The sequence below is a fragment of the Nocardioides panacisoli genome, assembly GCF_039537325.1.
Lineage (GTDB): Bacteria > Actinomycetota > Actinomycetes > Propionibacteriales > Nocardioidaceae > Nocardioides > Nocardioides panacisoli.
Genome location: NZ_BAABAH010000016.1, coordinates 1 through 104,448, shown reverse-complemented (window position 1 = coordinate 104,448; position 104,448 = coordinate 1). Strand labels below are relative to the sequence as shown.

The 104,448-nt window shown below is 72.1% G+C and carries 101 protein-coding genes, 1 pseudogene and 1 riboswitch; of the genes and pseudogenes, 95 read left to right on the top strand and 7 right to left on the bottom strand.

What is annotated here, in order from left to right; genetic code table 11:
* The 6 genes and pseudogenes from ABD709_RS18285 to ABD709_RS18260 all read left to right on the top strand — a co-directional run.
* Positions 1-241: pseudogene (locus tag ABD709_RS18285) on the top strand (pyridoxal 5'-phosphate synthase lyase subunit PdxS); the annotation flags it as partial.
* A 150-nt stretch (positions 242-391) separates the two neighbouring features.
* Positions 392-919 carry an alternate-type signal peptide domain-containing protein gene (locus tag ABD709_RS18280; protein ID WP_344778100.1) on the top strand — a complete coding sequence of 176 codons (528 nt, stop codon included), beginning with the start codon at positions 392-394 and terminating at the stop codon, positions 917-919.
* Between the two features lie 12 nt (positions 920-931).
* Entirely contained in the window at positions 932-1,468 is a 537-nt protein-coding gene (locus ABD709_RS18275) for a signal peptidase I (protein WP_344778098.1), read from the top strand.
* Positions 1,465-2,103: an LPXTG cell wall anchor domain-containing protein gene (locus ABD709_RS18270; protein WP_344778096.1), complete on the top strand. Its 639-nt coding sequence runs from the start codon at positions 1,465-1,467 to the stop codon at positions 2,101-2,103. The genes ABD709_RS18275 and ABD709_RS18270 overlap by 4 nt, the downstream gene beginning before the upstream one ends.
* The gene (locus tag ABD709_RS18265; RefSeq protein WP_344778094.1) at positions 2,096-2,716 is read left to right on the top strand and encodes a hypothetical protein; all 621 of its coding nucleotides are present in this window, start codon (positions 2,096-2,098) and stop codon (positions 2,714-2,716) included. The genes ABD709_RS18270 and ABD709_RS18265 overlap by 8 nt, the downstream gene beginning before the upstream one ends.
* On the top strand, positions 2,713-3,642 hold the full coding sequence (locus ABD709_RS18260) for a signal peptidase I (RefSeq protein ID WP_344778092.1): 930 nt from the start codon (positions 2,713-2,715) through the stop codon (positions 3,640-3,642). Before ABD709_RS18265 ends, ABD709_RS18260 begins: the two co-directional genes overlap by 4 nt.
* 30 nt (positions 3,643-3,672) lie before the next feature.
* Here ABD709_RS18260 and ABD709_RS18255 read toward each other — a convergent pair whose 3' ends face one another.
* On the bottom strand, positions 3,673-3,933 hold the full coding sequence (locus ABD709_RS18255) for a type IV toxin-antitoxin system AbiEi family antitoxin domain-containing protein (RefSeq protein WP_344778090.1): 261 nt from the start codon (positions 3,931-3,933) through the stop codon (positions 3,673-3,675).
* A 90-nt stretch (positions 3,934-4,023) separates the two neighbouring features.
* Here ABD709_RS18255 and pdxT point away from each other — a divergent pair, with 90 nt between their 5' ends.
* From pdxT to ABD709_RS18205, 10 genes are all read left to right on the top strand, one after another.
* Positions 4,024-4,599: a pyridoxal 5'-phosphate synthase glutaminase subunit PdxT gene (gene pdxT / locus ABD709_RS18250; protein ID WP_344778088.1), complete on the top strand. Its 576-nt coding sequence runs from the start codon at positions 4,024-4,026 to the stop codon at positions 4,597-4,599.
* A gap of 37 nt (positions 4,600-4,636) precedes the next feature.
* The gene (locus ABD709_RS18245; RefSeq protein WP_344778086.1) at positions 4,637-5,404 is read left to right on the top strand and encodes a YebC/PmpR family DNA-binding transcriptional regulator; all 768 of its coding nucleotides are present in this window, start codon (positions 4,637-4,639) and stop codon (positions 5,402-5,404) included.
* Between the two features lie 85 nt (positions 5,405-5,489).
* Positions 5,490-6,023, top strand: coding sequence for a crossover junction endodeoxyribonuclease RuvC (ruvC, locus tag ABD709_RS18240; protein ID WP_344778084.1), 534 nt, complete (start codon positions 5,490-5,492; stop codon positions 6,021-6,023).
* Entirely contained in the window at positions 6,020-6,619 is a 600-nt protein-coding gene (ruvA, locus tag ABD709_RS18235; RefSeq protein WP_344778082.1) for a Holliday junction branch migration protein RuvA, read from the top strand. Before ruvC ends, ruvA begins: the two co-directional genes overlap by 4 nt.
* Positions 6,616-7,686, top strand: a complete 1,071-nt coding sequence (ruvB, locus tag ABD709_RS18230) for a Holliday junction branch migration DNA helicase RuvB (protein ID WP_344778080.1) — start codon at positions 6,616-6,618, stop codon at positions 7,684-7,686. Before ruvA ends, ruvB begins: the two co-directional genes overlap by 4 nt.
* A gap of 152 nt (positions 7,687-7,838) precedes the next feature.
* Entirely contained in the window at positions 7,839-8,204 is a 366-nt protein-coding gene (yajC, locus tag ABD709_RS18225; protein ID WP_344778078.1) for a preprotein translocase subunit YajC, read from the top strand.
* A gap of 2 nt (positions 8,205-8,206) precedes the next feature.
* Entirely contained in the window at positions 8,207-10,012 is a 1,806-nt protein-coding gene (gene secD / locus ABD709_RS18220) for a protein translocase subunit SecD (RefSeq protein ID WP_344778076.1), read from the top strand.
* Positions 10,012-11,268, top strand: a complete 1,257-nt coding sequence (gene secF, locus ABD709_RS18215) for a protein translocase subunit SecF (RefSeq protein ID WP_344778074.1) — start codon at positions 10,012-10,014, stop codon at positions 11,266-11,268. Before secD ends, secF begins: the two co-directional genes overlap by 1 nt.
* A gap of 2 nt (positions 11,269-11,270) precedes the next feature.
* Positions 11,271-11,810, top strand: coding sequence for an adenine phosphoribosyltransferase (locus tag ABD709_RS18210; RefSeq protein WP_344778072.1), 540 nt, complete (start codon positions 11,271-11,273; stop codon positions 11,808-11,810).
* A 32-nt stretch (positions 11,811-11,842) separates the two neighbouring features.
* Positions 11,843-14,185, top strand: coding sequence for a RelA/SpoT family protein (locus tag ABD709_RS18205; RefSeq protein ID WP_425575181.1), 2,343 nt, complete (start codon positions 11,843-11,845; stop codon positions 14,183-14,185).
* Between the two features lie 131 nt (positions 14,186-14,316).
* On the opposite strand, the gene ABD709_RS18200 is transcribed toward ABD709_RS18205, so the two are convergent.
* The gene (locus tag ABD709_RS18200; RefSeq protein WP_344778070.1) at positions 14,317-15,543 is read right to left on the bottom strand and encodes a DUF349 domain-containing protein; all 1,227 of its coding nucleotides are present in this window, start codon (positions 15,541-15,543) and stop codon (positions 14,317-14,319) included.
* Positions 15,544-15,589: 46 nt separating this feature from the next.
* On the opposite strand from ABD709_RS18200, the gene ABD709_RS18195 reads away from it, so the two are divergent.
* The 57 genes from ABD709_RS18195 (at position 15,590) to ABD709_RS17915 (ending at position 75,074) form a co-directional block, all read left to right on the top strand.
* Positions 15,590-16,303: an MBL fold metallo-hydrolase gene (locus tag ABD709_RS18195; protein WP_344778068.1), complete on the top strand. Its 714-nt coding sequence runs from the start codon at positions 15,590-15,592 to the stop codon at positions 16,301-16,303.
* Positions 16,304-16,305: 2 nt separating this feature from the next.
* Positions 16,306-17,640, top strand: coding sequence for a histidine--tRNA ligase (gene hisS, locus ABD709_RS18190; RefSeq protein WP_344778066.1), 1,335 nt, complete (start codon positions 16,306-16,308; stop codon positions 17,638-17,640).
* Positions 17,637-19,421, top strand: coding sequence for an aspartate--tRNA ligase (gene aspS, locus ABD709_RS18185; RefSeq protein WP_344778064.1), 1,785 nt, complete (start codon positions 17,637-17,639; stop codon positions 19,419-19,421). Before hisS ends, aspS begins: the two co-directional genes overlap by 4 nt.
* A 177-nt stretch (positions 19,422-19,598) precedes the next feature.
* Positions 19,599-20,609 (top strand): ABC transporter permease, encoded by a 1,011-nt coding sequence (locus ABD709_RS18180; RefSeq protein WP_344778062.1) that lies wholly within the window; start codon positions 19,599-19,601, stop codon positions 20,607-20,609.
* 68 nt (positions 20,610-20,677) lie between these two features.
* Positions 20,678-22,462 carry an ABC transporter substrate-binding protein gene (locus ABD709_RS18175; RefSeq protein ID WP_344778060.1) on the top strand — a complete coding sequence of 595 codons (1,785 nt, stop codon included), beginning with the start codon at positions 20,678-20,680 and terminating at the stop codon, positions 22,460-22,462.
* Between the two features lie 109 nt (positions 22,463-22,571).
* Complete coding sequence (locus ABD709_RS18170; protein ID WP_344778058.1) at positions 22,572-23,579, top strand: ABC transporter permease; 1,008 nt, start codon at positions 22,572-22,574, stop codon at positions 23,577-23,579.
* Positions 23,576-24,634, top strand: a complete 1,059-nt coding sequence (locus ABD709_RS18165; protein ID WP_344778056.1) for an ABC transporter ATP-binding protein — start codon at positions 23,576-23,578, stop codon at positions 24,632-24,634. Before ABD709_RS18170 ends, ABD709_RS18165 begins: the two co-directional genes overlap by 4 nt.
* Positions 24,631-25,917, top strand: coding sequence for an ABC transporter ATP-binding protein (locus ABD709_RS18160; RefSeq protein WP_344778054.1), 1,287 nt, complete (start codon positions 24,631-24,633; stop codon positions 25,915-25,917). The genes ABD709_RS18165 and ABD709_RS18160 overlap by 4 nt, the downstream gene beginning before the upstream one ends.
* 41 nt (positions 25,918-25,958) lie before the next feature.
* Positions 25,959-27,320 carry a replication-associated recombination protein A gene (locus ABD709_RS18155; RefSeq protein ID WP_344778052.1) on the top strand — a complete coding sequence of 454 codons (1,362 nt, stop codon included), beginning with the start codon at positions 25,959-25,961 and terminating at the stop codon, positions 27,318-27,320.
* A gap of 34 nt (positions 27,321-27,354) precedes the next feature.
* The gene (locus ABD709_RS18150; RefSeq protein ID WP_344778050.1) at positions 27,355-27,912 is read left to right on the top strand and encodes a hypothetical protein; all 558 of its coding nucleotides are present in this window, start codon (positions 27,355-27,357) and stop codon (positions 27,910-27,912) included.
* Positions 27,909-28,160, top strand: coding sequence for a DUF6167 family protein (locus ABD709_RS18145; protein ID WP_344778048.1), 252 nt, complete (start codon positions 27,909-27,911; stop codon positions 28,158-28,160). Before ABD709_RS18150 ends, ABD709_RS18145 begins: the two co-directional genes overlap by 4 nt.
* A complete protein-coding gene (gene alaS / locus ABD709_RS18140) occupies positions 28,160-30,868 on the top strand; it encodes an alanine--tRNA ligase (protein ID WP_344778046.1) in 2,709 nt (902 codons plus the stop codon). Before ABD709_RS18145 ends, alaS begins: the two co-directional genes overlap by 1 nt.
* Entirely contained in the window at positions 30,865-31,362 is a 498-nt protein-coding gene (gene ruvX / locus ABD709_RS18135; RefSeq protein WP_344778044.1) for a Holliday junction resolvase RuvX, read from the top strand. Before alaS ends, ruvX begins: the two co-directional genes overlap by 4 nt.
* On the top strand, positions 31,355-32,479 hold the full coding sequence (gene mltG, locus ABD709_RS18130; RefSeq protein WP_344778042.1) for an endolytic transglycosylase MltG: 1,125 nt from the start codon (positions 31,355-31,357) through the stop codon (positions 32,477-32,479). Before ruvX ends, mltG begins: the two co-directional genes overlap by 8 nt.
* 7 nt (positions 32,480-32,486) lie before the next feature.
* Positions 32,487-33,305, top strand: coding sequence for a shikimate dehydrogenase (locus ABD709_RS18125; RefSeq protein WP_344778040.1), 819 nt, complete (start codon positions 32,487-32,489; stop codon positions 33,303-33,305).
* The gene (locus ABD709_RS18120; protein WP_344778038.1) at positions 33,302-34,057 is read left to right on the top strand and encodes a prepilin peptidase; all 756 of its coding nucleotides are present in this window, start codon (positions 33,302-33,304) and stop codon (positions 34,055-34,057) included. The genes ABD709_RS18125 and ABD709_RS18120 overlap by 4 nt, the downstream gene beginning before the upstream one ends.
* A 149-nt stretch (positions 34,058-34,206) precedes the next feature.
* Positions 34,207-35,385: a chorismate synthase gene (gene aroC, locus ABD709_RS18115; protein WP_344778036.1), complete on the top strand. Its 1,179-nt coding sequence runs from the start codon at positions 34,207-34,209 to the stop codon at positions 35,383-35,385.
* Positions 35,382-35,921, top strand: a complete 540-nt coding sequence (locus ABD709_RS18110; RefSeq protein WP_344778034.1) for a shikimate kinase — start codon at positions 35,382-35,384, stop codon at positions 35,919-35,921. Before aroC ends, ABD709_RS18110 begins: the two co-directional genes overlap by 4 nt.
* On the top strand, positions 35,914-37,014 hold the full coding sequence (gene aroB, locus ABD709_RS18105) for a 3-dehydroquinate synthase (RefSeq protein ID WP_344778031.1): 1,101 nt from the start codon (positions 35,914-35,916) through the stop codon (positions 37,012-37,014). The genes ABD709_RS18110 and aroB overlap by 8 nt, the downstream gene beginning before the upstream one ends.
* On the top strand, positions 37,011-37,448 hold the full coding sequence (locus ABD709_RS18100) for a type II 3-dehydroquinate dehydratase (protein ID WP_344778029.1): 438 nt from the start codon (positions 37,011-37,013) through the stop codon (positions 37,446-37,448). The genes aroB and ABD709_RS18100 overlap by 4 nt, the downstream gene beginning before the upstream one ends.
* Before the next feature lie 82 nt (positions 37,449-37,530).
* Entirely contained in the window at positions 37,531-38,097 is a 567-nt protein-coding gene (gene efp / locus ABD709_RS18095) for an elongation factor P (RefSeq protein ID WP_344778027.1), read from the top strand.
* Positions 38,097-38,510, top strand: coding sequence for a transcription antitermination factor NusB (gene nusB, locus ABD709_RS18090; protein WP_344778025.1), 414 nt, complete (start codon positions 38,097-38,099; stop codon positions 38,508-38,510). The genes efp and nusB overlap by 1 nt, the downstream gene beginning before the upstream one ends.
* A gap of 59 nt (positions 38,511-38,569) precedes the next feature.
* The gene (locus tag ABD709_RS18085) at positions 38,570-39,958 is read left to right on the top strand and encodes a dihydrolipoyl dehydrogenase family protein (protein WP_344778023.1); all 1,389 of its coding nucleotides are present in this window, start codon (positions 38,570-38,572) and stop codon (positions 39,956-39,958) included.
* Positions 39,959-40,053: 95 nt separating this feature from the next.
* A complete protein-coding gene (locus tag ABD709_RS18080; protein WP_344778021.1) occupies positions 40,054-41,361 on the top strand; it encodes a MinD/ParA family ATP-binding protein in 1,308 nt (435 codons plus the stop codon).
* A gap of 80 nt (positions 41,362-41,441) precedes the next feature.
* A complete protein-coding gene (locus ABD709_RS18075; protein WP_344778019.1) occupies positions 41,442-41,612 on the top strand; it encodes a CsbD family protein in 171 nt (56 codons plus the stop codon).
* Between the two features lie 100 nt (positions 41,613-41,712).
* Positions 41,713-42,699, top strand: coding sequence for a TIGR03557 family F420-dependent LLM class oxidoreductase (locus tag ABD709_RS18070; RefSeq protein ID WP_344778017.1), 987 nt, complete (start codon positions 41,713-41,715; stop codon positions 42,697-42,699).
* Positions 42,700-42,820: 121 nt separating this feature from the next.
* The gene (gene pyrR / locus ABD709_RS18065; protein WP_344778015.1) at positions 42,821-43,399 is read left to right on the top strand and encodes a bifunctional pyr operon transcriptional regulator/uracil phosphoribosyltransferase PyrR; all 579 of its coding nucleotides are present in this window, start codon (positions 42,821-42,823) and stop codon (positions 43,397-43,399) included.
* Positions 43,399-44,334 (top strand): aspartate carbamoyltransferase catalytic subunit, encoded by a 936-nt coding sequence (locus ABD709_RS18060; protein ID WP_344778013.1) that lies wholly within the window; start codon positions 43,399-43,401, stop codon positions 44,332-44,334. The genes pyrR and ABD709_RS18060 overlap by 1 nt, the downstream gene beginning before the upstream one ends.
* On the top strand, positions 44,331-45,632 hold the full coding sequence (locus ABD709_RS18055) for a dihydroorotase (protein WP_344778011.1): 1,302 nt from the start codon (positions 44,331-44,333) through the stop codon (positions 45,630-45,632). Before ABD709_RS18060 ends, ABD709_RS18055 begins: the two co-directional genes overlap by 4 nt.
* Complete coding sequence (carA, locus tag ABD709_RS18050; RefSeq protein WP_344778009.1) at positions 45,632-46,786, top strand: glutamine-hydrolyzing carbamoyl-phosphate synthase small subunit; 1,155 nt, start codon at positions 45,632-45,634, stop codon at positions 46,784-46,786. The genes ABD709_RS18055 and carA overlap by 1 nt, the downstream gene beginning before the upstream one ends.
* The gene (gene carB, locus ABD709_RS18045; protein WP_344778007.1) at positions 46,786-50,103 is read left to right on the top strand and encodes a carbamoyl-phosphate synthase large subunit; all 3,318 of its coding nucleotides are present in this window, start codon (positions 46,786-46,788) and stop codon (positions 50,101-50,103) included. Before carA ends, carB begins: the two co-directional genes overlap by 1 nt.
* Positions 50,096-51,181 carry a quinone-dependent dihydroorotate dehydrogenase gene (locus ABD709_RS18040; RefSeq protein ID WP_344778005.1) on the top strand — a complete coding sequence of 362 codons (1,086 nt, stop codon included), beginning with the start codon at positions 50,096-50,098 and terminating at the stop codon, positions 51,179-51,181. Before carB ends, ABD709_RS18040 begins: the two co-directional genes overlap by 8 nt.
* Positions 51,168-52,328 carry an alpha-hydroxy-acid oxidizing protein gene (locus ABD709_RS18035; protein WP_344778003.1) on the top strand — a complete coding sequence of 387 codons (1,161 nt, stop codon included), beginning with the start codon at positions 51,168-51,170 and terminating at the stop codon, positions 52,326-52,328. The genes ABD709_RS18040 and ABD709_RS18035 overlap by 14 nt, the downstream gene beginning before the upstream one ends.
* Complete coding sequence (gene pyrF, locus ABD709_RS18030) at positions 52,325-53,161, top strand: orotidine-5'-phosphate decarboxylase (RefSeq protein WP_344778001.1); 837 nt, start codon at positions 52,325-52,327, stop codon at positions 53,159-53,161. The genes ABD709_RS18035 and pyrF overlap by 4 nt, the downstream gene beginning before the upstream one ends.
* A complete protein-coding gene (locus ABD709_RS18025; protein ID WP_344777999.1) occupies positions 53,158-53,628 on the top strand; it encodes a hypothetical protein in 471 nt (156 codons plus the stop codon). The genes pyrF and ABD709_RS18025 overlap by 4 nt, the downstream gene beginning before the upstream one ends.
* 101 nt (positions 53,629-53,729) lie before the next feature.
* The gene (gene mihF / locus ABD709_RS18020) at positions 53,730-54,056 is read left to right on the top strand and encodes an integration host factor, actinobacterial type (RefSeq protein ID WP_425575176.1); all 327 of its coding nucleotides are present in this window, start codon (positions 53,730-53,732) and stop codon (positions 54,054-54,056) included.
* Positions 54,049-54,627 carry a guanylate kinase gene (gene gmk, locus ABD709_RS18015; protein ID WP_344777995.1) on the top strand — a complete coding sequence of 193 codons (579 nt, stop codon included), beginning with the start codon at positions 54,049-54,051 and terminating at the stop codon, positions 54,625-54,627. Before mihF ends, gmk begins: the two co-directional genes overlap by 8 nt.
* A 10-nt stretch (positions 54,628-54,637) precedes the next feature.
* Positions 54,638-54,979 (top strand): DNA-directed RNA polymerase subunit omega, encoded by a 342-nt coding sequence (gene rpoZ / locus ABD709_RS18010; protein ID WP_344777993.1) that lies wholly within the window; start codon positions 54,638-54,640, stop codon positions 54,977-54,979.
* Positions 54,980-54,988: 9 nt separating this feature from the next.
* Entirely contained in the window at positions 54,989-56,218 is a 1,230-nt protein-coding gene (gene coaBC, locus ABD709_RS18005; RefSeq protein WP_344777991.1) for a bifunctional phosphopantothenoylcysteine decarboxylase/phosphopantothenate--cysteine ligase CoaBC, read from the top strand.
* 118 nt (positions 56,219-56,336) lie between these two features.
* Positions 56,337-57,536, top strand: a complete 1,200-nt coding sequence (metK, locus tag ABD709_RS18000) for a methionine adenosyltransferase (protein ID WP_344777989.1) — start codon at positions 56,337-56,339, stop codon at positions 57,534-57,536.
* A 106-nt stretch (positions 57,537-57,642) separates the two neighbouring features.
* Positions 57,643-59,691, top strand: coding sequence for a primosomal protein N' (locus ABD709_RS17995; protein ID WP_344777987.1), 2,049 nt, complete (start codon positions 57,643-57,645; stop codon positions 59,689-59,691).
* 20 nt (positions 59,692-59,711) lie between these two features.
* On the top strand, positions 59,712-60,257 hold the full coding sequence (gene def / locus ABD709_RS17990) for a peptide deformylase (protein ID WP_344777985.1): 546 nt from the start codon (positions 59,712-59,714) through the stop codon (positions 60,255-60,257).
* Complete coding sequence (gene fmt, locus ABD709_RS17985; protein WP_344777983.1) at positions 60,254-61,180, top strand: methionyl-tRNA formyltransferase; 927 nt, start codon at positions 60,254-60,256, stop codon at positions 61,178-61,180. The genes def and fmt overlap by 4 nt, the downstream gene beginning before the upstream one ends.
* Positions 61,177-62,574 (top strand): RsmB/NOP family class I SAM-dependent RNA methyltransferase, encoded by a 1,398-nt coding sequence (locus ABD709_RS17980; protein WP_344777981.1) that lies wholly within the window; start codon positions 61,177-61,179, stop codon positions 62,572-62,574. Before fmt ends, ABD709_RS17980 begins: the two co-directional genes overlap by 4 nt.
* Positions 62,575-62,615: 41 nt before the next feature.
* Positions 62,616-63,251 carry an NAD(P)-dependent oxidoreductase gene (locus ABD709_RS17975; protein ID WP_344777979.1) on the top strand — a complete coding sequence of 212 codons (636 nt, stop codon included), beginning with the start codon at positions 62,616-62,618 and terminating at the stop codon, positions 63,249-63,251.
* 33 nt (positions 63,252-63,284) lie between these two features.
* Positions 63,285-64,223, top strand: coding sequence for a non-homologous end-joining DNA ligase (gene ligD, locus ABD709_RS17970; RefSeq protein WP_344777977.1), 939 nt, complete (start codon positions 63,285-63,287; stop codon positions 64,221-64,223).
* Positions 64,224-64,232: 9 nt separating this feature from the next.
* Positions 64,233-65,813 carry a hypothetical protein gene (locus ABD709_RS17965; RefSeq protein WP_344777975.1) on the top strand — a complete coding sequence of 527 codons (1,581 nt, stop codon included), beginning with the start codon at positions 64,233-64,235 and terminating at the stop codon, positions 65,811-65,813.
* A gap of 28 nt (positions 65,814-65,841) precedes the next feature.
* Complete coding sequence (locus ABD709_RS17960; protein WP_344777973.1) at positions 65,842-67,446, top strand: RecQ family ATP-dependent DNA helicase; 1,605 nt, start codon at positions 65,842-65,844, stop codon at positions 67,444-67,446.
* Positions 67,447-67,457: 11 nt separating this feature from the next.
* Positions 67,458-68,126 carry a ribulose-phosphate 3-epimerase gene (rpe, locus tag ABD709_RS17955; protein WP_344777971.1) on the top strand — a complete coding sequence of 223 codons (669 nt, stop codon included), beginning with the start codon at positions 67,458-67,460 and terminating at the stop codon, positions 68,124-68,126.
* A 49-nt stretch (positions 68,127-68,175) separates the two neighbouring features.
* Positions 68,176-69,726, top strand: a complete 1,551-nt coding sequence (locus ABD709_RS17950; RefSeq protein WP_344777969.1) for a hypothetical protein — start codon at positions 68,176-68,178, stop codon at positions 69,724-69,726.
* A gap of 57 nt (positions 69,727-69,783) precedes the next feature.
* Positions 69,784-69,913, top strand: a riboswitch (FMN riboswitch).
* A 119-nt stretch (positions 69,914-70,032) separates the two neighbouring features.
* Entirely contained in the window at positions 70,033-71,058 is a 1,026-nt protein-coding gene (ribD, locus tag ABD709_RS17945; RefSeq protein ID WP_344778108.1) for a bifunctional diaminohydroxyphosphoribosylaminopyrimidine deaminase/5-amino-6-(5-phosphoribosylamino)uracil reductase RibD, read from the top strand.
* A complete protein-coding gene (locus ABD709_RS17940; protein WP_425575171.1) occupies positions 71,045-71,647 on the top strand; it encodes a riboflavin synthase in 603 nt (200 codons plus the stop codon). Before ribD ends, ABD709_RS17940 begins: the two co-directional genes overlap by 14 nt.
* A complete protein-coding gene (locus ABD709_RS17935; RefSeq protein ID WP_344777967.1) occupies positions 71,640-72,956 on the top strand; it encodes a bifunctional 3,4-dihydroxy-2-butanone-4-phosphate synthase/GTP cyclohydrolase II in 1,317 nt (438 codons plus the stop codon). Before ABD709_RS17940 ends, ABD709_RS17935 begins: the two co-directional genes overlap by 8 nt.
* Position 72,957: 1 nt before the next feature.
* Positions 72,958-73,440: a 6,7-dimethyl-8-ribityllumazine synthase gene (gene ribH / locus ABD709_RS17930; RefSeq protein ID WP_344777965.1), complete on the top strand. Its 483-nt coding sequence runs from the start codon at positions 72,958-72,960 to the stop codon at positions 73,438-73,440.
* A 36-nt stretch (positions 73,441-73,476) separates the two neighbouring features.
* On the top strand, positions 73,477-73,740 hold the full coding sequence (locus ABD709_RS17925; RefSeq protein ID WP_344777963.1) for a phosphoribosyl-ATP diphosphatase: 264 nt from the start codon (positions 73,477-73,479) through the stop codon (positions 73,738-73,740).
* 31 nt (positions 73,741-73,771) lie between these two features.
* Complete coding sequence (hisG, locus tag ABD709_RS17920) at positions 73,772-74,617, top strand: ATP phosphoribosyltransferase (RefSeq protein ID WP_344777961.1); 846 nt, start codon at positions 73,772-73,774, stop codon at positions 74,615-74,617.
* Positions 74,601-75,074 carry a PH domain-containing protein gene (locus ABD709_RS17915; RefSeq protein ID WP_344777959.1) on the top strand — a complete coding sequence of 158 codons (474 nt, stop codon included), beginning with the start codon at positions 74,601-74,603 and terminating at the stop codon, positions 75,072-75,074. Before hisG ends, ABD709_RS17915 begins: the two co-directional genes overlap by 17 nt.
* A gap of 116 nt (positions 75,075-75,190) precedes the next feature.
* On the opposite strand, the gene ABD709_RS17910 is transcribed toward ABD709_RS17915, so the two are convergent.
* Both ABD709_RS17910 and ABD709_RS17905 read right to left on the bottom strand, forming a co-directional pair.
* Complete coding sequence (locus tag ABD709_RS17910) at positions 75,191-75,754, bottom strand: nucleoside/nucleotide kinase family protein (RefSeq protein ID WP_344777957.1); 564 nt, start codon at positions 75,752-75,754, stop codon at positions 75,191-75,193.
* Entirely contained in the window at positions 75,738-76,952 is a 1,215-nt protein-coding gene (locus ABD709_RS17905) for an amino acid deaminase/aldolase (protein WP_344777955.1), read from the bottom strand. The genes ABD709_RS17910 and ABD709_RS17905 overlap by 17 nt, the downstream gene beginning before the upstream one ends.
* A gap of 60 nt (positions 76,953-77,012) precedes the next feature.
* On the opposite strand from ABD709_RS17905, the gene ABD709_RS17900 reads away from it, so the two are divergent.
* The 11 genes from ABD709_RS17900 to ABD709_RS17850 all read left to right on the top strand — a co-directional run bounded on the left by ABD709_RS17900 (position 77,013) and on the right by ABD709_RS17850 (position 90,084).
* Positions 77,013-77,543, top strand: a complete 531-nt coding sequence (locus ABD709_RS17900) for an SseB family protein (protein WP_344777953.1) — start codon at positions 77,013-77,015, stop codon at positions 77,541-77,543.
* A gap of 19 nt (positions 77,544-77,562) precedes the next feature.
* Positions 77,563-78,411: an SHOCT domain-containing protein gene (locus ABD709_RS17895; RefSeq protein WP_344777951.1), complete on the top strand. Its 849-nt coding sequence runs from the start codon at positions 77,563-77,565 to the stop codon at positions 78,409-78,411.
* Between the two features lie 275 nt (positions 78,412-78,686).
* Positions 78,687-79,361, top strand: a complete 675-nt coding sequence (infC, locus tag ABD709_RS17890; protein WP_344778104.1) for a translation initiation factor IF-3 — start codon at positions 78,687-78,689, stop codon at positions 79,359-79,361.
* Between the two features lie 24 nt (positions 79,362-79,385).
* Positions 79,386-79,580, top strand: a complete 195-nt coding sequence (rpmI, locus tag ABD709_RS17885) for a 50S ribosomal protein L35 (RefSeq protein ID WP_179667998.1) — start codon at positions 79,386-79,388, stop codon at positions 79,578-79,580.
* Between the two features lie 45 nt (positions 79,581-79,625).
* The gene (gene rplT / locus ABD709_RS17880) at positions 79,626-80,015 is read left to right on the top strand and encodes a 50S ribosomal protein L20 (protein WP_344777946.1); all 390 of its coding nucleotides are present in this window, start codon (positions 79,626-79,628) and stop codon (positions 80,013-80,015) included.
* 7 nt (positions 80,016-80,022) lie between these two features.
* Entirely contained in the window at positions 80,023-80,850 is an 828-nt protein-coding gene (locus ABD709_RS17875; protein WP_425575168.1) for a TrmH family RNA methyltransferase, read from the top strand.
* A 34-nt stretch (positions 80,851-80,884) separates the two neighbouring features.
* On the top strand, positions 80,885-82,390 hold the full coding sequence (locus tag ABD709_RS17870; protein WP_344777942.1) for an MFS transporter: 1,506 nt from the start codon (positions 80,885-80,887) through the stop codon (positions 82,388-82,390).
* A 16-nt stretch (positions 82,391-82,406) separates the two neighbouring features.
* Positions 82,407-83,423, top strand: coding sequence for a sensor histidine kinase (locus ABD709_RS17865; protein WP_344777940.1), 1,017 nt, complete (start codon positions 82,407-82,409; stop codon positions 83,421-83,423).
* 71 nt (positions 83,424-83,494) lie between these two features.
* The gene (gene pheS, locus ABD709_RS17860; protein WP_344777938.1) at positions 83,495-84,634 is read left to right on the top strand and encodes a phenylalanine--tRNA ligase subunit alpha; all 1,140 of its coding nucleotides are present in this window, start codon (positions 83,495-83,497) and stop codon (positions 84,632-84,634) included.
* The gene (pheT, locus tag ABD709_RS17855) at positions 84,635-87,118 is read left to right on the top strand and encodes a phenylalanine--tRNA ligase subunit beta (RefSeq protein ID WP_344777936.1); all 2,484 of its coding nucleotides are present in this window, start codon (positions 84,635-84,637) and stop codon (positions 87,116-87,118) included. It abuts the gene before it with no gap.
* Between the two features lie 17 nt (positions 87,119-87,135).
* On the top strand, positions 87,136-90,084 hold the full coding sequence (locus ABD709_RS17850) for an ATP-binding protein (RefSeq protein ID WP_344777934.1): 2,949 nt from the start codon (positions 87,136-87,138) through the stop codon (positions 90,082-90,084).
* 6 nt (positions 90,085-90,090) lie between these two features.
* Here ABD709_RS17850 and ABD709_RS17845 read toward each other — a convergent pair whose 3' ends face one another.
* Complete coding sequence (locus ABD709_RS17845) at positions 90,091-90,927, bottom strand: ABC transporter permease (RefSeq protein WP_344777932.1); 837 nt, start codon at positions 90,925-90,927, stop codon at positions 90,091-90,093.
* Entirely contained in the window at positions 90,924-91,922 is a 999-nt protein-coding gene (locus tag ABD709_RS17840) for an ATP-binding cassette domain-containing protein (protein ID WP_344777930.1), read from the bottom strand. The genes ABD709_RS17845 and ABD709_RS17840 overlap by 4 nt, the downstream gene beginning before the upstream one ends.
* Before the next feature lie 116 nt (positions 91,923-92,038).
* Between ABD709_RS17840 and ABD709_RS17835 the strand changes: the two genes are divergently transcribed.
* Complete coding sequence (locus tag ABD709_RS17835) at positions 92,039-93,631, top strand: TolB family protein (protein WP_344777928.1); 1,593 nt, start codon at positions 92,039-92,041, stop codon at positions 93,629-93,631.
* Positions 93,632-93,648: 17 nt separating this feature from the next.
* On the opposite strand, the gene ABD709_RS17830 is transcribed toward ABD709_RS17835, so the two are convergent.
* On the bottom strand, positions 93,649-94,449 hold the full coding sequence (locus ABD709_RS17830) for a maleylpyruvate isomerase family mycothiol-dependent enzyme (protein WP_344777926.1): 801 nt from the start codon (positions 94,447-94,449) through the stop codon (positions 93,649-93,651).
* Positions 94,450-94,535: 86 nt separating this feature from the next.
* On the opposite strand from ABD709_RS17830, the gene argC reads away from it, so the two are divergent.
* Genes argC through argH form a run of 10 tightly spaced genes read left to right on the top strand, consistent with a single transcriptional unit; the run spans position 94,536 to position 104,118 of the window.
* Positions 94,536-95,582, top strand: a complete 1,047-nt coding sequence (argC, locus tag ABD709_RS17825) for an N-acetyl-gamma-glutamyl-phosphate reductase (RefSeq protein ID WP_425575167.1) — start codon at positions 94,536-94,538, stop codon at positions 95,580-95,582.
* Positions 95,579-95,995: an ACT domain-containing protein gene (locus tag ABD709_RS17820; protein WP_344777922.1), complete on the top strand. Its 417-nt coding sequence runs from the start codon at positions 95,579-95,581 to the stop codon at positions 95,993-95,995. The genes argC and ABD709_RS17820 overlap by 4 nt, the downstream gene beginning before the upstream one ends.
* A 27-nt stretch (positions 95,996-96,022) precedes the next feature.
* Entirely contained in the window at positions 96,023-97,174 is a 1,152-nt protein-coding gene (argJ, locus tag ABD709_RS17815; protein WP_344777920.1) for a bifunctional glutamate N-acetyltransferase/amino-acid acetyltransferase ArgJ, read from the top strand.
* A 20-nt stretch (positions 97,175-97,194) separates the two neighbouring features.
* Positions 97,195-98,148: an acetylglutamate kinase gene (gene argB / locus ABD709_RS17810; RefSeq protein ID WP_344777918.1), complete on the top strand. Its 954-nt coding sequence runs from the start codon at positions 97,195-97,197 to the stop codon at positions 98,146-98,148.
* Positions 98,145-99,332, top strand: a complete 1,188-nt coding sequence (locus ABD709_RS17805) for an acetylornithine transaminase (RefSeq protein WP_425575166.1) — start codon at positions 98,145-98,147, stop codon at positions 99,330-99,332. The genes argB and ABD709_RS17805 overlap by 4 nt, the downstream gene beginning before the upstream one ends.
* Positions 99,329-100,255 (top strand): ornithine carbamoyltransferase, encoded by a 927-nt coding sequence (argF, locus tag ABD709_RS17800; RefSeq protein ID WP_344777916.1) that lies wholly within the window; start codon positions 99,329-99,331, stop codon positions 100,253-100,255. Before ABD709_RS17805 ends, argF begins: the two co-directional genes overlap by 4 nt.
* Before the next feature lie 5 nt (positions 100,256-100,260).
* Positions 100,261-100,782 (top strand): arginine repressor, encoded by a 522-nt coding sequence (locus ABD709_RS17795; protein WP_344777914.1) that lies wholly within the window; start codon positions 100,261-100,263, stop codon positions 100,780-100,782.
* Entirely contained in the window at positions 100,779-102,209 is a 1,431-nt protein-coding gene (gene argG, locus ABD709_RS17790) for an argininosuccinate synthase (protein ID WP_344777912.1), read from the top strand. Before ABD709_RS17795 ends, argG begins: the two co-directional genes overlap by 4 nt.
* Entirely contained in the window at positions 102,209-102,685 is a 477-nt protein-coding gene (locus tag ABD709_RS17785; RefSeq protein WP_344777910.1) for an NUDIX hydrolase, read from the top strand. Before argG ends, ABD709_RS17785 begins: the two co-directional genes overlap by 1 nt.
* Positions 102,682-104,118, top strand: coding sequence for an argininosuccinate lyase (gene argH, locus ABD709_RS17780; RefSeq protein WP_344777908.1), 1,437 nt, complete (start codon positions 102,682-102,684; stop codon positions 104,116-104,118). Before ABD709_RS17785 ends, argH begins: the two co-directional genes overlap by 4 nt.
* Positions 104,119-104,448: the final 330 nt, after the last annotated feature.

Genomic DNA, 104,448 nt, shown 5'->3' with positions numbered 1-104,448 from the left:
CGCGACGCCGGCGGATGCGGCGATGATGATGCAGCTGGGTGCCGAGGGTGTGTTCGTCGGTTCGGGGATCTTCAAGTCCGGGAACCCTGCCCAGCGTGCGGAGGCGATCGTGAAGGCCACCACGTTCCATGACGACCCCGACGTGGTCGCGAAGGTCTCGCGTGGTCTGGGCGAGGCGATGGTCGGGATCAACGTCGAGGACCTCCCCGCCCCGCACCGCCTCGCCGAGCGCGGCTGGTAGCCGCCACCTCGCTCCTAGTCCTCTCGGACCACCCCGCGCGACCGATCGGGCGGACTTGGTCCGAACCCGGCCGACGCACGTCGGCGCGGTCCTACCGTCGAGCGGACCGGGACTCTCGTCCCGGGACCCGCGAGGGTTGGGGAGGACACCATGAACAAGACCACCAAGGGGGCGCTGGCCGCCGGCGGCGCTGCCGTTCTGCTGCTCGGCGGTGCCGGCACGCTCGCCTTCTGGACCGACGCCCACGACGTCGCGGGCGGGGCGATCAAGTCCGGCACGCTGTCCATCACGGCACCGGACTGCGGCAGCGGATGGACCTACGACTCGGGTGAGTCGACCGCGGGAGCGGCGTACACGCCGGGCACCTCGTTGCTCGTCCCGGGCGACACGATCTCCGAGACCTGCACCACGACGCTGACGGCGACCGGGGAGCACATGCGCGGCACCATCGTCGCCAGCGCGCCGGCGGACATCGCACCGTTCACGGTGACGGTGGGGTCCATCACCGACGCGACGACTGCGCTCGCCGCTGGAGGGACGTTCACCGAGGCCAACTCCGGCGACTCGCTGTCGATCACCATCACCGTGTCGCTGCCCGGGTCGAGTGACAACACGACGAAGCTGGCCAGCAAGACGCTCGACGCGATCACGCTCACGGCGACGCAGATCCACGCCTGAGCCTCAGCCGCCGTGCGTGCAGCTTTCGGGTGGGTCTGCCGAGTCGTCGCCTGGCTGGTGATCCTCGGGGCGGCGGCGGTGCTGTCGGCTGCGGTCCTGGTGCCGCGGCTCGCAGGCGCCACGCCGTACACGGTGCTCACCGGCTCGATGCGCCCGCACTACCCGCCGGGCACCCTGGTGGTGGTCAAGCCCGTCGACCCCGATGACCTGGCGGTCGGTGATGTCGTCACCTACCAGCTGGAGTCGGGGAAGCCTGAGGTCGTCACCCACCGGGTGGTGCGGGTGGCGACCAGCCTCGGCGGTCGCACCACGTTCACGACGCAGGGCGACGCCAACGACGTACCGGACGAGAAGGCGGTTCGGCCGGTGCAGGTGAAGGGCCGGCTCTGGTACTCGGTGCCCTACCTCGGGTACGTCAACGAGGTCCTGACCGGCTCTCAGCGCCAGACAGCCGTGTACGTCGTCGCGGGCGGCCTCACGGCGTACGCCCTTTGGATGTTCGCCGGAGCCCTGCACGGCAGGTCCCGCAAGGAGGAGGTCCCCGCGTGAGGAGCAGCGCAACGCTCGGCGTCGCGGCAGCAACCGTGCTGTCCGCGGCGGTCGGCGCTGCCCCCGCGGCGGCCGGGGACGACGTGGGCCTCAGCATCGACGGCCACCACTGGAGCAACGACGTGACCCGGCCCCTGCTGGACCCGAGCCTGCACTGGGTTCCGGGCGACCGGCGGTCGGCGTCGTTCTACGTCCGCGACCAGGGCCCGACCGGTGCCCACCTCACCATCGGCGTGGAGACCCGTGACCCGGACCGCCTGCTCGCCGACCAGGACATCGCGCTCAGCGCCCGGGCGGCACACGGAGCCTGGCGGCCGCTGGAGAACGGCCAGGATGCCGGCTCCTTGTTGGACGGACCGATGGCGCGGAGTGCCACCGTCCGGGTCGACGTCCGGGTGCGCTTCCGGTGGTCGTCGGACAACGCGTCCCGGGTCGACCGGCTCCCGCTCGACTTCGTGGTGCGGCTGACGCAGGCCGGCCGCGATGGTGGCCCGGGCCCGCACCCCCAAGGCGGTTTCCTACCCGGTACCGGCTCCGCCGTCGAGAGCTGGCTGGTACTGGTCGGCGTGGCGCTGGTGGGAAGCGGCGCTTCGCTCCTGGTGGTGCGCGTGCGACGGGAGCGGGCCCATGGGTAGGCACACGGCGCACCGGCCCCGGGTCGGCTCGGTGCGGATCAGGGCGCTGTTGTGCCTCGGGCTGCTGGCGACACCAGCAGTGGCGGGGACCTTCGCGTTCTGGACCGACGACGTGCAGATCACCGGCACCACCCTGACCGCCGCCACCCTCGACATCAACGTCAAGGGCGGCGACCCGCAGGCCACCTCGACCCTCGCCATGGGCGCCATGGTGCCGGGCAGCTCCTCCGCGGAGGTGCTGCCCGTCAACAACGTCGGTACGGCACCGGCGAAGTACTCGATGACCGGCGGCCTCACCGGCACCGACGCAGCGGCGTTCAGCACGGCCGCGACGGACGGGCTGCTCCTCACGATCAGGTCCGGCGGCACCGTGTCCGGCTCCGGTTCAACCGCCACCTGCTCGGGCGGCACCGCCCTGGTGTCGGCTACGCCGCTCACGGCGACCACGTCGACGGTCATCCTGACCAAGACGCAGACCGCACAGCTCGCCGCGACGAGCGGCAGCGAGTCCCTGTGCTTCCAGATCAAGCTGGCCGACACCGCTCCCAGCTCGCTCCAGGGCAAGACCGCGACCGCGACCTTCACCGTGACCGGCACCTCGGACCTCTCATGAGGTCCCTGCTGCGACGCCTCGCGAACGGCCTGCTCACGGTCGGCGCGCTGCTCGGCGCGGCTTGCGTCGTGCTGGTCGTCCTCGGACCGCTGGTCGGCGTGAGCCCGCTCCTGTTCCGGTCCGGATCGATGACGCCCGCCATCCACACCGGCGACCTGGCGCTTGCGCGGTCGGTGTCGGCGCGTGACCTTGCGGTCGGCGACATCGTGTCGGTCCGCACGAGCGGCGGTGCGCGCGTCACCCACCGCGTCGTCGACATCCAGCACCAGGGCGACGAGGCGACGCTCACCCTCCAGGGTGACGCCAACGAGGGCCCGGACGCCGAGCACTACCGCGTCACGCAGGCGGATCGCGTGATCGTGGTCCTCCCCTGGGTAGGGCGCGTCGTCGCGGCAGCGGAGAGCCCGCTCGGCATCTTCGTGCTGGGAGTGGCGGCGGCCGGGTTGCTCGCCCTGGTCGTCCGTGGTCCGGGCGGGACGGGAGGCGGCGGGGACATTGCACCTCGTCGCCGCCACAGGTCGCGCCGCAGGGCGCGTGCAGGGGTCGTCACCGGCGCGACGATGGCTGTTGCCGTCGGTGTCACCGGGCCGGCGTCGGGGGCGGTGGTTCCGTGGACGGATCCGGTCGACGTGACAGGGTCGGCGTTCGTCTCGACGACGGTCCCGGCGCCCACGTTGAGCTGTGGAGCGCTCGGGCTCCTGTCCGTCACCTTCAACTGGACGGCCGTCTCCGGTGCGACGGGCTACCAGCTGACCGCGGGGGGCACCACCTACGCGGTCGCCGGAACCACCAAGACGATCACCGCTGTGATCACCGGCGGCACCGCGACGGTCAAGGCGTTGCGAGACTTCGGGTCGACGACCTGGACCTCGGCCGCGTCGAACCAGCGCACCTACACCGTCGCGGCGGTCAGTCTCTGCAGCTGAGGCGCGGGCGGCTCGTCGGGGAACCCGCGGTCAACCTGCTTGACCGCCGATACCCCGATCGTGCTCTCCGTCCGCGGGACACTCGGGCCAGCAAGCAAGCACCGCCGCCCACGCCCGCTGTCGCCAGGTCAGCGGACCTGTGTGGCTCACGTACACGCCGGCGTGCACCGCGACCCACTCGCGACGCCGAAGTCGCCGCTTGACCGCGGTCGCGTCGAGGCCGGCCCCGGCCGCCTGCACCCGGGAGAAGACGCCGTCCTGCTCGTCGAGGATGTGCTGGATCGGCTCCATGCAGGACAGCTGCCCGGACGTGGACCGGCGGACACCGAGCACCCATGACCTGTGGAAAGTCGCCGGGCAGGCGACGACTAACGTTGGGTTGTGCCAGCGATCGGAGTCTTCGCCCTCCAGGGAGACGTCCGCGAGCATCTCGAGACCCTGAGCCGCCTCGGTGTCCACGCCTTCGCGGTCCGCCGGCCCTCCGAGCTCGAGCGGTGCGACGGGCTGGTGCTGCCGGGCGGCGAGTCGACGACGATGGCCAAGCTCGCCCGGACGTTCGACCTGCTCGAGCCGCTGCGGGAGCGGGTGAAGGGCGGCATGCCGACGTTCGGCACCTGCGCGGGGATGATCATGCTCGCCGACCGGATCGTCGACGGCGTGGCAGGGCAGGAGACGATCGGCGGGCTCGACGCGACCGTGCGCCGCAACGCCTTCGGGCGGCAGGTCGACTCCTTCGAGGCCGACCTGTCGATGGAAGGCGTCGACGGCATCGTGCACGCGGTGTTCATCCGAGCGCCCTGGGTGGAGCAGGTCGGGCCGGACGTCGAGGTGCTCGCCGAGGCGTCGGGGCACCCGGTCGCCGTACGCCAGGGGCACCTGATGGCGACCTCGTTCCACCCCGAGGTCGACGACGACGGTCGGATCCACCGGCTCTTCCTCGATCTGGTGCAGGGATAGAATCCGTCGCTGTTGTCGAAGCGGAAGTAGGGACGGGATGTCTGGCCACTCCAAGTGGGCGACCACCAAGCACAAGAAGGCGGTCATCGACGCCAAGCGGGGCAAGCTCTTCGCGAAGCTGATCAAGAACATCGAGATCGCGGCCAAGATGGGCGGTCCGGACCCCGCCGGCAACCCGACGCTCTACGACGCCATCCAGAAGGCCAAGAAGCAGTCGGTCCCCAACAAGAACATCGACTCCGCGGTCAAGCGCGGCGGCGGGCTCGAGGGTGGCGCCGTCGACTACGAGACGATCATGTACGAGGTCTACGGGCCGCAGGGCGTCGCGCTGCTCGTCGAGTGCCTCACCGACAACCGCAACCGGGCCGCGATGGAGGTCCGCACCGCGGTGACCCGCAACGGCGGCACCATGGCCGATCCCGGCTCGGTATCAAGGCTGTTCAACCGCAAGGGCGTCGTCGTCGTGCCGAAGGCGCAGGAGGGCAGGGACGTCTCCGAGGACGACGTCCTCGAGGCCACCCTCGACGCCGGCGCCGAGGAGGTCAGCGACCTGGGCGACAGCTTCGAGGTCCAGTCCGAGTCCAGCGACGTGGTCGCCGTCCGCACGGCGCTCCAGGCGGCGGGCATCGACTACGACTCCGCCGAGGTCCAGTTCGTCGCCTCGATGGACATCCCGGTCGCCGACGCGGACGCGGCGGGCAAGGTCTTCCGCCTGATCGACGCGGTCGACGACCTCGACGACGTGCAGAACGTCTTCGCCAACGTCGACGTGCCCGACGACGTCATGGAGCAGGTCGAGGCATAGACCGCGCGCCCCGCGTGTCACGCCCGGATCGGTCGGGTCGGTTCGTTAGCCTGCGAACACGTGTTCGACAGGTGAGGAGCGTGCGATGCGGGTGCTCGGGATCGACCCCGGCCTGACCCGGTGCGGGACGGGCGTGGTCGACGGAGGCCTCGGCCGGCCGCTGCGGCTGGTCGACGTGGGCGTCATCCGCACGCCCTCGGAGTGGTCCGTCGCCGAGCGTCTCGTCTTCATCGAGAAGGGGATCGAGGCCCGGCTCGACGAGCACCGGCCCGACGCGGTCGCGATCGAGCGGATCTTCGCGCGCTCCGACGTCAGCACGATCATGGGCACCGCCCAGGCGGCCGGGATCGCGATGGTCTGCGCCGCGCGACGAGGGCTCCCGATCGCGCTGCACACGCCCAGCGAGGTCAAGGCGGCGGTCTCGGGGAACGGGCGGGCCGACAAGGCCCAGGTCGGCGCGATGGTGACCCGGATCCTGCGCCTCGACCAGGCGCCGAAGCCGGCCGACGCCGCCGACGCGCTCGCCCTGGCGATCACCCACATCTGGCGCGGGGGCGCCCAGGCCCGGATCGACGCGGCGCTCGCCGCGGCAGGGACCGCCAGGAAGGCAGCACGATGATCGCGTTCGTCCGCGGCCGGGTCGCCGCGCTCACCCTCTCCAGTGCCGTCGTGGAGGTCGGGGGAGTCGGGCTCGAGCTGATGTGCACGCCCGGCACCCTCGCCTCCCTGCGCACCGGCCAGGAGGCGAACCTCCCGACCAGCCTGGTCGTCCGCGAGGACTCCATGACGCTGTTCGGCTTCGCCGACGACGACGAGCGGAGCATGTTCGAGCTCGTCCAGACCGCCTCCGGCGTCGGGCCCAAGCTCGCCCAGGCGATGCTCGCCGTACTCTCGCCCAACGGTGTCCGTACGGCGATCGCCACCGATGACGTGAAGACCCTCACCAAGGTGCCCGGCATCGGCCAGAAGGGCGCCCAACGGATCATCCTCGAGCTCAAGGACCGGGTCGGCGCGCCCACCGGGACCGCCGGGACGCCGGCTGCGTCGGCCGCCGCCGCGCCGTGGCGCGACCAGGTCGCCCAGGGGCTGATCGGTCTCGGCTACAACGCCAAGGACGCCGACAAGGCGGTGGAGTCCGTCGCGGCCGACGCCGGTGACCGGCCCGACGTCGGCGCGCTGCTGCGCGCAGCCCTGAGGACGCTGAGCAAGGCATGAGTCCCGACGACGAGCTCACCGACGCCGAGGAGACCCATCTCCGGTCGCTCACGGCCGTCGAGGCCGAGGGTGACGAGCGGGCCGTCGAGGCCGCCCTGCGCCCGCGCAGTCTCGACGAGGTCGTCGGCCAGGTCCGGGTCCGCGACCAGCTGGGCCTGGTGCTCGAGGCGGCGCGCCAGCGCGGGAAGGCGCCCGACCACGTGCTGCTCTCCGGGCCTCCGGGCCTCGGCAAGACCACGCTGGCGATGATCATCGCCCATGAGATGAGCACCCCGTTGCGGCTCACCAGCGGCCCGGCGATCACCCACGCGGGGGACCTGGCGGCGATCCTCTCGGGCCTCAACGAGGGCGAGGTCCTCTTCGTCGACGAGATCCACCGGATGTCCCGTCCCGCCGAGGAGATGCTCTACCTCGCGATGGAGGACTTCCGGGTCGACGTCGTCATCGGCAAGGGGCCGGGCGCGACGGCGATCCCGCTCGAGATCCCGCCGTTCACGCTGGTCGGCGCGACCACGCGGGCCGGTCTGCTGCCCGGGCCGCTGCGGGACCGGTTCGGATTCACCGCCCACCTGGAGTTCTACGAGCCGGCGGACCTCGACCGGATCATCCGGCGCTCGGCGGGCCTGCTGGAGGTCGACCTCACCGACGACGGGTCGGCCGAGATCGCCTCGCGGTCCCGCGGCACCCCGCGGATCGCCAACCGGCTGCTCCGCCGGGTGCGCGACTATGCGCAGGTCCGGGCCGACGGGGTCGTCACCCGCGGGGTGTCCCAGGCGGCGCTCGACCTCTACGAGGTCGACCAGCTGGGCCTCGACCGCCTCGACCGGGCGGTCCTCGACGTGCTGTGCAACCGATTCGGCGGGGGACCGGTCGGCGTCTCCACGCTTGCGGTCGCCGTGGGCGAGGAGCGCGAGACCGTCGAGGAGGTCGCCGAGCCGTTCCTGGTGCGCAACGGCTTCCTCGCCCGGACCCCGCGCGGGCGGGTGGCGACACCGGCGGCGTGGGCCCACCTGGGTCTCACCGCGCCGCCGCCCGAGCCCGAGTCCCCGACCCTGTTCGAGGATTGAGCCGGGCCCGGACCGGGCCGGATGCGGGGGAATGCCGGACACGAGTGTGTCCGCGGCTACACTTGCCCGTCGGCTCGCCGCCACCGGTTCGACCTGCTCGGGCACAGGTGCGCGCGGCGCCGTACTGGCATCCATTCGAGAGGTAATTGTTCGTGGGAGACCTCGTGTCGCTCCTCCCGATCATCGCGATCGTGGTGGTCTTCTGGCTGTTCGTCATCGCGCCCGCCTCGCGGCGGCAGAAGGCGACCACCCAGATGCAGTCCGCGATCGCCGTCGGTGACGAGGTGGTCCTCACGTCCGGCATCTTCGGCGTCGTCACCGGAGTCGCCGACTCGCACCTGCTCGTGCAGCTCGCCCCGGGCGTCGACGTGAAGGTCGCCCGCAGTGCGATCGGTGTCGTCGTGCCCGAGGACAGCGATGGCGAGACCGAGCCTGACGAGACGGACGAGGCCGACGACCTCGAGCCCCACACCGACCCCGCCGACGGCACGTCGGCGCCCGACACCGAGGAGCGCTGAGAATGGCCGCCCGTCGACCAAGCCCCGGCCGGACCCTGGTCATCTTCTTCCTCGGCATCGCCGTGCTCTACAGCCTGGTGGCGCTCACCGCCTCCTGGAAGCCGGCCCTGGGGCTCGACCTCCAGGGCGGCACGCGGATCAGCCTCAAGGCGCTCAACAGCCCCTCTAAGGACAACCTCGAGGAGGCGCGCAAGATCATCGACCAGCGCGTCAACGGCACCGGTGTCTCCGAGGCGTCGGTGACGACCTCCGGCAGCGACGAGATCGTCGTCGAGGTGCCGGGCGACACCAAGAACCGCAACGAGCTCGAGGACACCGTCAAGCGGACCGCCCAGCTGCGGTTCCGGCTGGTCGCCTGTGCGGACGCCGACCCGGGTGCGAGCGCCACGGCGTGCGCCGGCGGGAGCGGTACGCCGACCCTGCAGCGCGCGGCCCCCTTCGGTGCCGACAAGGGCAAGGGTGGTAAGGGCAAGAAGACGCAGAGCCCGACCGCCTCGGCCACCCCGACCGGCACGGCGTCCGCGACGCCGGGCGACTCCGGGTCGGACCAGCCGTCCGACTCGACCTCGCCCTCGACGGACGCGACGACCGACCCCGCCGGTGACGGAAAGGAGTGGACCACCCAGGACAGCCTCGACTGGGCCCAGGCTCCCGACGCAGAGGCCGTCGCGGCCTACAACGCGCTCTCCTGCGACAAGGAGGGCAACGTGGTCGACGCCAAGGGCAAGCCCGGCGCGACGACCAAGGACCCGAAGGTCGCCGCCTACGCCGTCGACACCCCCGACCACGCCTTGGTCTCCTGCGAGGTGCGCGGCGGCTCGGTCATCAAGTACCTGCTGTCCCGGTCGGTCATCGAGGGCACCGAGCTCACCGACGCGGCCGCACAGATCCCGCAGAACCAGGTCGACTGGGTCGTCACCATCGACATGGGCAACGACAAGGACAAGGCGAACCCGCCGGGCTCGCCGGGCGCCGAGGACGACTTCGAGAAGATCTCGGAGGCTCTGGTCAACACCAACCGCCTGTTCGCGATCGTGCTCGACGGCAAGGTGCTCTCCGCGCCGACGATGAACGCCGTCATCCACGACGGTCGCTCCGAGATCTCCGGCGACTTCAACGAGACGACGGCGACCAGCCTGGCCAACAGCCTCAAGTACGGCGCCCTCCCGATCGCGTTCGACAAGGACCCGAAGGTCGAGGAGATCGGCCCGTCCCTGGCCGGCAACCAGCTGCAGGCGGGCCTGACCGCCGGCGCCATCGGCGTCCTGCTGGTGATGCTCTACTGCCTGCTCTACTACCGCGGCCTCGGCCTGGTCGTCGTCGCCTCGCTCTTCGTCGCGGCGTCGATCACCTACGCGATGGTGCTGCTGCTCAGCGAGGCCGCCGGCTTCACCCTGACCCTGCCCGGCATCGCCGGCCTGATCATCGCGGTCGGCATCACCGCCGACTCCTTCATCATCTTCTTCGAACGTATCCGTGACGAGATGCGAGAAGGAAGATCGATGCGCGTCGCCGTCGAGTCCGGCTGGGCCCGGGCCCGGGTCACCCGAATGGCGGCCAACACCGTCTCCGTGCTGTCCGCCTTGGTCCTCTACATCTTCGCCAGTGGCGTGGTGAAGGGCTTCGGCTTCGCCCTCGGTCTCTCGACCCTGGTGGACCTCGCCGTGCTGTTCTGGTTCACCAAGCCGATGGTCAGCTACCTGGCGCAGTTCAAGGCGTTCAACTCCGGCCACAAGCTGTCCGGCCTCAGCAAGGAGACGCTCGGCACCGACACACCGCGAACCCGCGTCGTGGGAGGGGAAGCCTGATGGGCAAGATGTCCCGGCTCGGCAACGACCTCTACCAGGGTCGCAAGTCGATCGACTTCACCGGACGCCGACTGCTCTGGTACGGCGTCACCATCCTGATCGTCGCGGCGGCCGTCGCCGGCCTCGCCGTACGCGGTCTCAACTTCGGCGTCGAGTTCACCGGCGGCACTACGTTCTCGGTCGCCGTAGGCGCCGGCAACGCGAGCCAGGACAACGCCGACGCGCTGCGCGACGCAATCGGCGCCGCGAACATCGAGAACGCCGACCAGCCCGTGGTGACGACCGCGGGTGACCAGGCGCTCACCGTGCAGGTGCAGAACCTGTCGCCGGAGGAGCGCCAGCAGGTCGAGGACGTGATCGAGCAGCAGTTCCCCGACGTGGCACCCAACGACGTCTCCACCTCCGACGTGGGCCCCAGCTGGGGCAAGGAGGTCGCCCAGCGCGCGGCGATCGGCGTCGGGATCTTCCTGATCCTCGTCGTCATCTTCATCTGGGCCTACTTCCGTGAGTGGAAGATGTCGGTCGCGGCGCTGATCGCGCTGATCCACGACGTCGCCATCACGGTCGGCGTCTATGCCTGGTCGGGCTTCGAGGTGACACCGGCGGCCGTGACCGGCCTGCTGGCCATCCTCGGCTTCTCGCTCTACGACACGGTGGTGGTGTTCGACAAGATCAAGGAGAACACCACCAAGCTCCGCAGACGCAACCAGTCCTACGGCGACGCCGCGAACCTGGCGGTCAACCAGACCCTGGTCCGATCGATCAACACCTCGATCGTGGCGCTGATCCCGATCGGCGCGATCCTCTACGTCAGCGCCGTCCAGCTCGGAGCCAGCTCGCTGCAGGACCTGGCCCTCGCGCAGTTCGTCGGCATGGGTGCCGGCGTCTACTCCTCGGTCATGCTCGCGCCCCGCGTGATCGTGAACCTCAAGAGCCTCGAGACCGAGGTCCAGGAGCAGGCCCGCCGGGCGAAGGCCCGCCAGCGCGCCGAGGCTGCCGACCGCTACGCCGCCGTCCCGGCCGTCACCGCGGGCAGGCCGGCCCGCGAGACGGGTCCCGAGGGTCTCGAGGACGACGACTCGTTCCGGATCGACGTCGAGGAGACGGACGACGAGTCGGTCCAGCCGGCACAGTCGCCCACCGTCGCCGGGCGAGGCCGCACCGTACCGACCCAGCACCGGCCGGTCGCGCCGAGCAGCAGCTCGGGCCGCAACCAGCCGGTCCGGGACCCGCGGTCCAAGCGAGGGAAGAAGTAGCAGTGACGGCTGCGGCGGCCGCCATCGAACGACTGGTCCGCGACATCCCGGACTTCCCGAAGCCGGGGATCCTGTTCAAGGACATCTCGCCGCTGCTGGCCGACCACGACGGTTTCCGGGCGGTCGTCGACGGCCTCGCTGCGGCGGGCCGCGGGCCGGACGGGACCGTGGTGGTCGACAAGGTGGTCGGGATGGAGGCGCGCGGCTTCATCCTGGCGGCGCCCGTCGCGCTCGCCCTGGGCGTGGGGTTCGTGCCGGTGCGCAAGGCCGGCAAGCTCCCTGCCGCGACCCATCAGGTCAGCTACGACCTCGAGTACGGCACGGCCTCCCTCGAGCTCCACCGCGACGCGCTGGCGCCGGGAGACCGGGTGCTGGTCGTCGACGACGTGCTCGCCACCGGCGGTACGGCTCGCGCCACCCTCGCGCTGGTCGGCCGGTGCGGAGCCGAGGCGGTCGGCATGGCGGTGCTGATCGAGCTCGCCTTCCTCGCCGGCAGGGAAGCCCTCGACGGGCTGCCGCTGACGGCCCTGGCCGTCTCGTGATCGTCCTGCGGGTCCGTCACTAGACTGGGTGGATGACCGAGGAAGGGGCCCCGGCGGCCGGGCAGCGCGCTGCGTCGCGGCCCGTCCCGGACCGCCCGTCGCCGCCCCCCGCGGTCACCAGCGAGACCGGTGGCGGCCGTGGCATGCGGGCCCGGCTCGCGCGGATGGGCACCCGCGGCCAGACCACCAACCCGGTCCTCGAGCCACTGTTCCGCGCGGTGCGCGCCAACCACCCGAAGGCTGACCTGGCTCTGCTGGAGCGGGCCTACACCACCGCCGAGCGCCTGCACGGCACGCAGATGCGCAAGAGCGGCGACCCCTACATCACGCACCCGCTCGCCGTCACGACGATCCTGGCGGGCATCGGCATGACCGAGCCCACCCTCGTCGCGGCCCTGCTGCACGACACGGTCGAGGACACCCCCTACACCCTCGAGGAGTGCCGCGCCGACTTCGGCGACGAGGTCGCGCTGCTCGTCGACGGGGTGACCAAGCTCGACAAGGTCGTGTACGGCGACTCGGCCCAGGCCGAGACGATCCGGAAGATGATCGTCGCGATGTCGCGCGACATCCGGGTGCTCGTCATCAAGCTCGCCGACCGGCTGCACAACATGCGCACCCTGCGGTACGTGCCGCAGAAGTCCCAGGAGCGCACCGCCCGCGAGACGCTCGACATCTACGCGCCGCTGGCCCACCGGCTCGGCATGAACACCATCAAGTGGGAGCTCGAGGACCTCGCGTTCGCGACCCTGCACCCCAAGATCTACGACGAGATCGTCCGGATGGTCGCCGAGCGGGCGCCCTCGCGTGACCAGTTCCTGGCCGAGGTCATCACCCAGGTCGAGAAGGACCTGCGCGAGGCGAAGATCAAGGCCACGGTCACCGGCCGGCCGAAGCACTACTACTCGATCTACCAGAAGATGATCGTCGGCGGCCGCGACTTCTCCGACATCTACGACCTGGTCGGCATCCGGATCCTCGTCGAGGAGGGCCGTGACTGCTACGGCGTGCTCGGCGTGCTCCACTCGCGGTGGAACCCAGTGCTCGGCCGGTTCAAGGACTACGTCGCGATGCCGAAGTTCAACATGTACCAGTCGCTGCACACGACCGTGATCGGCCCGCAGGGCAAGCCCGTCGAGATGCAGATCCGCACCTTCTCGATGCACCGGCGGGCGGAGTACGGCGTCGCGGCGCACTGGAAGTACAAGGAGGACGGCCGCGCGGGCACCGACACCGACAAGCGGGCCGACCTCGACGACATGAGCTGGGTGCGCCAGCTGCTCGACTGGCAGAGCGAGGTCGAGGACCCCGGTGAGTTCCTGGAGTCCCTGCGGTTCGAGATCAACCAGACCGAGACCTACGTCTTCACGCCCCGTGGCGACGTCATCGCGCTGCCGTCCGGATCGACACCGGTCGACTTCGCCTACGCCGTGCACACCGAGGTCGGTCATCACACGATCGGCGCGCGGGTCAACGGGCGGCTGGTCCCGCTGGAGTCGACGCTGGAGAACGGCGACGTCGTCGAGGTGTTCACCTCGAAGGCCGCGACCGCCGGCCCGTCGCGCGACTGGCTGAACTTCGCCAAGTCCCAGCGCGCCCGCTCCAAGATCCGGCAGTGGTTCACCAAGGAGCGGCGCGAGGAGGCGATCGAGCGCGGCAAGGACGAGATCGCCAAGCTGATGCGCAAGGAGGGGCTGCCCCTCAAGCGCCTGCTCAGCCACGACTCGCTGAGCCTGGCCGCAACGCACTTCCGTCTCGCCGACGTCTCCGCGCTCTACGCCGCCGTCGGCGAGGGCAACCTCGGCGCCCAGACCGTCGTGCGCCGGGTCATCGAGCTGCACGGTGGCGACGAGGGCGCGCAGGAGGACCTCGCCGAGGCCGTCACCATCACCGGCCGCGGTCGCCGTACGCGCCTTGCGCCCGGCACCGACGCGGGGGTCATCGTCAAGGGCGCGCCGGACGTGTGGGTCAAGCTCGCCAAGTGCTGCACGCCGGTCCCGCCGGACGACATCCTGGGCTTCGTCACCAAGGGCGGGGGAGTCTCGGTGCACCGCAAGGACTGCACCAACGCCGCCAGCCTGATGGCCCAGCCGGAGAAGGTGCTCGAGGTCGAGTGGGCCCCCACCGGCCAGTCGACGTTCCTGGTCAACATCCAGGTCGAGGCGCTCGACCGCTCGCGGCTGCTGTCGGACATCTCGATGGTGCTCTCCGACGCGCACCTCAACCTGCTCTCGGCCAACCTGACCACCACCCGCGACCGGGTCGCCAAGGTCCGGTTCACCTTCGAGATGGCCGATGCCAAGCACCTCGACACGGTCCTCAAGGCCGTGCGCTCCATCCCCGGCGTCTTCGACGTCTACCGCGTCACCCAGTGACGTTGAATCGAGGGTCTGTCCGGGTTGAATCGAGGGTCTGTCCGGGTTGATTCGCGATTCGGTACGCCGTCCTTCTTCGAATCAACCTCGAGAGGCCTTCGAATCAACCTCGAGAGGCCTTCGAATCAACCTCAGCTGTAGTCGGCTGATGCTCGTTTGGCCATCTCGAGGAAGGAGCGGCGGCCCTCGAGGTTGTCCTCGAGCTCCTTGATCCGGCGCTGGTCGCCGGCGGCTCTGGCCTTCTCGAGCTTGGCCTCGGCGTCGGCGATGGCGGTCTCGAGCTTGCTGACCATGTCGTCGGCCCGGGCGGACTTCTCGGGGTCGGAGCGGCGCCACTGCTCGTCCTCGACCTGGCGGATGGCCTGCTCGACGGCGCGGATCCGGCCCTCGAGCTCCTTCATCCGGTCGCGGGGGACCTTGCCGGCCGCGTCCCAGCGGTCGGCGATGTCGCGGAAGGCGGCCTTCGCGGCGGCGAGGTCGGTGACCGGGACGAGCGCCTCGGCCTCGACCAGCAGGGTCTCCTTCACCTCGGCGTTGGAAGCGAACTCGGCGTCGAGCGCCGCGTTCGCCTCGTCGCGGGCGCCGAAGAACTTGTCCTGAGCACCTCGGAACCGCTTCCACAGCTCGTCGTCGACGGCTTTGGGTGCGGGGCCGGCGGCCTTCCACTGACGCATCAGCTCGCGGTAGCGCCCCGCGGTCGGCCCCCACTCGGTGGAGTCCGCGAGGCTCTCGGCCTCGGCCGCCAGCCGCTCCTTGACGACCCGCGCCTGGTCGCGCTTCTCGTCCTGCTCGGAGAAGTGCGCCTTGCGCGCCTTGGTGTACGCCGACCGCGCCGAGCTGAACCGCTTCCACAGCGCGTCGTCCGCGGCCTTGTCGATGCGCGGCAGCTGCTTCCACGAGTCGAGCAGCTCCCGCAGCCGGTTGGCGCCGTGCTTCCAGTCCGAGCCGGCGGCGATCTTCTCGGCCTCGGCGGCGAGCTTCTCCTTCTCCTCGCGAGCCTCGCCCTGGCGCTTGGCCTTCTCCGCGCGGCGCGACTCGCGCTGCGCCGCGATGACCGGCAGCAGCTCGTCGAGCTTCGCGCACAGCCCGAGGAGGTCGCCGACGGCGTTGGCCTCGGCGACCTGGCCGCGCACGGTGCGGATCGTCGTGGCCGCCTCGTCGGGGGAGATCACGCCGGAATTGACCCGGCGGTGCAGCAGGTCGACCTCGACCGCGAGCGCTTCGTACCGCTTGGTGAAGAAGGCCATCGCCTCGTCGGGAGACACGTCGGGCACCTGCCCGACAGCACGCTCGCCGTCGGCTGTCTTCACATAGACGGTGCCGTCGTCGCCGACCCGTCCCCACTCGCTGGAGGTCACAGTGGGCCACTCTAAAGGAGATGCGCGCGGCCGATAGGCTGGGTTGGTGCTGATCGCTGCCTTCCCCGCCGGTCCGTGGGGCACCAATTGCTACGTCGCGGCGACCGCCGCGGGCAGTGAGTGCGTCGTGATCGACCCCGGCATGGACGCTGCGCCCGGCATCGCCGACATCGTCCGCGAGCACCGCCTCAAGCCCGTCGCCGTGCTCCTGACCCACGGGCACGTCGACCACATGTTCTCGGTGACCCCGGTGGCCGGCAGCTACGACGCCACCGCTTGGATCCACCCCGGCGACCGCCACCTGCTCGCCGACCCGCTCGCCGGCATCTCGGCCGAGACCGCGGGGATGCTGCTGGGTGGCAAGTACGAGTTCAGCGAGCCCGACGACGTCCGCGAGCTCGCCGACGAGGCCGAGCTCGAGCTCGCCGGCCTGCGGTTCGTCGTCGACCACACGCCCGGCCACACGGCGGGGTCGGTCACCTTCCGCACGCCGTACGACGACCGCGCCGAGATCAGCGAGGTCATGTTCTCCGGCGACCTGCTCTTCGCCGGGTCGATCGGCCGCACGGACCTTCCGGGCGGCGACCACCCGACGATGCTGCGCAGCCTGGCGACGAAGGTGCTGCCCCTCGCCGACGACATCGTGGTCCTTCCCGGCCACGGCGAGCAGACGTCGATCGGCCGCGAGCGCGCGACCAACCCGTTCCTGCTCGACCTGGCCGAGCAGGGCTCCGCCGCCCGAGTGACCCGAGGACTCTGACCGTGCCGAAGCCGACCCCGCTCAGCGGGTTCCCCGAGCTGCTGCCTGCCGCCCGCGTGGTGGAGCGCGAGGTGATCGCGTCCCTCTCGCGGACCTTCGAGCTGCACGGCTTCGCCAACATCGAGACCCGCGTCGTCGAGCCGCTCGACCGGCTCGCGAAGGGCGGTGAGATCGACAAGGAGATCTACGTCCTCCGCCGGCTCCAGGCCGGGGAGGGCGAGGGCGACAGCGGCCTCGGCCTGCACTTCGACCTGACCGTCCCGTTCGCGCGCTACGTCCTCGAGCACGCGGGCCACCTCGAGTTCCCGTTCCGTCGCTTCCAGATCCAGCCCGCCTGGCGGGGGGAGCGGCCGCAGGAGGGCCGCTACCGCCAGTTCACGCAGGCCGACGTGGACATCGTGGGCAGGGACGAGCTGCCCTTCCACCACGACGTCGAGGTGATGCGGGTGATGGTGGACGCGCTCGACGCGTTGCCCCTCCCGGCGCTGAGCTTCCAGTTCAACAACCGCAAGCTGATCCAGGGCTTCTACCGCGGTCTCGGGCTGCCCGACCTCACCACGGCGATCCGCACCATCGACAAGCTCGACAAGCTGCCGGCGGACGAGGTGGCCGCGCTGCTGGTCCGCGACGCCGGCGCCACGCCCGAGCAGGCGCGACGCTGCCTCGAGCTGGCCACGATCCGGGTGCCCGACACCACGTTCGTCGACGCCGTCCGCGACCTCGGCGTCGAGGACGAGCTCCTCGACGAGGGCCTGGCCGAGCTGGCGGCCGTCGTGGAGGGCTGCGGTGCCGAGGAGCGGCGGCACGTCACCGTCGAGGCGAACCTGCGGATCGCCCGCGGCCTGGACTACTACACCGGTACCGTCGTCGAGATCTTCATGGCCGGCTACGAGCGGCTCAAGTCGGTCGGCGGCGGGGGACGCTACGACGCGCTCGCCAGCGACGGTCGCACCACCTACCCCGGCGTGGGCGTGTCCTTCGGGGTCTCACGGTCGCTGATCCCGCTCATCTCTGACGGCGTCCTGTCCGGCAGCCGGCCGGTGCCGAGCGTGGTCCTGGTCGCCGTCACCGACGAGGACTCCCGCGGCGACGCGGACGCCATCGCCACGGCCTTGCGGGCCGGCGGCGTGCCGTGCGAGGTCTCGCCGAGCGCCGCCAAGTTCGGCAAGCAGATCAGGTACGCCGAGCGCCGCGGCATCCCGTACGTCTGGTTCGGCGCCGAGGTGAAGGACATCCGGTCCGGAGCCCAGGTGGCCGCCGACCCCGCGACGTGGCAGCCTCCGGCGGAGGACCTGCGACCCGCGATCATCACCAACACCGAGGAGAACCACCAGTGATCCGCACCCATGACGCCGGCGCGCTCCGCGCCGCGAACGTCGGCCAGACCGTCACCCTCGCCGGGTGGGTGGCCAACCGGCGCGATCACGGTGGGGTCGCCTTCATCGACCTGCGCGACTCCAGCGGGGTGGTCCAGGTCGTCATCCGCGACGAGACCGTCGCGCACGCGCTCCGCGCGGAGTACTGCCTCAAGGTCACCGGCGAGGTCACCCGTCGTCTCGAGGGCAACGAGAACCCGAACCTGCCGACCGGTGAGGTCGAGGTGGTCGCCCTGGCCGGCGAGGAGGGCGTCCAGGTGCTCTCGGCGGCCGCGCCGCTGCCGTTCCCGATCAGCGACCACGTCGACGTTGGGGAGGAGGTGCGGCTCAAGCACCGCTACCTCGACCTGCGCCGCACGGCGCCGGGCGCCGCCCTCCGGCTGCGCAGCCGGGTCAACAAGACCGCCCGCGACGTCCTCGACGGCCACGACTTCGTCGAGATCGAGACGCCGACGCTGACCCGCAGCACCCCCGAGGGTGCGCGCGACTTCCTGGTGCCGGCGCGCCTGCAGCCCGGCAGCTGGTACGCGCTGCCGCAGAGCCCGCAGCTGTTCAAGCAGCTGCTGATGGTCGCCGGGATGGAGCGCTACTACCAGATCGCGCGCTGCTACCGGGACGAGGACTTCCGCGCCGACCGGCAGCCCGAGTTCACCCAGCTCGACGTCGAGATGAGCTTCGTCGACCAGGACGACGTGATCGCCCTCTCCGAGGAGGTCCTCGGCGCGCTGTGGAAGCTGATCGGCCACGACATCGAGACGCCGATCCCGCGGATGACCTATGCCGAGGCGATGGCCCGCTACGGCTCGGACAAGCCCGACCTGCGGATGGGCCTCGAGCTCGTGGAGTGCACCGACTACTTCAAGGACACCCCGTTCCGGGTGTTCCAGGCGCCGTACGTCGGGGCCGTGGTCATGCCGGGCGGCGCGAGCCAGCCCCGCAAGCAGCTGGACGCCTGGCAGGAGTGGGCGAAGCAGCGCGGTGCCAGGGGCCTCGCCTACGTCCTGGTCCAGGAGGACGGCGAGCTGACCGGACCGGTCGCCAAGAACATCACCGACGAGGAGAAGGCCGGCCTGGCCGCGCACGTCGGCGCGAAGCCGGGCGACTGCATCTTCTTCGGTGCCGGCCTGCCGAAGCCCAGCCGCGCCCTGCTCGGGGCGGCCCGGCTGGAGATCGGCCGCCGCGGCGGCCTGATCGCCGAGGACGCCTGGGCGTTCGTCTGGATCGTCGACGCCCCGCTGTTCGAGCCGGCCGACGACGCGACCGCCGCCGGCGACGTCGCGGTCGGCAGCGGTGCCTGGACCGCGGTCCACCACGCCTTCACGAGCCCGCAGGACCTCGACGCCTTCGACCGCGACCCGGGCAACGCCCTGGCCTGGGCCTACGACATCGTCTGCAACGGCAACGAGATCGGCGGCGGCTCGATCCGTATCCACCGCGAGGACATCCAGAAGCGGGTCTTCGAGGTGATGGGCATCTCCGAGGCCGAGGCCGAGGAGAAGTTCGGCTTCCTGCTCCAGGCGTTCAAGTACGGCGCGCCGCCGCACGGCGGCATCGCGTTCGGCTGGGACCGGATCGTCGCCCTGCTGGCCGGCACCGAGTCCATCCGTGACGTGATCGCCTTCCCCAAGTCCGGAGGCGGCCTCGACCCGCTGACGTCCGCCCCGGCTCCGATCACCCCCGAGCAGCGCAAGGAAGCTGGCGTGGACGCCGTTCCGGCGAAGGATGTCCCTTCCGATCAGTGACCTCGGCGGACGCCTTCCAGCGAGGCAGGACGTCCACCGGACGACGGCACCGAGACCAGATCGTTACCGCAGGGTGATCCCGAACACGCTTTCGCTCGCCTAGAGTCACGCACGGCGCCGCTGCGCGGTGCCGTGCGGCACGTCCCCGCGGCCGCGTTCGGGAACGAAGGGATGGGCATGAGTCTGCCGGTGATCGACCTCTCGAGTCACGAGGATGCGGCAACCAGTCCCGGCTCGGAGGTCGAGCGCAAGGAGATCGCCGGTCGGTCCCCGACCCGGATCGCCTTCGACCGGCTGCGCAAGGACCCGGTCGCGGTCATCTGCGTCGTGGTGATCCTGTTCTTCATCGTGGTCGCCGTCTTCGCGCCGCTGCTGGAGAAGCTGTTCGGCGTCTCCACGGACACCGTGCTGGCGAGCACGCGGGTCGACCTGGTCACCGGCCTGCCGAAGATCGGCCCGCCGAACCACGGCTTCGACCCCGACCACCCGTTCGGCGTCGCTCCCGGCGACGGCACCGACAACCTCGCCGTGTGGATCGAGGGCTGTCGCACGTCGCTCTACCTCGCGACCGTCGCGACCGTCGGCTCGACGGCCATCGGCATCGTCCTCGGCCTGCTCGCCGGGTTCCTCGGCGGCATCGTCGACACGATCATCTCGTTCTTCATCGACCTGTTCCTGACGTTCCCGTTCCTGCTCGCCGCGCTCTCGGTCGCGCCGATCCTCAACGAGCGCTACGCCACCGAGCCGGACAAGCTCGCCGTCGTCAGCTTCTACGTGCTCGTGGCGATCCTGGTGTTCTTCGGCTGGATGACCGTCGCGCGCCTGGTCCGCGGTGAGGCGCTCGCCCTGCGCGAGCGCGAGTTCGTCAAGGCCGCCCGCGTGATCGGGGTGCCCACCTGGCAGGTGCTCTTCAAGGAGATCCTGCCCAACCTGCTCGCCCCGATCATCGTGTCGATCTCGCTCGGCCTGCCGACGTTCGTCGCTCTCGAGGCCGGCCTGTCCTACCTCGGCATCGGCGTCACCGGACGCGAGTCCTGGGGCGTGACGATCAACGCCGCCACGAAGTACTGGGAGACCTACCCGCAGTACCTCCTCGAGCCGGTGCTCGGCATCGCCATCCTCGTCGTCGCGCTCAACCTGCTCGGCGACGCGGTGCGCGACGCGTTCGACCCCAAGACCCGTCGCTAGACGGGCTCACAACTGTCGCCACGGGCAGGTTCCCGGGGCAACAACACCAAATGGGAAAGGCTGGATACATGAGAAGGAAGAAGGCGCTCGTCGCCGGCATCAGTGCCGCCGCGCTCGCCCTCACGCTCGCTGCCTGTGGCGGCAGCGGTGGTGGTGACGACAAGTCGGACGGCTTCACGAACGTCGAGGGTGCCGGCGGCAAGAACCCCGACGCCAAGGGCCCGGCGCCCGAGGTGCCCGGAGCGAAGACCGGTGGCGACATCACCGTCCTCGCCCCCGACCCCGACGACGGCCCGACCAGCCTGGACCCCGCGGGTCTGTGGTCCGTGACCGACAACGCGATCGCGCAGGACCTCCTGTTCCGCTCGCTGACCACGTGGCAGCAGGACCCCGACACCGGGGAGTACACGCTGGTCCCCGACCTCGCCACCGACCTGGGCACGCCGAACTCGGACTTCACCGAGTGGAAGTTCACGCTCAAGGACGGCATCAAGTGGGAGAACGGTGACCCCGTGACGGCGGAGGAGGTCAAGTTCGGCATGGAGCGCTCGTTCGACGCCGACACCTTCGCGACCGGCCCCGGTACGTCCTACTCCAAGCCCTACTTCCTCGGCGGCGACAAGTACAACGGCCCCTACGCCAGCGGCGCCAAGGACTTCCCGGCGATCCAGGTCGACGGCAACACGCTGACCCTCAAGATGGCCAAGCCGTTCCCGGAGATGGACTACTACGGCATCTTCCCGGCGATGGGCCCCGTGCCGCTCGACGCGAAGGCGCCCGACTACGGCCTCAAGCCGCTGTCGACCGGCCCCTACAAGATCCAGTCCTACGAGCCCAACCAGAAGCTCGTGCTGGTGAAGAACGACCAGTGGGACCCCGCCACCGACCCGGCGCGGCACCAGTACGCCGACACCTTCACCTTCGAGTTCGGTGGTGACCCGACGGTCGCCGCGAAGACGGTGGAGAGCGACTCCGGCAGCACCACGCTGGTGACCAACGTCGAGGGTCAGGACTACACGGCGGCCAAGCAGGCCGGCAACGACCAGAACATGATCGTCGGCCCGCAGCCGTGCACCTCGTTCGTGATGCCGAACTACGACAAGGTCAAGGAGCTGCAGGTCCGCCAGGCCCTCGCCTTCGCCTACCCGTACGAGGACGTCTGGTCCGCGGCCGGCGAGCTCCCGGGCGTCACCCGCGCGAACGGCGTCACCGACGACACGCTCGGCTTCGGCCTCCTGCCCCCGGGCATGGCCGGTCGCAAGGCGTGGAACCCGGAGATCGACGGCGAGACGATCCAGTACGACCCCGAGCACGCGAAGCAGCTCCTCAAGGAGGCCGGCTACGACCCGGGCGAGTACGAGGTCTCGTTCGTCTACGACGCGACGACCCCGCAGGGCAAGGCCGGCGCCGAGCAGCGCAAGCTCGGCTACGAGAAGTCCGGGTTCAGCGTGAAGATGTACCCGTACACGGCCGGCAGCCTGTACGACGTCTGGACCGACCCGAACAACAAGCTCTACAAGAAGATCAACCTCCTCGGTACCGCCTGGTGCCAGGACTGGCCGTCGCCGGCGACGTTCCTGCCGCCGATCCTCGAGACGGGCGCCGCGTACAACACCGGCAACTTCTCGGAGAGCTCGGTGGACGACCAGATGAACGAGATCCGCACGCTCCCGGTCGACCAGCAGGCCGACGCCTGGGGTGAGCTGGAGCAGAAGGTGATGACCGACTACCAGCCGGTGATCAACGTCGGGTACTACCAGGGCATCTTCGGAGTCGGCTCCGGCATCGGTGGCTTCAACAACGACACCACCGTTGGCGGCGCGCCCGACTACCGCACCACCTACGTCAAGTGATCGCTCGCTTGTCGTAACGCGGTAGCCCGCACTGGACCGGGCTGGGCGGGGTCATCGACCCCGCCCAGCCCGGCACCGCAAGACCGGTCCGAGAGAGGTCCATCCACGCATGTTCTCCTTCCTGGTGAAGCGCATCCTGTCCGGGAGCCTGATCATCGTTCTCGTGTCGATGCTCGTGTACCTCCTCTTCTTCTACGGGCCGCAGCACCCCGGGCTCGAGCTGTGCCGGCGCGAGACCAACAACCGGTGCGGCCCGACCAGCGCCAAGCTGGTCGAGGTCGAGAACCGGCTCGGCTACAACAACCCGGTGTACGAGGAGTACGGCAAGTGGGCCAAGGGCCTCGTGGCCGGCCGGACCATCACGGTGGGGGAGACCGCGTACGACTGCCCGGCCCCGTGCCTGGGCCTCTCCTTCCGCGACCGGACCCTGGTCACCGACCAGCTCAAGACCCGTTTCCCGGTGACCCTCAGCATCGCCGTGGGCGGTGCCTTCCTCTACCTCCTCGTCGGCGTGACCGTCGGCGTCCTCGCGGCCCGAAGACGAGGCACGCTCGCAGACAGGATGCTCGTGAGCAGCACCCTGGTGCTGAGCTCTGTGCCCTACTACCTGGTCGCGCTGCTGGCCTTCCTGCTGCTGACGATCAGCACCCATGTGTTCCCCGACGTCGTCTACCACCCGATCACCGACAACCCCGTCAAGTGGTTCTCCGGACTGCTGCTGGTGTGGCTGGTGCTGGGTGTCTACGGCGCCACCTCCTACACCAGGTTCTCCCGCGGCTCGATGGTCGAGGCGCTGAGTGAGGACTACGTCCGGACGGCGAAGGCCAAGGGGCTCACAGCCCGCGTGATCGTGATCCGGCATGCGCTCCGCGCGGCGCTCGTCCCGGTGGTGACGATCTTCGGCATCGACTTCGCGTTCCTGCTGGCCGGCACGGTCTTCACCGAGAAGATCTTCCAGCTCGACGGCATCGGCAAGTGGGGCCTGGAGGCGACCTACATCAAGGACCTTCCCGTCGTGCAGGCGACCTCACTCGTGCTGGCCGTCTTCGTGGTGGTCGGCAACATCCTGGTGGACATCGTGTACAGCTGGCTCGACCCGAGAGTGAGGCTTGGATGAGCGACGAACCGTTCCTTGTCGTCGAGGACCTGACGGTCAGGTTCCCGACGGCCGACGGTCTGGTTCAGGCGGTCACCGACCTCAGCTACAGCGTCGAGATGGGCAAGACGCTGGGCATCGTGGGCGAGTCCGGGTCCGGCAAGTCCGTGTCGAGCATGGCCGTCCTCGGCCTGCACGACGCCCGCACGGCGCGGATCGACGGATCGATCCGGGTCGGCGGCAAGGAGGTCGTCGGCCTGTCGGAGTCGAAGATGCGCGAGCTGCGCGGCAACGCGGTCGCGATGATCTTCCAGGACGCCCTCGCCGCGCTGCACCCGTTCTACAAGGTCGGCAAGCAGCTGACCGAGGCCTACCTGGTCCACCACCCGTCGGCCACCAAGCGCGAGGCGCGCGCCCGAGCGATCGAGATGCTCGAACGGGTCGGGATCCCGCAGCCGGACCAGCGGATCGACCAGTTCCCGCACCAGTACTCCGGCGGAATGCGGCAGCGCGCGATGATCGCGATGGGCCTGATCAACGACCCGTCCCTGCTGATCGCCGACGAGCCCACCACGGCGCTCGACGTCACCGTCCAGGCGCAGATCCTCGACCTGCTGCAGGACCTCCAGCGCGAGTTCAACTCGGCGGTCATCCTCATCACCCACGACCTCGGCGTGGTCGCCGAGATGGCGGACGACGTGCTCGTGATGTACGGCGGTCGTGCAGTCGAGTACGGACCGTGCACGGACATCCTGACCCACCCGGAGATGCCGTACACCTGGGGCCTGCTGTCCAGCGTCCCGGACGTCACCGCCGACACGAGCGCGCGGATGATCCCGATCCCGGGCAACCCGCCGAGCCTGCTGTCCCCGCCGAGCGGCTGCTCGTTCCACCCGCGCTGCCTCTACAGGGACAAGGTCCCCGGTGACCTGTGCTCGACCACGCTCCCGGCGCTGACGCCGGCGGGCCGCGGCGGTGACCACGTCAAGCGCTGCCACCTGCCCAACCCCGATGCGATCTATGCGACCGAGGTGCTGCCGGAGATCGCGCCCGAGCTGGTCAAGGAGATGCCATGAGCCCCGAGTCCGAGCGCGAGACCGTTCCGGACGCGCCCGTCGAGGCCCCCGAGTCCGATGCCGCAGGCCTGGCGACGGCCGAGGTGACGCCGAGGTTCGAGGAGGTAGTGGCGCAGGCGCACGCCGCGTCCGAGCTCGACCTGACCGCCGAGCCGGTCCTCACGGTCGAGAACCTGCGGATGTACTTCCCGATCAAGACGTCGCTGCTGCGGCGGACCATCGGGCAGGTGCAGGCGGTCGACGGCATCTCGTTCGTGGTGCCGAAGGGCAGCTCCCTGGGCCTGGTGGGGGAGTCGGGCTGCGGCAAGTCCACGACGGGTCAGCTCATCACCCGGCTCTACAAGCCCACCGGCGGCTCGATGAGCTTCGAGGGTGCCGACCTGGCGAAGATGGGGAACAGCGAGCTCAAGCCGCTGCGCAAGGAGATCCAGATGATCTTCCAGGACCCCTACAGCTCGCTGAACCCGCGGCACACCGTCGGCACCATCGTCGGCACGCCGCTGCGCGTCCACAACGTGGTGCCGAAGAAGCAGGTCCTGAGCCGCGTGCAGGAGCTGCTGGAGGTCGTCGGGCTCAACCCGGAGCACTACAACCGCTACCCGAACGAGTTCTCCGGCGGACAGCGCCAGCGGATCGGCATCGCCCGTGCCCTGGCTCTCCAGCCGAAGCTGATGGTCGCCGACGAGCCCGTCTCCGCCCTCGACGTGTCGATCCAGGCGCAGGTCATCAACCTGCTCCAGGACGTGCAGAAGGAATTCGGCATCGCGTTCCTGTTCATCGCGCACGACCTGGCGGTGGTCCGGCACTTCTGTCCCGAGGTCGCCGTCATGTACCTCGGCAAGATCGTCGAGATCGGCGACCGCGAGAGCATCTACTCCGGCGCCCACCACCCCTACACCCAGGCGCTGCTGTCCGCCGTGCCCGACGTCAAGCAGGCAGCGACGGGCGGACGGCGCGAGCGGATCCGCCTCACGGGCGAGGTCCCCAGCCCGATCAACCCGCCGTCGGGGTGCCGGTTCCGCACCCGCTGCCCGCTGGCGCAGGAGATCTGCGCACGTCACGAGCCGCCGCTGATCCAGATCGGCCAGCGGCACAAGGTGGCGTGCCACTTCCCGGGCCGGCTCGGGGAGCACCCCCGCGAGCCCTTCACCGCGCGCCTGCTCGGAGTCGACGCGCACGGACAGCCAGACCCGAGCGCGTCGCCGACCACGGACCTGATCCAGCAGCCCGGCTACTCCGACACCTGGTTCGACCTCGACAACCGGTCCATCGGCCGGGCCTGAGCCCGGCTCGCGCGCTCGGGCGCGCTGGTTAGGCTGCGGACGTGAGTGAGCCAGGCCTGTTCGACGCGCCCGACCACGGGTCCGCGCCGGGCGGTGGCGGCTCGCTCGCGGACGCCTCCCACGCGGCGGCGCCGCTCGCCGTACGGATGCGGCCGCGATCGCTGGAGGAGCTGGTCGGGCAGCCGCAGCTGCGCGCGCCCGGGTCGCCCCTCCACCAGCTGGTCGAGGGCGACCGGCCCATGTCGCTGCTGCTGTGGGGCCCGCCGGGCACCGGCAAGACCACCATCGCCTCGATCCTGAGCGGGCAGACCGGCCGGCGGTTCGTGGAGGTCTCGGCGGTGTCCGCCGGGGTCAAGGAGGTCCGGGCCGCGATCGAGGCGGCGCGCTCGACCCTCGTGCAGACCGGACGGGAGACGGTGCTCTTCGTCGACGAGGTGCACCGGTTCAGCAAGGCGCAGCAGGACGCGCTGCTTCCGGGTGTCGAGAACCGGTGGGTGAGCCTGGTCGCCGCGACGACAGAGAACCCGTCGTTCAGCGTGATCTCGCCGCTGCTCTCCCGCAGCATCCTGCTGCGGCTGCAGTCGCTCACCGACGAGGACATCCGCGCGGTGGTCGACCGGGCCGTCACCGACGAGCGGGGCCTCGCCGGTGCCTACGAGCTCGACGACGACGCCCGGGACCACATCGTCCGGCTCGCCGGCGGGGACGCGCGCCGAGCGCTGACCTACCTGGAGGCCGCGGCGGGGGCGGCGACCGACCGCATCGACCTGAAGACCGCGGAGACGGCCGCCGACCAGGCGGCGGTGCGCTACGACCGCGACGGTGACCAGCACTACGACGTGGTCAGCGCGTTCATCAAGTCGGTGCGCGGCTCCGATGCCGACGCGGCGCTGCACTACCTGGCCCGGATGATCGAGGCGGGGGAGGACCCCCGGTTCATCGCCCGGCGGTTGATGATCCTCGCCAGCGAGGACATCGGCCTGGCCGACCCCACGGCGCTCACGACCGCTGTCGCGGCGGCCCAGACCGTGCAGCTGATCGGGATGCCGGAGGCGCAGCTGACCCTGGCGCACGCGACGATCGCGCTCGCGGTGGCGCCCAAGTCGAACGCCGTCACGACCGCGATCGGTGCGGCGCTGGCCGACGTACGGGCCGGGAAGATCGGCAACGTGCCCTCGCACCTGCGGGACGCGCACTACCCGGGTGCGAAGAAGCTCGGCCACGGCGTCGGGTACGTCTACAGCCACGACGAGCCGTTCGGGGTCGCCGAGCAGCAGTACGCCCCCGACGTGGTCGCCGACGCCGAGTACTACCGGCCGACCGAGCTGGGCGCCGAGGCGGCGGTGAAGCAGCGGTGGGACCGGGTCCGGAAGATCATCAGGGGCACCTCCAAACCGGGGTGAGTCGATGCTCGGCCTGCCGATAGGCTTCCCTCCCATGACGAGCGCACTGGTGGTCCCCTCCTGGATCGCGGTCGTGGCCGTGCTCGTCGTCGCCGCCCTGGCCGTCGCGGTGGTGGCCCTCGCGGGTTCCGTACGCCGCACGCGCCAGCACGCCGACGCCGTGCTCGCGTCGGCAGCCGCCGACGCCGAGGCGCTGCGCTCGGAGCTCGGCGCGCTCGAGGAGCAGCTGAACGTGCAGGCCGCCCAGGTGGAGCAGGCCCGCCGGGACGCCCGGTTCGGCGACATCACGATCGTCGACGACAACGAGTACGTCATCACCGACTTCAACGAGCGCAGGTCCCGTGGTCCGCTCGCCGCGGTCCCGACGGTGCCGACTCCGGTCTTCGTCGACATCGTGCTCCGCGAGAGCCTGATCCGTACCGCGTCGCTCGCGGCAGGGCTGCGGCGAGCGCTCGCGCCCGAGGTCCGCAACCGGGTGCGGTTCGAGATGAAGCGCGAGGTCAAGCGCTCGCGCAAGCAGCGCCGGCTGGTGCTGCGCCGGGCGCGCCGTGACTGGGAGGCTCGGCAGCGCGCCGAGATCGATCCGGCATGATCGGCCGAGGAGTCTGGTTCGCCGCCGGCGCTGCGGCGGGCGTCTATGCGGCGGTGAAGGTGCGCCGGCTCGCGGAGTCGTTCACGCCCGACGGGATCCACGACCGGATCAACGCCCTGGGGCTCGGTGCCCGGATGATGCGCGAGGAGTTCGCGCAGGGCGCCGCGGACGCCGAGGCAGGCATCCGGCAGCGGTACGCCACGGCGGCGGAGGAGCACAAGGCCCTGGAGAACGGAGAGAGGAAGTAGTGGACACCGCGGAGATCCGACGGCGGTTTCTCGCCCACTTCGAGCAGAACACCACGGTCGGCGGCCACGCCGCCGTGCCGTCGGCGTCGCTGCTCCTGGACGACCCGAACCTGCTGTTCGTCAACGCCGGCATGGTGCCGTTCAAGCCCTACTTCCTCGGCCAGGAGACCCCGCCCTACCCGCGCGCGACCAGCGTGCAGAAGTGCGTGCGCACGCCCGACATCGAGGACGTCGGCAAGACCACCCGGCACGGCACGTTCTTCGAGATGTGCGGCAACTTCTCCTTCGGCGACTACTTCAAGGAAGGCGCCATCGAGCTGGCCTGGGACCTGGTCACCAAGCCGCTCGCCGACGGCGGCTGGGGCCTGGAGGAGAGCAGGCTCTATCCGAGCGTGTACGCCGACGACCCCGAGGCGATGGCGCTCTGGAAGAAGGTCACCGGGCTGCCCGAGGAGCGGATCCTCCGGCTCGGGAAGCGGGAGAACTACTGGTCGATGGGCGTGCCGGGACCTGGTGGCCCGTGCTCGGAGATCCTCTACGACCGCGGGTCCTCCTACGGTCCCGACTTCGACCCCGCCAGCCTGGGTCCGGACATGCCCGTCGACCTCGAGGACCGGCTGCTCGAGATCTGGAACCTGGTCTTCATGCAGGAGGAGCTGAGCGCCGTCCGGTCCAAGGAGGACTTCGACGTCGTCGGCCCGCTCCCGAAGAAGAACATCGACACCGGCATGGGACTGGAGCGCGTCGCCTTCCTGCTGCAGGGTCGCGAGAACATGTACGACATCGACGTGATGTTCCCGGTCATCGAGAAGGCGCAGGAGCTGAGCGGCCGACGCTACGAGGCCGGCAACCACGACGACGACGTCCGGTTCCGGGTCGTGGCCGACCACGTCCGCAGCTCGATGATGCTGATCGGAGACGGCGTCACGCCGGGCAACGAGGGCCGCGGCTACGTGCTCCGGCGACTGCTGCGCCGCGCCGTCCGCTCGATGCGGCTGCTCGGCTGCGAGGACCGGGTGCTCCCCGAGCTGATGCCGGTCAGCCGGGACAAGATGGGGGAGACCTACGACAACCTCCACCGCGACTGGGACCGGATCTCGACCGTCGCGTACGCCGAGGAGGACGCCTTCCGCCAGACGCTGCGGTCGGGCACCCAGATCTTCGACCTGGCCACGACCGAGGTGAAGAACACCGGCGGCACCGTGCTGCCCGGCGAGCGGGCGTTCGCCCTCCACGACACCTACGGCTTCCCGATCGACCTCACCCTCGAGATGGCCGCCGAGCAGGGCCTCCAGGTCGACGAGGACGGCTTCCGCAGGCTGATGCAGGAGCAGCGTGATCGCGCCAAGGCGGACGCGAAGGCCAAGAAGGGCGCGCACAGGGACGCCGCGGCCTACCGCGAGGTCGCCGACGCGATGGGCGCCGCCGTCCAGTTCACCGGCTACGACACGGTCGTCGACGAAGGGACGGTCCGCGGGATCGTCGCCGCCGGCGGCGTCGTCGATGCCGCCGGCGAGGGCGACGAGATCGAGCTGGTCCTCGACCGCACCCCGTTCTACGCCGAGGGCGGCGGCCAGCTCGCCGACCAGGGGGTGATCGAGCTCGCCAACGGCGCTGTCCTCGAGGTCCGCGACGTGCAGTCGCCGATCACGGGCCTGGTCGTGCACCGCGCGAAGGTGCTCAGCGGCGAGGTGACGCCGGGCGTCGCCGCGCTCTCGAAGGTCGACACCGAGCGCCGGCTCGCGATCTCGCGCTCGCACACCGCGACGCACATGGTGCACAAGGCGTTCCGCGACGCGCTGGGCGAGACGGCTACCCAGGCGGGCTCGGAGAACTCGCCCGGCCGGTTCCGGTTCGACTTCTCCGCCACCGGCGCGGTGCCGGGCTCGGTCATGGAGGACGTCGAGGCCACCGTGAACGCCGTGATCCTCGAGGACCTCGCGGTCCACGCCGAGATCATGAGCCAGCGGGAAGCGGTCGCCTCCGGCGCGATGGCACTCTTCGGCGAGAAGTACGGCGACCGGGTGCGCGTGGTGTCCGTGGGCGACTGGGCCCGCGAGCTGTGCGGCGGCACCCACGCCGGCAGCTCGGGACGGCTCGGCGTCATCAAGCTGCTCGGCGAGGCGTCGATCGGCTCCGGCGTGCGCCGCGTCGAGGCGCTGGTCGGCACCGACGCCTACCGGTTCCTCGCCCGCGAGCACGTCCTCGTCGCCCAGCTGTCCGAGGCGCTCAAGGCGCGGCCCGAGGAGCTGCCCGAGCGGGTCAACGACCTGGTCGAGCGGCTCCGCGCGGCCGAGAAGGAGATCGAGAAGCACCGCGTCGGCAGGCTGCTGGCGGCCGGGGGCGAGCTCGCCGCGGGGGCCGCGGACGTCGGCGGCGTGCGGCTGGTCGCGCACCGCGTCGACGGTGCCGCCGCGGGCGACGTACGCACCCTCGCGCTGGACGTCCGCGGCCGGCTGCCCGGCGACCAGCCCGGTGCGGTCGTCGTCATCGGCGCGGCGGACGGCAAGGTGTCCGTGGTCGCGGCGCTCAACGACCTTGCCCAGGAGCGCGGGCTCTCCGCGAACGACCTGGTCCGGGCCGTGGCGCCCTTCGTCGAGGGCCGCGGCGGCGGCAAGGCGGACGTCGCCCAGGGCGGTGGCTCGGACGCGTCTCGGATCGACGAGGCGCTCGCCGCGGTCACCGCCGCCGTCTCAGGGTCCGCGTGAGGTTCGGCGTACGCGTCGGCGTGGACCCGGGCGACGCCCGGATCGGCGTGGCCCGCAGCGACCCCTCGGGCGTGCTGGCGACGCCGGTCGAGACGGTGCCGCGTGGCAAGGGCGACCTGCGCCGGCTGCGCCGGATCGTGCGGGACGAGAACGCCGTCGAGGTGGTCGTCGGGCTGCCGCGCTCCCTCAGCGGCGGTGAGGGACCGGCGGCCGCGAAGGCACGGGAGTTCGCACGGCAGCTGGCGGCCAAGGTCGCGCCGGTCCCGGTGCGGCTGACCGACGAGCGACTCACCACGGTGACCGCGGAGGCTATGCTGCGCGATCAACGCAAGGGGTCGAGGCGTCGGGCCGTGGTCGACCAGGTCGCCGCGGTCGTGATCCTCCAGCAGGCGTTGGACCGCGAGCGGGCGACCGGTGAACCACCCGGCGAGCTCGTCGCCACGGAAGCGGGTGCGGACGGCGTGCCCACGGACGTCGAGGAGACGCATGACTGAACCGTCCGTCCTACCCGACCAGAGCCCGAGCTCGCACCGGGCGAAGAGGCGGGGCGTCTCCGGCTGCCTGCCCGTGCTGCTGGCGCTCCTCCTCGTGGTGGTGGCCGGGTACTTCGCATGGACGAAGGTCGTGTCCCCGTGGTGGGACGACATCACCTCCGACCCGGCGGACTACCCGGGCCCCGGGCACGGCCAGGTCGTCTTCAAGATCGACTCGGGCGAGTCGATCCCGCAGATGGGCAGCGCGTTGGAGAAGGCGGGCGTGGTGCAGTCGTCGGAGGCTTTCGTCGACGCGGCTTCGGCCAATGACGGCGCGCGCGGCATCCAGGCCGGCACCTACCTGCTGAAGAAGGAGATGAAGGCCTCCGACGTGGTGGCCTACCTCGCCGACCCCCAGCACCTCGCCCAGGACACCCTGACCATCCCGGAGGGGATGCGCACCAGCGACGTGCTGGACCTGCTCGCGAAGAACACCGACTTCGGCAAGGCGGCGTTCCAGAAGGTGCTCGACCACCCGGACAGGCTCGGGCTGCCGAGCTATGCGCACGGGAGCGTCGAGGGCTACCTGTTCCCGGCGACCTACGTCGTGACGCCGTCGGACACGCCGACGACGCTCCTCAAGGCGATGGTGGACCGCTGGCACCAGGCGGCCGAGGACACCGGGCTGGAGCAGGGCGCCCAGCAGGTCGGGCTCACGCCCGGGGAGGTGATGACGGTCGCCAGCATGCTGGAGTTCGAGGCGCAGCGGGACCAGGACTACCCGAAGGTCGCGCGGGCCATCTACAACCGGCTCGACGACGGCATGATGCTGCAGTCCGACGCCACCGTGGCCTACGCCAACGGCCTCAGCGGGGACGTGTTCACCACCTCGGAGCAGCGGGCCGTGGACTCGCCGTACAACACCTACGCGCACACGGGTCTCCCGCCGGGACCGATCGGCAACCCGGGTGAGAAGACGATCGACGCGGCGCTGCACCCGGCGGACGGCGACTGGCTCTACTGGGTCGTGGTCAACCTGAAGACCGGCAAGACGGTCTTCTCGAACACCTACGCCGAGCACCAGCAGGCCGTCGAGCAGCTGCAGGAGTACTGCACGCACTCCGACGCCTGCGGCTAGGTGCGGGATGAGGTGCGCCGTCCTGGGTGACCCGGTGTCCCACTCGCTGTCGCCCGCCCTGCACCGGGCCGGGTACGTCGCGGCGGGGCTGGACTGGTCCTACGACGCCCAGCGGGTGCCGGCCGGCGGGCTCGAGGCGTTCCTCGGCACCCTCGGCGCGGACTGGCGCGGGCTGTCGCTGACCATGCCGCTGAAGCGGGAGGCGATGCCGCTCGCTTCGGCCGTCACGGACCGCGCCCGGCTCGTCGGCGCCGCGAACACCCTGGTCCGGGTCGACGACGGCTGGCACGCGGACAACACCGACCTGCCCGGCGCGGTCGCCGCGGTCCGCGAGCGGTACGACGGCCCGGTCGCCAGCGCGACCCTGCTGGGGGCGGGGGCCACCGCCGCGTCCACCGGGCTGGCGCTCTGCGAGCTCGGCGCGACCCGCCTCCGGCTGCTCGCCAGGGACCCCTTGCGAGCCGCGGAGACCGTGGCCGCGATCGAGCGGCACGGTGCCGTCGACGTCGAGGTGCTCCCGCTCGACGGGGGAGCGGTGAGCGGCGAGGTCGTGGTGTCGACGATCCCGGCCGCCGCCCAGGTGCCTCCGCTGACCGAGGCGGTCGCGGACGCCGCCGTGCTGTTCGAGGTGGTCTACGACCCGTGGCCGACCCCGCTCGCCGCGGCCGCGGCCGCACGCGGGCAGGTGGTCGTCTCGGGCCTGGACCTGCTGGTCCACCAGGCCGCGCTGCAGTTCGTCGCGTTCACCGGCGTCCCGGCTCCGCTCGCCGAGATGCGCGCGGCGGGCGAGGCCGCGCTCGCCGCACGGGGCGGGGTGGCCGGGTGAGCTGGCTGGCGCCGGGGCTCACCGGGCTGCTCGCCTGCGGGCTGGGTGGCGCCGTGGCGCCGTACCTCATCGGGCGGCTGCCCGAGCCCCCGCCCGATCCCGAGCCGGAGGAGGGCGTGGAGCTCACCGCCGCCCAGCAGGCGCGGCTCGCCGAACCGCCGAAGGAGCTGTACGCCGACCTCGGCCGCCGGTCGTGGGTGCTCCCGGTCGCCGTCATGGTCTCCGCGGTGGCGGGCGGCCTGCTCGGCGGCGAGCTCGGCTGGGACTGGCTGCTCGGGGTGGCCTGGCCGCTCGTGCCGGTCGGTGCCGCCCTCGGGATCATCGACTGGCGCACCCGGCTGCTGCCCGCGATCGTCGTGCTCCCCGCGACCCTGCTCGCGCTCCTCTACGGCCTCGGGCGCTGGCTGCTCACCGGCGACCACGAGGACCTCCTGCGCGGCGTGATCGCGATGCTCGTCGTGCGCACGGTGTTCTGGCTCCTGTGGTTCGTCCGCCAGGCGGGCATGGGGTTCGGCGACGTACGTCTCTCCGCGCTCCTCGGCCTGGTCCTCGGCTACGCCGGTTGGGGCGAGGTCGTCATCGGCGTCTATGCCGCGTTCCTCTGCTTCGGCGTCCCCGGCCTGGCCCTGGCCGTCGCCCGCCGCGATCTCGGCCTGCTCAAGCGCGCCTATCCCTTCGGCCCGTTCCTGCTGCTCGGCGCGCTCGTCGGTCTCGTCGTCGGCGCCCCCGTCGTCGACGCCCTCTACGGCTAGCTCGCCGGAGCGGGATCGCCGAGCCGGCGCATCCCTGCCGGGCTGCGCTCGCCGCCAGCGCCGCCCGCGGCGCACCACGCGCCCGCGGCCGTGTCTCGCGGTGCTCGCCGGCCGCGCGCCGCCAGAGTGGCGCGTGAGAAACTCTGGACATGTTGCGCTGGTTGACCGCAGGGGAGTCCCACGGGCCGTCCCTGGTCGCGATCCTGGAGGGGCTGCCCGCCCACGTCCGGGTGACGACCGACGACATCGCGGACTCGCTCGCCCGGCGGCGGCTGGGCTACGGCCGGGGCGCGCGGATGAAGTTCGAGGCCGACGAGGTGCGGGTCGTCGGCGGCGTCCGGCACGGGGAGACCCAGGGCGGGCCGGTGGCGATCGAGGTCGGCAACACCGAGTGGCCCAAGTGGGAGCAGGTGATGTCGGCCGACCCGGTCGCCCCCGAGATCCTCGAGGGCCAGGCGCGCAACGCGCCGCTCACCCGCCCGCGGCCCGGGCACGCAGACCTCGTCGGCATGCAGAAGTACGCGTTCGAGGACGCCCGTCCGATCCTCGAGCGGGCATCGGCCCGCGAGACCGCGGCGCGGGTCGCGCTGGGGCGGGTCGCCAGCAACTTCCTCCAGCAGGCGACCGGCGCCGAGATCGTCTCCCACGTGCTCGAGATCGGCGGCGTCCGTACGCCGACCCGCGACCTTCCGACGCTGGCCGACCTGCCGCGCCTCGACGAGGACCCGGTGCGCTGCCTGGACCCGGACGGCTCCAAGCTGATGGTCGAGCGGATCGACCAGGCCCGCAAGGACGGCGACACCCTGGGCGGCGTCGTCGAGGTGGTCGTGCACGGCCTCCCGCCCGGGCTCGGCTCGCACGTGCACTGGGACCGGCGCCTCGACGCGCGGCTCGCCGGCGCGCTGATGGGCATCCAGGCGATCAAGGGCGTCGAGGTCGGCGACGGCTTCGAGCTCGCCGCGACCCCGGGCTCGCAGGCGCACGACGAGATCGTGTCGACCGACGACGGCCTGCGCCGTACCTCCGGCCGCTCCGGCGGCACCGAGGGCGGCATGTCGACCGGCGAGGTGCTCCGGGTCCGCGCCGCGATGAAGCCGATCGCCACCGTGCCGCGTGCGCTGCGCACCGTGGACGTCGCCACCGGCGAGGAGGCGGTCGCCCACCACCAGCGCTCCGACGTGTGCGCCGTCCCGGCCGCCGGCATCGTCGCCGAGGCGATGGTCGCACTGGTCCTCGCCGACGCGGTGACCGAGAAGTTCGGTGGCGACTCGGTGCAGGAGACCCGGCGCAACGTCGAGTCCTACCTCGACACCCTGCGCTACCGATGAAGCACCCCACGACCCGGCCGCGCGTCGTGCTCATCGGCCCGATGGGCTCGGGCAAGACCACGGTGGGCCGGCTGCTGGCCCGCCGGTGGGCGGTCGCCGTCCGGGACACCGACGAGGACATCGAGGCGGTCGAGGGCCGCAGCATCGGCGAGATCTTCGTCGACGACGGCGAGGCCCGGTTCCGCGAGATCGAGCGCGACGCGGTCGCCAAGGCGCTCAGCGACCACGACGGCGTGCTCAGCCTCGGCGGGGGAGCGGTGCTGGCCGAGCAGACCCGTGAGCTGCTCGCGGGCCAGCCCGTGGTCTTCCTGCAGGTCGGCCTCGCCGACGCCGTCAGCCGGGTCGGGCTGGGAGAGTCGCGGCCGCTGCTCAACCAGGCAGTCGGCGGCATGCGCAGCCGGATCAAGCAGCTGCTCGACGAGCGCACGCCGATCTACGAGTCGGTCGCGACTCTCACCGTCGACACCAGCGGGCGCACCCCGGAGGACGTCGCGGAGGAGATCGACGCGAGGATCGCGGAGGCGAGCGATGACTGACACCGTGCTCCACGTCGGCGGCGCGTCGCCGTACGACGTCGTCATCGGGCGCGGCCTCGCCGAGCGGCTCCCGAGCGTGCTCGGCGACAGCGTCCAGCGGGTCGCGTTCCTCTACGCCGCCGAGCTCTCGCAGCTCGCCGAGCCGGTGCTCGACGTGCTCCGCCCGGCGTACGACGTGCTGGCGCTGGGCCTTCCCAGCGGCGAGCAGGCCAAGACGGCCGACGTCGCCTTCGAGTGCTGGGACGCCCTCGGCGACGCGGGGTTCACCCGGTCCGACGCCGTCGTCACCTTCGGCGGCGGCGCGACCACCGACGTCGGCGGCTTCGTCGCTGCGACCTGGCTGCGCGGCGTCCGCGTCGTCCACGTGCCCACCACTCTTCTCGCGATGGTCGACGCCGCTGTCGGCGGGAAGACCGGCATCAACACCGCGGCCGGCAAGAACCTCGTCGGCTCGTTCCACGAGCCCGCCGGCGTCCTGGTCGACCTCGACACGCTGCTGACCCTGCCGCGCGAGGAGCTGGTCGCCGGCATGGGCGAGGTCGTCAAGTGCGGCTTCATCGCGGACCCGGCGATCCTCGACCTGGTCGAGAAGGACCCGGCCGCCGCGACCGATCCCGCTGGCGACGTCCTGCCCGACCTGGTCGAGCGCGCGATCAGGGTCAAGATCGACGTGGTGGTCGCCGACCTCAAGGAGACCGGGGGAGCCGAGGGGCATCCTGGCCGCGAGGTGCTCAACTACGGCCACACCATGGCGCACGCGATCGAGCGCGCCGAGGGCTACACGATGCGGCACGGCGAGGCCGTCGCGATCGGCTGCTGCTACGTCGCCGAGCTCGCCCGTCTCGAGGGACACCTCGACGACGCGACCGCAGCCCGGCACGCCGCCGCGTTCCGCGCCGTCGGGCTGCCGACGACCTACGACGGCACCGCCTTCGAGGACCTCCTCGCGGCGATGCGGGTCGACAAGAAGGCGCGCGGCAACACGCTCCGCTTCGTCGTCCTCGACGACATCGCTCGCCCGGCGGTGCTCGCCGGGCCGTCCGAGGAGAACCTGCGGTCGGCCTACGACGTCATGAGGGGGGAGAAACCGTGAAGGTGCTGGTCCTCAACGGCCCCAACCTCGGCCGGTTGGGCCGGCGGCAGCCGGAGATCTACGGCCGCACGACCTACGCCGAGCTGGCCCACCTCTGTGTGGAGTGGGGCGCTGTGCTCGGTCTGGACGTCGTCGTCCGGCAGACCAACCACGAGGGCGACCTGCTGGACTGGCTCAACGAGGCCGCCGACGACGGCACCGCGGTCGTGCTCAACGCGGCGGCATGGACGCACTACTCGCTCGCCCTGTACGACGCCTGCGCCCAGCTCACGGCGCCGCTGGTCGAGGTGCACATCTCCGAGCCGAAGCAGCGCCCCGAGGAGTTCCGGCACACGTCTCACGTCGAGCCGCACGCCGCGGCGACGATCAGCGGTGCGGGGATCGACGGCTACCGGCAGGCGCTGGAATTCCTCGCTCGCGGCGGCCGCGACTAGACTCACCCGCTGGCGCCAGGGGCGCCGTACGAACCGGTTGACATCTGAACTCCGCACCACACAGAAGGCTGACGCACGAGCAATGGCTACGACGAACGACCTCAAGAACGGCATGGTTCTCAACATCGACGGCCAGCTCTGGCAGGTGGTGGAGTTCCAGCACGTGAAGCCGGGCAAGGGCCCCGCGTTCGTGCGCACCAAGCTCAAGAACGTCGAGTCGGGCAAGAACGTCGACAAGACCTTCAACGCGGGCACCAAGGTCGAGACCGCGACCGTCGACAAGCGGACGATGCAGTACCTCTACAACGACGGCAACAACTTCGTCTTCATGGACACCGAGAGCTACGAGCAGACCGAGGTCAGCCCGGAGATCGTCGGCGACGCCGCGAAGTTCATGCTCGAGAACACCGAGGCGATCGTCGCCACCAACGAGGGCCGCGTGCTCTTCATCGAGCTCCCGGCCTCGGTCGAGCTCACCATCACCTACACCGAGCCCGGCGTGGTGGGCGACTCGGCCACCGGCCGCACCAAGCCCGCCACGGTCGAGACCGGCGCCGAGATCCAGGTGCCGCTGTTCATCGAGCAGGGCGAGAAGATCAAGGTCGACACCCGTGAGGGCGGTTCCTACCTCAGCCGTGTGAAGGGCTGATGGCCCAGGGCGCGCGATCCAAGGCGCGCAAGCGGGCCTTGGACATCCTCTTCGCCGCCGACCTGCGGGGCGAGTCGGCCACCGACGCCCTCGACCGCGCGGTCGAGGAGGGCTCGGCACCGTCGAACCCCTACACCGCGGAGCTGGTCCGCGGCGTCGTCGAGCGCCGGGAGCGGATCGACGAGGTGCTGCGGCAGTTCTCGCAGGCCTGGAGCCTCGAGCGGATGCCGGCCGTGGACCGCAACGTGCTGCGCATCGGTGTCTTCGAGCTGCTCTTCTCCGACGAGGTTCCCGACCCGGTCGCCGTCAGCGAGGCGATGGCCCTGGTCACCGAGCTGTCGACCGACGAGTCGCCGCAGTTCGTCAACGGCGTCCTCGGCGCCATCCAGCGGTCCAAGTCGACCCTGGTCTGACCCGACACCCCGGCTCATACGTCTGGTACGCCGCTGCGCGGCGTGCCATCGTGGCGCCCATGACCGCCACCCCCGCCCCTGCAGAGGCCGACGTCGTCGTCATCGGACTGGGACCGGGAGGAGAGCACGTCGCCGCGTCCCTGGCCAGGGCGGGGCTGTCCGTGGTGGGCGTCGACGAGCGCCTGGTGGGTGGCGAGTGTCCCTACTTCGGCTGCGTGCCGTCGAAGATGATGATCCGCGGCGCCGACGCGCTGGCGGAGGCACGGCGGGTCTCGGAGCTCTCCGGCTCCGCCGACGTGCACCCCGAGTGGACGCCGATCGCGGACCGGATCCGCGACGAGGCGACCGACGACTGGGACGACACGGTCGCCGTCGAGCGGCTCGAGAAGGCGGGTGCCCGGTTCGTCCGCGGCCACGGCCAACTGTCCGGTCCGGGCCGGGTCACCGTCGAGACGGCGGACGGCAGCGAGGAGATCTCGGTACGGCGCGGCGTCGTGCTCAACACCGGCACGGCGCCGGCGGTCCCTCCGGTGGACGGGCTCGCGGACACGCCGTACTGGACCAACCGCGACGCCGTCCGCGTCCGCGACCTCCCGGAGAGCCTGATCGTCCTCGGTGGCGGGGCGATCGGCTGCGAGCTGGCCCAGGCGTTCGCCCGGTTCGGCGTGCGGACGACCGTCGTCGAGGTCGCCGAGCGGATCTTGGCGCCCGAGGAGCCCGAGTCGAGCAAGGTCGTCGCCGCCGCGCTGGAGGCCGACGGGATCGGGGTGCGGACGGGCGTCGAGATCGACCGGGTCGACCACGACGGCAGCACGTTCACGATGACGCTCGGCGGTGGCGAGGCGCTCGAGGCGACGGCGCTCCTGGTGGCCGCGGGCCGGCGCACGAACCTCGGTGACATCGGGCTCGACACGGTCGGGCTGGACCCGAAGGCGCGGACGCTCGACGTCGACGAGCGGATGCGCGTGACGGATGGCGTGTGGGCGATCGGCGACATCACCGGCAAGGGCGCCTTCACGCACATGTCCATGTACCAGGCCGGCGTCGCGGTGCGGGACCTGCTCGGCGAGGACGGCCCGTGGGCGGACTACCGGGCCGTCAGCCGGGTGACGTTCACGGATCCCGAGGTCGGGTCCGTCGGGATGACCGAGCAGCAGGCGCGCGATGCCGGCATCCGGGTCACCACCGGGACCGCACCGATCCCCGAGTCGAGCCGCGGCTGGATCCACAAGGCCGGCAACGACGGCCTGATCAAGGTCGTGGCCGACGCCGACCGGGGCGTCCTGGTCGGCGCCAGCTCGGTCGGTCCCAACGGCGGGGAGGTGCTCGGGATGCTCGTCACCGCCGTGCACGCCGAGGTACCCGTGGCCACGCTGCGCACGATGCACTTCGCCTATCCCACCTTCCACCGGACGATCGAGACCGCGCTCGGCGAGCTGGAGGTCTGAGACCGGTCGTGCACAGCCGCCGGCAGCCGCAGTGTTTCCGCACGCCCGCCAGCGGTTAGCCTCTGCTCGAAGGCCCACAACACTCGGGAGGTCTCGTGAGCCAGTCCTCGCTCGGCAGCACCGGTCCGGACGTCCACGGTGACGACGCGACCAGCGACCGCCTCTACACGCCCGAGGAGCTCGAGGAGTTCGCGCGGCGCCAGCTCGAGGCTGCGCGGTCCGGCGAGCACGTCGACCCGCTGAGCGACCCGATCGCCCAGTCGCCCCCGGGTCTCCAGCCGCAACCGCAGCACGCACGCCCGCTCGGCCCCCCGCCCTCGGCCCCGCCGCCGGGCTACGCCCCGTCCGGCCCGCCGCCGAGCGGTCACCCGAGCGCCCCGCCGAGTACGCCGCCGGTCGCCACGGCACCCCCGCCCGTCGCTCCGCCGCCCGTCGCGCCGCCGCAGCCCGTCGCCGAGCCGCGGCGCTTCATGACCGCCACCGACTTCCTCGACCGCCGGGACAGCCAGCAGGACCTCGGCCCCGCCAGCTGGGGCTGGCGCGGGGCCGTGCGCCGGATGTCGGGCGGCCTGATCCGGCCGCGGATGAGCGTCAAGGAGCTGACCTTCCACCAGGAGCGGGCACACATCCAGAAGGACTTCGACGGCCCGCGGACGATCGCGTTCATCAACCCCAAGGGCGGCGCCGCCAAGACGACCGGCGTGCTCGCCGCGGGCTACACGTTCGGCACCGTCCGCGGTGGCGGTGTCGTCGCGTGGGACAACAACGAGACCCGCGGCACGCTCGGGATCCGAGGCATCCGCAGCAGCCACCGCAACACCACCCGTGAGCTGCTCGAGGACCTCGAGCGGTTCAAGGACGTCTACCAGTCCCGCATCGGCGACCTCGGCGCGTTCGTGCGGTCACAGGGCGACGCGCACTTCGACGTACTGGCCTCCGACGAGCGGCCCGACGTCACCGGCATCATCCACGCCAAGGACTTCGCCGAGGTGCACGCGCTGCTCGAGCGGTTCTACCGGGTGATCCTCATCGACACCGGCAACAACATGCGCGCCGAGAACTGGCTCGCCGCCGCGGACGCCGCCGACCTGCTGGTCGTGACGAGCACGGTTCGCGAGGACACGGGGTACAGCGGGCTGTGGATGCTGGACGCCCTGCAGGACGCGGGGTACGCCGACCTGAAGCACAAGACCGTCACCGTGCTCTCGGACCCGAGCGACCGCGTGGACAGCCGGCTCGCCAACGACCTGGTGCAGGTCTACGAGCAGCGGACCCGGGGCGTCTACCGGGTGCCCTACGACCCGGCGCTGGTCTCCGGCTCGGTCGTGCCCTACCACCAGCTGTCGGAGAGCACCCGCCGCTCGTGGCTGCGGGCGTGCGCCGCGATGTCCGAGGCACTGTGACCTGGATCTCCCCCCCCGGATCGTCCGGGGCCTGCCGGGTACCTCCCCGGACAAGCAAGCGAGTCCGAAGGAGGACCCCGATGGGCACCGATGACAAGCTGAAGAACACGGCCAACGAGAAGCTCGGCGAGGCCAAGGAGGCCATGGGCAAGGCGTCCGGCGACGACGACCTGGAGAAGGAAGGCAAGACCGATCAGGTCAAGTCCGACCTGAAGCAGGCAGGCGAGAAGGTCAAGGACGCTTTCAAGTGATCTGACCCGCACAGCGCAGGAGAGCGAAGGGACCCGCATCCGCGGGTCCCTTCGTGCGTCCACCCGTAGGTCGGGCGCCAAGTCGGGTAACGGCCAGGTCATGACTTCCTTCGGCTACACCTTGATGACCGAGCAGAGCGGACCGCGGGAGCTGGTCGGCTATGCCGTCGACGCCGAGCGCCGTGGTTTCGACTTCGCCGTCAGCAGCGACCACTTCTCGCCCTGGCTGACCGAGCAGGGGCACGCGCCCTACGCCTGGACCGTGCTCGGCGCCGTCGCCCACGCGACCTCCCGGCTGGGGCTGATGACCTATGTGACCTGCCCGACGATGCGCTACCACCCCGCGGTCGTCGCGCAGAAGGCCGCGACGCTCGCCCTGCTGTCGGAGAACCGGTTCACGCTGGGTCTCGGTGCGGGGGAGAGCCTCAACGAGCACGTCGTCGGCGAGGGCTGGCCCGGCGTGGACACGCGGCACCTGATGCTCGCCGAGGCCATCGAGATCATCCGGGAGCTGCACACCGGCGAGCTCGTCGACCACCGGGGCGAGTACTACGAGGTCGACTCGGCCCGGATCTGGGACCTGCCGGAGCAGCCGCTCGGCATCGGCGTCGCCGTCGCCGGCGAGCGGGCGATCCAGGCCCTGGCGCCGCTGGCCGACCACCTGGTCGCGGTCGAGCCCTCGGCCGAGATCGTCGACCGGTGGAACGCGACCGAGGGCGCGCCGCGCATCGGCGAGCAGGCCCGCGCGGTCGGCCAGATCCCGATCTGCTGGGCGCCGACCGGGGAGGAGGGCACCCAGCTCGCCCACGAGCAGTTCCGCTGGTTCGGCGGCGGTTGGTCGGTCAACGCCGACCTCCCCACGCCGGCCGGCTTCGCCGCGGCCAGCCAGTTCGTGCGGCCCGAGGACGTCGCCGGATCGATCCCCTGCGGACCCGACCTCGACGCGATCGTCGAGGCCGTGTCGGCGTACTGGAAGGCGGGATTCACCGACATCGCGCTCGTCCAGGTGGGCGACCGGCTGCAGCAGCGGTTCCTCGACGAGGCGGCCGAGCCGCTGCTCGAGAAGCTGCGGACCGCGGCGGGCTGACCCGGCGTCCACGGGCTGGGTGTCGGTTCGCGGCTGCGCGCGCGGACCGGCTAGGGTGAGGCCCGATCGACATCCTTTAACGAGCCGTCCGGTGAGGCGGAGAAGGAGGTCAGGCGGGCACATGCCTACCCAACCGCAGGCCGAGACCGAGGATCGTGCCGGTCGTGCCGGCCGCGTGGTCCTGGACGCAGGTGACATCGCGCGGGCGCTGACCCGCATCTCCCACGAGATCCTCGAGCGCAACAAGGGTCCGGCCGGCCTGCTGCTCCTCGGGCTGCACACCCGTGGGGTGCCGCTGGCCAGGCGGCTCGCCGCGCGGATCGCCGAGGTCGAGGGCACCGAGGTCGAGGTCGGGTCGCTGGACGTGACCATGTACCGCGACGACCTCCGCAGCCACCCGACCCGCAGCCCGCACGACACCCGGCTGCCCGCCGGCGGCCTCGACGGGAAGAACGTGATCCTCGTCGACGACGTTCTCTACTCCGGCCGCACGATCCGGGCCGCCCTCGACGCCCTCTCCGACCTCGGTCGGCCCGGCGCCGTCCGGCTCGCCGTCCTGGTCGACCGCGGCCACCGCGAGCTCCCCATCCGCGCCGACCACGTCGGCAAGAACCTGCCCACGGCGCGCACCGAGACCGTCAAGGTCCGCGTCGAGGAGATCGACGGGATCGACGAGGTCCGGATCCAGGAGGAGGCGTGATGAGGCACCTGCTCTCCATCGACGACGTCAGCGCCGACGAGATCCGGATGCTGTTCGACACCGCCGCCGAGATGCACGACGTGCAGCGCCGCCAGGTCAAGAAGCTGCCCGCGCTGCGCGGCCGCACGGTGATCAACCTCTTCTTCGAGGACTCCACCCGCACCCGGTCGAGCTTCGAGATCGCCGGGAAGTGGCTCTCGGCCGACGTGATCAACCTGTCGGCCAAGGGCAGCAGCACCAGCAAGGGCGAGAGCCTCCGCGACACGGTGCTCACCGTCACCGCGATGGGCGTCGACGGCCTGGTGATGCGCCACTCCGCGAGCGGTGCCGCGGAGCAGGTCAGCCGGTGGATCGACGTACCCGTGGTGAACGCGGGTGACGGGACGCACGAGCACCCGACCCAGGCCCTCCTCGACGCCTACACCCTGACCCGGCGGCTCGGCTCGCTCGAGGGCCGGCACGTCGCGATCGTGGGAGACCTGACCCACAGCCGGGTGTTCCGCAGCAACGTGAAGAGCCTGGTGAAGCTCGGCGCAGAGGTCACCGTGGTGGCTCCGCCGACGCTGATGCCGGCGGGTGTCTCGACCTGGTCCAAGGAGGCCGGGTTCGCGACCGCCTGGGACCTCGACGAGGTGCTGCCGCACGCCGACGCCGTGATGATGCTGCGGGTCCAGCGGGAGCGGATGAGCGGGGGCTTCTTCCCGACGGCGCGCGAGTACACGGTCGGCTACGGCCTGACCCGCGACCGGCTGGCACGGCTGCGGGAGGGCACCCCGATCCTGCACCCCGGCCCGATGAACCGCGGCCTGGAGATCGCGCCCGAGGCGGCCGACGCGGCGGCGAGCCTGGTGCTCGACCAGGTCTCCGCGGGCGTCGCGGTCCGGATGTCGGTGCTCTACCACCTGCTGGCCGGCGACGAGGGAGTGAGCGCATGAGCTCGGTGCTGATCAAGGGAGCGCGGATCCTCGGCGGGGATCGCGCCGACGTGACCGTGCGCGACGGCGTCGTCGAGGACGTCACCGCCGGCGGTCGAGGAGGTCGCCCCGGCGACCGTCACGAGACGATCGACGCGGACGGCCTCGTCCTGCTGCCCGGTCTGGTCGACCTGCACACCCACCTGCGCGAACCGGGCCGCGAGGACGCCGAGACCGTGCTGACCGGGTCGCGCGCGGCCGCCGTCGGCGGCTACACGGCCGTGCTGGCCATGGCCAACACCAGCCCGGTCACCGACACGGCGGAGGCCGCGGAGCGGGTGCTCGACCTCGGCCGGGAGGCCGGCCTGGTCGACGTACAGCCGGTCGGCGCGGTCACCAAGGGCCTCGCCGGCGAGGAGCTCGCCGAGCTCGGCCTGATGGCCCGGTCGCGCGCCCGGGTCCGGGTGTTCTCCGACGACGGGAAGTGCGTCCACGACGCACGGGTGATGCGGCGAGCCCTGGAGTACGTCAAGGCGTTCGGCGGCGTCGTCAGCCAGCACAGCCAGGACCCGCAGCTCGCGGGGGCGACGGCCTGCTGCCACGAGGGCGAGCTGTCCGGGCGGCTGGGCCTCCCGGGCTGGCCGGGCGTCGCCGAGGAGGTCGTCGTCGCCCGCGACGTGATGCTCGCGCGGCACACCGGCAGCCGGGTCCACGTCGCGCACGTGTCCACCGCCGGCAGCGTCGAGGTGATCCGCTGGGCCAAGGCCCAGGGCATCGACGTCACCGCCGAGGTGACGCCCCACCACCTGCTGCTGACCACGGACCTGCTCGGCGACTACGACCCGACCTACAAGGTGAACCCGCCGCTGCGCCCGGCCGAGGACGTCGAGGCGCTGCGCGCCGCCCTGGCCGACGGCACGATCGACGCCGTCGCGACCGACCACGCGCCGCACGCGCGGCAGGACAAGGAGCACGCGTTCGTCGACGCGGCGTTCGGCATGCTCGGCCTCGAGACCGCGCTCTCCGTGGTCTGCACCGTGATGGTCGAGGAGGGCCTGCTCGACTGGGAGGGCGTCGCTCGGGTGATGAGCGTCAACCCCGCGCGGATCGCCGGCCTGGACGGCCACGGCCACGAGATCGCCGTCGGCAAACCCGCCAACCTGACCCTGGTCGACCCCGCCGCGCAGGTGGTCGTCGACCGCGAGGCCAGCGTCTCGCTGAGCCGCAACAACCCCTGGCACGACCGCAAGCTGACCGGCCGCGTGGTCGGCACGCTGCTGCGGGGACGGCCCACCGTGCTGGAAGGAGCACTCGTCTGATGGCTGTGTCGTCCGCGTCACCCGCCAAGCCCGCCCTGCTGGTCCTGGAGGACGGGCGGACGTTCCGTGGCGAGTCCTACGGCGCCGAGGGCGAGACGTTCGGCGAGGCCGTCTTCAACACCGGCATGACCGGTTACCAGGAGACCCTGACCGATCCGTCCTACCACCGGCAGGTCGTCGTGATGACCGCCCCGCACATCGGCAACACCGGCATCAACGACGAGGACCCGGAGTCCAAGCGGATCTGGGTGGCCGGGTACGTCGTCCGCGACCCCGCCCGGGTGCCCAGCAGCTGGCGGTCGCGCCGCACCCTCGACGACGAGCTGCGCGACCAGGGCGTGGTCGGCATCTCCGGCATCGACACCCGCGCCCTCACCCGGCACCTGCGCGAGCGCGGTGCGATGCGGGTCGGGATCTCCACCGTCGAGACCGACCCCGAGGCGCTGCTCGCGAAGGTGCTCGACTCCGCGGAGATGGCGGGCTCGGAGCTGTCGAGCGAGGTGTCGACGAGGGAGCCCTACGTCGTGGCGGCCCAGGGTGACAAGCGATTCACGGTCGCTGCCCTGGACCTGGGCATCAAGGACATGACGCCGCACCGGATGAGCGAGCGGGGGATCGAGGTGCACGTCCTGCCCGCGACGAGCACCCTCGAGGAGGTGCTCGCGGTGCAGCCGGACGGCCTCTTCTTCTCCAACGGCCCGGGTGACCCGGCCGCGACCAAGGACCAGATCGGCCTGCTGCAGGGCGCCCTGGAGCAGGACCTGCCCTACTTCGGCATCTGCTTCGGCAACCAGCTGTTCGGCCGCGCGCTGGGCTTCGGCACCTACAAGCTGAAGTACGGGCACCGCGGCATCAACCAGCCGGTGATGGACCGCACCACCGGCAAGGTCGAGGTGACCGCGCACAACCACGGCTTCGCCGTCGATGCGCCCCTCGGCGAGCCGACGGAGACGCCGTACGGCACGGCCTCGGTGAGCCACGTCTGCCTCAACGACGACGTCGTCGAGGGGCTGGAGCTCCGCGACGCCGACGGCCGGCTCAAGAGCTTCTCCGTCCAGTACCACCCGGAGGCCGCCGCCGGCCCGCACGACGCGGCCTACCTGTTCGACCGGTTCGTCGACCTCATGGAGGCCCGGAAGGTGGAGGTTGCCTGATGCCCAAGCGCGACGACATCGAGTCGATCCTGGTGATCGGCTCCGGGCCGATCATCATCGGGCAGGCCTGCGAGTTCGACTACTCGGGCACCCAGGCGTGCCGGGTGCTCAAGGCCGAGGGCTACCGGGTGATCCTGGTGAACTCCAACCCGGCGACGATCATGACCGACCCTGAGTTCGCGGACGCGACCTACGTCGAGCCGATCACGCCGGAGTTCGTCGAGAAGGTGATCGCCAAGGAGCGCCCCGACGCGCTGCTGCCGACGCTCGGCGGGCAGACCGCGCTCAACGCCGCGATCGCGCTGCACGAGAACGGCGTCCTCGAGAAGTACGACGTCGAGATCATCGGCGCCAGCATCGAGGCCATCCACCGCGGTGAGAACCGCGAGAAGTTCAACGCGATCGTCGACAAGGTCGGCGGCGAGGTCGCGCGGTCGGTCATCTGCCACTCGATGGACGACTGCCTCGCCGCCGTGCAGACCCTCGGCAGCTACCCGGTCGTGATCCGCCCCTCGTTCACGATGGGCGGCACCGGCTCCGGCATCGCCTACGACGAGCAGGACCTGCACCGCATCGCCGGCGCCGGCCTCGCCGCATCGCCGACCACCGAGGTGCTCATCGAGGAGTCGATCCTCGGCTGGAAGGAGTACGAGCTGGAGGTGATGCGCGACAAGGCCGACAACGTCGTCATCATCTGCTCCATCGAGAACTTCGACCCGATGGGGGTGCACACCGGCGACTCGATCACGGTCGCGCCCGCGATGACGCTCACCGACCGCGAGTACCAGCACCTGCGCGACCTCGCCATCGGCATCATCCGCGAGGTCGGCGTCGACACCGGCGGCTGCAACATCCAGTACGCCGTCAACCCGGCCGACGGGCGGGTCATCGTCATCGAGATGAACCCCCGCGTCTCCCGCTCGAGCGCGCTCGCCTCGAAGGCGACCGGCTTCCCGATCGCGAAGATCGCGGCCAAGGTCGCGGTCGGCTACACGCTCGACGAGATCCCGAACGACATCACCCGGGAGACGCCGGCGAGCTTCGAGCCGACGCTCGACTACGTGGTGGTCAAGGTGCCGCGGTTCGCGTTCGAGAAGTTCCCGACCGCCGACCCCACGCTGACCACGCACATGAAGTCGGTCGGCGAGGCGATGGCGATCGGCCGGAACTTCACCGAGGCGCTCAACAAGGCGCTCCGAAGCCTGGAGAACAAGGGCGCGCCGTTCACCTGGGTCGGCGAGCCGGGCGACCTGGACGCCCTGCTCGAGGCGAGCAAGGTGCCGCACGACGGCCGGCTGCAGAAGGTCATGCAGGCGATCCGGGCGGGGGCCACCCAGGAGCAGGTCCACGACGCGACCCGGATCGACCCGTGGTTCGTCGACCAGCTGTTCCTCATCGACGAGATCGCCCAGAAGGTGGCCGCCGCGGAGGTCCTCGACGAGGCCAACCTGCGGATCGCGAAGCGGCACGGCTTCTCCGACGCCCAGATCGCCGGGCTGCGCAGCTCTTCGGGTGCGAGCATCACCGAGGCCGAGGTCCGCAGCATCCGCCAGGTGCTGGGCGTGCGGCCCGTCTACAAGACCGTGGACACCTGCGCGGCCGAGTTCGCGGCCCGCACGCCCTACCACTACTCGTCCTACGACGAGGAGACCGAGGTGCAGCCGCGCGCCGAGGGCAAGAAGGCCGTGATCATCCTCGGCTCGGGTCCCAACCGGATCGGCCAGGGCATCGAGTTCGACTACTCGTGCGTGCACGCCTCTCTCGCGCTGGCCGAGGCCGGTTACGAGACCGTGATGGTCAACTGCAACCCCGAGACGGTGTCGACCGACTACGACACCTCCGACCGGCTCTACTTCGAGCCGCTCACGCTGGAGGACGTGCTCGAGGTCTACGCCGCGGAGGTCGCCGCCGGCCCGGTGGCGGGCGTGATCGCGACCCTCGGCGGCCAGACGCCGCTCGGCCTCGCGCAGGGCCTGGAGGACGCCGGAGTCCCGATCGTCGGTACGGCGCCCGCGGCGATCGACCTCGCCGAGGAGCGCGGCGCGTTCGGGCGGGTGCTGGCCGAGGCCGGGCTGATCGCGCCCAAGCACGGCACCGCCGTGTCGTTCGACGACGCGGTCGCCATCGCCCACGAGATCGGCTACCCGGTGCTCGTGCGGCCGTCCTACGTGCTCGGCGGCCGCGGCATGCAGATCGTCTACGACGACGACGCGCTCCGGTCCTACATCGAGGCGGCGACCGAGATCAGCCCCGACCGGCCGGTGCTGGTGGACCGGTTCGTCGACGACGCGGTCGAGATCGACGTGGACGCGCTCTACGACGGCGAGGAGCTCTTCCTCGGCGGCGTCATGGAGCACATCGAGGAGGCCGGGATCCACTCCGGCGACTCCTCCTGCGCACTGCCGCCGATCACCCTCGGCGACTCCGAGATCCGGCGGATCCGCGAGGCCACCGAGGGGATCGCGAAGGGCGTGGGGGTCCGCGGCCTGATCAACATCCAGTTCGCACTCGGCTCCGACGTGCTCTACGTCCTCGAGGCCAACCCGCGCGCCAGCCGCACCGTCCCGTTCGTCTCCAAGGCGACCGGCACGCAGCTCGCCAAGGCGGCGGCCCGGGTGATGCTGGGGGAGTCGATCGCGGACCTGCGTGCGTCCGGCCTGCTCCCTGCGCAAGGCGACGGCGGCTCGCTGCCCGCCGACGCGCCGATCGCGGTCAAGGAGGCCGTGCTGCCGTTCAACCGGTTCCGCACCAAGGACGGCCAGTTCGTCGACACCGTGCTCGGCCCGGAGATGAAGTCGACCGGTGAGGTGATGGGCTTCGACTCCGAGTTCGGGCGGGCCTTCTCGAAGTCGCAGGCCGCCGCCTACGGCTCGCTGCCGACGTCGGGCAAGGTGTTCATCTCGATCGCCAACCGGGACAAGCGGACGATGATCTTCCCCTGCCGGGTGCTGGCCGACTACGGCTTCGAGATCCTCGCCACGCAGGGCACCGCGGAGGTGCTGCGGCGCAACGGGATCTCCGCCACGATCGTGCGCAAGCACTTCGAGGGGAGCGGGCCGAACGGTGAGAAGACGACGGTCCAGATGATCCTCGACGGCGAGATCGACCTGATCGTGAACACGCCCAACGGGTCCAGCGGCAACGCCAACGCTCGCGTCGACGGCTACGAGATCCGCTCCGCCGCCGTGCTCTCCAACACCGCCTGCATCACCACGGTCCAGGGGCTGGCCGCGGCCGTGCAGGGGATCGCGGCCCTCCGCGACGGCGGGATCGGCGTACGTTCCCTGCAGGAGTGGTCCCGGAACCTCGGTGGTTGAGGTGGGGGCGCCGAAGCCGTACGACGTCCTGTTCCGGCACGGGCTGCGACGCGTCGACCCGGAGCAGGCGCACCACCTGGGGTTTGCCGCGATCCGTGCCGCCGGGCCGGTGCTGCACGGCGTCGACCGGCTGGAGCGCCGGTGGCGCCCGGACCGGCCGGTCGAGGCGATGGGGCTGACCTTCCCCAACGTGCTCGGCCTCGCGGCGGGCTTCGACAAGCTCGGTGTCGGGTACGACGCCCTGGGCGCGCTCGGGTTCGGTCACGTCGAGGTCGGCACCGTGACGGCGCACGCGCAGCCCGGCAACCCGAAGCCGCGGCTGTTCCGGCTGCCCGACGACCGGGCCGTGGTCAACCGGATGGGCTTCAACAACGACGGCGCGAGCGCGGTCGCCCAGCGCCTGGAGCGCCGGCGGTCGGCGGACCGCGGCCCGGTCCTCGGGATCAACATCGGCAAGTCCAAGATCGTCCCCGACGACGACGCCCCGGCGGTGCTGGCCGACTACGAGACGTCGACCCGGCTGCTGGCGCCGCACGCCGACTACCTCGTCGTCAACGTCAGCTCGCCCAACACGCCCGGGCTGCGCAACCTCCAGGCGGTCGACCGGCTCGCACCGCTGCTCGAGCACGTCCGCAAGGTCGCCGACGACGCCCGTCCGGACCGCCTGCCGCTCCTGGTGAAGATCGCGCCCGACCTGGCCGACGACGACGTGCTCGCGGTCGCCGACCTCGCCACCGACCAGGGCCTCGAGGGCATCATCGCGACGAACACCACGATCGGCCGCGACGGGCTACGGTCCGCCGCGGGCGAGGTCGAGCGGGCGGGCGCCGGCGGGCTGTCCGGCGCGCCGCTCCGCGCCCGCGCGACGGACGTGGTGCGCATGCTCCGCGACCGGGTCGGCCCCGACCTGACCCTGATCGGCGTCGGCGGCATCTCGACGGCCGAGGACGCGCGCGAGCGGCTCGCGGCGGGTGCCACCCTGATCCAGGCCTACACGGGCTTCATCTACGGCGGCCCGCGCTGGCCGCGGACCATCCTGCGAGGAGTCGGAGAGGCGGCCGTCGATGGCCTTCGGTGACTACCAGATCGAGCTGTACCTCGGCGCGCTCGGCGGCGTGCTGCCCGCGCACCCGTTCGGCTACGCCGAGCTGGAGTCGGCCGCGATGGCCGTGCTCCCGCCCGAGCTCCGGACCTACGTCGCCGGCGGCTCGGGCGACGAGGCGACCCAGCGCGCCAACGTCGAGGCGTTCGGGCGCTACGCGGTCGTGCCGCGGATGCTCCGCGCCAGCGCGGAGCGCGACCTCTCGGTCGAGGTGTTCGGGCGCACGCTGAGCAGCCCGTTGATGATGGCGCCGGTCGGTGTGCTCGGCATCTGCAGCCCCGACCAGCACGGCGACGTGCACGCAGCCGAGGCGTCGGCGGCCACCGGCGTGCCCCTCATCGGGTCGACGCTGATGAGCGACCCGCTCGAGGACGTCGTCGCGGCGACGGGGGACACCCCAGCCTGGTTCCAGCTCTACACGCCGAAGAACCGCGACCTGGCGGCCAGCCTGGTGCGCCGGGCCGAGCAGGCCGGCTACGAGGCGATCGTGATCACCCTCGACACCTGGGTGCCCGGCTGGCGGCCGCGCGACCTCGCGTCGGGCAACTTCCCGCAGCTGCGGGCCAAGTGCCTGGCCAACTACACCTCCGACCCGGTGTTCCAGGAGATGACCGGCCCGGACCCGGACCCCGGCACCGTGGTGATGACCTGGGTCGGCACCTTCGGTCACCCGGTCACCTGGGAGGACCTGCCCTGGCTGCGGTCGCTGACCGACCTGCCGATCCTGGTCAAGGGGATCTGCCACCCCGACGACGCGCGGCGCGCCCTGGACGAGGGTGTCGACGGGATCTACTGCTCCAACCACGGCGGCCGGCAGGCCAACGGGGGCGGGTCCGCGCTGGACTGGCTGCCCGACGTGGTGGCCGCGGTCGACCACCGGGCGCCGGTGGTCTTCGACTCGGGCGTCCGCTCCGGTGCCGACGTCGTCAAGGCACTCGCGGTGGGCGCGGACCTGGTCGCGCTCGGCCGGCCCTACGCCTTCGCGCTGGCGCTGGGCGGCGTACCGGGCCTGACCCACCTGCTGCGCTCGTTCCAGGCCGAGACGGACCTGATCATGGCCGTGGACGGCTACCCCACCCGGGCCGACCTCGGCCCCGACGCGATCCGGAGGACCGATCGATGACGTTCGGCACGAGGTACGTCGCCGCGCTCGCCGAGCGGGGCAGGCTGTGCGTGGGGATCGACCCGCACGCGTCGCTGCTCCTCGACTGGGGTCTCGACGACACGGTCGCCGGGCTGGAGCGGTTCGCGCTGTCGGTGGTGGAGGCGGTGGCGCCGTACTGCTCGCTGGTCAAGCCGCAGTCCGCGTTCTACGAGCGCTTCGGCTCGGCCGGGGTGGCCGTGCTGGAGCGGGTGATCGCGGAGTCGCGGGACGCAGGCGCGCTGGTGCTGCTCGACGTGAAGCGCGGCGACATCGGCTCGACCTCGCAGGCCTACGCCGATGCCTACCTCGACCCGCGCTCGCCGCTCGCCGCGGACGCGGTCACCGTGAGCCCGTTCCTCGGGTTCGGGTCGCTGACGCCGTTCGTGGACACCGCCCGAGCCCACGACGCCGGGTTGTTCGTCCTCGCCGCCACGTCCAACAAGGAGGGGCCGGAGATCCAGCAGGCCGTCACCACCGACGAGTTCGGCCGCCGCACGGTCAGCAACACGGTCCTCGACCACCTGCGCGTGCTCAACGACGGCGCCGACCCCCTCGGCTCCTTCGGCGCCGTCGTCGGCGCGACCATCGGCGGCGACCGCGGCCTGGAGCTGGCGTTCAACGGGCCGATCCTGGCGCCCGGGTACGGCGAGCAGGGCGGCACCGCCGCCGACATCGTCCGCATCTTCGGTGCCGCCGCGCCCCACGTCGCCGCGAGCTCCTCCCGCGGCGTGCTCCGCGCCGGCCCCGACGCGGAGCGGATGCGCGACGCCGTGCGACGGGCCAACGACGAGCTTGCGGGCCTCACCGCGTGAGCCGTCGCACCGTGCTGCTGGCGATCGTCGGTGTGCTCGTGATCGCCGCCGGCGCGACCACGTTCGTCCTCGTACGCCAAGGCGACGACGATCCCTACGCGGCCTACTGCAGCGAGGTGGAGAAGCAGCGCGCCGCACTGGGCGACGAGCTCTCCGGCGGGCCGCAGACCGGCCTGATCGCAGCGCTGCCGACGTTCCAGGCGCTTGCGGAGAAGGCGCCCCAGGACATCGAGGACGACTGGAAGATCGTCATCGACCACATCCAGGACCTCCAGAAGGCCCTCGACGCCGCTGGGGTGGACGCGTCGACGTACGACCGGGACCACCTGCCCGAGGGCGTCACCGAGGACCAGCGGGGTGCGATCGACGCCGCCGCGACGGCGCTGGGGTCGCCGATCATGCAGGCCGCGCTGGGTGCCGTGCAGCAGGAGGCACGCGACGTCTGCGGAACGCCGTTGTCCCTGTGAGACTGGGAAAGCGGACCGCGTTGCCGCGCGGTCGGGCGGGTGGCTAGTGTGACCGGAGCGCGGCGCCGTGAGGATGCGCGACCGCCTCTCGATCGAGAAGGATGCACGTGGCTCTGCCCCCTCTGACTCCCGAACAGCGTCAGGCCGCACTCGAGAAGGCCGCCGCGGCCCGCCGCGAGCGCGCCGAGGTCAAGAACCGGCTCAAGAACTCCGGGGCCTCGATCGCCGACGTGCTGGCCGAGGGACAGACCAACGAGGTCGTCGGCAAGATGAAGGTGCTCGACCTGCTGCAGGCCGTGCCCGGCCTGGGCAAGGTACGCGCCCGGCAGATGATGGAGCGGCTCGCGATCGCGGAGTCGCGCCGCGTCCGTGGCCTCGGGTCCAAGCAGATCGCCGCTCTCGAGCGCGAGTTCGCCACGGGTGACTGAGGCGACCGCCCGCCGGCTGGTCGTGCTCGCGGGCCCGACCGCGGTCGGCAAGGGCACCGTTGCGGCGTACATCCGGGAGCACCACCCCGACGTGTGGCTCTCGATCTCCGCCACCACCCGCGCACCGCGCGAGGGCGAGCTCGACGGGGTGCACTACTTCTTCGTCTCCGAGGCCGAGTTCGACCGGATGGTCGCCGAGGGCGAGATGCTCGAGTGGGCCGTCGTGCACGGACGGCACCGCTACGGGACGCCGCGCGGCCCGGTCGAGGCCGCGCTGGCCACCGGCCGGCCGGCGCTGCTCGAGATCGACCTCCAGGGCGCGCGGCAGGTGCGGGAGAGCATGCCGGAGGCGCTGATGGTCTTCCTCAAGCCGCCGTCGTGGGAGGAGCTGGTCCGCCGGCTGGTCGGGCGGGGGACCGAGGGGGAGGAGGAGCGCGAGCGACGGCTGGCGACCGCGCGGGTCGAGCTGGCCGCCGAGGCGGAGTTCGACGCCACGATCGTCAACTCCGAAGTTAGGGAAGCCGCCGAGCAGTTGGTAGAGTTGATGAGTTCCCCGACCATCAACCAGTGAGGCTGTCTGCGTGTCTGCCCCGAACATCGACGCCGTGGGCGTGACGAACCCCCCGATCGACGACCTGCTCTCCAAGACGGACAGCAAGTACCGGCTGGTTCTCTACAGCGCCAAGCGTGCCCGGCAGATCAACGCGTACTACTCCCAGCTGGGCGAGGGCCTGCTGGAGTACGTCGGCCCGCTCGTGGAGACCCACGTCCAGGAGAAGCCCCTGTCGATCGCGCTGCGCGAGATCAGCCAGGACCTGCTGACCTGCGAGGACGTCGACCCGGCCGAGCTCGCCGCCGAGGAGGAGGCCGCTGCGGCCGCCAAGGCTGCCAGCGCCGCGTCGTTCGACGAGCCCACCGCGTAAGGCGGAGCCGTGACACCGCCGCGCGTGGTGCTCGGCGTCTCCGGGGGCATCGCCGCCTACAAGGCGTGCGAGCTGCTCCGCCGGCTCACCGAGTCCGGTCACGACGTGACGGTCGTGCCGACCGCCGCTGCGCTGGAGTTCGTCGGCGCGCCCACCTGGGCGGCGCTGTCCGGGAAGCCGGTCGCCAGCGAGGTGTGGGCCGACGTCCACCAGGTCCCGCACGTCCGGCTCGGGCAGACCGCGGACCTCGTCGTCGTCGCGCCGGCGACGGCCGACCTGATGGCCAGGGCCGCGCACGGCCTGGCCGACGACCTGCTCACCAGCACCCTGCTGACCGCACGCTGCCCGGTGGTGCTCGCCCCGGCGATGCACACCGAGATGTGGGAGCACCCGGCCACCGCGGCCAACGTCGCGACGCTGCGCTCCCGCGGTGTGCTCGTCGTCGAGCCCGCCGAGGGCCGGCTCACCGGTGTCGACACCGGCAAGGGCAGGCTGCCCGAGCCGTCGGAGATCTTCGAGCTGTGCCGCGACGTGCTGGGCCGCTCCGCGGCGAGTGGCGGTACGCCGATCGCGGACCTGACCGGCCGCCACGTCGTCGTGTCCGCCGGCGGGACCCGTGAGCGACTGGACCCGGTGCGCTTCCTCGGCAACCGCTCGTCCGGACGCCAGGGCTACGCGCTGGCCCGGGCGGCGGTCGCCCGCGGCGCCGAGGTGACCCTCGTGGCCGCGAACACCGACCTGCCCGACCCGGCAGGCGCCAAGGTCGTCAGGGTGGAGTCGACCGCCGAGCTGCGCGACGCCGTACTCTCCGCGGCGGCGGGCGCCGACGCCGTCGTCATGGCGGCCGCACCGGCGGACTTCCGGCCGGTGACGACCTCGGAGACCAAGATCAAGAAGGCCGACGACGGGTCGGCTCCGGCTATCACCCTGGAACAGAATCCCGACATTCTGCACGAGCTCTCCACCCACCGGACGCAGCCGGACGCGGTGATCGTCGGTTTCGCCGCGGAGACCGGCGACGCCTCCGGCTCCGTCCTCGACCTCGCGCGGGCCAAGCTCGCCCGCAAGGGCTGTGACCTGCTGGTCGTCAACGACGTGTCCGGTGGGGCGGTCTTCGGCAGCGACGACAACGAGGCCGTCGTGCTGGGCGCGGACGGCGCCGTCGTCGAGGTCCCGCGCGGCAGCAAGGCGGCGCTGGCGCACGTGATCTGGGACCAGGTGCACGCCCGGTTCCGCTGATTGCGAGCCGGGTGTGAATGGTGAGACATCACCGCGTCACCCGGACCGCCGCCTATCGTTGGTCTCCGTGGCGCAGCCCCTAGCGCCCGCGACGCCCATTTCCATGGCAGGAGTAACTGTGACTGGACGCCTCTTCACCTCCGAGTCGGTGACCGAGGGACACCCGGACAAGATCGCTGACGCGATCAGCGACACCGTGCTCGACTACCTCCTCGAGCACGACCCCAAGAGCCGGGTCGCTGTCGAGACGCTGCTGACGACCGGCCTGGTCGTCGTGGCCGGCGAGGTGACCACGACGGCGTACGCGCCGGTCGCCCAGCTCGTCCGGGACAAGGTCCTCGAGATCGGCTACGACTCCTCCGACAAGGGCTTCGACGGCAACTCCTGCGGCGTCCAGGTCGCGATCGGCTCGCAGTCGCCCGACATCGCCCAGGGCGTCGACGACGCCTTCGAGGAGCGCGTCGACGGCTCGGGAGACGAGCTCGACCGCCAGGGCGCGGGCGACCAGGGCCTGATGTTCGGCTACGCCTGCGACGACACCCCGGAGCTGTTCCCGCTGCCGATCAAGATCGCGCAGACCCTCGCCGAGCGGCTCACCGCGGTGCGCAAGGACGGCACGCTGTCCTACCTGCGCCCCGACGGCAAGACCCAGGTCACCATCGAGTACGACGAGGACGACCGCCCGGTGCGCATCGACGCCGTCGTCGTCTCCTCGCAGCACGCCGAGGACGTCAGCCAGGACCAGCTGCAGAAGGACATCCAGGTCAACGTCATCGAGCCGGTCCTCGACCAGTTCAAGGACGTCGTGCCGTCGGAGGGCTACAAGCTCTACATCAACCCGACCGGGCGTTTCGTGGTCGGCGGCCCCATGGGTGACGCCGGCCTGACCGGCCGCAAGATCATCGTCGACACCTACGGCGGCATGGCCCGCCACGGTGGTGGCGCCTTCTCCGGCAAGGACCCGTCGAAGGTCGACCGCTCGGCTGCCTACGCGATGCGCTGGGTCGCCAAGAACATCGTCGCCGCCGGGCTCGCCCGCCGCGCCGAGGTCCAGGTCGCCTACGCCATCGGCAAGGCCGCCCCGATGGGCGTCTTCGTCGAGACCTTCGGCACCGGCGTCGTCCCGGACGAGAAGATCCAGCAGGCCGTGCTCGAGGTCTTCGACCTGCGCCCGGCCGCGATCCTGCGCGACCTCGACCTGCTCCGGCCGATCTACGCCAAGACCGCCGCCTACGGCCACTTCGGTCGGGAGCTCCCCGAGTTCACCTGGGAGAAGACCGACCGCGCCGACGCGCTCAAGGCCGCCGCCGGCATCTGATCCACCCCTCGCCGAGTCGGCTCAAGCTTGAGCCGACTCGGCGTGCTTTTACCCAAGTTGGCGCCGACTCGGCGTTGTGGCTGGGGTGGCTGGTAGAACCGCACCCGTGCCACCCAACCCAGCAGAGCCGCCCGAGGAGCGCGACGCCGCGCTGCCGGGGCTCGCGCGGGCGGCGGCGCGCACGGGCGGGGCGGTGGCGCGCGCCAGGCGCGCGAAGCAGGCTGCGCCGGTCGAGCCGGCCGCGGTCGATCCGGTGGCGCGGGTGGTGCTCGACGTACCACTGGCCCACCTGGACCGGCCGTTCGACTACGCCGTCCCCGCACCGATGGCCGAGGCTGCGAGACCGGGCGTCCGGGTGAAGGTGCGGTTCGCGGGGCAGGACGTCGACGGCTACGTCGTCGCTCGGGTCGCGGAGTCCGACCACGGCGGCCGGCTGACGCCGCTGCGCCGCGTGGTCAGCGCGGAGCCGGTCCTCAGCGCCGAGGTGGCCGCCCTGTGCGACGCGGTGGCCGAGCGCTACGCGGGTGCCGCCTCCGACGTACGCCGACTCGCGGTCCCGCCGCGGCACGCGACCACCGAGAAGCAGCCCACCGGCCCCGAGCCGCCCCTCCCCGCCGGGCTCGACGCGGCGGAGGCCTGGGCCGGCTACCCGGCGGCCGAGCCGTTCCTGCGCCATCTCCGCGACGGCGGCGCGCCTCGCGGGGTGTGGGGCGCAGCGCCGGGGGAGGACTGGCCGCTGCTGCTGGCGCACCTCGCCGCCGCGGCCCTCGCGGCCGGCCGGGGGAGCGTGCTGTGCCTGCCCGACCACAAGGACGTCGCCCGCCTCGACGACGCGCTGCGCGAGCTCCTCGGGGAGGGCCACCACGTCGTCCTGGGCGCGGCCGCCGGCCCGGCTGCCCGCTACCGCGACTTCCTGGCCGTCAGCCGCGGCGACCGCCGGATCGCGATCGGCACCCGGTCGGCGGCGTTCGCGCCCGTCCGCGACCTCGGGCTGGTCGTCGTCTGGGACGACGGCGACGACCTGCACGCCGAGCCGCGCGCGCCCTACCCGCACACCCGCGAGGTGCTGCTGCTCCGCTCGGAGGCGACCGGCGCCGCCGCACTGGTCGGCGGGTTCGCCCGCACGGTCGAGGCCGACCAGCTGCTGCGCTCCGGCTGGGCCCACGAGATCGAGGCGCCCCGCGCGGAGCTGCGCGAGCGGGTGCTCGTCGCCGTCACCGGCGCTAGCGAGATGGACTTCCGGCGCGACCCGCTGACGGCGGCGGCGCGGATGCCCCGCCAGGTGTTCGACGCGGTGCGGTGGGGACTCGAGCACGGCCCGGTGCTCGTCCAGACGCCCCGGGCCGGCTACGCCCTCCGCCTCGCGTGCGACCGGTGCCGCGAGCCCGCCCGGTGCGCCGCGTGCACCGGGCCCCTGCAGATTCCCGGCCCCACCGACCCGCCGCGGTGCCGCTGGTGCGCCACCGAGGCGCCCGGCTGGACCTGCGGCGAGTGCGGCGGCCACGGCCTCCGCGCGCCGGTCGTCGGCAACCTCCGCACCTCCGACGAGCTCGGCCGCACCTTCCCCAAGGTGCCGGTGGTGACCTCCTCGGCCGACCGGGTGCGCGACCGGGTGGGTCCCGAGCCGCGGATCGTGGTCGCGACGCCCGGGGCCGAGCCGGTGGCCGAAGGTGGCTTCGCGGTCGTGGTGCTGCTGGACAGCTGGCTGGTCCTCGGCCGGGACGCGATGCGGGTCGGCGAGGAGGCGCTGCGGCGCTGGTGCAACGCGGTCGGCCTGGTCCGCCCCGGCGGCCGGGCGCTGGCCGTCGGCGACCCGGCGGCCCCCGCCCTGCAGGCGCTCGTGCGGTGGGACCCGGCGGGATTCGCGGCGCGCGAGGCCGAGGAGCGGCGTACGGCGAACCTCCCGCCCGCGGCCCGGATCGCCACCATCACCGGCGACGCCGGCGCCGTCGACGACGCGCTCACCCTGCTCGCCCTGCCGGAGGGCGGGGACGTCCTCGGTCCGCTGCCCGAGGGCGAGGAGGAACGGGTCGTCGTGCGGGTGCCGCGCCGCGACGGCCCGGCCCTGTCCGCCGCCCTCGGCGAGCTGCAGCGGGTCCGCAGCGCCCGCAAGCTCGAGCCGGTCCGCATCCAGGTCGACCCGTCGGAGATCTGAGCGCCACCTAGACTCGGGTCGTGGCCATCCGACCCATCCGACTCTTCGGCGACCCGATCCTGCGCCGCCCGGCCATCGAGGTCGTCGACTTCGACGCCGAGGTCCGCCAGCTGGTCTCCGACCTCACCGACACCATGCTCGAGGCACCCGGAGCCGGCCTGGCGGCGCCGCAGATCGGGGTCGGCCTCCGGGTGTTCACGTGGTACGTCGACGGCGAAATCGGGCACCTCGTCAACCCGGTCCTCGACCTCTCCGAGGAGATCCAGGACGGTCCGGAGGGCTGCCTGTCGATCCCGGAGCTCACCTACGACTGCCGGCGCGCCCTGTCGGTGGTCGCCAAGGGCTTCAACATGCACGGCGACCCGGTGACGATCCAGGGCTCCGAGCTGCTGGCGCGCGCGATCCAGCACGAGACCGACCACCTCGACGGGATCCTGTTCATCGACCGCCTCGACACCGACGCCCGCAAGGCGGCGATGAAGGAGATCCGCGAGTCGGAGTGGTTCGGGCTCGAGCGGCCCGCCGTCCGCGTCTCCCCGCACGCCACCGGCGGGTTCGGCCTATGAGGGTGGTCTTCGCGGGCACTCCCGAGGTGGCCCTGCCCGCGCTGGACGCCGTCGCTGCGTCCCACCACGAGCTGGTCGCCGTCGTGACCCGGCCGGACGCGCCGGCAGGCCGGGGGCGGAGGCTCACCCCCAGCCCGGTCGCCGTCCGCGCCCAGGAGCTCGGCGTACCGGTCCTCAAGCCCGAGCACCCCCGCGACCCCGACTTCCAGCAGCAGCTCAAGGACCTCGCGCCCGACTGCTGCCCGGTCGTCGCCTACGGCGCCCTGATCCCGAGCAGCGCGCTGGAGATCCCGCCGCACGGCTGGGTGAACCTGCACTTCTCGGTGCTGCCGTCGTGGCGCGGCGCAGCGCCCGTGCAGCACTCGATCTGGGCGGGGGACGAGGTGACCGGCGCGACGACGTTCCGCATCGTGCCGCAGCTCGACGCCGGGCCCGCCTACGGCGTGATGACCGAGCGGATCCGCCCGGACGACACCGCCGGCGACCTCCTCGCGCGGCTCGCCGAGGGCGGCGCCGGCCTGCTGGTCGCCACCCTCGACGGCATCGAGGACGGCTCCCTCGAGGCCCGCGAGCAGCAGGCCGAGGGGGTCAGCCTCGCCCCGAAGATCACCGTCGAGGACGCCCGGGTCGACTGGACCGAGCCGGCGGTCGCCGTCGACCGCCGGATCCGCGCCTGCACGCCCGGGCCGGGCGCCTGGACGACGTACGGGGGTGAGCGGGTCAAGCTGGGCCCGGTGACGGTCGTCGACGACGCGCCCGTGCTGGTCCCCGGCGAGCTCCAGGTCGGCAAGCTCGAGGTGCTGGTCGGCACCGCGACCGTCCCGGTCCGGCTGGGCCAGGTGAAGGCGTTCGGCAAGAAGCAGATGGCGGCGGCCGACTGGGCGCGCGGGCTCCGGCCCGAGGCGGGCGTGCGGTTCGCATGACCGCACCGCGGCGCACGGGAGGAGCGCCACGCAGGGGGGACCGGCGTGTCGACCGACCGCGGACGGCGGCGCTCGAGGTGCTCCGCTGCGTCCGCGTCGAGGGCGCCTACACCAACCTGGTGCTGCCGGCCGCGATCGCGCGGGCCGGCCTCGAGGGCCGCGACGCCGCGTTCGTCACCGAGCTCGCGTCCGGCACCATCCGCCGGCAGGGGACCTACGACGCGATCCTGGGCGCCTGCATCGACCGGCCGCTGCGGAAGGTCGAGGTCGGGGTCCTCGACGCCCTCCGCCTCGGCTGCCACCAGCTGCTCGGCATGCGCGTGGCCCCGCACGCCGCCATCAGCACCACCGTCGACCTGGTGCACGCCCGCCAGGGCAAGGGCGCCGCGGGGTTCGCCAACGCCGTGCTCCGCAAGGTCGCGAGCCGGGACCTCGACGCCTGGCGGGACGTCGTCGCCCCGGCGATCGGCGGGGACCGCGACACCCGGATGACCGCGCTCTCGGTCCGGCACAGCCACCCGCGCTGGGTGGTCGACCTGCTCGACCAGGCGGTGCCCGACGGCGAGGTGGAGGAGCTGCTGGCCGCCGACAACGTGCCGCCGCGGGTCACGCTGGCGGCGCGGCCCGGGCTCGCGGACCGCTCGGAGCTGCCCGGCACGCCGACGCCGTTCTCGCCGTACGGCACCGTGCTGGAGGGCGGCGACCCGGCCGCCGTGCCCGCGGTCGCCGAGGGCCGGGCCGGGGTCCAGGACGAGGGCAGCCAGCTGGTCGCCCACGCCCTTGCCGCCGCGCCGCTGACCGGGACCGACGACCTCTGGATCGACCTGTGCGCCGGCCCGGGCGGCAAGGCCGCGCTGCTCGCGGCGCTGGCTGCACAGCGCGGCGCCCGGCTGGCGGCGGTCGAGCTGCACCCTCACCGCGCCCGCCTGGTGGCACGGGCGCTCGAGCCGCTCGGGGACCGGCCGTACGGCGTGGTCGCCGCGGACGGCGCCCGGCCGCCGTTCCGCGCGGGCCGCGCGGACCGGGTGCTGGTCGACGCCCCGTGCACGGGCCTGGGCGCACTCCGACGCCGGCCCGAGGCGCGCTGGCGGCGCGGCCCCGACGACCTGGTCACCCTGGTGCTGCTGCAGCGCCGGCTGCTCGGCTCGGCCATCGACCTCGTGCGGCCCGGCGGCGTCGTGCTCTACGCCACCTGCTCGCCCGTGCACGCCGAGACCCGCGACGTCGTTCGGTCCGTCCTCGGCGCGCGGGCGGACGTGACCCTGGAGGACGTCCGTCCGCTGCTCCCGGGCGTGACCGGCGCCGACGGACCGGTCGAGGGCACCGCCCAGCTCTGGCCGCACCGGCACGGGACCGACGCGATGTTCCTCGCGCTGCTCCGCCGGAGCCGGTGAGCCGGAGGGAATGACTCGGCCGGCAGATGGTTGAAACCTGCATGACTACCATCGCCATCATCGGAGGCACCGGCTACACCGGCGGCAATCTCGCCCGCGAGGCCGTGTCCCGCGGGCACGACGTCATCTCGTTCAGCCGCTCGGCGCCGGCCGAGCCCGTTGACGGCGTGACCTACGAGCACGGCACGTCGGCCGAGGCCACCCGCGTGGTCCCCGGCGCCGACGTCGTCGTCGCGACGCTCTCGCCCCGCGGCGCGACCGCCGGCACCCTCCGGGAGACCTACGCCGCGCTCGCCGACGCGGCGGTGGAGAACGGAGCGCGCCTGATCGTCATCGGCGGCTTCAGCTCGCTGCGGCCGGCCGAGGGCGAGCCGCGCTTCGCCGAGGGCGAGATCCCCGAGCAGTTCCGTGCGGAGGCGCTCGAGGGCGACTCGGTGCGCGCCTGGCTGCAGGGCTCGGCCCCCGACGGGCTCGATTGGACCTTCGTGAGCCCTGCCGGCGGCTACGGCGCCTGGGCGGCCGGGGAGCGGACCGGCAGCTACCGGCTCGGCGGCGACGTCGCGCTGGTCGACGAGAACGGCGGGTCGGAGATCTCCGGACCGGACCTCGCCGTCGCCGTCGTCGACGAGATCGAGGCGCACGCCCACCCGCGGGAGCACATCGGCGTCGCCTACTGAGGGCGCTCGCGCCCGGCCCCTAGGCTGTCGCGCATGGCATCGCCGTTCACCGAGGTCGAGGTCGACGACCGGGTGGTGAAGGTGACCAATCCCGAGCGGGTCTACTTCCCGGAGATCGGCGCCACCAAGCTGGACCTGGTCGAGTACTACCTCGCCGTCGGGCCCGGCATCGTCAACGCCCTGTGGGAGCGGCCGTGCATGCTGCACCGGTTCCCGAAAGGGCTGGACGGCGACAAGGTGCACCAGAAGCGGCTCCCGCAGGGCGCCCCGGACTGGGTCGAGACCGTCCAGCTCTACTTCCCGCGCTGGGGCCGCACCGCCGACGAGCTGTGCGTGACCGAGCTCGGTGCGGTGATCTGGGCCGTGCAGATGTCGACCGTCGAGTTCCACCCCTGGAACAGCCGCCGCGGCGCGACCGAGCAGCCCGACGAGTGGCGGATCGACCTCGACCCCGGCCCGGCCGCGTCCTACGACACCGTCCGGCAGGTCGCCCACGTCTGCCACGAGGTGCTCGACGAGCTCGGGGCCGTGGGCTTCCCCAAGACCAGCGGCAGCAAGGGCCTGCACGTCTACGTCCGGATCAAGCCCGAGCACGACCACAAGGGCGTACGCCGAGCGGCGCTCGCCTTCGCGCGCGAGGTGGAGCGGCGTGCGCCCGAGCTGGTCACGACCACCTGGTGGAAGAAGGACCGGGACCCGGGTGCCGTCTTCGTCGACTACAACCAGAACGCCCGCGACCACACGATCGCGGCGGCCTACAGCGTCCGGGGCCTGCCCGACGCCAGGGTCTCGACCCCGGTCCGGTGGGACGAGATCGACGACGCCGACCCGCACGACTTCACCATCCGCACCGTGCCCGCACGGTTCGCCGAGCTGGGCGACCTGCACGAGGCGATCGACGACAGCGTCTACGACATCGCACCGCTGCTCGAACGGGCCGACGCCGACGACATCGCGGACGTCGAGGACTAGCCTGACGCGATGAGGCACCCCGTCCGGCTCGTGTGCGCTGTCCTCTTCGTCCTCGCGGCCCTGGTCGGCGTACCGGGTGCGGCCCTCGCCCACCCGACCGTGGGAGGGGCAGCCGGACCCGCAGCTGCCGCCGATCCCGACCCGCTCGCGACGGTCGGGGTCAAGCACTGGGGCAGCGAGTTCGACGGCATCGGCGTCCTCGCCGACGCGCCGTCCGGTCGGATCATGGTGTTCGCCTACGCCGACGACGTCGGCCGGTTCGTGCACTTCGGGTTCGGCCGCGCGACCGCGTCCGGCGGCTGCAAGGTCGTCCGGTGGGTCGTCCTCGACCAGCAGGACAACGCGCACGCCTGGCTCTACGACGCACAGTGGCAGCCGGTCGACTTCACGCCGATCCACCGGTGGGGGCAGTACTACGAGACCGACGACTGGATGCACTACCTGCGCCTGGAGACAGCGCCCGGCAGCTTCCCGACCGACTGCGCGAAGGTCAGCGGGCACGCGCACCGCGACCCGGCCAGCCGTCAGGTCGGGCCGACGTTCACCGGCGACCTCGGTCCGATGACCAGCCTCGGCTACCACTCCACGAACCTGCTCCAGGTGCCGAGCAAGTTCCCCTACGGCACCGACAGCCAGCTGACCTTCAGCCTCGAGCCCCGCCCCAACGGCGCCGACTGGGAGGAGCTGCTGACCCCGCCGGTGCCGGTCGAGGTCGAGGTCGAGCTGCCGCCCGGCAGCGGTCTCGAGGTCACCGGGCCGGTTCCGCCGCAGACCCTCGACCTCTGGACCTACGACGCGCCCGTCACCGGCACGCTCGGCGTCCGACCGGCGACGCCGTACGCCGTCCACCCGCGGATCCGGATCACGGCGGCAGGCTTGACCCTGGGCGAGGACGGCACCGCGGACTACGACGAGATCACGCGCAGCGTCAGCGTCCCGCCGCCGACCGGCTGGTCCGGCACGCTCGCGGGCCAGACCCTCTGGGGTCGGGCTCCGGACAAGTGGCACGAGCCCTACCACTCGGTGCTCACCTTCCTCGACGACGAGTGGGTCTTCCTGAGCGACCAGGCCGCCGACCCGGTTCCGGCGACGTGCGACACCGTCGCGCCGAAGATCCGCGCGGGCTGCCACCGCTACTACTACGACGCCGCGTCGGGCCAGCTCCAGGTCGACGACATCCGGCTCCGGCCTGTCACGGACCCGGCCGGATGGGAGCTGCCCTGGCAGAGCGAGCCGGTGCGGTCCGGAACCAGCATCGGACCCGTCGCCGCCGGCACCCGGGTGTCCTACGGCGGCCGCGGCAGCACCTTCAACTGCTCGCCGCTGCCCGGCAGGTCGCGGGGCTGCGCCGTCAGCGACATCGAGCTGGTCCTGCACCGGGACGGGACCTACCGGTTCACGAAGGTCTCCTCGATCGACGGCGTCCAGAAGACCCATCACGGCCGCTACCGCTTCACCGGGACCTCGCTCGTCCTCGACCCGGCCAAGCACCCACCGGTCACGCTCGACGGTGTCGTCGGCTACTACCAGGACGGTGTGCTCGAGGACCTCGACTGGTCCGTGGCCGGCGTGTACGGCGCGGAGGGCTGACCCGGGCGGCGCCGGGTAACTGCCCGGCGTGACCTCGCCGAAGGCCCGCATCCGGGCTGCCGCCCGGGAGGACTTCGGCCACGAGCAGCTGCTGCCCGGTCAGGCCGAGGCGACGAGTGCGCTGCTCGCCGGGCACGACGTGCTGCTCATCTCCCCGACCGGAGCGGGGAAGTCGCTGGTCTACCAGCTCGGCGGCGACCTCCTCGGTGGTGTGACGGTGGTGGTCTCGCCGCTCCTCGCCCTGCAGGCCGACCAGGTCGACGCGATCGAGCGGGCGCCGGTCGCGGCGAGCGCGGCGCGGATCAGCTCCGCGGAGGGCGCGGGGCAGCGCGACGAGGTCTTCCGGCGAGCCGAGGCGGGGGAGGTGCGGTACCTCTTCCTCGCGCCCGAGCAGCTCGTGAACCCGGACGTGCGCGACCGGGTGGCCGTGCTCGAGCCCACGCTCGTCGCCGTCGACGAGGCGCACTGCGTGTCCGCGTGGGGACACGACTTCCGCCCGGACTACTTCCGACTCGGGGACCTGCTGAGCCCGCTCGGCTGCCCGCCGGTCGTGGCGATGACCGCCACGGCGGCCCCTCCGGTGCGCGAGGACGTCGTGACCCGGCTGCGGATGCGCGACCCGAGGACGATCGTGACCGGCTTCGCCCGTGACAACCTCGCCCTGCGTGTCGAGCGTGCGGTCGACGAGGGCGACCAGCGCAACCGGGTCCTCGACCTGGTCGCCGACCACGAGGGCACCGGGATCGTCTACTGCCGGACCCGCCCGGCGGCGGAGGAGTACGCCGCCGCGCTGGCGGGCCGCGGACGCCGTACGGCCGTCTACCACGCGGGGATCGGCCAGCGCCGCCGCGACGAGGTCCACGGCGCCTTCATGGACGGTGACGTCGACACGATCGTGGCCACGTCTGCGTTCGGCATGGGGATCGACAAGCCGGACGTCCGGTTCGTCGTGCACGCCCAGGTCCCGGAGTCGCCCGACACCTACTACCAGGAGGTCGGCCGCGCGGGCCGGGACGGCGAGCCTGCCACGGGGGTGCTCGTCTATCGCCCGCAAGACCTCGCGCTGGGGAGGTTCTTCAGCGCGGGGCTCCCTCGCGCCGAGGACGTGCAGAGCGTGCTCGGCGCCTCCGGGCGCACGGGCAGCACCGATCCCCGGGCCGTCGCGGAGGAGACCGGGCTCGGTCCGCGCCGGGCCGGACGGATCCTGAACCTGCTGCAGCTGGCCCGCGAGAGCGAGCAGAGCACCGACCGCGACGGGGGCCTGGCGGCCGCGGCCGTCGAGCTCGCCGAGGCGCGTCGCCGGCTGGAGACGTCACGGGTCGAGATGATGCGCGCCTACGCCGAGACCGACCGGTGCCGCTCGCAGTTCCTGGTCGGCTACTTCGGTGAGGAGCTCGAGGAGCGCTGCGGCGAGTGCGACAACTGCTGCGCCGGCGTCGCGCCCGAGCGGGTCGCGGACCCGCGGACGCCGTACCCCGTCCAGGCGCGGGTGCGCCACGCCGAGTTCGGGGACGGGACGGTGACCGACGTCGAGGACGACCGGCTGACCGTCCTCTTCGACGACGTGGGCTACCGCACGCTGGCGAGAGACCTGGTTGCCGACGGCGAGCTGCTGGAGCGGACCGACCGATAGGATCGTCGCCCGTGCGCCACGTGCAGATCACGCCCAGCATCCTCAACGCCGACTTCGGCCGGCTCGCCGACGAGGTCGCCCGCATCCCCGGCGCGGACTGGGTGCACGTCGACGTCATGGACAACCACTTCGTGCCGAACCTGACCTTCGGTCCGACGATGGTGGAGGCGCTCGCCCGAGCGACCGACGTACCCCTCGACGCGCACCTGATGATCGAGGACGCCGACACCAACGCGCTGGCGTACGTCGACGCCGGCTGCGGCTCGGTCACCTTCCACGTCGAGGCGTGCAAGGCGCCTGTCCGGCTGGCCCGGGAGATCCGCAAGGCCGGTGCGCGCGCCTCCATGGCGCTGAAGCCGGCGACGCCGGTCGAGCCCTACGAGGACCTGCTGCCCGAGCTCGACATGCTGCTGATCATGACCGTCGAGCCGGGCTTCGGAGGGCAGAGGTTCCTGGACCTGTGCCTCCCCAAGATCCGCCGGGCGCGGGAGCTGATGGACAAGCACGGTGTCGAGACCTGGCTCCAGGTCGACGGGGGAGTCTCCCTCGAGACGATCGAGCGTTGCGCCGAGGCCGGAGCGGACGTCTTCGTCGCCGGCTCGGCCGTCTACTCCGCCGACGACCCGGACAAGATGATCGCCGCCCTGCGCGACCGGGCCGCCGCGGCGACCGGAGGTTGATCGAGGCAATCGCCTTCCGGTTGCTTTACCTTTCACCTAGGGTCACCAGATGATGCCCCGCCGCTTTCTCCCGGTCGTCCTCGCCGCCTGTGCCGCATCGCTCGGCGCCACGCTGGTCGCCGGGATGCCGACCGCGGACGCGGCACGGTCTGCTCCTGCTCGCGTCGCCGGCGGTACCGTCACGGCCACGTTCGAGGTCAGCGGGGCGACCGGTGGCCGCGACGTCACCGTGACCGCGGAGCCCGGCACCGGCCGGATCCAGGTGAGCCCCTACTACTGGAACAACTCCGGCGGCGGGCGCTACCTGCACGTCGGGTTCGGGACCTCGGGCGGCAACGGGTGCTCGGTGCAGCGCTGGGTCGTCGTCGACACCTCCGACCCCGCCGACCTCACCGCGGCGGCCTTCGCCTCCGACGGGACCGCGCTCCCGGCCACCGACCTTCCTCTCAGCGGCAGCGCCGAGTGGGACCAGATCGACGTGCGGATCGAGACCGCGCCCTTCGACGCGGTGGACTGCGTCAAGGCGGCGAGCCACGCATCCGCCGATCCCGCCGACCCCGGCGCTGCGATCTGGTCCCACAAGGCCGTGCCGCTCGTGGCCGTGGGGTTCAACGACCGCAACGGCATCTTCCCGGCCACCGTCGCCTGCCCGCGCGAGGTCCCGGCCGGCGGCTCGCTCGACATCGCGGTCGGCTACAGCACTGACCCGGGCACCTACCCCGGCGCCGGCATCATCCCGCGCCCGAGCGGATTCGACAGCCTCGCCTTCACCGTCGACCCCTCTGACGCGTTCTCGGGCGCATCGGTGCCCGAGCCGGCGACCGACGTCGACCTGTGGACCGACGAGCCGTGGACCGGCGAGCTCTCGCTCCAGCTCGACCCGTCCCAGCTCTACTTCGTGCGGGCGTCGGGCACGGTCACCATCGACGGCGTACCAGCTGCGTGGGGCTGTAGTGGCCGGATCCCGGTCACCGTCCCCGTCCCGACCGACTGGGTCGGATCGCTGGCAGGAAAGGCCTGGTGGGTGCGTGGCAGCGCCAGCAACTCCGGAGTCGGCGACTTCAACCTGCACCGGGTCTATCAGTTCCTCGACGACGAGTGGGTCTACGTCCACGACGAGTACGCGGGACCGCGGACCGAGCCGTGCACCAAGGTGTCCAAGGACATGACCGGGTGCCACCGCTACTACTACGACGCGGACAGTGACCGGCTGCAGATCGACGACCGCCTCGCCCGCACCCGTGACGGCGGCTGGGGGATGCCCACCTACGGCGGCCGCTACGAGAACTACTCGACCGACCACGTGATCCGGCCGGTGACGACCGGCCAGCGCCTGGCCTACAGCGGGCAGGGCCGCCACGGTGTCGCGCTGACGCTCCGGCGGGACGGCACCTACACCTGCCACTACTGCATCGGGGCCGCGCGGACGTCCTCGGGTCGCTACCGGTTCGTCGGCGGTGACGCCCAGGAGCTGGTGCTGCGCCAGCCGGGCACCGACTTCCGCAGCGGCGTCGAGCTCTACTACGCACCCCGGGACGGTCGCACCCGGCTCTACGACATCGACACCGGACTGCGCACCCTCCGGGTGCAGCGCTGGTGACGAGCCTCACGATGGGGGAATAGCGCTGCGTGTGCGAGCATTGGTCCCCACAAGAGCTCGCGTGCTCTGGGGTCGGTGAAACTCCGAGCCGGCGGTTAAAGTCCGCGACCCGATCGCAGCCAGCGGTCGGTTGACCAGGTGGAAATCCTGGACCGACGGTCAAAGTCCGGATGGGAAGCGCACGCAGGCGGCGACGCACCGTGATGCGCGGCGCGCGCCCAGCGCCACCAGCCCCGGAGCCCTCGAGCGGAGGACGACCGGAGAGGCACCCAGGTGGCGGAGCAGTTCGCAGTCGAGTACGACGCGATGCGCCGCGCCCTCGCGCTGGCCGCGTCACCCGGCGTCCCCGTCGGCCCGAACCCCCGGGTCGGCTGTGTGCTGCTCTCCCCGGACGGTGAGGTCGTCGCCGAGGGGTACCACCACGGGGCGGGCACCCCGCACGCGGAGGTCGAGGCGCTCGGGGCTGCCGGCGACCGAGCCCGAGGCACGACAGCGGTCGTCACCCTCGAGCCCTGCAACCACACCGGCCGCACCGGCCCGTGCAGCCGGGCGCTGATCGAGGCGGGCGTCGCGCGGGTCGTTATTGCACAGCGTGACCCCAACCCGATCGCCCAGGGCGGGCTGGAGGTGCTGGCCGAGGCCGGCATCGAGGTCGACGCCGGCCTCCTCGCCGAGGACGCCGAGGCGCTGAACCGGGCCTGGACCTTCGCCCACCGCAACGGTCGCCCGTTCGTGACCTGGAAGTTCGCGACCACGCTCGACGGCCGCAGCGCCGCCCGCGACGGCAGCTCCCGCTGGGTGACCTCGCCGGCCGCCCGCCGGGACACCCACCTCCTGCGCGCGCAGTGCGACACGATGCTGGTCGGCACCAACACCGTGGCCGTCGACGATCCGCAGCTGACGGTGCGCGACGCCGACGGCGTCCCGCTGCCGGACCAGCCGCTCCGGGTCGTGCTCGGCAACCGGGACCTGCCCGACGACCGCCGGGTCTTCGACGACGTCGCCGAGACCGTGCAGCTGCGGACCCACGACCCGCGGAAGGCGCTGGAGACGCTCTACCGCGAGCACGGCCGCCACCACGTCTTCTTCGAGGGCGGCCCGACCCTGGCCGCGGCGTTCCTCAAGGCCGGGGTCGTCGACGAGGTGGTGGCCTACGTCGCGCCGCTGCTGCTCGGCAGTGGCAAGTCCGCCGTCGGGAGCCTCGGCATCCGCACCATCACCGGGGCCCGCCGGCTCGACCTGCTCGACACGCTCGTCCTGATGCCCACGGGCGACGACGACGGCACCGACATCAACCTGCGGCTCACCCTGCGGCCGCGTGAGGAGGACTGACATGTTCACCGGCATCGTCGAGGAGCTCGGCACGGTCGCCGCGCTCGAGGAGCAGTCGGATGCGGTCCGGCTGACGGTCGAGGGAGCGGTCACCACGGACGCCGCGCTGGGTGACTCGATCGCGGTCAACGGGTGCTGCCTCACCGTCGCCGCCCTGGGGAACGGCTCGTTCACAGCCGACGTCATGAAGATGACGCTCGACAAGACCTCGCTCGGTGCGCTCGCCGTCGGTCACCGGGTGAACCTCGAGCGCGCCTGCACCCCGCAGACCCGGCTCGGCGGCCACATCGTGCAGGGCCACGTCGACACGACCGGCACCATCGTCAGGCGCGAGCCCGGCGAGCACTGGGAGCTGGTCGAGATCGCCCTGCCCGAGCCGATCGCCCGGTACGTCGTCCTGCACGGCTCGATCACCGTCGACGGGATCTCGCTGACGGTCGCCGAGCTCCGCGACGACAGCTTCGTCGTCTCCCTGATCCCCGAGACGCTGACGCGCACCACCCTCGGCTTCAAGCAGCCGGGTGACCCCGTGAACCTCGAGGCCGACATCATCGCCAAGCACGTCGAAAGGCTGATCCACCGTGACTGACCCGACCAGCTCTGTGAGGCTCGACCCGGTCGAGCGCGCCGTCGCCGACATCGCCGCCGGTAGGGCCGTGGTCGTCGTCGACGACGAGGACCGCGAGAACGAGGGCGACATCATCTTCGCCGCGTCGAAGGCGACCCCGGACCTGATGGCCTTCACGATCCGCCACTCCAGCGGCGTGATCTGCGTGCCGATGCCCGGCGACATGCTCGACCGGCTCGAGATCCCGCTGATGACGCCGCACAACAAGGACGCCTACCGCACGGCGTACACGATCTCGGTCGACGCCCGCGACGGCGTCTCAACCGGCATCTCCGCCGCGGACCGCGCGCACACCGCCCGGGTGCTGGCCGACAGTGCGACCGAGCCGTGGGAGATCACCCGGCCGGGACACGTGTTCCCGCTGCGCTACCGCGAGGGCGGCGTGCTCGTCCGGCGCGGCCACACGGAGGCGGCCGTCGACCTCTGCAAGCTGGCCGGGCTGACGCCCGCGGGCGTGCTGGTCGAGGTCGTCAACGACGACGGGACCATGAAGCGGGCGCCGGAGCTGCGCGCGTTCGCCGACGAGCACGACCTCGCGATGATCTCGATCGAGGACCTGGTGCGCTACCGCCGCCGCAACGAGGTGCACGTGGAGCGGGCGGCCGAGACGAGACTGCCCACCAGCCACGGCGACTTCACGGCCTACGGCTACCGGATCACCGTCGACGGCGGCGAGCACGTCGCGCTGGTGTACGGCGACCCGGCAACGCTCACCGACGAGGGCCCGGTGCTGACCCGGGTGCACTCCGAGTGCCTCACCGGCGACGTCTTCGGCAGCCGGCGCTGCGACTGCGGTCCGCAGCTGAACGAGGCGATGGACCGGATCGTGGCCGAGGGCCGCGGTGTGGTGGTCTACCTCCGCGGCCACGAGGGCCGGGGGATCGGCCTGGTCGCGAAGCTGCAGGCCTACCAGCTCCAGGACGGCGGCCGGGACACCGTGGACGCGAACCTCGACCTGGGCCTGCCTGCCGACGCGCGGCACTACGGTGCCGCCACCCAGATCCTCAAGGACCTCGGCGTCGAGGAGGTGCGGCTGCTCACCAACAACCCCGACAAGGTCAACAACCTCGAGGACTACGGGATCAAGGTGGCCGAGCGGGTACCGCTGACGCCGCACCCCAACGACCACAACCTGGCCTACCTGCTCACCAAGCGGGACCGGATGGGCCACGACCTGCCCAACCTCGACGCCCCGCTGGCGGGCGGCGACCTTGGTCTCGATACGCCGCTCGTCCCTCGCGGCTACTCGACCACCGAAAGCGAGAACTGACATGGCCGGACACGGCGCCCCGACCACCGAGCCCGTCGACTGCCACGACCAGCGCGTGGCGGTCGTCGCCGCGAGCTGGCACCCGCAGGTGATGGACGGCCTGGTCGCCGGCGCGCTGCGCGCCTGCGCCGACCACAAGGTCGAGGCGCCCGTCCTCGTCCGGGTCCCGGGCACCTTCGAGCTGCCGGTCGTCGCCGCCGAGCTCGCGCAGCACCACGACGTCGTCATCGCGCTCGGCGTGGTCATCCGCGGCGGCACCCCGCACTTCGACTACGTCTGCAGCGCTGCCACCGACGGGCTCGGCCGGGTGGCGCTCGACACCAGCACCGCGGTCGGGTTCGGCGTGCTCACCTGCGACGACGAGCAGCAGGCGCTCGACCGCGCGGGGCTCGAGGGGTCCAAGGAGGACAAGGGCTACGAGGCGGCCTCGGCGGCGCTGCTCACCGCGCAGACGCTGAAGAAGATCCGCCGGCGAGACGCCTGACGGCGCGCCGTACCCCGGCAAGTAGGCTTCTCGCCCGTGAAGACGTTCGACGAGCTCTGGGGGGAGCTGAGCGAGAAGGCCCGGTCCCGCCCCGCCGGTTCCGGCACGGTCGCCGCGCTGGACGCGGGCGTCCATGCGATCGGCAAGAAGCTCGTCGAGGAGGCCGCCGAGTCGTGGATGGCGGCCGAGCACGAGGGCAAGGAGCGCGCCGCGGAGGAGATCAGCCAGTTGATCTACCACGCGCAGGTCCTCATGCTCGCCCTCGACCTCGAGCCCGCCGACGTCTACGCCCACCTCTAGGGACTGCTGAGAACCCGTTGAGAGCCCTGCCATGACCCTCAAGATCGCGATTCCCAACAAGGGCGCGCTCTCGGCCGCCGCGACCGACATCCTGCAGGAGTCCGGCTACCGCCAGCGAACCGACTCCAAGGAGCTCCGGCTCGTCGACGCCGAGAACGACGTCGAGTTCTTCTACCTGCGTCCCCGCGACATCGCGCTGTACGTCGGCGAGGGCACCCTCGACGTCGGCATCACCGGCCGCGACCTGCTGCGCGACTCCGGTGCCAAGGCGGAGGAGGTCATGTCGCTGGAGTTCGGACGCAGCACGTTCCGGTTCGCCGGGCCGCGGGGCACCTACGACGACCTGGACGAGCTGGCCGGCAAGCGGATCGCGACGTCGTACGTCGGCATCGTCGAGGCGTTCCTGCACGAGCGGGGGATCGAGGCGAGCGTGGTCCGGCTGGACGGCGCCGTCGAGACCAGCATCCAGCTCGGCGTCGCCGACGTGATCGCCGACGTCGTCGAGACGGGCAGCACGCTGCGCCGCGCAGGGCTGGAGGTCTTCGGCGAGCCGATCCTCGAGTCCGAGGCCGTCCTCATCACCCGCGCCGGCAACGGGTCGCCCGCCTTCGACGTCTTCCGGCGCCGGGTCGAGGGCGTCCTGGTGGCGCGCGGCTACGTGATGATGGACTACGACATCGAGCAGGACAAGGTCCAGGCCGCCATCGCCATCACCCCCGGGATGGAGGGCCCGACCGTGTCGCCGCTCCAGCGCGAGGGCTGGGTCGCGGTCCGGGCGATGGTGCGCCGCGACGGCGCCCAGCGGTTGATGGACGAGCTCTGGGAGCTCGGTGCGCGGGCCATCCTGCTCACCGACATCCATGCCTGCCGGATCTGAGCCCGCGGCGCTGTCGCCCCTGCCGCGCACCTGGCGGCCGTTCGGCCCGCGGCTGGCCGCCGTCGGGTTCGGCGGCCTGCTGGTCGGTGCCTTCCTGGCGCTCTGGTTCACGTTCCCGCCGGAGACCCGTGCGCAGTTCTCCGTGCTCCAGCGCGTGACGGTGATCTTCTTCATCCTCGTCGGGGTCGCGCTGCTCTATGCCCTGGCCCGGTCCCGGGTCACCGCGACCGAGGCCGCGGTGGTGGTCGTCAACGGCTATCGCAAGCGGTCCTTCGAGTGGGCCGAGGTGGTCGCGATCCGGATGCCCCCCGGCGCGCCCTGGCCCACCGCCGACATCGCCGACGGCTCGACCGTCTCCCTGCTCGGCATCCAGGGCTCCGACGGCGTGCGTGCCCTGACCGCGGTCGCGGAGGTCAGGGCGTTGCTTGACGCGCGGTCCGGGCGGCCTGGGGCTTAGGGCCGGGGGCTGCAGGTTTCCCAAGGGATGCAGCGATCTCTGCGCCTCCCCATGGTTGTACGGCGTGGGAGGCGCGACTTTCCCTGCATCCCTTGGGAAACCTGCAGGCCTGCCGCCTAGGTCCGCAGGACGAGGTCGGCGCGGTCGCGGGCACGCTCGCGCTCGTGCAGGGCGGCCTCGTCGGCGGCCCACGACGCGAAGTGGCGTGCGTCGCCCTCACGGTCGAGCCAGCGGTCCCGACGGTCGGCCGCCGGCGCCTCGACCCAGACGACGGTCGTCACCAGGTCGGCGTACGACGACGCGCCGGAGCCGACGCCCTCGAGCACCAGCAGCGGAGCGGGGGAGACCTCGCGCCATTCGGCCCAGCGGTCGGCGTACCAGTCCCAGCGGCGCCAGCGCCCCGGGCGCCCGGCCGCGAGCGGCCGGAGCAGCGCCTCGATGCTCGCGCCGAGCCCGGGCAGCCCGCCCCAGCCCTCGAGCATCTCGTCGGTCGCGAGCACGACCGTGCCCGGGCAGACCCGGCCGATCGCGGCGGCGAGCGTCGTCTTCCCGGCGCCGGCGAGGCCGTCGACGCAGACCAGCCGACCCGTGCCCAGGGTCGGTGGCCGGGACTCGGCGTGGGCGACGACAGCGACCGCCGCCTGCTCCGGGTCCCTCGGCAGCTCAGAAGGCGTGGCCATGACCGCGGTAGGTCCGCACCGACTCCACGACGGTGTCCCCGACGACCAGGTGGACCTGGTTGGCGTGCTCGAACGGCTCGCCGGACTTCGCGTGGCGGAACCAGACGAGGTCGCCGACCCGCAGGGCCGCGGCACCGGGCCCGGTGACCGGGGTCTGCACCTCGCCGGCGCCCTCCAGGCCGAGCAGCTCCAGGCCCGCCGGCGCCCACGGCACCGGCAGCCGGTCCTTCCCGGCAGGTCCGGACGCGACCAGGCCACCACCCTGCACGGTGGCGACGCCCGCCGCCGGCCGGCGGGTGACCGGGAGCCCGAAGAACGCGGCCGGCCGGGGCAGGAAGCCCTGGTAGTGGTCGAACAGCGCCGGCCCGAGCAGCCCCGACCCGGCCGTCAGCTCCGTCACCGCCGGATCGGCTGCTGACGACTCCAGCGAGCCGGTGCCGCCGGCGTTCCAGAACCGCAGCGCCACGCCGGGCACCGCCGCCAGCGCCTCGGCGATGGCCTGCCGTCGGTAGGCCAGCTGGCGCACCGACATCGCCTTGATCCGGCGGACGGCCGCCGAGCGGGCCCGCTGGTGGGGTACGTCGTCGGGCACGCCGGCGACCTGGCCCTCGTAGGTCATCACGCCGACGAGCTGGAACCCCGGCCGGTCGCCGATCACGCGGGCGAGCGCCACGACGCTGCCGACGTCGTAGAGGGGCGAGCGGCGCGGCCCGATCTGCTGGCCGGCCCACCGCAGGCCCGCGTCGACGTCGATCGCGACCTGCACCGGCACCGCGGTGGACGCGCGGATCGCGTCGACGGCGTCGAGGTGGGCGACGTCGTCGACCATCAGCGTGATCCGCGACGCCGCGCGGGGCGACCGGACGAGCGCGGCGAGCGCCACCGGGTCGACGCTCGGGTAGCCCACCAGGATGTCGTCGGCCACCTCCTGCTCCTCGAGGAAGAGCGCCTCCGCCAGCGTGTAGGCGAGCACCCCGGCGAACCCCTCGCGACCCAGCGCGCGGCGGACCAGCGCCGGCACGCGCAGGGACTTCGAGGCGACCCGGACCGGGGTGCCGCCGGCCCGCCCCAGGAGGTCGTCGGCGTTGGCGTCGAAGGCGTCGAGGTCGACGACGAAGGTGGGCGTCGGGAGCGGCGTGCCGCCGCGGACCGCGGTCGTGAGCCGGGCGGCGAGCCGGTCGCGCGGGTCGTCGAGCACCGTCACATCGTGTCACGCGTCGATTCCGTGAGGTGGGACGAGCGGTGCCACCATGACGGGGTGAGTCGTCCCGACGCGAAGCGCCTCCAGGGGTCGGCGTACGTCGACGACGACGGCACCGCCGATCCGGCCCTCGCCCGCAGCCTGGGCCACGACGGCGCCCCCGCGGCGTCCTACCCCGAGGTCCTGGCGGCCCTCGCGGACGCCCGCGTGCTGGTCCCCGTGGTCGCGGTCCTCGGCGAGGTCGAGCACGGCCCCGACGGCCTGGCCCGGGACAAGTCCAGCGACATGGCGGCGGTGCTGATGACGGGCGCCGACGGCCGTACGGCGCTCATGGGCTTCACGAGCACCGGGACGCTCACCGCGTGGGACCCCGAGGCCCGGCCGGTCCCGGTGGCCGCGCGGCTGGCGGCTGCGACCGCGGTCCAGGAGGGAGCCGACGCGCTCCTGCTGGACGTCGCCGGTCCCACCAGGTTCGTCGTGGAGGGCGACGACCTGCGGCGCCTGGCGGCCGGGTGGCGGCCGGTGCGGCTCGGCGACGGCGGCTGGGGGTGGCTCGGCGCGGATCCGGCGGATGGTGGCGCCGGGTAAAGGCGATCATCATGAGCAGGTGAACCTGCTCCGCCTGAGGCTGCTTCTCGCCGCCTGGGTCGTTCTCGCCGTCGCTCCCGGGCTCGTCGTCGGCTTCCTCGCCGACGACCTGGAGTCCACGACCCCCGGCTGGGCGGTCGGTGCGTGGATCGTCGGCTGGATCGCGCAGTTCGCCGTGTTCATGGTCGTGGCGCGGCTCGGGGACCTCAACGCCGACTTCCTGATCTGGATCACCGCCTCCCTGGGCGCCTTCGGCGTCGACTGGGGGTGGGCATGGGGCTGGTGGCTCCCGGTGGTGATCGCCGTCGAGATCACCGCGCACGCCCTCTACGTCTACGGCAAGGTCGCTTCGGCCGAGGCCCTCCAGCGCAACGGCGTGCACGGGCGCGCCGAGGTGCTCGAGGTCGTGCACCCGTGGATGAACGTGGTCGTGAACAACATCTACGTGCGTCGGACGCTCAAGGTCCGCGTCGTGCGGGACGACGGGTCGGCGCCGTACGACACGAAGTACAAGGACCTCTTCGAGCTCGGCAGCGTGCCCGACCCCGGGGACAGCTTCGCCGTGGTCGTCGACCCTGGCCGACCCCGGCGGATCGCAGTGGCGAAGAACCCCGTGGCGGGCCGTCCCGAGGAGTCGTCGGGCTACCCGCCGTCCGACTTCTCCGACGTCGGCCGGGGCACGCGCTTCACGAGCTGGCACCTGGACACCCACCTGCCGACCGATGCGGAGCCGTCGGCGACCGGGTCGGCCTCCGGGCGCAAGCTCGCCGAGAACCTCGAGCTGCTGGCCCAGCTGCACCAGCGCGGGCAGCTCAGCGACCAGGAGTTCGAGGAGGCGAAGCAGAAGCTGTTGGCCGCCGGGGATTAGCGCCCACCCGGAATCTTGCCGTAGCATTCCTTGTTGACCGATCTGTGGCCACGCCTCCGGGCACGGCCGCAGATCCACAAGCGGAGATCAGCAGGATCGTCTCCCACCCGCACCGGCCGCCCAGCATGACAGGTCGTCGGGTCCGGTCGATGAAGAGCCGTCCGTGCGTGCGAGCGTGCGACACGACGGCTCCCCGACTGGCTTCCGCTTGAGAAAGCGGGAGCCGTTCTTGTTTTTCGCAGACCGGCTCCTGACCGAACGAGTTTGGAGGACACATCAGCACCGAGCTGCGCATCAACGAGCGGATCCGGGTTCCCGAGGTCCGGCTCGTCGGACCCAACGGCGAGACCGTCGGCATCGTCCCCACTGACCAGGCACTGAAGCTGGCCCAGGAGGCCGACCTGGACCTCGTGGAGATCGCCCCGATGGGGAAGCCGCCCGTCTGCAAGCTCATGGACTACGGGAAGTTCAAGTACGAGAACGCCCAGAAGGCCCGTGAGACGCGACGGAACCAGACCAACGTCATCATCAAGGAGATGAAGCTCCGGCCCAAGATCGACCAGCACGACTACGACACCAAGAAGGGTCACGTCGTGCGGTTCCTCAAGGCTGGTGACAAGGTCAAGATCACGATCATGTTCCGCGGTCGCGAGCAGCACCGCCCCGAGCTGGGCTTCCGGCTGCTGCAGAAGCTGGCCGAGGACGTCGAGGAGCTCGGCTTCGTCGAGTCGTCGCCCAAGCAGGACGGCCGCAACATGATCATGGTGCTGGGCCCGCACAAGAAGAAGGCCGAGGCCAAGGCCGAGGTGAAGGCCGCGAAGCAGGAGGCGGCTGCCGAACGCGCCGCCGAGCAGGCGGCCGAGCACGCCGAGCGCACCGCCGTCCAGCCCTCCGGCCAGAAGAAGCCGAAGCGGGCCAACGAGGCGCTCGACCCCGACATCGACCTGTGACCTGACGAGATAGAGAGAATCAAGATGCCGAAGAACAAGACCCACTCGGGCGCCAGCAAGCGCTTCCGCGTCACTGGCAGCGGCAAGATCCTCCGGGAGAAGGCCGGGAAGCGCCACAACCTGGAGAAGAAGCCGTCCAAGGTGACGCGCCGGATGACCGGCACCACCGAGGTCGCGAAGAACGACGTCCCCCGCGCGAAGAAGCTGCTCGGCCGCTGACGCGGACGCACCACATTCGGCACCTGACTTTCAAGGAGTAAGAAGATGGCACGCGTCAAGCGCGCAGTGAACGCGGCGAAGAAGCGCCGGACCACCCTGGAGCGGGCCAGCGGCTACCGCGGGCAGCGCTCGCGGCTCTACCGCAAGGCCAAGGAGCAGGTCACCCACTCGCTGGTCTACAGCTACAACGACCGCAAGAAGAACAAGGGCAACTTCCGCCGTCTGTGGATCCAGCGGATCAACGCGGCCGCCCGCGCCGAGGGGATGACCTACAACCGGTTCATCCAGGGCCTGAACCTGGCCGGCGTCGAGGTCGACCGCAAGATCCTCGCCGACCTCGCCGTCAACGAGCCGGCCGCGTTCAAGGCGCTCGTCGAGCAGGCCCGCAACGCGCTGCCCGAGGACGTCAACGCCCCGGCCGAGGCCTCGGCCTGAGGCTCGTTTGAGCAACCCCCAGCCCCTGACCGCCGGCAACAGCCGGGTCAAGGAGGCCAGGAAGTTGAGCCGCCGCTCGGTGCGATCCGAGCGGCGGCTCTTCCTTGCCGACGGCCCCAAGGCCGTCGAAGGGGCGCTGGAGCGCCCGTCCCGGGTGGTGGAGGTCTTCGCGACCCCCGCCGCCGCGGCGGAGTACGCCGACCTGCTGGCCGACGCCCCGGTCACCCTCGTCGACGACCGCGCCCTTGCCTCGCTGTCGGACAGCGTCACCCCCGCCGGCCTGGTCGGCGTCGTCCGGTTCCTCGACGTCGCGTTGAACCGTGGTTTCTGGCAGGTCGAACCCCGGGTCGGAGCACCTCGAGCCGTGCATTCGGACCGGCTGTTCGCCATCTGCGCCGACGTCCGGGACCCCGGCAACGCGGGCACGGTCCTCCGTTGCGCCGACGCGGCAGGCGCCGACGGCGTGGTCCTGGCCGGCGACTCCGTCGACGCCTACAACCCCAAGACCGTGCGGGCGAGCGTGGGCAGCCTGTTCCACGTGCCGCTCGCCGTGGAGCGGGACGCCTCGGTCGCCGTACGCGCCGCGAAGGACGCCGGCCTCACCGTGCTCGCCGCCGACGGCGGGGGAGAGGTCGACCTGTTCGAGGCCGACGACCTCGTCGGTGGGAACGTCGTCTGGCTCTTCGGCAACGAGGCGTGGGGGCTCCCGCCCGAGCTTGCGGAGCTGGCCGACCACCGGGTCAGGATCCCCGTCCTGGGACGGGCCGAGAGCCTCAACCTCGCGACGGCGGCAGCGGTCTGCCTCTACGCGAGTGCAAAGAACCGCCGATCCTGACCGCACTGTCGGTGGCCGGTGCGAGGCTGCCGACATGACCACGGATCCCGCCCTCGGTGCCGCCGAGGAGCACGTCGCAGACCCGCGCCGCTGGAAGGCGCTCACCGTCCTCGGGCTGATCCAATTCATGCTGATCCTCGACGTCACCGTCGTGAACGTCGCGCTGCCCAGCATCAAGACCGACCTCGACATGTCCGAGAGCAGCCTGGCGTGGGTCGTCGAGGCCTACGTGCTGGCTGCCGGCGGCCTGCTCCTCCTCGGCGGGCGCCTCGCCGACCTCGTGGGTCGCCGGGCGACGTTCCTCACCGGGACGGCGCTGTTCGGGGTGGCGTCGGCCGCCTGTGGCTTCGCGCAGAGCGGCCTGATGATCGACGTCTCGCGCTTCATCCAGGGCATGGGCGAGGCCATGGCCGCGCCCGCCTCGCTCGGCATCATCGCGGTGATGTTCACCGACCCGGCGGAGCGGATCAAGGCGCTCGGCATCTTCGGTGGGCTCGCCGGCCTCGGCGGCACGTCCGGCACGGTCATCTCGGGCTTCATCACCCACGTCGACTGGCGGTGGATCTTCTTCATCAACGTCCCCGTGGCCCTCCTGGCGCTCCTGCTGGTCCCGCGGCTGGTGTCCGAGAGCAAGTCACCCCATCCGCACCGCCCGGACGTCCTCGGCGCCATCACCGGCACCGCAGGTCTGCTCGCGGTCGTCTACGGCCTGCTGCACGCGGCCGACCACTCGTGGGGCTCGGCCGGCGTCCTCGTCCCCTTCGTCGGCGGGATCGCCCTCGTCGCGCTGATGCTGGTCATCGAGGCCCGCTCGAGCGACCCGTTGATCCCCCTGAACTTCTTCAGGAACCGCACCCGCGTCGTGACGAACTTCGTCACGCTGTTCTTCGCGAGCGCGTTCTTCTCCTACTTCTTCCTGCTGACGCTGGTGGAGCAGCAGAACATGGGGTGGGGCTCGATCAAGTGCGGCCTCTCCTACCTCCCGATCGGGCTGACGATCGGTGCGGGCATCGGCATCGGGACGGCACTGATGCCGAGGCTCGGCGTGAAGCGCCTGCTGGCGAGCGGGTTCTTCACCTCCGCCGTCGGAATGGCCCTGGCGTCGACGATCGGCTCCGGCACCGACTACTGGACCAACATCTTCCCGGGGATGGTCCTGCTCGGCCTCGGCTCCGGACTCAGCTTCCCCGGGCTGGGCAACGCCGCGCTGCACGAGGTCACCGGGGAGGACTCGTCGCTGGCCGGCGGGATCCAGCAGGCCGTCCAGCAGATCGGTGGCGCGCTCGGGCTGGCGACGCTGGCCAGCATCGCGGTGCGCTACGCCGCCGACCACCCCATCCTGGTCGGTGGCCGCCCGGTGCTGCTGCCCGACGGCCGGCCGCTGGGCGACCTCGCCGGCGGCACCCAGATCACCTACTGGATCGGCGCCGTGTCGCTCGCCGCCGGCGGCGTGCTCGTGCTGTCCCTGATGGAGCACGTGCTCGCGGTCCCGCGCAACCCGATGGTGGAGATCGCCGCGGCCGAGGCGGAGGCCGTCTAGGCGCTAGTGTCCGGACATGTCCGGGGACGTGATCGACCTCCTGCCCGACGGAGTGGTGGTGGCCGACGGGCAGGGTCGTGTGGTGCTCCTCTCGGCACCGGCGGGGCGGATGCTCGGCGTACGCGCTGACGACGTCGTGGGCAAGCCGCTCGGCGACGTGCTGGCGCTGACCGACCAGGACGGCAACGGCTGGGTGGCGGGCAACGCGCCGTACGGCGGGCTGGCCACCCGCACCGCGGTGCCCGAGCAGGCGTGGCTGCTGCCGGACGGCACCGAGGTCCTCGTCGCGGCGCGCCTGCACCGCCGGGAGCGGCTGGGCCCGGTGGACCGCGTCGTCATCAGCATGCGCTCGGGCCGCGGTCGCGAGCGGCTCGACCGGGAGCGCTCCGACCTGGTGGCCACCGTCGCCCACGAGCTGCGGTCCCCGCTCACCGGCGTCAAGGGGTTCGTGCACGCCCTGCTGGACAAGTGGGACAAGCTCAACGACGACCAGAAGCGGCTGATGCTCGGCACCGTCGTGGCCGACGCCGACCGGCTGAGCCGGCTGATCGTCGAGCTGCTCGACGTCGCCCGGATCGACACCGGGCGGCTCCAGCTGCACCGCCGCGGCTGCGACCTGGACCGGATCACCGAGCGGGTGGTGGAGTCGGTCGCCCAGTCGACCTCGCGCCCGATCCGGGTCGAGGACGACGGCCCGCCGCCGATCCACGCCGATCCGGACAAGGTGACCCAGGTCGTCACCAACCTCGTGGAGAACGCGATCCTGCACGGTGACGGCGAGGTCGTCGTCCGGATCGGCCCGGCGGGGGAGCCCGGGTACGCCGAGCTCGTCGTCTCCGACGAGGGCGAGGGCATCCCGCCGGCCCTGCGCCGGCGGGCGTTCACCAAGTTCTGGTCCGCCAGCGCCGGTGGCGGGTCGGGCCTCGGCCTCTACATCGTCAACGGGCTGGTCCGGGCCCACGGCGGCACCGTGACCATCGAGGACCGCCCGGGCGGTGGGGCGGTCGTGACCGCCACCTGGCCGGTCGTCTGAACAACCCGGTCGCCGCGCGGTCGGCGTACTTCCTAGACTTGCCGGGCACTGACACCTGGCGAGAGGTACCGATGTCCGGCCCCAACTCCGACTACGACCCGGTCGAGGTCGCCGCGCTGCAGCCGGAGGCGGTCGACGCGGCCCGGGACGCGGCGCTCGCCGCGATCAGGTCCGCAGCCGACCTCGAGCAGCTCAAGCAGGTCCGGGCCGACCACGCCGGCGACCGCTCGCCGCTGGCGCTCGCCAACCGCGAGATCGGCGCGCTGCCACCCCAGGCGCGCAAGGAGGCCGGCCAGCGGGTCGGCAAGGCGCGCGGCGAGGTGAGCCGCGCGCTCGCGGAGCGGCAGGAGGTGCTGCAGGCCGAGCACGAGGCGCGGATCCTGGTCGAGGAGACCGTCGACGTCACGCTGCCGACCGACCGGCTGCCCGTCGGCGCCCGACACCCGATCACGACGGCCGCCGAGCTGATCGCCGACATCTTCGTCGCGATGGGCTGGGAGGTCGCCGAGGGTCCGCTGATCGAGGCCGAGTGGCTGAACTTCGACGCGCTCAACATGGGACCGGACCACCCGGCCCGGACCATGCAGGACACGTTCTGGACCTCGCCCGGCGGGGATGCCGACATCGACGACGTCCACGGCGCCGGCACCGGGGTGGTGCTGCGCACCCAGACCTCGCCCGTCCAGGCCCGCACGATGCTGACCCAGCAGCCGCCGATCTACATCGTCGCGCCCGGCCGGGTGTTCCGGACCGACGAGTACGACGCCACGCACTCTCCGATGTTCCACCAGGTCGAGGGCCTGGCCGTCGACGAGGGCATCTCGATGGCGCACCTCAAGGGCACCCTCGACCACTTCGCGGCCCAGATGTTCGGCGAGGGCGTGACCACGCGGTTCCGGCCGTCGTACTTCCCCTTCACCGAGCCCAGCGCCGAGGTCGACCTGCTCTGCTTCGTGTGCAAGGGCACCGGGACCACCGACGGGCAGGCCTGCCGGACCTGCCGCGGCGAGGGCTGGATCGAGTGGGGCGGTTGCGGCGTCGTCAATCCGCGGGTCCTCGTGGCCTGCGGCATCGACCCGGAGCGCTACACCGGCTTCGCGTTCGGCATGGGCATCGACCGGACGCTGATGTTCCGGCACGGCATCTCCGACCTGCGCGCCCTGTTCGAGGGCGACGTGCGGTTCACCTCGGCATTCGGAAGCGAGCTCTAGATGAAGGCCCCCGTCTCCTGGATCAAGGAGTACGTCGACCTGCCCGCCGAGGTCTCGACGGAGCAGCTGACCGACCGGCTCACCGACCTCGGGCTGAAGCTCGAGGGCATCCACAGCGCGGCCGCCGGCATCCAGGGACCGCTCGTCGTCGGCCGCGTGCTCACGATGGAGCCGGAGCCGCAGAAGAACGGCAAGACCATCAACTGGTGCACGGTCGACGTCGGGGACGCGAACGGCACAGGGGAGCCCCAGGGCATCGTCTGCGGCGCGCACAACTTCCGGCCCGGCGACCTGGTCGTGGTCGTGCTGCCCGGCGGCGTCCTGCCCGGCGGCTTCGAGATCTCCGCGCGCAAGACCTACGGCCACGTGTCGGCCGGCATGATCTGCTCCGCCCGGGAGCTCGCCCTCGGCGAGGACCACGACGGCATCATCGTGCTCCCGCCGGACGCCGGCGCGCCCGGAGCCGACGCCTTCGACGTGCTCGGACTGCGCGACGAGGTCATCGAGTTCGAGATCAACCCCGACCGGGCCTACGGCCTGTCGCTGCGGGGCATCGCCCGCGACGCGGCGCTGGCGTTCGGGTCGCCGTACCACGACCCCTGCCTGCGCGACGTCCCCGCCGCGGACGACCAGGGCTACCCGGTGGTCGTCGACGACCCCACCGGCTGCCCTGTCTTCGTCGCGCGCACCGTGACCGGCATCGACCCGACGGCGCCGACGCCCGACTGGATGGCCAAGCGGATCACCCAGGCCGGCATGCGCCCGATCTCGCTGGCCGTCGACGTCACCAACTACGTCATGCTCGAGACCGGCCGTCCGATCCACGGCTACGACCGGGCCAAGCTGAGGGGGACGATCCGGGTCCGGCGGGCCGGCGAGGGCGAGCGGATGACCACCCTGGACGGTGCCGAGCGCACCCTGTCCCCGGAAGACCTCGTCGTGACCGACGACAGCGGCATCATCGGCCTCGGCGGCGTGATGGGAGGCGAGACGACCGAGCTCTCCGACACGACCGTCGACGTCGTGGTCGAGGCAGCGCACTGGGACCCGGTGTCGATGTTCCGCACCGGCAAGCGGCACAAGATCAGCTCCGAGGCCGGCAAGCGCAACGAGCGCGGCGTCGACCCGACGATCTGCGAGGCCGCCGCCGACCGGGTGGTCGAGCTGCTCGTCGCCCACGGCGGCGGGACGGCGCAGCCCGGCGTCACGGTCGTCGGGACCCCACCGGCGCAGCCGGCGATCGAGATCGCCGCGGACCTGCCCGCCCGCGTCACCGGCATCGACATCCCCGCCGAGACCGCCGTCGCCCACCTCGAGGCCGTCGGCTGCCGGGTCAGCGTCGACGGCGACCGGGTCACCGCGACGCCGCCGCCGTGGCGGCTCGACGTCACCGACCCCTTCGACCTCGTCGAGGAGGTCGCGCGGGTGGTGGGCTACGACCAGGTCCCGTCGGTGGTGCCGCGCGACGCCGCCGGCCGCGGGCTCACCCGCGCCCAGCGGCTGCGCCGCCGGATCGGCCGCACGCTCGCCGGCGCGGGCTGCGTCGAGGTCATCAGCTTCCCGTTCGTCGGCGCCGCGACGTTCGACGCCCTCGGGCTGCCCGAGGACGACGCCCTGCGGCACACCGTCCCGCTCGCCAACCCGCTCTCCAACGAGGAGCCCGGCTACACGACGACGCTGCTGCCCGGCGTTCTCAAGGCGGCGGGGCGCAACCTGGGTCGCGGGGCCCCGGGCGTCGCGCTCTTCGAGACCGGCACCGTCGCGTTCCCCGTCGACCGCGGGCCCGCGCCGATCTACGGCGTCGACCGCCGGCCCGACGACGCCGAGATCGAGAAGCTGCTCGAGGCGCTGCCCCGCCAGCCGCTGCACCTCGCCGTCGTCCTCGCCGGCGAGCGCGAGCGCTCCGGGTGGTGGGGCGAGGGCCGCGCCGCGGGCTGGTCCGACGCGATCGGGCTCGTCCGGCGGCTCGGCGCCGAGCTCGGCGTACCCGTCGAGCCGCAGCGAGCCGCCCGGATGCCGTGGCACCCCGGCCGCTGCGCAGCGATCGTCGTCGACGGCGAGGCCATCGGGCACGCCGGCGAGCTGCATCCCGAGGTCTGCGACGCGTTCGGGCTGCCCCCGCGCAGCGCGGCGGTCGAGATCGACCTCGACGCCGTGATGGCGCGGGCCGTGGACGTCGTGCCCGGCCCGGTGTTCTCGTCGTTCCCGCTGGCGAAGGAGGACGTCGCTCTCGTCGTCGACGCCGACGTGCCCGCGGGCGCCGTCGAGGCGGCTCTCCGCGAGGGAGCCGGTGACCTGCTCGAGTCGGTGCGGCTGTTCGACGTCTACGCCGGGGCCCAGATCGGCGAGGGGAAGAAGTCCCTGGCCTTCGCGCTGCGGTTCCGCGCGCCCGACCGGACCCTGACCGAGGCCGAGGCCGGCGCGGCCCGCGACGCGGCCGTCGCCCGCGCCACGGAGCTCACCGGCGCCGTCCAGCGGGCCTGACCGGTGAGGATGAGCACGTGACCCGCTTGCGCGTGCTCGACGACGTCACCTGGGACGGCGCGTCCGTCCCGGGTGAGCGCACCCACGCGCTGCTGCGCGCGCTGGTCCGCGCCGGCGACCGCGGCCTGAGCGAGACCGCCCTCGTGGACGAGGTGTGGGCCGACGACACGCCGGCCAACCCGGCGAAGGCCCTGCAGGTCGTCGTCTCGCGGGCGCGGTCGGCCACCAGCCCGGCCGCGATCGAGCGGACCGCCCGCGGCTACCGTCTCGCGCTCGGCGCCGACGACGTCGACGTGTGGTCCCTGCGGCCCGAGGGGCTGCGGCTGGCCGCCGAGGAGCAGTACGCCGACGCCCTGCCGCTCCTGGAGCGGGCGCCGGCCGACGACGCCGTCACTGCGGCGCTGCTGCGCAGCGTGGCCGCGGTGCACGGCGTGCCCGCGGCGCTGGAGCGGTTCGAGGCCTATCGCTCCGACCTGGCCGAACGGCTCGGGACGGACCCGTCGCCGGAGCTGCGGGACCTGCACGCCGAGCTGCTGGCGGCCGATCGGCCGGTGCGCACCGGTGTGCACCACTACGCGTCGAGCCTGGTCGGGCGAGACCGCGACCTGATCGAGCTTCGCAACCTGCTCCGCGAGCACCGCGTGGTCTCGATCCTGGGGCCCGGAGGGCTCGGCAAGACACGGCTCGCGAACCTGGTCGCCGCCGGTGCCGAGCAGCCCGTCGTCCACGTCGTCGAGCTGGTCGGCGTCACCGACCCCGACGACCTCGTCTCCGAGGTCGGCTCGGTCCTCGGCGTGCGCGACTCGGTCGCGGACCGCCGCGTGCTGACGCAGGCCCAGCTCCGCGACGTGCGCTCGCGGATCGCCCACCAGCTCGACGTGGCGCCGACGCTGCTCGTCCTCGACAACTGCGAGCACCTCGTCGAGGCCGTCGCCGACCTGGTCGCCTTCCTCGTCGCCTCGGCACCCCGACTGCGGGTGCTGACGACCACCAGGGCCCCGCTGGCGATCGCGGCGGAGATGGTCTTCCCGCTCGGTCAGCTCCAGCCGGCCGACGCCGCCGAGCTGTTCCGGCAGCGTGCCCGGGCCGCCCGGCCCGGGGTGTCCCTGCCGCCCGAGACGGTCCAGCACGTCGTCGACAGGCTCGACGGCCTGCCGCTCGCGATCGAGCTGGCCGCCGTGAAGGTCCGGGTGATGTCGGTGCAGGACATCGGCCGGCGGCTGGAGGACCGCTTCGGGCTGCTGCGCGGCGGTGATCGGAGTGCGCCCGATCGCCACCAGACCCTGCTCGCCGTCATCGACTGGTCGTGGAACCTGCTGGCCGAGCGGGAGCGACGGGCCCTGCGCCGGCTCTCGGTGTTCCACGACGGCTTCGACGCCGAGGGTGCCGAGGCCGTCGTCGGCATGGACGCCCTCGACGCGGTCGCGGACCTGGTCGACCAGTCGCTGCTCAACGTCGTCGACGCCACGCACACGGTGCGCTACCGGATGCTGGAGACGGTCCGCGAGTTCGGGCGCCTGCAGCTGCTCGACGCGGGAGAGGAAGCCGAGGTGGCGAAGGCGCAGCGGGACTGGGCGGTCGCGTTCTGCGCCGAGCGCGTGCCGCTCCTGTTCGGCTCCCAGCAGGTACGCACCGTGGCGGAGCTGCGTGCCGAGGACGGCAACCTGACCGATGCCCTCCGCCAGGCGCTCGCCGACTCCGATCCGGCGACGGTCGCCTCCATCTTCGCGGCGCTCGGCGGTTACTGGTCGATCGTCGGCGACCACCAGCGCTCCATCGCCCTCGCAGCCGCCGTCGGCAGGGCGGTGGTGGACTGGGAACCCCCCGACGAGCTGGTCGAGGTCGCCCGGATCACCCTCGCGATGTGCCTGTTCGGGGCGACGTTCATGTCGAGCGGCGACCAGGAGCTGCGCGAAGCCGCCCAGCGGCTCGGCACCGACACGGGCTCGCCGCAGCTCAGTGCGCTGCTCACGATCATGATGACCATGGGGGACGCGAGCGGCGACGAGGTCCGCGCCGTGCTCGGGCGCCTTGTGGTCGATCCCAACCCCAAGGTCCGCGCCACGGCGTACACCTTCCTCAGCCACGAGCGCGAGAACTTCGCCGATCCCCGCGGCGCGATCGACGCCGCCCGCCAGGCGCTCCCCCTGCTCGATCCCGACGACGGGCCGTGGCTCAGGGCGAACCTGCACTCCCAGCTGTGCGGTCTCTACGCCCAGATCGGCGACCTCGCCGCCGCCGGACGGCACGCCGCCGAGGCGCTTCCGGGCCTGGAGCAGCTCGGCGCGCTCGACGACGTCCTGCAGGTGCGGGCGGTGCTCGCGATGGCGGAGCTGGACGCGGGCCGGGTGGAGGAGGCCGCGCGGATCTCGGCGGAGATCGAGGCCATGGGCGCCACCGGTCCGTTCGGGTCGCGTGGCGCCGCGCTCGAGCTGCGGGGACAGCTCCGACTTGCCCAGGGTCGCGTGGACGCCGGCCTGGCCGCGCATCGCGAGGCGGTGGCGGCGATGCGGGAGCTGCGGTTCCCGAGCCGTGGCGGCGACAGCGACCTGATGCCGTGGGCGGTCGTGTCCGAGGGCGTCGCCTTGGCGACCTACGCCCGGCACGCGACCGGCGACGAGGGTCGCGACCTCTACCTCGGGCTGACCGCGAAGGCGGCCCGGTCGCTCGAGGCGAACGACCCGCTGCTGGACTTCCCGGTCAACGGAGTGCTGCTGTTCGCCTGCGGGCTGTGGGCGTTGCTGCGCGAGGAGCTCGCGCCCGAGGACGCCATCCGGCTGCTCGTGCTCGCCGACCGCTTCGCCTACCCCCGCTCGCAGCCCGAGATGCGCTGGCGCAGCGTGGTCGAGGACGCCGAGCGGATCGCACCCGGCGCGGTCGCCGCGGTCGAGCAGGAGTACGGCGACCGGCGCGGGCCCGCCCTGCTGGACGAGGCCCGCGCCGTGGTGCAGCGCCTGTTCGGCTGAGTCCTCCTACATCTTGCGCGAGTAGCTCCGCACGGCCAGCGGCGCGAAGATCACGACCACGGCGGCGCAGCCCAGCAGCGCCCAGCCGACCTCGGCGGTGAAGGCGCCGTCGTTCATCAGGTCCCGGACCGCGGTGACGACGTGCGACACCGGGTTGATCTTCACGAACGCCTGCAGCCAGCCGGGGAGGGTGTCCTCGGGGACGAACGCGTTGGACAGGAACGTCAACGGGAACATGATCAGCATCGCGGTGCCCTGCACCGCCTGCGCGGTGCGCATCACGGTGCCGAGCCAGGTGAAGATCCAGGCCAGCGACCAGGCGGCGAAGATGGTCAGCGCCCAGGCGGCCAGGGTGCCGCCGACGCCGCCGCCGGGGCGGTAGCCCATGGCGATGCCGACGAGGATGGTCAGCGTCGCCGCGATGACGTAGCGGATGACGTCCGCGAGCGCCGGCCCGGCGAGGGGAGCGATCCGCGCGATCGGCAGGGACTTGAAGCGGTCGAAGACGCCCTTGTCCATGTCCTCGCGGAGCTGGGTGCCCATCGCCATGCACGTCGTGATCGCCGTCTGGGCGAGGATGCCCGGGATGATGATCGGCATGTAGTCCGCGACGCTGCCGGAGATGGCGCCGCCGAAGATGTAGGTGAACATCGCCGTGAAGAGCAGCGGCTGCAGCGTGACGTCGAAGAACTGCTCCGGGTTGCGGCGCATCTTCTTCGTCGCGCGCCAGGCCAGCGCCACGGTCTGGCTGGCGGTCTCGCGCAGGCTCGGTCGCGAGGACAGCGACCCGGGCACCGTGGTGACCCCGGCGGCTTCCGGCAGCAGGGTGTCGGTGGTGGTCATGCGACCTCCTCGTTCTCGTCGGCGTCGCTGTGGTGGCCGGTGATGGCGAGGAAGACCTCGTCCAGGGTGGGCTGCTGCACGGCGGCGGTGGTGATGGACAGGTCGGCCTGGCGGAGGGCGATGAGCACGTCCGCGGCACGGTTGGCGTCCGCGAGGGCGATGTTGAGCCCGCCGGCCTCCGGCGTGAGCACCGGCGCCTCGCCGAGCACGCGCTCCACGATCGCGGCGGCCCGGGTGGTGGCCTCCCGGTCCTCGAGCCGGACGTGCAGGGTCGAGGCTCCGACGGAGGACTTCAGCTCGTCCGACGTGCCCTCGGCGACCTTGCGACCGCGGTCGATCACGGCGATCCGGTCGGCGAGCTGGTCGGCCTCGTCCAGGTACTGCGTGGTCAGCAGGATCGTCGACCCCTGGACGACCAGCTCGCGGATGGTCTCCCACATCTGGCCGCGGGTGCGCGGGTCAAGCCCCGTCGTCGGCTCGTCCAGGAAGATCAGCGGCGGGCGGGCGATGAGCGAGGACGCGAGGTCCAGGCGTCGGCGCATGCCGCCCGAGAAGTTCTTGATCTGCCGGGTCGCCGCCTCGGTGAGGTCGAACCGCTCGAGCAGGTCGGCGGCGGTGGCGCGGGCGTGGGCCCTCGGCAGCCCGAGCAACCGGCCGAACAGGTAGAGGTTCTCGGTGGCCGTCAGGTTCTCGTCGACCGAGGCGTACTGCCCGGTCACCCCGACCAGCTGCCGTACCTGGTGCGGGTTGCCGGCGACGTCGACGCCGAAGATCGAGGCCCGGCCGCCGTCGATCGGCAGCAGCGTCGCGAGCATCGAGAGCATCGTGGTCTTGCCGGCACCGTTCGGGCCGAGAACGCCGAAGACCTCGCCGCGGCGGACGGTCAGGTCGACCCCGTCGACGGCGCGGAAGTCCCCGAAGGTCTTGACCAGCCCGGTCGCGGACACGGCGAGGTCGTCGCCTTCCGCTGGGCGGGGGAGCGTGGATTCGTTCATGGCACCACTCTCGGGTGTCCTGGTTTCACGACGCCTTCACCTCGGTTTCAGTGGCCTTCGCCGGTTTCAGGGGTGGCACGGCAGCGAAGTCGGCCCCGCGCTGCCAAGATGTCGGCATGGCCCTGCAGGAGTCGTTGCGCGAGCTCGTGGCCTCGCGCGGCCCGCGTGTCACCGTCGACGCCACGGAGTTCCGCGGCGCGCTGGACGACTTCCTCGGTGAGGACGAGGCGACCACGGGCGAGGTGAACCTGCTCGTCGACGCCGTCCGGCTCGGTGGCCTGGCGCGGCTCGTGGCCCTGCTCGACGCCGGCGCGTCGCCGCAGGCGGCCGTCCTGGAGGCCGGTACGGCGCTCGCCCGCGACCGAGGCTCCGACGACGACCGGCGGTCGCGCTGGGCGGTGGCGGTGCTGGGTTTCGCGATCGGTCGCCTGGACGCGGCCTTCGTGCCCAGCCGGGGCGCCGAGGAGGGCGACACCGGCCGCGGACCGGTCCCGCCCGCCGGCCCCTCCCTCGCCTCTCCGCCTCCGCCGCCTCCGGGCCAGCCCTGGTCGGCTCCCGCTGCCGCCTCCGCGCCGGGTCAGCAGGACGGCACCGTGTACGTCGACGAGGCGCCCGGGCCCGCGGGCCTGACCGCGCCGGCCGGGCCGGCCGGCCTCCCGCCCCGACCGCTCGCTCCGCCCGCACCGCCGCCCGCCGCTCCTCGCCGCCGCGGCATCGGCCTGGTGGTGCTGGCGATCGCGCTCGTCCTCGGACTGGTCGCGGGCGTCGGCTTCGCGGTCTGGCAGAGCCAGCGCGGGGACGACAGCGGCGGGTCCTCCGGCGACTCCTCGTCCAGCGCCGACTCGGGTGGCGCCACGACCATCCCGGACAACGCGATCCTCCTGCCCTACCGCGACGACGCGGGTGCGCTGCGGATCTACCGCGTGAACGCCGACAACGGGCGCTGGTCGCCCCTCACCGACGGCACCGCCGACGACCTGCCGACGATCTCGCCCGACCGCACCGAGTTCACCTACCTCGACACCTCCAGCGGGTTCCCCGTGCTGTTCCTGCGCCACGTCGGCAGCGACGAGGCAGCGACCCAGGTGTTCCCGTCCAGCGGCCGCTGCGAGCACGCGCTCCGGCCGGGGTGGAGCCTCGACGGCACCCGGTTCGCGATCGTGTGCACGGGGAACGACGGCCGCCCCGACGGGATCTTCGTGTGCGCTTCGGACGGCAGCGGGGCCCAGCAGGTGCTCGAGGGAACCGACTTCCGCGGCTCGCCGACCTGGGTGAGCGACAACACCTTCATCTACGGGACCGAGGACCCCGCCACCGGCGCGGACACGTTCTCGGCCTACGACATGTCGACCGGCACGCCCGTGCCGCTCGCCCTGCCGGACGACCCGACCGCGCACGTCACCCACGCCGACTGGTCGCAGGAGGCGGACGCGCTGCTCTTCCTCGTCCACGACTCCGACGACACCTACGGCCACCTCTGGGTCGCCGACGCCGGCATGCACGAGGCCCACCAGCTCGGGACGACCGAGTACGCCCACCCGGTCTGGTCGCCCGACGGCAAGCAGATCGCGGCGCTCTGGCGCGCGCCGGACGGCAGCGAGGAGCTGGTGACGATCGACCCGGCGAGCCCCGACGACCCCGACATCCTCGCCGACCAGCATCCCCAGCCCAACGGGGTGCCGACGATCCCCGTGTGGGGCAGCCGCTGATCCGGTCCGCACCGGGCTCAGTCCAGGGGCGGGATCACCGCTGCGAGGAAGCCGTCGCGCGCGGCCTCGTCGCCGTCCCAGGTGACACCGGCGTCGCCGGCGCGCTTCCACAGCCACGCGTCCAGGTCCGCGGCGGTTCCCGCGACCGTCGCCGCGGCCGCCCCGGACGGCTCCGGGACCACGAGCAGGTGCGGTCCGTCGTAGGCCTTGCCCGACTCGGGGTCGGTGCCCACGAAGGTGCCGGGGCGGACCCGGATCGTCTCGCCCGCGTCCGTGATCCGTACGTCGACCTGGCCCACGCCGGGCTCGAAACGGCCCCACGCGGGTGGCTCGCCGCCGTACATGACCTCCATCAGCTCCGCGACGCCGTCGGCCGCGAGGCGCGCATCCAGCGGCGTGGTGGTGCCGGCGGTCTGCTCGGCATCGAGGCGATGGATGAGCGCCTCGTGCGCCTGTCGGCGGTAGGTGAACCCGACCCGCTGCTCGTCGGCCCACGACCACGCCGGCTCGGTCGGATCCGCGGACTCCAGGGCCGCGACCAGGGCGCCGGAGGACTCGTCGAAGAACGCCAGCAGTCCCGCGGTGTCGCCAGGACGGTCCGGTCGGGGGTCGTCCTCGCGCGGCGCGGCGGGCCGCCTGCCGATGACCTGCGACCAGAACCACTGGACCTCGCCGAGGTGCCAGAGCAGGTCCGCGGCGTCCCAGTCCGGGCACGCCGGAACGCGGGCGGCTGGGTCGCAGCCGGCCAGCACGGCGCGGAAGCGTGCGGACTCGCTGCGGATGTGGTCGAGGTACTCGGTGGGGGAGAGCCGGGTCATGTCCGGCAACCTACGAGCCGGCTCGGACACCCGTCGACCGGTTTGCGGACCCCGCCGTACATCATCATGCACGGACGTGTATATTCATGCACATGACGAAGGTGCGGGTCGCGGTCGCAGGCGCGAGCGGGTACGCGGGAGGCGAGGTCCTCCGGCTGCTGCTCGGCCACCCCGGCGTCGAGATCGGTGCCGTCACCGCGGGCAGCAACGCCGGCGAGCCGCTCGGCGCCCTCCAGCCGCACCTGGTGCCCCTCGCCGACCGGGTCCTCGAGCAGACCACGGTCGAGACCCTCGCCGGGCACGACGTCGTCTTCCTCGGCCTCCCGCACGGGCAGTCCGGCGAGCTCGCGGAGGCGCTCTCCGAGCGCGACCCCGACGTCGTGGTCATCGACTGCGGCGCCGACTTCCGGCTGGAGGACCCCGCGACCTGGGAGCGGTTCTACGGCAGCGACCACGCCGGCACCTGGCCCTACGGCCTACCCGAGCTCCCCGGCCAGCGGGACCGGCTGCGCGGCGCGCGCCGGATCGCCGTGCCGGGCTGCTACCCGACGATCTCCACCCTGACGCTCGCCCCGGCCGTCGCCGCGGGCGTCGTGACCCCCGACCTCGTCGTCGTCGCCGCGTCCGGCACCAGCGGCGCCGGCAAGGCCGCGAAGCCGCACCTGCTCGGCAGCGAGGTGATGGGCAGCGTCTCGGCGTACGGCGTCGGCGGCGTCCACCGGCACACCCCGGAGATCAGCCAGAACCTCGGCCGGCTCACCGAGGAGCACCTCAAGGTCAGCTTCACGCCGCTGCTGGTGCCGATGCCGCGCGGCATCCTCGCCACCTGCAGCGCGCCGCTCACCGGCGCGCTCACCGCGGAGGAGGCGCACGCCCTCTACGCCAAGGCGTACGGCGAGGAGCCGTTCGTGCACGTCCTGCCGCAGGGCCAGTGGCCCCAGACCCAGTCGGTGATCGGTTCCAACGCCGTCCACCTGCAGGTCACGGTGGACGAGGACGCCGGCCGGCTGGTCGCCGTCGGTGTCGTCGACAACCTGGCCAAGGGCACCGGCGGCGCGGCCGTCCAGTGCATGAACCTCGCGCTCGGTCTCGACGAGACCACGGGCCTGACCACCGTGGGGGTCGCCCCGTGACCACGTACAACCTGGCCCGCTACCCCGAGCGGCTGGCGGTCGTTCAGCTCGGACCGGGGTCCGAGGTCCCGTCGTGGGCGGAGTCCTCGTCGGTCTTCTCGATCACGGCGACCTCGACCGAGACCTCGATCATCTGCGCGTCCCGGAGCGTGCCGGCCAAGACCCGGCACCACCGGCCCTACACGGCCTTCGCGGTCGTGCCGGACGAGGGCTCCGCCGACTTCGACATCGCCTCGGGCGTCACCGGCGTGCTGGTCGCGCTCCTCACGCCGCTCGCCGACGCCGGGGTGAGCGTGTTCGCGCTCTCCACGTTCGGCACGGACTGGATCCTGGTGCACGAGAGCGACGCGGACCGCGCGGAGGAGGCGTGGCGACGATCGGGGCACACCGTCGCCCCCGCCACGCCCGCCTGACCAGCCCGAACTCGAAGGAACCCCCGCATGAGCGTCACCCACCCCGCCGGCTTCGTCGCCGCCGGCGCCGCCGTCGGCATCAAGAGCACCGGCAAGAAGGATCTCGCCCTGGTCGTCAACCAGGGCCCGAGACATGACTCCGCGTCGGTCTTCACCGCGAACCGCTGCAAGGCCAACCCCGTGCTCTGGAGCGAGCAGGTCGTCAAGGACGGCGTCGTGAAGGCCGTCGTCCTCAACTCCGGAGGAGCCAACTGCTACACCGGCCCCGAGGGCTTCCAGACCACGCACGCGGTCGCCGAGAAGGTCGCCGACGCCGTCGGCATCGGAGCGGTCGACGTCGTCGTGTGCTCCACGGGGCTGATCGGCCTCACCAACGACCGCCAGCTGCTGCTCGACGGCGTGGGCGCCGTGCACGCCCGGCTCTCGCCCGACGGCGGGCCGGATGCCGCGGAGGCGATCATGACCACCGACTCGGTGGCCAAGCAGGTCGTCGTGCAGCGGGACGGCTGGTCGATCGGCGGGATGGCCAAGGGCGCCGGGATGCTCGCCCCGCAGCTCGCAACCATGCTCGTCGTGCTGACGACCGACGCCGTCGTACCCGCCCCGCAGCTCGACACCGCCCTACGGGCCTCCACCCGGGTCAGCTTCGACCGGCTCGACTCCGACGGCTGCATGTCGACCAACGACACGGTCACCGTGCTGGCGAGCGGTGCGTCCGGGGTGACGCCGACCGCCGAGGAGTTCACCGCAGCCCTGTCCGAGGCCTGCACCGATCTCGCCCGCCAGCTGCTCGCCGACGCGGAGGGCGCCAGCCACGAGATCGCGATCACCACGATCAACGCCGCCTCCGAGGACGACGCGGTGGAGGTCGGCCGCAGCGTCGCCCGCTCCAACCTGTTCAAGGCTGCCGTGTTCGGCAACGACCCCAACTGGGGCCGGGTCCTGGCGAGCATCGGCACGACGTCGGCGGCCTTCGACCCCGCCGACCTCGACGTCGCGATGAACGACGTCTGGGTCTGCAGGCAGTCCACCCCGGCCGCCGACCCCACGACCGTCGACCTCACGCCGCGACACGTGACGGTGACCATCGACCTCAAGGTGGGTGCCGCGAGCGCGACGGTGTGGACCAACGACCTGACCCACGCCTACGTCCACGAGAACAGCGCCTACAGCTCATGACAACACCCCACGACCCCAGAATGAGCAACGACAGCATCGGCATCGAGACCGTCAGCTACGCGCCGGGGAAGCCGGACCCGGCGAAGGCCCGCACCCTCGCGGGCGCGCTGCCGTGGCTGAAGGCCTACCACGGCAAGGTCGTCGTGGTGAAGTACGGCGGCAACGCCATGACCGACGACAAGCTGAAGCGCGCGTTCGCCGAGGACATCGCCTTCCTGCGGTTCGCCGGGTTCCGCCCGGTCGTCGTCCACGGTGGTGGTCCGCAGATCTCACAGATGCTGGCCCGGCTCGGCATCGAGTCGGAGTTCCGCGGCGGTCTGCGGGTCACCACGCCCGAGGCCATGGACGTCGTCAGGATGGTCCTCGTCGGCCAGGTCCAGCGCGAGCTGGTCGGCCTGATCAACGAGCACGGCCCGCTGGCCGTCGGCCTCTCCGGCGAGGACGCCGGCCTGTTCACCGCCCAGGCGACCGGCACGGTCGTCGACGGTCAGGAGGTCGACCTCGGCCTGGTCGGCGAGGTCGCCGAGGTGCGGCCCGAGGCGGTGCTCGACCTGATCGAGGCCGGGCGGATCCCTGTCGTCTCCAGCGTCGCCCCGGACGTGGACGGCGTCGTGCACAACGTCAACGCGGACGCGGCCGCCGCCTCGCTCGCGGTCGCGCTGGGCGCCGAGAAGCTGCTGGTCCTCACCGACGTCGAGGGCCTCTACCTCGACTGGCCGGACCCCGAGGAGGTGATCGGCGAGATCAGTCCCGACGCCCTCGACGAGATCCTGCCGACGCTGGCCAGCGGGATGATCCCCAAGATGGGCGCCTGCCTGAAGGCGGTCCGCGGTGGCGTGAAGCGCGCGACCGTCGTCGACGGCCGCCAGGAGCACTCGGTGCTGCTCGAGCTGTTCACCGACGAGGGCGTCGGCACCCAGGTGCTGCCCGGCGTCACCACCAAGACCCGCAAGGCGAGAGAGGTCGGCGCGTGACCACCTGGAACGAGCGGTACGCCGCCTCGCTGATGAACACCTTCGGTCCGCCGAAGCTCGTGCTCGCCCGCGGGGAGGGCGCTCACGTGTGGGACGTCGACGGCCGTGAGTACGTCGACCTGCTCGGCGGCATCGCCGTCAACGCGCTGGGCCACGCCCACCCGCGGCTCGTCGCCGCCGTCGACGAGCAGCTGCGCACCCTGGGCCACATCTCGAACTTCTTCGCCAGCGTCCCGCAGGTCACCCTCGCCGAGCGCCTGCTCGCCGAGCTCGGCACCGACGGCCGGGTGTTCTTCACGAACTCCGGCGCCGAGGCCAACGAGGCGGCGTTCAAGCTCACCCGGCGCACCGGCCGGACCAGGGTCGTCGTCGCGGAGGGGTCGTTCCACGGCCGGACCATGGGCTCGCTCGCGCTCACCTCGAAGCAGGCCTACCGCGAGCCGTTCGAGCCGCTGCCCGGCGACGTCGTCTTCGTCCCGTACGGCGACAGCGCCGCCCTCGAGGCCGCGGTCGACGACTCCACGGCCGCGGTGCTCGTGGAGCCGGTGCAGGGCGAGGCGGGCGTCGTCGTACCTCCCGCCTCCTACCTCGCCGACGCCCAGCGCATCGCCCACGACCACGGCGCCCTGCTGTGGCTCGACGAGGTGCAGACGGGCGTCGGCCGGACGGGCACCTTCTACGCCCACCAGAACCCCGAGCTCGTGAGCGGAACCGTGGTGCCGGACATCGTGACCCTCGCGAAGGGCCTCGGCGGCGGCATCCCGGTCGGCGCGTGCATCGCGACCGGCGGCTCCGGGAAGCTGTTCGACCCCGGCAACCACGGCACGACCTTCGGTGGCAACCCGGTGGCGGCAGCCGCCGCGCTCGCGGTGCTCGACGCGATCGCCGAGGACAAGCTGCTCGCGCGCGTGGTCGAGCTGGGGGAGCGGCTGAGGATCGGGGTCGCGGCGGACCCCCGCGTCACCGAGGTCCGCGGGACCGGGCTGCTGATCGGGCTCGACCTGGTCGAGCCGAAGTCCGCGGACGTGGTGGCCGCCGCCCAGGACGCGGGGTTCATCGTGAACGCGACGACCCCCGACCGGCTCCGGCTCGCGCCGCCCTACGTGCTCACCGACGCCGACGTCGACGCGTTCGTCGCCGCGTGGCCGGCGATCCTCGACCAGGCCGGGGTGCAGCGACCATGAAGCACCTGCTGCGCGACGACGACCTCACGCCGGTCGAGCAGGCCGAGGTCCTGGCGCTGGCCGCGAAGCTCAAGGCCGCGCCCTACGACCACAAGCCGCTGGCCGGCCCCCGCACGGTCGCGATGATCTTCGACAAGCCGACGCTTCGCACCCAGTCCTCGTTCGCGGCCGGCATCGCGGAGCTCGGCGGGCACGCGATGCTCGTCGACGGCAACCTCGCCGGGATCGGCACCCGCGAGGCGGTCGACGACGTCGCCCGCGTCCTCGGCCGGCAGGCGTCGCAGATCGTGTGGCGCACCTTCGAGCAGGCCCGGCTCGAGGAGATGGCGGCGCACGCCGGCGTACCGGTCGTCAACGCGCTCACCGACGACTTCCACCCCTGCCAGCTGCTGGCGGACCTGCTCACCATCCGGGAGCGCAAGGGACACCTCGCCGGCCTCACGGTGGCGTTCCTCGGCGACACGGCCTGCAACATGGGCAACTCCTGGGTGCTCGCGGGTGCGACCGCCGGCATGCACGTAAGGGTCAGTGGTCCCGAGGGCTACCTGCCCGAGCCGGGGATCCTCGACCGCGGCGCCCGGATCGCGACCGCCACCGGCGGCTCGGTGGCCGCGGAGCCCGACCCGCTCGTCGCGGTGGCCGGCGCCGACGTGGTGGTGACCGACACCTGGGTCTCGATGGGCAAGGAGGCGGAGGCGGAGGCCCGCCGCGCGGTGTTCGCGCCGTACGCCGTCACCCGCGACCTGCTCACCAAGGCCGCGCCCGACGCGATCGTGCTGCACTGCCTGCCGGCCTACCGTGGCGCGGAGATCGAGGCCGAGGTCCTCGACGGCCCGCAGAGCGTCGTGTGGGACGAGGCCGAGAACCGCCGCCACGCCCAGAAGGCTGTCCTCGCCTGGCTGCACGAGCGAGCCGGGGAGTGAGCGTCGTGTCCGAGCACGCCCTGACCCCGATGACCAAGAGCGCCCGCCAGCGGCTGGTGGCCGACCTGCTCTCGGTCCGGGAGGTGCGCTCGCAGGGCGACCTCGTCGAGCTGCTCGCTGCGCGCGGCGTCCACGTCACCCAGGCCACGCTCAGCCGCGACCTCGTCGAGCTGGAGGCGGTCAAGGTGCGCGCCGCCTCGGGCGCCCTGGTCTACGCCGTCCCGGCCGAGGGCGGAAACCGTGCGCCGGTCGCCGCGGACCGCGTCGGCGCCTACCACCGGCTCGGCCGCCTGTGCGCGGAGCTGCTCGTCAGCGCCGAGGCCAGCGCCAACCTGGTCGTCCTCCGCACCCCGCCCGGCGCGGCCCAGTTCCTCGCCAGCGCCATCGACAAGGTCGAGCTCTCGGGAGTGCTCGGCTCCATCGCGGGCGACGACACCGTCCTCGTCATCGGCCGCGATCCCCGCGGGGGCGACGCCCTCGCCCGCAAGTTCACCGCCCTCGCAGAAGGAAGCCCCGAACACCTATGAGCAAGGTCCTCACCTCACTCCCGAAGGGGGAGCGCGTCGGCATCGCGTTCTCCGGCGGTCTCGACACCTCGGTCGCCGTCGCCTGGATGCGCGAGAAGGGCGCGGTGCCCTGCACCTACACCGCCGACATCGGGCAGTACGACGAGCCCGACGTCGACGGCGTCCCCGAGCGCGCCAAGCAGTACGGCGCCGAGATCGCCCGCGCGGTCGACATCAAGCCGCAGCTGGTCGAGGAGGGCCTCGCGGCGCTCGCGTGCGGCGCGTTCCACCTCCGGTCCGGCGGCCGCGCCTACTTCAACACCACGCCGCTCGGGCGGGCGGTCACCGGCACCATCCTGGTGCGCGCGATGCACGACGACGGCGTCAACATCTGGGGCGACGGCTCGACGTTCAAGGGCAACGACATCGAGCGCTTCTACCGCTACGGGCTGCTCGCGAACCCGGAGCTGCGGATCTACAAGCCGTGGCTCGACGCCGACTTCGTGCACGAGCTCGGCGGCCGCCACGAGATGAGCGAGTGGCTGGTCGCCCGCGGTCTGCCCTACCGCGACTCCACCGAGAAGGCCTACTCCACCGACGCCAACATCTGGGGCGCCACGCACGAGGCGAAGACCCTCGAGCACCTCGACGTGTCGCTCGAGACGGTCGACCCGATCATGGGCGTCCGGTTCTGGGACCCGGCGGTGGAGATCGTCACCGAGGACGTGAGCATCACGTTCGAGGCCGGGCGGCCGGTGGCGATCAACGGCAATGCCTTCAGCGACGCGGTCGCGCTGGTCAAGGAGGCCAACGCGATCGGCGGCCGGCACGGGCTCGGCATGTCGGACCAGATCGAGAACCGGATCATCGAGGCCAAGTCGCGCGGCATCTACGAGGCGCCGGGCATGGCCCTGCTGTGGATCGCCTACGAGCGGCTGCTCAACGCCGTGCACAACGAGGACACGATCGCGAACTACCACCTCCAGGGCCGCAAGCTCGGCCGGCTGCTCTACGAGGGCCGCTGGCTCGACCCGCAGGCCCTGATGCTGCGCGAGTCGATCCTGCGCTGGATCGCCTCCCTCGTCACCGGCACCGTGACCGTGCGGCTGCGCCGCGGCGAGGACTACACGATCCTGGCGACCGAGGGACAGAACTTCTCCTACCACCCGGAGAAGCTCTCGATGGAGCGCACGGAGAACGCCGTGTTCGGGCCGACCGACCGGATCGGCCAGCTCACCATGCGCAACCTCGACATCGCGGACTCGCGCGCCAAGCTCGAGATGTACGCCGGCCAGCCGCTCGACCAGGGCCAGGTGCTCGTCGAGCACGGGACCCTGTTCGGCGAGCTGCCGTCCGGCGGTGCCGAGCAGATCGAGGCGAACCCCGCCCTCACCGGCGAGGAGGAGGCGCTGCTCGACGAGGCGGCCATGGAGTACGGCACCGACTGATGGCCATCCACCGCCTGGCAGCCCGGGTGCTGCCCGTGAACCCGCGCGGCGAGGTGCTGCTCCTGCAGGGCCAGGACCCTGCCCACCCCGGCGACCTGCACTGGGTCAGCATCGGCGGCGCCGTCGACGAGGGGGAGACCCACGAGCAGGCGGCGATCCGCGAGCTGCTCGAGGAGACCGGCATCGTCGGCGACCCCGCGGACCTGGTCGGCCCGATCGGCGGCGGCGTGCACCCGTTCTCCTGGGACGGCGTCGACTACGTCTCGCACTCGACGTTCTTCGCGATCCCGCTCGACGCGGACCCCGACGTGGACGTCCACTTCGGCGGGCTGGAGGAGGCCGAGGTCGGCAACATCCTCCAGGCCCGCTGGTGGCGTCCGGAGGACCTGAGGGCGGACGGGAGCGCGGCCTCGGAGGACATGCCGGACATCATGGCCACGGCGATCGACGCCGTACTGACGGAGGGACGGGCATGACGGGTGACACGGGCGGCACCAACCAGGGCAAGCTCTGGGGCGGGCGCTTCGCCGGCGGGCCGTCGCCGGAGCTCGAGGCCCTCTCGCGGTCCACGCACTTCGACTGGCGGCTGGGGCTCTACGACATCGCCGGCTCGCACGCGCACGCCAAGGCGCTGGCCGCGGCCGGCCTGCTCGACGAGGCGGAGGAGGCCGAGCTGCACCGTGGCCTCGACGTGCTCGCGCAGCGCTTCGCCGACGGGACCCTGCGGCCCGACCCGAACGACGAGGACGTCCACGGAGCGCTCGAGCGGCTGCTCATCGAGGAGGTCGGTCCGGACGTCGGCGGCAAGATCCGCGCCGGCCGGTCCCGCAACGACCAGATCGCCACGCTGTTCCGCAGCTACCTGCTCGACCACTGCCGGACCGTCAGCCGGCTGGTGCTCGACCTCGTCGACGCCCTCGCCGGCCAGGCGGAGGCGCACCTGGGGGAGCGGCCGGCGATCATGCCGGGCCGCACCCACCTCCAGCACGCGCAGCCGGTGCTGCTCTCCCACCACCTGCTCGCCCATGCGTGGGCACTGCTGCGGGACGTGGACCGGTTCGCCGACTGGCGGGCCCGGGTGGAGGCGGACTCGCCGTACGGCTCCGGCGCCCTCGCCGGTCAGAGCCTCGGCCTCGATCCCGAGCTGGTCGCGCGCGAGCTCGGCTTCACCGGCTCCAGCGCGAACTCGATCGACGGTACGGCGTCACGCGACTTCGTCGCCGAGTTCGCCTTCGTCGCGGCTCAGACCGGCGTCGACGTCAGCCGGATCGCGGAGGAGGTGATCCTGTGGGCGACCAAGGAATTCGGCTTCGTGAGGCTGCACGACTCGTGGTCGACGGGCTCGAGCATCATGCCGCAGAAGAAGAACCCCGACATCTCCGAGCTCGCCCGGGGCAAGGCGGGCCGCCTGGTCGGCAACCTCACCGGTCTGCTGACCACCCTCAAGGCGCTGCCGCTGGCCTACAACCGCGACCTGCAGGAGGACAAGGAGCCGGTCTTCGACTCCGTGGACACCCTCGAGGTGCTGCTCCCGGCCTTCGCAGGTCAGATCGCGACCCTGGTCTTCGACACCGAGCGGATGGCGGAGCTGGCACCTCAGGGCTACTCGCTCGCGACCGACATCGCCGAGTGGCTGGTGCGCCAGGGCGTGCCGTTCCGGGTGGCGCACGAGCTCGCCGGCGCCTGCGTGCGCCGCTGCGAGGAGCGCGGGATCGAGCTGCACGAGCTCTCCGACGAGGAGTTCGCGGAGGTCTCGCCGCACCTCACCCCGGCGGTGCGCGACGTGCTCACCTCCGAGGGCTCGGTGGCGTCGCGGGACGGCCGCGGGGGGACCGCCCCCGAGCGGGTCCGCGAGCAGCTGGCGGAGCTCCGTGAGCAGGTGGACGGGGCCCGATTGGCGTCCGCCTGAACCGTGCTGGTAACTTTCTCCACGTCGCGGTGAGCGGCCGCCGGATCGGGCTCGAAGAGCCAAACCCAGGCGGTATCTGCACGCCGCGACAGCTCGCGAAGCGAGGGAGTCGGCGCCAAGTTGACTCGTCCGAGCGCCGCGAGTAACGTTTCACAGGTTGCCCCGCAGCCAGCCGCACGGGATCTCCGAGCGGCGGTGCGAGCGCGTCTGATGTTTGAGAACTCAACAGTGTGTCATGCATATGTCGATGTGAGGTTTGTGCGCATCTGGCCTTTTGGGGTTGGGTGTGTGGGTTTTTTCGGCATTTCAATGATTCTGGCTTTTGTCAGA

What these genes read in the sequence shown, in the direction of transcription:
- ABD709_RS18280 (WP_344778100.1), top strand. Translation starts at nt 392, where the DNA reads ATGAACAAGACCACCAAGGGGGCGCTGGCCGCCGGCGGCGCTGCCGTT.
- ABD709_RS18265 (WP_344778094.1), top strand. Translation starts at nt 2,096, where the DNA reads ATGGGTAGGCACACGGCGCACCGGCCCCGGGTCGGCTCGGTGCGGATC.
- ABD709_RS18260 (WP_344778092.1), top strand. Translation starts at nt 2,713, where the DNA reads ATGAGGTCCCTGCTGCGACGCCTCGCGAACGGCCTGCTCACGGTCGGC.
- ABD709_RS18255 (WP_344778090.1), bottom strand. Translation starts at nt 3,933, where the DNA reads ATGGAGCCGATCCAGCACATCCTCGACGAGCAGGACGGCGTCTTCTCC.
- ABD709_RS18245 (WP_344778086.1), top strand. Translation starts at nt 4,637, where the DNA reads ATGTCTGGCCACTCCAAGTGGGCGACCACCAAGCACAAGAAGGCGGTC.
- ruvC (WP_344778084.1), top strand. Translation starts at nt 5,490, where the DNA reads ATGCGGGTGCTCGGGATCGACCCCGGCCTGACCCGGTGCGGGACGGGC.
- ruvA (WP_344778082.1), top strand. Translation starts at nt 6,020, where the DNA reads ATGATCGCGTTCGTCCGCGGCCGGGTCGCCGCGCTCACCCTCTCCAGT.
- ruvB (WP_344778080.1), top strand. Translation starts at nt 6,616, where the DNA reads ATGAGTCCCGACGACGAGCTCACCGACGCCGAGGAGACCCATCTCCGG.
- secD (WP_344778076.1), top strand. Translation starts at nt 8,207, where the DNA reads ATGGCCGCCCGTCGACCAAGCCCCGGCCGGACCCTGGTCATCTTCTTC.
- secF (WP_344778074.1), top strand. Translation starts at nt 10,012, where the DNA reads ATGGGCAAGATGTCCCGGCTCGGCAACGACCTCTACCAGGGTCGCAAG.
- ABD709_RS18205 (WP_425575181.1), top strand. Translation starts at nt 11,843, where the DNA reads ATGACCGAGGAAGGGGCCCCGGCGGCCGGGCAGCGCGCTGCGTCGCGG.
- ABD709_RS18180 (WP_344778062.1), top strand. Translation starts at nt 19,599, where the DNA reads ATGAGTCTGCCGGTGATCGACCTCTCGAGTCACGAGGATGCGGCAACC.
- ABD709_RS18175 (WP_344778060.1), top strand. Translation starts at nt 20,678, where the DNA reads ATGAGAAGGAAGAAGGCGCTCGTCGCCGGCATCAGTGCCGCCGCGCTC.
- ABD709_RS18170 (WP_344778058.1), top strand. Translation starts at nt 22,572, where the DNA reads ATGTTCTCCTTCCTGGTGAAGCGCATCCTGTCCGGGAGCCTGATCATC.
- ABD709_RS18165 (WP_344778056.1), top strand. Translation starts at nt 23,576, where the DNA reads ATGAGCGACGAACCGTTCCTTGTCGTCGAGGACCTGACGGTCAGGTTC.
- ABD709_RS18160 (WP_344778054.1), top strand. Translation starts at nt 24,631, where the DNA reads ATGAGCCCCGAGTCCGAGCGCGAGACCGTTCCGGACGCGCCCGTCGAG.
- ABD709_RS18150 (WP_344778050.1), top strand. Translation starts at nt 27,355, where the DNA reads ATGACGAGCGCACTGGTGGTCCCCTCCTGGATCGCGGTCGTGGCCGTG.
- ABD709_RS18145 (WP_344778048.1), top strand. Translation starts at nt 27,909, where the DNA reads ATGATCGGCCGAGGAGTCTGGTTCGCCGCCGGCGCTGCGGCGGGCGTC.
- mltG (WP_344778042.1), top strand. Translation starts at nt 31,355, where the DNA reads ATGACTGAACCGTCCGTCCTACCCGACCAGAGCCCGAGCTCGCACCGG.
- ABD709_RS18125 (WP_344778040.1), top strand. Translation starts at nt 32,487, where the DNA reads ATGAGGTGCGCCGTCCTGGGTGACCCGGTGTCCCACTCGCTGTCGCCC.
- aroC (WP_344778036.1), top strand. Translation starts at nt 34,207, where the DNA reads ATGTTGCGCTGGTTGACCGCAGGGGAGTCCCACGGGCCGTCCCTGGTC.
- ABD709_RS18110 (WP_344778034.1), top strand. Translation starts at nt 35,382, where the DNA reads ATGAAGCACCCCACGACCCGGCCGCGCGTCGTGCTCATCGGCCCGATG.
- aroB (WP_344778031.1), top strand. Translation starts at nt 35,914, where the DNA reads ATGACTGACACCGTGCTCCACGTCGGCGGCGCGTCGCCGTACGACGTC.
- efp (WP_344778027.1), top strand. Translation starts at nt 37,531, where the DNA reads ATGGCTACGACGAACGACCTCAAGAACGGCATGGTTCTCAACATCGAC.
- nusB (WP_344778025.1), top strand. Translation starts at nt 38,097, where the DNA reads ATGGCCCAGGGCGCGCGATCCAAGGCGCGCAAGCGGGCCTTGGACATC.
- ABD709_RS18085 (WP_344778023.1), top strand. Translation starts at nt 38,570, where the DNA reads ATGACCGCCACCCCCGCCCCTGCAGAGGCCGACGTCGTCGTCATCGGA.
- ABD709_RS18075 (WP_344778019.1), top strand. Translation starts at nt 41,442, where the DNA reads ATGGGCACCGATGACAAGCTGAAGAACACGGCCAACGAGAAGCTCGGC.
- ABD709_RS18070 (WP_344778017.1), top strand. Translation starts at nt 41,713, where the DNA reads ATGACTTCCTTCGGCTACACCTTGATGACCGAGCAGAGCGGACCGCGG.
- pyrR (WP_344778015.1), top strand. Translation starts at nt 42,821, where the DNA reads ATGCCTACCCAACCGCAGGCCGAGACCGAGGATCGTGCCGGTCGTGCC.
- ABD709_RS18060 (WP_344778013.1), top strand. Translation starts at nt 43,399, where the DNA reads ATGAGGCACCTGCTCTCCATCGACGACGTCAGCGCCGACGAGATCCGG.
- ABD709_RS18055 (WP_344778011.1), top strand. Translation starts at nt 44,331, where the DNA reads ATGAGCTCGGTGCTGATCAAGGGAGCGCGGATCCTCGGCGGGGATCGC.
- carA (WP_344778009.1), top strand. Translation starts at nt 45,632, where the DNA reads ATGGCTGTGTCGTCCGCGTCACCCGCCAAGCCCGCCCTGCTGGTCCTG.
- carB (WP_344778007.1), top strand. Translation starts at nt 46,786, where the DNA reads ATGCCCAAGCGCGACGACATCGAGTCGATCCTGGTGATCGGCTCCGGG.
- ABD709_RS18035 (WP_344778003.1), top strand. Translation starts at nt 51,168, where the DNA reads ATGGCCTTCGGTGACTACCAGATCGAGCTGTACCTCGGCGCGCTCGGC.
- pyrF (WP_344778001.1), top strand. Translation starts at nt 52,325, where the DNA reads ATGACGTTCGGCACGAGGTACGTCGCCGCGCTCGCCGAGCGGGGCAGG.
- mihF (WP_425575176.1), top strand. Translation starts at nt 53,730, where the DNA reads ATGCACGTGGCTCTGCCCCCTCTGACTCCCGAACAGCGTCAGGCCGCA.
- fmt (WP_344777983.1), top strand. Translation starts at nt 60,254, where the DNA reads ATGAGGGTGGTCTTCGCGGGCACTCCCGAGGTGGCCCTGCCCGCGCTG.
- ABD709_RS17980 (WP_344777981.1), top strand. Translation starts at nt 61,177, where the DNA reads ATGACCGCACCGCGGCGCACGGGAGGAGCGCCACGCAGGGGGGACCGG.
- ABD709_RS17975 (WP_344777979.1), top strand. Translation starts at nt 62,616, where the DNA reads ATGACTACCATCGCCATCATCGGAGGCACCGGCTACACCGGCGGCAAT.
- ligD (WP_344777977.1), top strand. Translation starts at nt 63,285, where the DNA reads ATGGCATCGCCGTTCACCGAGGTCGAGGTCGACGACCGGGTGGTGAAG.
- ABD709_RS17965 (WP_344777975.1), top strand. Translation starts at nt 64,233, where the DNA reads ATGAGGCACCCCGTCCGGCTCGTGTGCGCTGTCCTCTTCGTCCTCGCG.
- ABD709_RS17950 (WP_344777969.1), top strand. Translation starts at nt 68,176, where the DNA reads ATGATGCCCCGCCGCTTTCTCCCGGTCGTCCTCGCCGCCTGTGCCGCA.
- ribD (WP_344778108.1), top strand. Translation starts at nt 70,033, where the DNA reads ATGCGCCGCGCCCTCGCGCTGGCCGCGTCACCCGGCGTCCCCGTCGGC.
- ribH (WP_344777965.1), top strand. Translation starts at nt 72,958, where the DNA reads ATGGCCGGACACGGCGCCCCGACCACCGAGCCCGTCGACTGCCACGAC.
- hisG (WP_344777961.1), top strand. Translation starts at nt 73,772, where the DNA reads ATGACCCTCAAGATCGCGATTCCCAACAAGGGCGCGCTCTCGGCCGCC.
- ABD709_RS17915 (WP_344777959.1), top strand. Translation starts at nt 74,601, where the DNA reads ATGCCTGCCGGATCTGAGCCCGCGGCGCTGTCGCCCCTGCCGCGCACC.
- ABD709_RS17910 (WP_344777957.1), bottom strand. Translation starts at nt 75,754, where the DNA reads ATGGCCACGCCTTCTGAGCTGCCGAGGGACCCGGAGCAGGCGGCGGTC.
- rpmI (WP_179667998.1), top strand. Translation starts at nt 79,386, where the DNA reads ATGCCGAAGAACAAGACCCACTCGGGCGCCAGCAAGCGCTTCCGCGTC.
- rplT (WP_344777946.1), top strand. Translation starts at nt 79,626, where the DNA reads ATGGCACGCGTCAAGCGCGCAGTGAACGCGGCGAAGAAGCGCCGGACC.
- ABD709_RS17870 (WP_344777942.1), top strand. Translation starts at nt 80,885, where the DNA reads ATGACCACGGATCCCGCCCTCGGTGCCGCCGAGGAGCACGTCGCAGAC.
- ABD709_RS17865 (WP_344777940.1), top strand. Translation starts at nt 82,407, where the DNA reads ATGTCCGGGGACGTGATCGACCTCCTGCCCGACGGAGTGGTGGTGGCC.
- pheS (WP_344777938.1), top strand. Translation starts at nt 83,495, where the DNA reads ATGTCCGGCCCCAACTCCGACTACGACCCGGTCGAGGTCGCCGCGCTG.
- pheT (WP_344777936.1), top strand. Translation starts at nt 84,635, where the DNA reads ATGAAGGCCCCCGTCTCCTGGATCAAGGAGTACGTCGACCTGCCCGCC.
- ABD709_RS17845 (WP_344777932.1), bottom strand. Translation starts at nt 90,927, where the DNA reads ATGACCACCACCGACACCCTGCTGCCGGAAGCCGCCGGGGTCACCACG.
- ABD709_RS17840 (WP_344777930.1), bottom strand. Translation starts at nt 91,922, where the DNA reads ATGAACGAATCCACGCTCCCCCGCCCAGCGGAAGGCGACGACCTCGCC.
- ABD709_RS17835 (WP_344777928.1), top strand. Translation starts at nt 92,039, where the DNA reads ATGGCCCTGCAGGAGTCGTTGCGCGAGCTCGTGGCCTCGCGCGGCCCG.
- ABD709_RS17830 (WP_344777926.1), bottom strand. Translation starts at nt 94,449, where the DNA reads ATGACCCGGCTCTCCCCCACCGAGTACCTCGACCACATCCGCAGCGAG.
- argC (WP_425575167.1), top strand. Translation starts at nt 94,536, where the DNA reads ATGCACATGACGAAGGTGCGGGTCGCGGTCGCAGGCGCGAGCGGGTAC.
- argJ (WP_344777920.1), top strand. Translation starts at nt 96,023, where the DNA reads ATGAGCGTCACCCACCCCGCCGGCTTCGTCGCCGCCGGCGCCGCCGTC.
- argB (WP_344777918.1), top strand. Translation starts at nt 97,195, where the DNA reads ATGAGCAACGACAGCATCGGCATCGAGACCGTCAGCTACGCGCCGGGG.
- argF (WP_344777916.1), top strand. Translation starts at nt 99,329, where the DNA reads ATGAAGCACCTGCTGCGCGACGACGACCTCACGCCGGTCGAGCAGGCC.
- argG (WP_344777912.1), top strand. Translation starts at nt 100,779, where the DNA reads ATGAGCAAGGTCCTCACCTCACTCCCGAAGGGGGAGCGCGTCGGCATC.
- ABD709_RS17785 (WP_344777910.1), top strand. Translation starts at nt 102,209, where the DNA reads ATGGCCATCCACCGCCTGGCAGCCCGGGTGCTGCCCGTGAACCCGCGC.
- argH (WP_344777908.1), top strand. Translation starts at nt 102,682, where the DNA reads ATGACGGGTGACACGGGCGGCACCAACCAGGGCAAGCTCTGGGGCGGG.